Source organism: Pseudoalteromonas sp. MMG022 (assembly GCF_021654245.1).
GTDB lineage: Bacteria > Pseudomonadota > Gammaproteobacteria > Enterobacterales > Alteromonadaceae > Pseudoalteromonas > Pseudoalteromonas amylolytica.
Window position 1 is genome coordinate 57672 of sequence record NZ_JAKFZQ010000004.1, and the last position, 115343, is coordinate 173014.

Sequence of the window (115343 nt, forward strand, 5' to 3'; positions counted from 1 at the left end):
AACCACAGGGCTATTGGCAGAAGCACTACAAAAGGACGAACGCTCAAGTGTTGTGGGTCAGCCTCGCATATTTAGTGGTTACTATGAACAAGCGAGCATCGAACACAACTATGATGAGGGTTGTGATCTGAGCGTTTCGTTTATGGCAGATTCATCTTCTTTGGAGGTGGTACTTCATTACAACACACAGTGTGTATCAGACACGTTTGTTAAGCGTTTTGTGGCTAACTTCCAAGCACTTATCGCTTGTGTGTTAAATGCACAAACACAACCGCTGAATGATTTAGCGCTGCTATCTGACTTTGAGTATGACGAATTACAATACTTAGCACAGGGGGTAGAGGATACAAGGCACTCACAATATCACTGCGTGTTAGAGCGCTTTAATCGTTGGGTTGAATCTACACCATCGGCGATAGCCGTGACTGATCAGGCGCAATCGTTAAGCTATGCACAGCTAGATAGCAAAGCGAATCAAGTGGCTTATCACTTGCTGGATGCTGGTGTACAAGTGGGTGATGTCGTGGCGGTGAGCATGGCTCGCTCGGTTGACTTCATGGTAGCTATTCTAGGGGTATTAAAATCAGGTGCGGCTTACTTGCCGATTGACCCAAGTTATCCTGCCGATCGTGTGCAGCACATGCTCAATGACAGTCAAGCGCGCATGTTATTGAACCTCTCTGATAATGTAATGGGTGCAGAATTTTCTGGCACGATTATGAGCATTGATACGCTTACAGAAACTCAAGCGTGTGCATTACCGCAAAATCAGGCGGATGATTTAGCCTATGTGATCTACACCTCTGGCTCAACGGGGCTACCAAAAGGGGTTGCTTTGTCGCACCGTGGTGCGTTGAACCTATTTTTTAACCAATTAGATTGCTTCAAAATGAGCGAGCAAAGTCGGGTGTTGCAATTTGCTTCTATCAGTTTTGATGCCGCAACTTGGGAATGGATGATGGCGCTGTTGGCGGGTTCTAGCTTATATATCTGCCCAGAAAGTGCGCGTACCTCAACGCAGGAATTGGCTGACTACCTTGTTGATAACGGGGTTACCCATGCTACCTTGCCACCATCACTGCTAACGCACATGGACATTGAGCGTGATTACCAGTTTGATGCACTGATTGTGGCAGGTGAAGCGATTGAAACCGCGCTTGCCTGGCGCTGGGCTGAAAAATTCCCACTTTACAATGGTTACGGCCCATCTGAGAGCACCGTATGTGCCTCGGTTGATCGTATTGTTGCTAACGAAGTCGTGACCATAGGCAGTGCATTGGCAAACCTAAGCCTGTACGTGGTTGCGCCCAACACGCAGCAGCTTGTGCCTCGTGGCGCGGCAGGCGAGCTATTGATTGCTGGTGCATCGCTGGCAAAAGGTTATTTACACAACGAAAAGCTGACAGCGCGCAGTTTTATTGAAAGCGACTTAGGCATGGGCAAAGTGCAGCGCTTGTATCGCACCGGTGACTATGTACGTCTATTAGAAAACGGTAAGTTGGAGTTTTTAGGCCGGATTGATAACCAAATTCAATTTAACGGCTTTCGAATCGAGCTTGGTGAAATTGAGCAGGTGATCCAAGCGCAAGAAGGCGTGAAGTCAGCGCTAGTGATCCTTGACCCACATTCACAATTAAAGCGTTTAGTCGCTTACGTGATCAAAGAAGGTGAGACACTTGATAGTAGCGCGGTGCTAAGTGGTGCAAAAGATCAGCTCCCAGATTATATGGTGCCAGCAACTGTTGTGACGGTAGACAGCTATCCACTGACAGCTAACGGAAAAGTAGATGCTGCAAAGTTACCTGTTGCTGATTTAAGTGCTGGTAATGCTTACGTTGCACCAACAGACGAGCTACAAACCTTATTGTGTGAGCAATGGCAGCAGCTATTGATGGTTGAAAAAGTAGGCATTACCGATAGCTTCTTTGAGCTAGGCGGTGACTCAATTCTGTCTATTCAAGCGGTCGCCAGAGCAAACCAAAAAGGTATCAACATCACTACCAAAGGGTTACTAAAGCTACAAACGATAGAAAAGCTTACCGCTGACTTGGCAGAGCAAGCGCCGCAAGAAGTAAAAGCTACACAAGAGGCTTTAACAGGCAATGCGCCATTGCTGCCAATTCAACAAGCGTACTTAGATAACACTCAGGTTGATCATCATTACTTCAACCAAGCTGTATTGCTGTCTGTACCGAGCGGTCTGAATCACGCGATGCTGACTCGTATCGTCAATGCCATGGTCACTCGACACGATGCGATGCGTTTAGGCTTTAAACAAGATGAGCAAGGGCAGTGGCATGCTCAGTATCAAACATTCACAGAGCAACAAATTGATGCTTGTTGTATGGCGCTGGATTTACCAGAAGATGTTGAACAACATGCAAAATTTATTGAACAAGTAGGTGAACAATACCAAAGTAACTTTGCTTTGATGGGCGACCCGTTGGTTCGTGCGGTATTGTTGCACTCAAAAGACACACAATACGTGTTATTTGTTGCGCACCACCTGATCATTGATGGTATGTCTTGGCGTGTACTGCTACAAGACTTAATGCAAGCTTATGGCCAATTGAGTCAAGGCCATGACATTACTTTGGGTGCGAAAACTTCAAGCTACCAACAGTGGACTGAGGCACTGGCGAACTATCAAGACGCAGCACAAGACATCTGGGCACTGTCACAGCCAACTGATAGCATTGAGAGCGATTTTGAACAGCTAGGTGACAATACGCAGGCCTCAACACAAATGTGGCACTTTGAGCTGAATGAAAAAGACACGCAAGCGTTACTAAAAGAGTGTCCTAGCAGCTATAACACCACCATCAATGAATTACTATTGTCGGCATTGGCACAGGCGCTACATCAGTGGCAAGCGGTCGATAATGTTTCAGTGATGTTAGAAAGTCATGGTCGCGAACCGTTATTTGATGACATTGATACCAGCCAAACGGTAGGTTGGTTTACCAGCATCTATCCGCTGGTACTAAACTGTGCCGACGTAGAAATAGGCGCAACTATCAAAGACATTAAAGAGCGTTATCGTGCAGTACCAAACAATGGCATAGGTTTTGGCTATTGGGCACAGCGCAACCCTGAGTTAGCGAGCCAGTATAACCCTCAGATCCTGTTCAACTACCTAGGTCAGTTCGATCAAGCGGTGGATAATGACAGCGGCTTTGCATTTGCCGAGGGCAACCTTGGCAAAGCCGTCAGTGACAAACATCAGCGAGAATATCTATTGGGTATTAACTCGCTTGTCAGTGAAGGTCGCTTGTCTGTGGCTCTGGATTACAGTGAAAATCGCTTCAAAGCTGACAACATTCAGTCGCTAGGTAACTTGTTAGAGCAAGCATTAATAGAATTGGTGGCACATTGTAAGGTTGTTAAACAACAATATACGCCATCAGATTTCCCATTGGCATCCATGACGCAAAAAGAGCTGGATGTACTACAACAGCAGCATGATATTGCAAAGTTGTATCCTGCAACCTCAATGCAAAAAGGCATGATGTTCCAAAGCTTGGTAAAAAATGATGCTTATCTAACGCAGAGTGACTTTGTGTTTACAGGTGAGATAAATCTTGCCTACTTCCAACAGGCTTGGCAGTCAGTGATTGACCGTTTTGACGTGTTCAGAACTGTTTTTGTCGGCTCTGGCGAATCATTGCATCAGTTGGTGGTGAAACAGGCGACATTACCGTGGCATGTTGAGGACCTACGTGCGCTAAATGAGCAGCAGCAATTACAGCGCTTTGATGAATATAGAAGACAAGACCGTCAGCAAGGGGTCGATTTAGCCAACAGCGCGCCTATGATGCGAGTTGTGATATTCCAGTTAGCGGATGACAAGTATCGTTTACTTTGGACTCACCACCACATTTTATTGGATGGCTGGAGCTTGCCGATTGTTTACGGCGCTGTGGTTGAAAGCTATGAGTGCCTGATGGAAGGCAAAGCATTAGTGACTACACCAAGTGGTGATTATGAGTCATACATCGCTTGGTTAGGTGAGCGTTCACAAAGCGATGCGCAGCAATATTGGCGTAGTCAGTTGGGGCATATTGATAACCCAACCCCACTGAACATTGATAAATTACCAACCGATGGAGAAACCGGCCATCATGTGCAACGTCAGTTATTGTCAAAAGAACAAACGGAACGTTTAAAAGACTTTGCAGCCAGTGCACAAGTGACTGTTAACACTTTACTACAGTTTGCTTGGGGTTACTTGTTACATCGCTACAGCAATGAAGATCAAGTTGTGTTTGGCTCTATCGTATCGGGTCGCCCTGGAGAATTACTGGATGTAGAACAAATGGTTGGCTTGTTTATCAATAACATTCCAGTGGTGCTAAACCTTGATAATAAGCAGTCAATCAAAGCGCAATTGCAAGCAATGCACGCCAACTTCCAAGAGGCAAATGAACATTGTTACGTGCCACTGAATGAAATTCAGTCTTACAGCGAAGTAGAAGGTGGCTATCAACTATTTGACAGTATCTTCTCATTCGAAAACTACCCGTTGGATGCAGCGGTTAGCGCTGAGAAAGAAGCAAGTATTGCTGTTGAGTCGGTGGATGCTTTCGAGGAAAACGAATACAAGCTTACCATCAACGCTGGTCTGAGCGAGACCTTGATTGTGCGTTGTAGTTACTATAAAGAGCAGTTTGCTCAAAGCACGGTAGAGCGTGTACTTGAACATTACATTCAAATCCTATTGCAGTTGCCACAGTGTGAGCAGTTAACTCAGGTTGAATTGTTAACAGAGCAAGAGCAAACACAGTTATTAAGCATGGGTGAGCAGCACAGCAGCTACGAAGTAACACGTTGTATTCACGAGCAATTTGAGGCTCAGGTGGCGCAATACCCTGACGCAGTGGCGGTAGTGTGTGATGACCAACAATTGACATACAGCCAGTTGAATGAGCGTGCTAACCAGATTGCGCATTACTTGATGACACAAGGCGTTGAAGCGGATGAACTAGTGGGCTTATACGCAGAGCGCTCGCTAGAAATGATTGTGGGCATCTTGGCAATTCTTAAATCAGGCGCGGCTTATGTGCCACTTGACCCAGATTATCCAGATTCGCGTATTGAATACATGCTTGAAGACAGTGACATTCGCATTGTGCTGACTCAATCGCATTTGCAAGAAACTATTCCGACGGATCAGCAGTTGCTGGTATTGGTGGATGAACCTGAGCGCTATGAAGGCTTCCGCAAGGACAACATCAGCGCCGAAGAGGCGAATGTGTCGGTTGGAGATCTGGCCTATGTGATTTATACCTCGGGTTCAACGGGGAAACCCAAAGGGGTACTGGTTGAGCACCGTAACGTATTACGTTTATTTAGCTCATCAGATGAACATTTTGACTTTAAACAAACGGATGTATGGAGTTTATTCCACTCAATTTCATTCGACTTCTCGGTGTGGGAGATTTGGGGCGCATTATTTTATGGCGCGAAGTTGGTCGTTGTACCAAAAGAGGTTGCTAAAGAAACGGAGCGTTTCAGTGCGTTAGTCAACGAGCAACAGGTGACTGTATTAAGCCAAACCCCCGCGGCTTTTGAGCTGTTTAGTCAGCAGGATCAACTAGAATCACATGATTCGTTACGTTATGTGGTATTCGGCGGTGCGGCATTAAACTTTGCCAGCTTAAAGCCTTGGATAGCACGTCATGGTGACGACGCACCTCAGCTTATCAACATGTACGGTATTACCGAGACAACTGTTCACGTGACTTACAAGCGTGTAACCAAAGAGCATGTGATGAGTGAACAAGGCAGCATGATTGGCTTCCCGTTACTGGACTTATCGTCATACGTACTTGACCAAGATCAGCAGTTTGTGGCCATTGGTGTACCGGGAGAACTATATGTGGGCGGTGATGGTGTTACACGTGGTTATTTGAATCGCGATGACTTAACTGAACGTGCCTTCATCGACAATCCATTTAAGCCTAGTGAGCGTTTATATCGCACTGGGGATTTAGTTAAACGCATTGATACGGGCGAGCTGGTTTATCTAGGACGTATTGACGATCAGGTGAAGATCCGTGGCTTTAGGATTGAGCTGGGTGAGATTGAGCATCAAATCCGCGACCACCACAGCGTGAATGAAGTATTGGTGCTAACGCAGGGTGAATCGCATGATAAACGCCTAGTGGCTTATTTAGTGTTAACAGAGGGTCAAGATGAGCTGCAAGCGGTTGCTGAGCTAAAAGCAAGCATCTCGCAAAACTTAGCGCCGCATATGGTGCCAGCAGCGTTCGTGGTGATTGATAAGATCCCACTGACTATCAATGGCAAAGTGAATAGAAAAGCACTGCCAGAGGCCGATTTCTCAGCATCAGTTGAAGATTATCAAGCGCCGGAAACAGCGGTGGAAGCGGCATTAGCTGATATTTGGCAACAGGTACTAAAAGTAGCACGGGTGGGAATTAGCGATAACTTCTTTGCGCTCGGCGGTGACTCAATCCGTGCGATTAGTCTGGTTGCTAAGATGAAAGAGTCGGGTTACTCGGTCTCAATTGGCGCGCTATTTGAGAACCCAACCATCAAGCAATTGGCGTCCGTGGTTGCGCTTGAAGAGGTAACATCGCTGCCAGAAGTGCCTGCATTCTCAATGTTAGAGGAGCAGGAATATGCCAAGTTACGTGAGCAAGCTGACTTTGAGCGTATTGAAGATGCTTATCCGATGACTCAGTTACAACAAGGTATGGTATTTCATAACCTGTTAGCGGGCGGTCAGGGTATTTACCATGATGTTATGAGCTTTAAGATTAAGTCGGCATTTGATGCTCAAACATTTGCGCAGGCAGTGACTTCATTAGCACAGCGCCATCAAATTCTACGTACATTGTTTGTGATGGACTCTCATGCGCCGACCCAGTTGGTGTACAAACAACTCGACGTAGAGCCGGTGGTTATGTCGCTGATGGCGTTGACTGAGCAGCAGCAAAATGCGCATTTAACACAATGGATCGAAGAAGAGAAAAACTCGCCGTTCGATTTTACTAAGCCATTGTGGCGTATCTATATTCACCAGTTAGATGCCGAGTGCTTCCAGTATACGATTAGCTTCCATCACGCATTATTTGATGGTTGGAGTATCGCGACACTGAATACTCAGTTGTTCAATGAGTACATTGCGCGCAGAGAGGGCACTTATCAAGCGAGCGAAGAGGTCGTGCTGCCTTACAAATATTTGGTACACCAAGAACAAGCTGCCATGCAATCACAAGAGGTGAGAGATTATTGGCGCAGCAAACTCGAAGATGCGCAGTTGCCTTGGTGGGCAGGTAAAACATTGACGGGTAAATCGCGTCAGGTGCTAGATGTGAGCCCTGAGTCGAGCCAAAAAATTCGTGACTTAGCAAAACAACTGGGTGTGCAGGAGAGAAGTATTCTACTGACCACACATGTGGTATTGCTGGCACTAGTCAATGGTAATAAAGACGTGGTGACGTCGGTTGTCGCTAACTGTCGACCAGAATATGAAGGTGCGGACAAAACCCTGGGCTTGTTCTTAAATTCACTGCCATTTGTAACAAGCCTAGAAGATCACAGTTGGCAGGCTCTGATCAAACAAGTGGATGCGCAAGTGTCGCAAGATGCGTCAAAACGTACTTTGCCGCTGAGCGTGATGCAAAAAGATGCTGGTTTGGATTTCTCATCATCACTATTTAACTATGTAGATTTCCATGTGTATGAAAATCTAGCGGATGATATTGAGGTTATGGGCGCACAGGGGTCACTTGAGCAAAACTATTTGATAAGCGTGACTTACTCAAAAGTAAAACAGATTGCCCAAGATACCTTTAATCTAACGCTGGATATCGATCAGGATACCTTTGGTGAAGCCATGGCTGAACGTATGTTGCAATACAGTCAGCGCATCATTGACAGCATTGTGCAAACGCCAAGTAACGCGATTTCATTTGCAGCACTGATGAGCCAAGATGAGATGGCACAGCAGTTGGCCCACTGGAATGACACCGCACGTCAGGACGATCAAAACGCCACTGTGCACCAAGGTATCTTCGCACAGGCTAGCAAAACACCAGATGCGATTGCGGTGCAAGCGGGTGAGGAAAAATTGAGCTATCAACAATTGGTAGACAAAGCGACCCGCATGAGCGCGTACTTTGAGTCGCAAGGTTTAACTAAAGGCGACCGCATTGGTTTATATATGCCACGTTGTCCACAGTTAATGGTTACCTTGTTAGCTGCTATGAACTCAGGACTGGTATATGTACCAATTGATTTGAAAAATACACAGCAACGGGTAGAGAAAATCGTCGCCAGTTCCGAGTTAAAACTGATGGTATCGGTTAGCGATTTTACTGAACAAACGGCAACTTGCGGTGTAGATGTGATGCTCGTTGATGACGCACTCAGTGCTGATTGGTTGGCGCATGTTGTGCCAATGGAGCAATTAGCGGGTACCGCAAGCGCTCAAGACAGCGTGTATGTGATTTATACCTCAGGTTCAACGGGTGAGCCAAAAGGGGTTGAGATCCACCACCAAGGCCTGATGGATTACTGCCAAACCGGTCTAGATTTGTACTACAACAGCGACTTGACGGGGTCATTGGTGGTCACTTCACACGCCTTTGACCTCACTGTGCCGAGTTTGTATCTGCCATTGTTGGCAGGTGGCACCGTCCATCTTAGTGCAATGGATGAGGAGATCTCTGGGTTGCACCGTGCCTTGACCTGTGGTGATGAGCAACAGTACTTAATGCGAATGACACCAATGCACGTCAATGCCATGTTGGCGCTGATGGAGCCATCTTTTGTCAGCAAAGCGCGCCATGTGTTTGTCATTGGTGGAGAAAGTTTTGCACCAAGTGATGCGAGAAAACTACAAAGTTTCTTCCCACAAAGTGAGATTTACAATCACTACGGTCCGTCGGAAAGCGTGGTGGGCTGCACCATCGCCAATGTGAGTGAATTACTCAATGATGATATTGAGGTACTGCCAATTGGTCGTGCAATGCCAAATACCCGCCTATATGTATTGTCGCCAGAGCAAGAGGTGGTGCCGGTTGGTTGCGTGGGTGAGCTGTATATCGCAGGCAATGGTGTCGCGAAGGGATATCTGAACCGTCCAGACCTAACAGCCGAGCGCTTTGTTGAGAAGAGTTTTGCAAATGGTGTGACGGAGCGATTGTACAGAACGGGTGACTTAGTGCGCTACGATGAATTGGGACAACTGTACTATATGGGCCGAACTGACCAGCAGATTAAAGTACGCGGCTATCGTGTTGAGCCAGCTGAAATTGAGCAAGTGCTGATGAAGCAGTCAGAAATAAACAGCGCGTTGGTCATGATGTTAAAAGATGGCAAAGGTGAAGCGCAGCTGGTGGCTTATGTAACCACTTACCGCGAGGCCATGGTACATAATGACTGGTTAGTGGAGCTTAAGGCGCGTTTAGGACAGTCATTGCCAAACTACATGGTACCGAGTGCGATTGTTCACTTAGATAACATGCCATTAAGTATTAACGGTAAGGTAGATAGAAAAGCATTACCTAAACCCGATGTTATGGGCGTGCAAAACTATGTTGAGCCGGCTTCTGAAACAGAGCATGCGGTTGCATCAATATTTGCTGATATCTTGAACGTAGAGCAGGTCGGTCGTCACGATGACTTCTTTGCACTCGGTGGACACTCACTTAATGCAACACGCTTTGTGGGTATGGTGCGAGAAGTATTCGCTATAGAGTTACCATTAGTGGAAGTATTTAATCACCCTGATGTGATGCACCTAGCGCAAATCATCGATGAAATTGTAACACTGAGTCACAACGTGGTTGGCCTTGACGAACAGTCAGAGCTAGTTGAAATGCAGTGGTAACGAGAGGTTCACGAACTAAATCTAAATAATCAAACTGAGTTAATGTCATAACCGGCAGGGAAGCCGGTATTCAATCCAAAGGAACAGGGTGTCATGTTACGTGCTTGTGCTTGACGACTTGTTCCTTTTATCTGGTAAATCCAGCCACCTTCTCAAGGTGATCAACACCTTTTTTGCAAGCCTCTATAAATTCGCTTCTAATTTTTATTTAAATTTATTAATCAGTTAGTTAACTGTGATTTAGGCTGCGCTTTTGAGCCTTTTAAATAACTGTTTTTTGGTCAAACCAAGCGGGTCTAAAACCACATACCTAGTAGATATGGCAGGTGACAGTTTTCCTAAATATGGAGACACTACATGAACTTATATTCCGTACTAGGTAAAGCGTATGTCGCTGTTACCAAAGGAGCATAAGCAACAGCAGAGCAAGGTAGATTGCACACTAAAAGGTTGTATCAATCGATTCATCATAACAATAACAGCGCAACAGGAAATAGTAGGGTATTCAGGGTGATAAAATGCAAGTTGTACATCTAGTTAAAGAGCTCAATCAACATGGTATTTTTCCATATGTTGAGCATGGAAAACTAAAGACAAAATCAAAAAGTACGCAAATATCTCAAGATTTAATCGCCAAGATCAAGCATCACAAGGATGACTTGATCTCTTTTCTATCTGATACTCGACATGCCAATGCGACAGCTAGTACGAATACCATCGTCAAGTTGGAGCCAGGTCAAGAAACGCGTCTGTCTTACTCTCAACAGCGATTATGGTTTATCGATCAATTAGAGCAAACCAGCAGTCAATATAATATGACGCGCGCGATTTACCTGCGCGGTACACTTAATCGTCAAGCTTTGCAGGACGCTTTAAATGAGGTGGTTTCGCGTCACGAGGTGCTGCGCACGGTCTATTTTGATGATGGCGGTGAACCACGTCAACGAGTAACGCCAGTTCAGCCCTTGAGCATCATCAATGTAGATTTAAGTGCATTGGATGATGCAGCACAAGCAAGTCAGTTACAGCAAGTGATGGAACATGAGTTCTCAAAGCCGTTTGATTTATCATCCGATGTAATGCTGCGATTGACGTTAGTACAGTTGGCCAATGACTACTGTGCACTGTTATTTAACGTGCACCACATAGCATCAGATGGTTGGTCTATGGGCATTCTAACACGTGAGTTTGTAGAGCTTTATCATGCGTATGTGAACGATCAACCCTCTCCATTATTGCCGTTACCAGTGCAATACAGCGATTATACCCATTGGCAGCGTTCGCAAGTTCAGCAGCAACGTTTGCAAACCCAATTAGATTATTGGCTGCAGCAGCTTAGCGATATACCAACCACACACGGTTTGCCGTTGGATAAGCCGCGCCCTGCTCAACAAGAGTTTGCAGGGCAAGGTTATACACAGTTCATTGACCAGCCTTTGTATCAAAAGTTATTAAAGGTGTGTCAGCAGTTCGATGTCACTTTGTTTATGCTGTTACAAAGTAGCTTTGCATTGCTACTTGGCCGCTGGAGCTCTGATTCTAAAGTGGTGATGGGGTGCCCGATTGCAGGGCGCACACAGCGGGAAATTGAACCGTTAATTGGTTTTTTCGTCAACACCTTAGTGTTTAAAACAGACCTTGATGAGAATGTGACATTTGCCCAGCTATTGGCGCAAAGTAAAAATACTGCGCTAGAGGCGTTTACTCACCAAGAGACGCCTTTTGATATGTTGGTCGAGCAGCTGCAGCCTAAACGTAGCATGAGTCACTCCCCAATCTTTCAGGTGATGTTTGCATTGCAAAACAATGACTATGGAGAACTGACGTTACCGGGCATTGAGGTCAGCGGCATTGCAGGTGAGGTTAAGCACACTCGCTTTGATTTGGAGTTGTTCGCTGGGGAGTTAGGTGAGCAGTTTGTGATGCAATGGAACTTCGCCACCAGCATCTTCGAGTTAAAAACCATTCAAGCATTGGCACAAAGTTTTACGGTGCTGTTAGAAGGCATCGTTGCAGCGCCACACACACCTATCTTTGAACTGCCTATTACTTCATCAGCAGATAAAACCACGTTGCAGCAGTGGCGAGCACACAACCAAGTGCCGTACAGCGAATTTACCCAAGGTGTACATCATTTAATTGCTCAGCATGTTCAGCAAAGTGCTGATGACATTGCACTTACTGATGAAGTCATTGAACTTAGCTATGCTCAGTTAGACAGCTACGCAAATCAATTTGCCCACGCGTTGCTAGCACAAGGGTTGCAACCGGGTGACTATGTGGGGATCTCACAAAAGCGCTCGGCAGCGATGATAATCAGCGTACTGGCGGTGCTCAAAGCGGGTGGTGCCTACGTGGCTCTGGATCCGAACTATCCTCAAGAACGTTTAAATTACATCAGTAAAGACAGTGGCATCAAATTACTCATTTGCGACGATTTGCCACGTTGGCAAGCGTTATCAACACAAGTCACTGTATTGGATGTGAATAATGAAGACTATCAAGGCTATCCGTACACCCAGCCAGATGTTGATATTAATGGTCAAAGCGCCGCGTATGTGATTTATACCTCAGGTTCGACAGGGCAGCCCAAAGGCACCGTACTGTCGCATCAAGTGCTTGAAAACTTGATGCGTTCACAGTTTGCTCGTTACGAAAACGTCGCACAAAAACTGCCAACCCTACAATACTCCACGCTGAATTTTGACATGGCGATTTACGAGATCATGACCGCACTTTGTAGCGGCAGCAAACTGGTGATTGTTGATGAACCAACGCGCCAGTCGTTACCGGAGCTGCTAGAGGTGATTGTGCGCCAGCAGATAGGTTGCCTATATTTACCAACCGCGATGTTGGTCAGCTTTTGTGAATATGTGACGGATCAGGCACTTCATCTTCCATCTTTGAAGGTACTGCAAGTGGCGGGTGAAGCACTCAAAATTTATCCTCAAATCAGAGCTTTCTTTGGTCAACACCGCCACTGTCAGCTACTCAATCTATATGGCCCATCGGAAACACATGTGGTGACGGATTATCAACTCAAAGGTGACGCTAAGGCTTGGCCGTTGTATCCATCAATCGGTAAGCCGATCCACAATGCCAACGCTTACATCATGGATAGTAATTTGTCTGAAGTACCGATTGGCTGTATTGGTGAATTGTATATCAGCGGTCCATGTTTAGCCGACAAATATATCAATCGTGACGAGCTGACCACTGAGCGGTTCATTGCTCATCCTGAAGATTCACAGCAAAGGATGTATCGCACGGGGGATTTGGTACGGTATGTAGATAATGGCAATATCGCGTACTTAGGTCGTGCCGACGAGCAGGTCAAAATCAGGGGATTTCGTGTCGAGCCTCAGGAAATTGAACAGCAATTATTACAAACTAATTTGTTAAAAGCGGCGGTGGTGACAACCGTTGAATTGGCAAACGAGTTACATATAGTGGCGTATGTCACCGTGTTGGATGCGACTACCGATGCGGCTATGATCAAAGCTAAGCTTAAGGCCTGCTTGCCAGAGTATTTAGTGCCGTCTCACATTCAGGTGATGGATAAGTTTGCACTCACTGCTAATGGCAAAGTGGATAAGCGAGCATTGCCTGCGCCGAGTTTAGGTGATGTTATTGCACTTGAGTATGTGGCTGCGAATACGCCTAGCGAGCAACTTATCCAACGCTTATGGTGTGAACTACTTGACTTAAGTGAACAGCAAGTCAGTTGCGCAGTGAGCTTTTTCGATCTCGGTGGACATTCCTTGTTGGCCATGCGTTTGAGTAACGCAATCCGCAGGGAGCTGGATGTTGAAGTGCCAGTACGTGTGTTGTTTGTCCATGAAACTATTAAGGCCATCGCCAAGTATATTGATGAACTGGATACACATAGCAGCCTAACCATGATTAAGCCAGTAGATCGTGATCAATCCTTGCCACTGTCATTTTCACAGCAGCGTCTTTGGTTTGTCGATCAGCTGAACGGCAGCAGTACGCAATACAATTTGCCGCTTGCCTTGGAGCTAAAAGGTGAGTTGGATATCACCGCTCTACAGCAGAGCTTTACTGCATTGGTTGCCCGCCATGAAGTGCTCAGAACGACCTTTGAGATGCACGATGGAGAAGCTGTTCAGTGCATTAATGAGCCACAAGCGGTGGCGATTGCGCAGCATGATTTATCGAGCACTCCAGAGTCAGAACAGCATGATGCGGTATTTGCTGTGTTGCACAAGCAAATCGCATTAGATTTTGATTTAGCCCAGTCTTTGATGATCCGTGTTGATTTGATCCAGCTGAGCGAACAGCACCATGTATTGTTAGTGGTGATGCATCACATTGCATCCGATGGTTGGTCATTGGGGTTAGTTGCAGATGAAATTTCCACTTTCTACCAACAATGGCGACAACAAGGTCACTGTGCAGTGACACCGCTTGCTTTGCAATATGCAGATTATGCCGCTTGGCAGCGCCAGCACATGTCCGAAGGCGTCATTGCTGCGCAGCTGGATTACTGGCAAGAACAGTTGGCCGATATTCCACAAGTACACAGCTTACCCCTTGATAAGCCAAGGCCCGTTAAGCCTAGCTATTGCGGTGACAGTGTGAGTATTGAATACGACCTAGAGCTTAGTTCTGCAATCGGTGAGTTAGCACAGCAACACAACGTGACGTTATTCATGCTGTTACAAAGCGTGTATGCTCTGGTGGTCAGTCGTTGGAGCAACGAGGCAGATATTGTAATTGGTAGCCCGATTGCCGGACGCCATCATCATGAAGTGGAAGACTTGCTGGGATTCTTTGTTAACACTTTGATGTTTAAGCATAAAATTGATGGTCAGAGCCGTTTTAGTGACGTGCTACAACAAGCCCGTTCGACCACATTAAATGCTTTTGCACATCAAGATGTACCATTTGAAATGTTGGTTGAACAATTACAACCAGAGCGGAGTATCAGCCATGCGCCGCTATGCCAATTAATGTTTTTGATGCAAAACAATCGTCAAGTAAATTGGCAGCTTGAAGGTTTAACGGCACGGCCCATCGCAGGTCAAGCACAGACCATTAAGCACGATTTGAGCTTATCGGTGATGGAAACCGATCACGGGCTGAGATTGAACTGGAGTTACGCAACGGACTTATTTAACCGCCAGAGCGTTGAGCGCTTGGCGCAAAGCTTTACAGCATTATTAACAGATGTCCTTGTAGCGCCACACAAGCCTGTAAATCAATTGAATATTTTGGGTCAGCAGGCACAGCAACAACTCGTCGAGTGGAACAATACGACGCAAGACTATGCCCTAGATATGACACTCAACAGCATGGTTGCTCGCACAGCAAAACGGGTACCCAATGCCATCGCCCTGCAACAAGGTGCATTGCAACTAAGCTATCAGCAACTCGATCAGATAACAGATCGCATTGCATGTTATCTCCAGCATCAAGGTATTGGCCGAGGGGATCATGTTGGGGTTTATACGCCAAGGCATCCATTTTTTATCGTTGGTTTACTTGGGGCGCTTAAAGCCGGAGCGGCTTATGTGCCCATAGAGATCAGCAGCACAGCTGAACGAATTGCGACTATCTATGATGATGCGCAGCTGAAATGTATTTTGACCATGGACGCTTTAAGTGGGAATTGTCCGCAAGCACACAACCTTTTGCTGTTGCTGGATGACTGTATGCACGAAACTTGGCTTGCAACCTTCACGGACTATCAAAGTGTCTCGAGTGAGAGCAAAGACATAGCCTATGTTTGCTACACCTCAGGGTCAACCGGCAAGCCAAAAGGGGTAGAAGTCAGTCATCGAGGTGTGGTGGATTACTGCCAAAATGCGATGCACAGCTATTACAGTGAAGCGGCCAATCTCAGTGGTGCGATGGTGATCACATCATTGGCGTTCGATATCACGGTACCTGCATTGTATTTACCGCTACTCAATGGTCATTGTGTTGATTTTTGTCCCGAGCAGGATGCTTTGGAGGAATTTGCCAAAATGATGGTGCAGCGTCAGTCAAATGCCTTGATCCGCATGACACCAATGCATGGCGAAGCGCTACTGAGCTTATTACCAGATGATTTTGTTTGTACGGCATCACATTGCTTTGTTATCGGGGGAGAAGCCTTCCCAATCTCATTGGCACGGCGTTTGGCACGCGTTTTTCCAAGTGCGAAAATCTACAACCATTATGGCCCCACTGAAACCGTGGTGGGATGTGCCATGTATGATGTTTCTGCCAATTTAGCGAAATTAAACAATGCCTTACCCATTGGTAAAGCAATGAGTAATACCGAGCTGTATGTACTTGATAGCAACCAAGCGATGACCCCAGCAGGCGTTGTGGGTGAGTTGTATATTGGCGGTGAAGGGGTTGCTAAAGGCTACCTCAATAATCCAGCGCTGACCGCTGAAAAGTTTGTAGAGCTGAATATCCCAGGTGCGAAATATAATCGTTTTTATCGTACGGGTGATCTCGTTAAATATGATCAACAAGGCAACCTTTGGTTTGTTGGCCGTGCCGATAATCAAATTAAGTTGCGAGGTTATCGTATCGAGTTGGGTGAAATCGAAAAGCACATTGCGCGCATACCTGGCGTGGCCAAAGCGGTCGTGGTGGCGCATGCTGAGGAGATGGATAAACAGCTTATTGCCTTTATCAAACCTACCGATGCTGAGCTTGATGAAGTCTTAGTTGCTCGTATTCGAGAACAGCTAAGTGCAACGCTACCAAGCTATATGATACCGGAGCACTTCATCAATTTAACTGAGGTGCCGTTGTCAGCAAATGGCAAGATCAATCAAAAAGCGTTGTTGGCACAAGTACAGCTTGCGCCACGAGAAGTCATTGCTCCACATACTGAAGTACAGCAGCAACTACAGACCTTGTGGGCAAAAGTGCTCAACAAGTCGCCAAGCATACTCAGCATAGATGCTAATTTCTTCAGTAGCGGCGGCCATTCTTTGCTTGTGATTAAGTTATTTAGCGAAGTGCGTAAGCTATTCGGTAATGTACTGAGTGTTCATCAACTCTATCAGTACCCAACGATTGCCAAGCAAGCAGATTACCTCACCCGAGCAAAACAGCTTTATACCAATGAGCAACTGGTCAAACTCAAAGAGGGTGCACAAGGAAAAATATTTATCGTTCACCCAATTGGTGGAGATGTGGCTTGTTATGGACAATTTGTACAGCACTTAGCATTAGATTTTGACATCTACGCAGTGCAGCATCCGGGCTATGTGGGTCAGATTGACGACCAATTTGAGTCATTACAGGCACTCGCACAGAGCTATCTAGCACAAATCAAGCAAGTACAAGATACAGGCCCTTATTACTTGTTGGGCTGGTCATTTGGCGGACTTGTTGCACTGACGATGGCACAGCAGCTTGAATCACAGGCAGAGCAGGTCAGTTATGTCGGCTTGATTGATTCGGTGGTGAAGCATAACGAAGCACGGTGGCAGGATTTCTTGCACGCCTATCAAAGCGCAGGGTATAGCGAACATACGCCCAGTCAATATTTACAATATTTGCAAGCACAGCCCGCGCTATGTGATCGATTTGATAAAGCATATCAGGTGCAGTGGCTTGCTAAACAGTTCTCAACGGATAGCGAGTGCTCTGTTGAGCGCGTGCGTGAAGTGGTGCTGCGTAACTTGGCTTCATCGCAATGTGAGTTAGCAAGTCAAGCGGTGACACAGCTGCATTACTACGGCGCTACACAAACCAAAGCGACATTCCCAGATAATAACGCGGTATTTACGGCGCTCAGTGAGCAAAATATACGTGACTACAGCGTTGATGGTGATCATTTCAGCATCATGCAAACGCCCCAATTAACACCACTTGTGGCACAAATCGCTACTGATGTAGCGCAAATAAATAACAAGCCAGTTAAGAAGGCACAATAAAATGGAAATAAAACAAACAGCAACCCAAGCGGAGTTGCTAGATGCGCAACCCACGAACGAATCCGTAGATGAGCTAAAACAGTGTCCTGATTTTTTACGGATCTGGAAAGGCCAAGCGATTTCCGTCTTTGGTAGTCAGATGGTGGCTTTTGCTTTTAGTATTTGGGTGTATCAACAAACTCAATCACTACTGCAATTTGGCGGCATTATCGTGGCACAGCTTTTACCCACGCTTTTTTTAGCCCCCGTAGCAGGCGTGCTATGTGACCGCTTTTCGCGACGTAACATTATGATGGGGTGTCAATTTGCACTGACACTCGCCTCAGCAGTGCTTTGTGTGCTGGCGTTTAGGGATGAATTAAATGTGACGGCTATCATGATGATGTCGCCGATCATTTCATCATTTGGCTCGGTACATCAGATTGCTTACACCGCCTCTATTTCTCAGCTAGTGCCGAAAAACTTGTACGGCAAAGCAAACGGATATGTACAGTCGAGTATTCACTTTAGCGCCGTCATTATTCCTTTGATAGCGGTAGGGCTGTTAGAAACGATAGGTATTGCGCTGATAATTTTGGCAAGCATCGCAACTTACCTGTTCTCAACGCTGACCTTGGTATTTTCACGCTTACCTTATCGAGGAGAAAGTACACAAGCATCCACATCAGAAAAAGCGGCCATCTTTAACCTACGTTCGGAAGTATTAGGCGTACTGTTTAAGGATAAGAACGTCTTGATCCTCATAACATTTTTATCACTAATTTCATTTTTAAATGGTGTAGTAATGGTGCTGTTCAGACCGATGATTTTAACCACTATGTCATCCATAGCTCTGGGTTGGATAGTCACCTTAGCCGGATTTGCAGGTTTAATGGGGGCGCTAATAGCTGGAAAGCTTGCAGCGCGTGAGAATCGCATTCAAGTGCTGTTTGTGGCCACGCTTACCTCCGGTATCACTATGGTGTTGTGCGGCGCACTCACCAACGCATGGGGTATCGCTATTTTAGTGTTTATTTACTCTTTGTTTGCACCTATTGGTACGGTAGTTGCGCAAACCATTTTGCAAACCATCACCGCACCAGAGGTACAGGGACGAGTATTTGCCGCGCGAGCCTTCTTTGCTACGGTGGCCATGTTGTTTGCCGTCACTTTAGCCCCCGTAGGCGCTGAGCTGTTTTTAGAGCCGAGCATGATGCCTGGGGGGATGCTCGCCAATTTATTAGGTGGGGTGATTGGCACGGGACCTGGGCGAGGAATGGGTCTGGTCTTTGTGTTATGTGGATTAGCCATGTTCTCCATTATTGCGATCTTAAGTGCGATGGGCGCCTTTAGAAGGTTGCAGTCGCAAATGAGCCAACATTTTGAAAACAAATAACAAAAAGCAATTACGAATAATTGAGAATTAAGGAGTTATTACATGATAGACGAACGAATATTAAAAAATATTCCGGGATTGGACACAGGCAAGACGGTTACGTGCATTGATGCGAAAGACATGGATGCAAAAACATTTGCCAAAAAGTTTGTAAATACCAATACACCAGTACTGATCAAAGGAGGCTTAAAGCACTGGCCTGCCTATGAAAAGTGGCCTCAGCCAGGCTATTTGGAAGAAGTGGGTAAAGACAGTGAGGTGAACTACTATCGTCACATGAACTTTTCCAGCGACAGCTCAATGAAAGCCAGTGCCAAAAAGCATAATTTTGCCCAAGCACTCACGGAAATGCGCTCTGGTTTAGATGAAGTATTATTCGCACCGGTCAGCTTCAAGGCCGAAGGTTTTAAAAAGCTACAAAAAGACATGACAGGTTTTCCGTTTATTGCAAAGAAACCAAGGCCTCTGGCTTACCCAGATGCTCGCATGTTTGTGTACAAAGGTGCAGGGTCAAACTGGCATTTACATGTGTTGGATGAAACGCTGATGTGCCAAATTCACGGCAACAAGCGGGTTGCGTTATTCCCATCAGATGATGGTAATTATAAAGAGCTCAAAGAGATTTTTTATTCAGATGCTTTACTTAAAGACGAAAACTGCATGGCGCACCTTGCGGACAAAATTGAACCATATGTGGTTGATGTAGAGGCGGGAGACACCTTGTATATCCCACCAAATTGGTGGCATGGAGTGCAACCGGTAGACCATGAAGTCGGTATGACTATTCCGTACTGCTGGCGCTCTCCATATCATAAGATCTCAAATCTAAGATACCCAGCGATTCGAGATTTATATAAGGATGCGTTTAAAAAGCCAGGATTGCCGATGCTGGTTGTACCATTCTACGGCTTGATCACTTTGTTTGCGCAATGCATTTACCGTACAAAGCTATTGGCAGGTAGATAATGATGAATCGTTGGTTGCTAATTTTATTGACACTCATATACCTACTGTTTGCCAAAAACTCTTATGCGCAAACAGCAACACTTGAGACGAAAGTTAATCAAGTACTGACACAGGAGGGGTTAGTCGGAGTCAGCTGGGCATTAGTTGACGGTGATAAAAGTACCTTGGGTGCAAGCGGGTTGAGCAACCAGCGAGAACAAACAAAGCTTACAACGCAGCATAAGACACACGTTGGGTCGATTACCAAAACGGTGATGGCCACGGGGGTTTTGGCCTTGGTATCTGCTGGTAAATTGCAGTTAGAAAGTAAAGTGAGTGACATACTGCCTATGCTTGAGTTGGTTAACCCTTGGCGGGAAACCGACCCAGTTACCGTCGCGCATTTGCTGGACCACACAGCGGGTATTCAAGATGCTAGGTTTTGGCACTTGGTAAATACTCAGGCGCAAGTTGACTCGCCATTGGCAACGGTTTTTCTCAAAGATACTGATCTACTGGAGGTGAAAGTCCGGCCCGGTTCGCAGTTTGCTTACTCGAACCTTGGTTACAATTTACTGGCGATGGTGATTGAGGCTGTAACCGCTCAACGATATGAAGACGCGCTCCAACACTACTTATTAAAACCTTTAAAAATGTCTGACAGTACCATGGCATTTACCAGCCAAGCTGGACCATTTAAAGATGAGAGACTCACTTATGGTCATTTAGATCATGGTCAGTTATTTGCGGCAGTGCCGAGCTATTTGCGTGCTGCAGGTCAATTCACTACCACAGTTGCAGATATGGAGAAATTTATTCGTTTCTTACTGGGTAATGGGGTGCAAGATGGCAAGGTTGTCGTGGATGCTGAACTGCTTGCCCAGATGGGGCAACCAGCCGAGGTTGCTGCTTATCAAGCTGGTTTACACATGGGGGGCAGTAAAGGTTTATGGCGACGTGACAGAAACCAAACATTAGGCTTATGTCATGGCGGCAATACCGCTGGCTTCAAAGGCATGTTGTGTTTGTATCCAGAGCAAGATAAGGCCTTCTTTGTGATGGCAAACACAGATAGTGAAACGGCAAATTATGAGCTGCTCAACAAACTAATGGTAGAGGAGTTACAGGTAGCAAGCCCAGAGCCAATAACAGTGCAAGCTTATGATGCTTCCGATTGGTATGGCTGGTACGCGCCCACTATTTACCGTTATGGAAAATTTACTTATCTGGACAAAATATTCAGCACCTACGTGCTCAAACCTCGGGGCGAACAGCTCGTTTTTGGTAGCGCACAATCGGCTGATTATGTGCTCAGCTCCTTAGGCAACGGGCTTTATGCACAGCAGCAGCGTGTTTCTCCGTCACACATATTGATGCGTAGTGCAGATGGTACGCCGATGATAAGCAACGGTTTTAATACCTACAAAATGGTGGATAAGCTCGGTGTTATTGGTCTAGGTCTCAGCTTGGCATTAGGGCTATCAGGCGCACTCTACATCTTATTATATGGTGGTTATGTGTTTGTGGCGCGCTTTTCAAAGCTTACCAAGGAACCTTTAGCTATCGCATTTACCATGTATTTGGCCTATTTGCTCTGCGTGCCATTTTTTATCAATCAATCCTTCATTCATATCGGTGATATCAACGCTGCCAGTGTGTTATTGGCATTTGCCTCGGTGTTTGCGCCTGTTGTTTGTGTCATTGCGTGCGTTGTGCACATTCGACAAAAACAAGCCAGCACTTTGAGTTTGTTGGCACTCGTCGCGTTTGTGCAATGGATGGTGGTGATGGGTTTTTGGGGGCTCATACCGCTTACTTTGTGGAATGTATAAACAACAAGAACAGTAAAAATTCAATAGCGGCTGTACACAGATGTGACGTATCGCACATTGACAGCTAGTGCTCATTATCAAGTTATTTTCAGAGAGAAATAAATGGATATTAAATTAGAACAGAAGAAAAAGCGCAAAATAAAAGCGCAGTGGTTTATTCCTGTCATTGGTTTGGCCTTGTATTTCGTGCTCAAGCCTTTGTTCGGTGATGCGTCCTATGTGGTAGATACCAAAACATTACGTACCGCAACCGTTAAACAGGATAAATTTGAGGTATTAGTGCGCAGTAACGGTGAGTTGAGACCAAAAGAGTTTCAACGTATCTCTGCTCAAGTAAGCGGTGTGGTTGACCGTGTTATGGTCGATGCGGGTGATACCGTACAGGCTGGACAGGTGCTAGTGCAATTGAGCAACCCGCTGCTCATGCGAGAGATGGAACAGGCTGAACTGGAATATCAACAGGCTAAATCCGAGGCGTTCGCGAGTCAGAAATCACAAGAGTCTGAATTCTTAGCATTGCAATCTGAAGCCTTGCTCGCAGAGCTGGCCTATCAAAGCAATATGCTCAAGCTGGATGCGGAGCGAGACTTGATAGCGAACCATCCAGGTATTGTGTCGCAAATTGATCATCAACGAACGATTTTCTCCGTGGATGAACAAAAGCAAATCATGGGCGTGTTTAAAAAGCGTATTGCGAAAATGGAAGAAATTATGAACGCGAGACGCGATGCTGATTCTGCCCGAATTTCGAACCTTAAAAATGCTTTAGATCACGCCAAACAACAGGTAGAGAGATTACAAGTTAGAGCACGAACGAAAGGCGTTGTACAAGGGATGGATTTGGAACCTGGGCAGGAGCTTGGTATTGGCACTTTGGTGGCACGCGTCGCAGATGACTCACAATTGATAGCTGAGCTACAAGTTCAGGAGTTACAGGTACAAAGTGTGAGACAGGGTCAGCCAGTCATGATAGATACCCGCCAGAATCAAATTAGAGGTGAAGTGACGCGTATTCACCCATCGGTAACCAATGGCATGGTGCAGGTCGATGTCAAATTACTAGATGAACTGCCACCTGAGGCACGCATAGCGTTGAGCATTGAAGGGTCAATCACAACACTGTCGTTTGATAGAGCCACATTTGTGCAGCGCCCAGCGCATGTGCAGCCTAATGCGGTAGTGGGAATCTATAAAATCAGCCAAGACAGTAAGCAAGCGCAGCGCATTCAGGTTGAAGTGGGGCAGTCATCGGTCAAGTTTATACAGGTACTTGAGGGCCTAAATGAGGGGGATGAAATCATTGTGTCAGACACCTCCAGCTATGCAGAGCACCAGACGGTGTATCTCAATTAATTCATTTTGCATTTTTAAAGAATATTAGGAGTTGTTATGACAAAGGCAGTGATCGAGCTAAACAATATTTATAAGTCATTTCGTACTGATGATGTAGAAACCCATGCTTTGACAGACATCAGTTTGACCATCAACGAAGGTGAGTTTGTTTCATTCACCGGCCCTTCAGGCAGTGGTAAGTCAACATTGTTGTCAATCTTGGGTCTACTTGATGAGGTGTCTGCGGGGACATTTAAAATTTGTGGGATTGATGTAACCCATTTGGATAGAGATCAGCGAGCAGGCGTGAGAAATCAGCAGATTGGTTTTATCTTTCAGTCGTTTAACCTGATCAGTGACTTAACCGTGGAAGAGAACGTGATGTTGCCACTGAGCTATCAAAAAGATGTGCCTCAAGGGCAGGCCAAGCGCATGGCCGCAGAGGTGCTTAAAAAGGTCAATATGGAACATCGGCTCCACCACTTTCCATCACAGTTATCAGGTGGACAGCAGCAAAGAGTGGCGATAGCGCGTGCCTTGGTGAACAAGCCGTCATTAATTTTGGCCGATGAACCAACAGGTAACTTGGACTCAACTAATGCCACAGCAGTGATGGAGATTTTACACCAGTTGCACCAAGAGGGGAGCACTATCTGTATGGTCACCCACGATCCCCGTTCATTGGACAATGTCAGCCGTAATGTAGAAATTTTAGATGGCCGCATTCGACTACCTGCAAATGCACCTAATGAGCCAAGTACTGATAAGAAACAATCAGAAGGAGCGGCGGTATGTATGTGATTAGGGATCTCCTATATGCGCTGCGTCTATTGAAGAAAACCCCTAAATTTACCGCGTTGACGATCATTGTATTGTGTGGCGGCTTAGCGGTTAGCTTATTTACGTTTGCATTCTTATACACGTTCACTTCAAAGCCTCTGCCGATAGAAGATCAAGGGACGTTGTACCGCGCTTCCCTATTGTGGCACAGTGAAAAATTTGGTGAGAGTCGATATCTTGAAGCGTACGAAGCAGCTCGCCTACGGGAGCATGCTACGGTATTTTCCGAACATGGAGTATGGCAAAACAAAACCGTATCGGTATCGCTTGGTAACAACCAACTGATTGTTGAAGCGGCCTCAACAACGCCTGATATCTTCAAGGTATCACGCACGCAGCCGCTGCTTGGGCGTACATTAGAGGCGTCTGACAGCCTGCGCGGCAGCACACCTGTTGCGGTGATAAGCTACGCCATTTGGCAAGGACAGTTTGGTGGTGATCCAGAGGTTATTGGCAAAACGTTTTATGTCAGTGGGCAGACAACGGAAGTAGTTGGTGTCATGCCTCAGGGCTATCGTTTTCCGATATCGCATCAACTGTGGTTACCGATGCCTGCGCAAATACTCAATCCAGTCATTTTGGATAGGGAAAAAGTTGAATTTTTCGCACGTCTAAAGCCTGGCGTAAGTGTTGAGCAAGCACAAACACAGTTCTTTAGCATTACGTCACAAGCATTTAACGCTCGAAAAGAGAAGCTACCCAAAGGAATTGAGCTGATCCGTGCTGATATGGATTTATATCAACGCTTTGATATTGATAACGCTATGCGTTTAACCGTATTAGTGCTCAATGTTGTGGCATTTTTTATCTTACTTCTGGCGGCCATTAATATTGGTAATTTATTGTTTGCAAGAGCGATTCAGCGCAGCAAAGAGTCAGCTATTCGTACCGCAATTGGCGCACCTCACTGGCGTTTAGTGTCACAACTTATGTGGGAAGGGGTGTTGATCACGCTAGCAGGTACGGCGTTAGCGGTGGTGTTAGTGGCCTGGTTATTAAACTTCATTGATAGCTATTTTCATACGCTTATGGGGAATGAACTGCCGTTTTGGTATCGTTGGGAGCTTGATATCACGGTGTTTGTTGCTGCTGTGGTGTTTGCCCTATTTACTATCTTTGTGGCGAGCTTTTTACCCGCGTATAAGGCGGCAAGGCAAGACTTTAATATGGTGCTAAGAGATGGTACGCGTGGGGCGCAGAGTATTAGTATTGGTCGCTTGTCGCGCTTTTTACTGGTGACGCAAATTGCCACCATCACCTTGATCATGGTGCTGGGGACGGCGATCTCTTTTAAAGTGAATAAAGCGACTGACCTAGAACTTGGTTACGACTATGACAAGTTATATTTTGCAATAGCCGAGTTGCCACTACACAACTACCCAACCGATGAAAAGCGAGCATTATTCTTCGAACGCATGCAGCGTCAGTTGAGTGAAGACGCGGCTTTCTCTGATGCTGGTATACGATTTAGTTATAAGCGCCAACCTGTCGCGCTCTCTGGTGTTGATTACAAAACCGATGCGGATAAACCGAAAGCGACTATCTATACCGTGATTGGTAGCACTGAGTTTATGGGGCCTAAGTTACTGGCTGGGCGTCGTCTTGATACGCGAGATAGGAAAGACGGTGCTAAGACCGCGATGGTTAGCCAGTCAATGGCCAATCGTTTGTGGGGGAATGACTCGCCGCTTGGCAAGCAGTTACAGGTGACATTGGATGATGAGTTTGCCACGGTCACTGTCGTTGGCGTAGTGAGTGATATCACCAATAACCCACTTGAAAAGCCGGCACTGTACGATGAACTGTACTTGGCGGGTTATCAATTTCCAAAAGCACGCGGAACTATCTTTTTCAAACGCGCCGTGGATGCAGCAGTTGCTGAAGATCGGTTTTTCCGTATCTTAAATGGTAACGATAGCCAGCTAAATATTGTTGCTATTGAAGATTGGGAGATGGAAACATCAGCAACAGCGAAAATGGTAGCCACATTTAGAGATACGGTGATTATGAGCGGCCTATTTGCCTTGATACTGGCAATGACGGGGATCTATGGATTGACCGCGTTTTCGGTGGAAAAACGAGCTCAGGAAGTTGGCGTTAGAAGAGCCTTGGGCGCAACAGACAAGGATATTATTATGCTGTTCATTAAGCAAAGCAGTAAGCTACTGCTAGCTGGGTTACTCATTGGTGGTGGGTTGTCTAGTTTAATGTTAATTGCAGTATCAAGTGTGTTGGCATTAACCACATTTGCGTATGCAAGTATTTTTGTCGCGGTACTAGGGAGTTTAGTGCTAGTCGTCTTGGTTGCAGTGATTATACCTTCGCGAAAGGCTGTCTTTATGCAACCTTCAGAGGCACTGCGCTGCGAATAAAAGTTGTTAAGGCGAGCTGTTTAGTTTACTCAGCTCGCCTTTTTCAATGTCAGTGTGCTTTTTGAACTTGGCCATTTCTTTGTAATATTAAACAGCTTATCGCAATTCTAAGTTGGCTCTGATAAAGCGGAATGAAAAGTGCGTAATGACAGCTGCGGATACTTGAGTTTTGGCACCTTGTATACAACACTTAAGCTATGTGAAAAGGGTGGTGAAGGCTAAAAGCGTGGCTTTAATGAAGTTGAAAGGAAAGAGGAAGCTTTGGTACTCAGTCTTAGCGGGGGGGATCATTTTGTTGGTGCTCAACGCGTTATTACTTCATTTATTGCACTTAAAAATACATCAACGAGCACAAACCGTCGTTGAGCGTGTAGCGCTATTACCTTTAGAGCTACAAACAACCCAAAGTATTACCGATATTGCTCATCGCTATGGCCTTGAATATATACCTCAAGGGAGTCCAGTTCCTGCTGGGGCAAGTGAATTTACCGCGGCGGGGTTATCACTGACATTATTCCACCAACAGCCCTACCAGAAACATGCTTATATTATTACCTTCTTCAATATTTTGTTTATTGGCTTGTTGGTCTTTTTCTATCGTTGGTGGCAGGTATATCAAGTTAGACCAAAACGCTTTTTATCAACAAATGATAATGTAGAAATACCCGCTAATAGCGCGTTGTCAGCGGTTGATCCAAGAGTGGCAGATCAAAGTTTATTCAGTGTATTTTTATTAATTCGTTGGTCTATCAATCTGGATGAAACATTGGATGTTAAAAATCACTTTTCTATTGCTATCCATAAAAAGTTACCCAGCTCTTTGTCGTGCTCCGTTAAGTACTTAAATTCAGGCGCTTTGGCGGTTACTCTAGATAGAGTCGCTTGGGGGGACGTGATGGAGATAGGCAAAAAGTTACATGAGATCATGTTTCGTGTGCTGCGAACTTTACGTGCTGATTTGTCCCGTAAACAAGTAAAAGTAGGAGGGTGTTTTTATCAGCGTGATGTCGTACAAACCGATGTTTACCAGCTAGCAAGAGCCGCGCTTGAAATTGCCAATAATAATGTTTGGCAACATGTTCATATGATGCCACTTGAAGAAAACCATGCATCCATGTTGCAAAGCAGCGAAGAAGATTTTATTCGCTGTATTAGCAATGGACAGTTTGTACTTTTCTTTCAACCGCTATTTGGCTTTAAGCAGCAGGATATTATACAAAATGAGGTATTGCTTAGGGTGCGTCATGCACAATTGGGGTTAATCGCCGCGAAACAATTTATCCCACAGTTACACGCGAAAGAAAATTTAGAAACGTTGGACAAATCTATTATCCAGCAAACGATTACTATCCTCACTAAGGAGCCTCATAAGTCTAATGTAAGTATTAATATTCATATTGCCAATTGGCTTGATGTGGAGTTTGTTAATTGGCTGGTGACACAAATGCGTCAGGCTGCGAAGGTCAACAAGCTGCTATTTGAAATCCCCGCCGCCGATTATTACAAGTTCAATCAACAAATTAATGCACAGCAGTTATTCTTCACAGGGGTAAATGCGGGGATAATCATCGATCATGTGACAGCGCCTCTCATGGTCAATACAATACGTGAGAACCAATTAATAGAGGGTGTGAAGTTGGGCTTTGAATTAGTGCATCAGGTGCAGCAAAACCCTCAGCAACAAAAAATTATTAAACAAATCATTTATCAAGCAAAACGGCTAAATATTGAAGTGTATGCGGTGGGGGTCGAGACCCAAGCCGAGCTGGAATGTTTGAAATCTTTGGGGGTACATGGCGCGCAAGGTTATTACTTTGCAGAGCTGCTACAGCAGCTTGAACTAGTCAAGTATTAACTTTCTGTAACGTAGCCCATCGAGGCCTTGCAGTCCACCGGTATGAATCGCGGTTATGCGGCTGCCTCTTGGGAAAAAGTCTTGAGCAATAAGTTGCCACAACGCAAAAAATAGTTTCCCTGTATATATCGGTTCTAAAGGTAGCTGGTGGGCGGTTTTCATTGCTTTGCAAAATTGCCACAAGTCAGCAGAAAATTTTCCATAGCCACCATTATGGTAATCGCATAACAGCTGCCAATTAGTGTGCTGTTGAGCTTGTGGTACCAGCTTGATGATGTCTTGCTCAAGGTACTGTGCTTGCTTTAATACTGCGATACCGATGACATTCGTGTGTTTTTCACATCCAGCGATAAGCCCTGCTAGTGTGCCACCACTGCCTGTTGCACACAGCACATAATCGCTTTGCGGTAAACTCAGCGCAAGCTCTTTAACGCCTTGTACGGCGGCTAAATTACTACCACCTTCTGGGATTATATAGCAGTGAGGGTAGGCATTTTGTAAATCGGTTAAGTAATCAGGCTGATTACGCAGTCGGTACGTTGCCCTGTCAACGGTGTGAATTTTCACGCCACACGCGCGGGCCATCCGTATGGTGGGGTTGTTTTCATCTAACTGTGGTCCGCGTACTATCACATGACCTTCAATGCCAAAAAGTTTGCAGGCCATACTCACAGCATAGAGATGATTGGAAAATGGTCCCGAAAATGTAACCAGTGCAGATTTTTTTTGCTGCTGCATGGCAATCAAGTTGTATTTTAACTTTCGCCATTTATTGCCACTAATATGAGGATGCAATAAATCATCTCTTTTTACTTGTAGTGTCAGTTGCTTTTCAACCAGCATTGGATGACAAATTATCTGTATTGGGGACTCTGGGAAGTTAAATTGCGTATAACTCATACTAATGGATGGTTTATCAAAAATATCTTACGGTAATTCTAACAGCTAAGCGCGAAAATATACCTAGATTACTAGCAAGGTTATGGTTAATAGTTGTAAACTCAGATATTAATGGCGCAAAGCTTGTGTTTTGCTTTGTAAGTACATAGCATTAAGAACTAACTATAAAAAAACAACAAAGACCAAATAATTGCCGCGTTTTTGGGAATGGAATATATGCGAATTGCTTCTTTATCTTTTTTAGTCTCTGCCACGTTGATGGCTGCTAGTGTGACACACAACGCTTGGGCACAAGACACTGCAACGGTTAATGCCATTGAATCAGAACTTTCGGTGAAACAAGCTGAGTTAGATAATTACACGCAGATATTAGACAAACACCTCAGTGAAGAAACACGCTTACAAGCTCAATTAGATATGCTAAGAGCACGTTCATCGGACTTAGACAAAGAAAAGAATCAAGCCTTAGACGCGATGAATGATCTATATCGTCGTTTAATTGATGACCCTGCCATTGATATTTCCGAAGCACAAACGCGCTATAAAAACTCGGTGATGGAACACAAAAAGAACAAAGATGATATTACCTTGCAGCTAGCGGCCATAGCTTCGCATCGTAAAGATATCGAACAGATCCGAGTGACCAAGCACACTTTAGTTAACACGCTGGAAAATTTAAAAGATCAGTTAAGCACTGCACGAGTTGAGCGTCTAAGAAATGAGTTTACCCGTGAGGGCACACTTACCGTTGATCATACGATCAATTGTAAGCGTACTGAAACACTCGCGGCTTGTGAGCAGCGCGGTCAGCAGATGGCGTTGCAAAAAGCGACGAAGCGTTTTGTTGATCAATTGTTTGCCAATTTAACGGAGCACCGTCTTGTTGAACCTAAGCGTAACCTAGCGGGGGCGCAAGTACAGGTTATTAACAGTCATGTGGTAAGCAGTGCATTCAGCGGCCAAGGTAATTACAGTGTAAACCTTAGTGTGACGATGCGTGGTGATGTTAATAATAGTAGGTTGTGTAGTCTATTAAGTCTTGATAATCGTTTCTGTGCAGAATACGGCACGCCTTTGGCGGGAGCGGTAGGAAGTTATCAGGCAAATTATCCACCGGTTTACACAGATAGCCAGTTGAATTTTGCAGACCCTCAAACTAGAACGAGTAACATTCAAGTAGCGCGTTTAAATACTGCACCAGTAATTGAAGTCACAAGCTCACCAAACACCGTTCAAGCAAAGCCCAAGCAAGATCTTATGGTGCCGTTAACGCTACGCTCTAATGTGTATGATGATGAAGTGTTCATCAATGGTGTGAGTTATGGTTCAACCAAGCTTTCAGTGAAGCTTCCAGCGGGTACGTATGATATCGAGATCCGCAAATTGGGCTACAAACCATTCAAGAAGAAAGTAACGATTCGCAAAGCAAGAACGATTAACGCTAAATTGGTAAAAAAGCCTGAGTCGATTGCTGTACCGACACCAAAAAGCGAGCAAGAAAGTAGTCAAAAATCGGCAAATGTGATCTCGCACACACCTGTGAATAAAGTCGTTATTGTACCTGCAGGGTCGTTTCAAATGGGCGATCTTGTTGGCAATGGTTTAGCAAATGAACGGCCTGTGATTGAGAAAGTACTCAGTAGCTCTTACGGAATGCAAAGTAAAGAAGTCACGATTGGTGAGTTTCGTGCCTTTGTGGAAAGTACAGGCTACCAGACTGCCGCTGAAAAAGGCCGTGGCTGTGCATACTACAAAGATGGCGAGCCCATTTGGGAGTTAGACTACAATTGGCAGACTCCGGGTTATCAGCAAGCTGAGAATTTTCCTGTTGTGTGTGTGTCCTACGATGATGCAAAGGCTTATGCCAATTGGTTGTCGGGTGAACATGGACAGCAATATCGATTACCTAATGAGGTAGAGTGGGAGTATGCCGCAAGAGCTGGCACAACTTCAGAATATCCATGGGGAAATGAAATAGGAAAAAGCCTAGCCAACTGTGGTTGGTGTGGAAGTGAGTGGTCAAATAAAAGCGCTGCACCTGTAGGCGAGTTTGCGCCTAATCATTACGGTTTATATGATACTGTTGGTAACGTTTGGGAGTGGACACAAAAGCGTGCGTCACAAAGTGGTGTAACGGTACGTGGTGGAGCTTGGAACTTTGCACCAAGTCTGGCCCGTGTTTCGACTCGCTTGGAGTTAGCAACGGATTTTAGAGCAAATTACATAGGCTTTCGACTGGTTCGAGAGCGATAAAACAATATAACGATGAGTGGTGCTAAGCACCACTTGATTTAAAGTATTTCTTTAAGGTTACCCAGCCTCATGTTTAAAAAATTACGCGGATTATTTTCGAACGACCTATCAATTGACTTAGGTACAGCTAACACTCTCATTTATGTAAAAGAAGAAGGTATTGTCTTGAATGAGCCTTCGGTTGTTGCGATTCGACAAGAACGCGCAGGTGGACCAAAAAGTGTAGCTTCTGTGGGTACAGCTGCTAAGCAAATGCTGGGTCGTACGCCTGGCAACATTAAAGCAATTCGGCCAATGAAAGATGGCGTTATTGCTGACTTTTATGTTACTGAGAAAATGTTGCAACACTTCATCAAACAAGTACATAACAACAACTTTATGCGTCCTAGCCCACGCGTACTTATTTGTGTTCCGTGTGGCGCTACACAAGTAGAAAAACGCGCTATTCGTGAATCTGCAATGGGAGCTGGTGCGCGAGAAGTTTACTTGATTGAAGAGCCTATGGCCGCTGCGATTGGCGCGGGCTTACCAGTATCTGAAGCAACGGGCTCTATGGTGGTTGATATTGGTGGTGGTACGACAGAAGTTGCGATTATCTCGCTAAATGGTGTTGTATATTCATCGTCTGTGCGAATCGGTGGCGATAAGTTTGATGAAGCAATTATCAACTATGTACGCCGCAACTTTGGTAGCTTGATTGGTGAGGCCACTGCTGAGCATATCAAACATGAAATAGGCTCTGCGTTTAAGAGTGATGAGCCGGTATCTATCGAAGTACGAGGCCGTAATTTGGCTGAAGGTGTACCACGTTCATTTACATTGAACTCGCACGAGATCCTAGAAGCCTTACAGGAACCACTGATGGGTATCGTAAGCGCCGTGATGGTTGCATTAGAGCAGTCACCGCCTGAGCTGGCATCTGATATTTCTGCTCATGGTATGGTGTTAACGGGCGGTGGTGCATTGCTTAAAGATTTAGATCGGTTGCTTATGGAAGAAACAGGGATCCCTGTTGTGGTAGCGGATGATCCTTTAACTTGTGTAGCGCGTGGCGGTGGCAAGGCATTAGAAATGATTGATATGCATGGCGGCGACGTATTTAGCTACGACTGATGAATCTGTTATTTGGCCGAACGGTATCTTTACAGCTGCGACTGACAGTCGCAGTGATGCTAAGTATTATACTCATCGTTGGAGATCGCTTTACACAAGGCGGCACGCTCATTAGGACTAGCCTACATACCTTGGTTAGTCCTTTGTTGTATTTGGCAAGTATGCCCTACGAAGCTTTTAACAGTGGTGCTAAAAGCTTGCAAACACGTGAACAGCTCAGTGAAGAAAATAGTGCCCTTAGACGCAAGCAGTTGCTGCAAAGTGAAAAGCTCCAGCAGTTTGAATTCCTACAAAAGGAAAACCAAAAACTGCGAGCATTACTCGGTGCTTCAGCCAGAGAAAAAAGCACGCGCTTAGTGGCGCAAATCCTATCGGTACATTCTAATCCCTATAGCCATCAAGTAGTGGTCAATCGGGGCACCATTGATGGTGTTACCGAAAGCCAACCTGTTATTGATGAAATGGGTTTAGTCGGCCAACTCACACAGGTTGGGACGACTACCTCGCGTGTGTTGCTTATGACGGATATCACTCATGCTACTCCCGTGCGCATATTGCGTAATGACGTACGTACCGTGGTTGAAGGCATAGGGAAGATCAATAAACTGAAACTGTCTCATGTTCCCCATAGTTTAGATGTGCGTATTGGTGATGTACTGGTTACATCTGGGCTGGGTGGCACGTTCCCTGAAGGATATCCCGTAGCCGTCGTCACAGAGCTCAATCGAGACGAAGGTTTACCTTTTGCGCAAGTGTACGCTGAGCCGATTGCTCAGCTAGATCGCATCCGCTTATTGTTGATTTTGGGACGTACGTCACAAGAGAGTCTAGATCATGATTAAGCGCTATTACTTTCTTATCGCATTTACCGTATTTCTTGCGTTGGTAATGGCATTAATGCCATTACCCATATCAGCTGAACCATTTCGTCCTGATTGGGTGCTATTGGTGTTAATGTATTGGTCGCTAGCTGTTCCCCATCGCGTTAACATTGGCTGGGCTTGGGTTGCAGGATTGCTGATGGACTTGGCAATCGGTGCGCCTTTAGGTGTTAACTCTTTGACTTACTCAATATGTATCTACATAACGGTGAGTAACTTTCAAAAGATACGTAACTTTTCGATTTGGCAGCAGGCAATGTTGGTTGGGCTGTTCCTAACCTTGTACCATTTATTGCTGTTTTGGTTAAATCACTTTTTACTTGATGTGTATTTCAGCCCTCACTATTTATGGCCAGCGCTTACCGGTATGTTATGTTGGCCGTGGATCTTTTTATTGCTAAGAAAATACCGTCGCCAATTTAGGATACGTTAATGGCCCTAAGTCTATATTTGGCATCAGCCTCTCCAAGACGTAAACAGCTACTCTCTCAACTAGGGTATGATTTTATTCAATTTTCGGTTGATGCCGATGAGAGCCAGCTAAACGATGAGACACCTTTGGCGCATGTAGAGCGTTTGGCGTGTTTAAAAGCACAAATGGCGGTCGCTAAAGGTTACACTGACAGGCCTGTATTAGGCAGTGATACAGTGGTTGTTATAGACAACACAGCCCTAGGAAAACCCAGAGATAAACAAGATTTTATGGCAACAATGGCCCGTTTGTCTGGGAGAACACATCAGGTGTATACCGCCATTGCATTAGCAAACAGCACGCGTATTGTTAGTAAAGTTGTGTGCACTGATGTCACCTTTAAGTCTCTTAGTGAGCAAGAACTTGAGGACTACTGGCATAGTGGTGAGCCACTAGATAAAGCTGGAGGCTATGGTATCCAAGGGTTAGGTGGTAAATTTGTCACGCGACTGTCAGGTAGCTATTTTGCGGTCATGGGCCTACCGTTATATGAAACTGATGAACTAATTAAAGAATTTACCGAAGGCAGTTATGAGTAGTGAATTACTGATCAATGTTACACCAAGCGAGAGTCGAGTCGCATTAATTGAAAATGGTGTGCTGCAAGAAGTACAGGTGGAACGTATTGGCAACCTCGGGATTGTTGGCAATATTTATTTGGGAAAAGTCAGCCGAGTCTTGCCGGGAATGCAGGCTGCATTCGTTGATATTGGACTGGATAAAGCCGCATTTTTACACGCTTCGGATATTGTTAATAGCGCCTCGTTTGAAGAGGGAGTTGACGAGCAGCCGGTGAAAAAGGTTCAAGATATTCGAGAGCTTGTTAAACAGGGTCAATACATTATGGTTCAAGTGGTTAAAGATCCGCTGGGCACCAAAGGCGCGCGTTTGACCACCGATATCACCATCCCTTCTCGATATTTGGTATTTATGCCAGATGCTACCCATGTTGGTGTAAGTCAGCGCATTGAAACGGAAGAAGAACGCACTCGTTTAAAAGAGATTGTTTCAGCATACAATGACGAGAATGGTGGCTTTATCGTTCGAACAGCCGCAGAGGGAGCAAGCGAAGCTGAGCTCCAGCACGATGCTGAATTTTTAAAGAAGCTATGGCGAAAAATTGTCAGTCGTCGCAAAAAGACCAGTAAAGCAGCGATTCTACATGAAGATTTAACCTTAGCGTTCCGTACGCTTAGGGATTATGTTGGGGAAGACATGGAGCGTATTCGTGTTGACTCTAAACTGACGTACAGAGAGCTAAAAACCTTCACAGAAGAGTTTGTCCCTTTGCTTGGTAAAGCGCTTGAATATTATCCTGGCGAGCGGCCTATCTTTGACTTATTCGATGTGGAGACGGAGATACAAAAAGCTTTACACCGTAAAGTAGAGTTAAAGTCGGGTGGCTACCTCATCATAGATCAAACGGAAGCCATGACCACTGTGGATGTTAATACAGGGGCATTTGTTGGCCACCGCAATCTCGAAGAAACCATATTTAATACCAATGTTGAGGCGACCTCAGCAATTGCAAGACAGCTTAGATTACGCAATCTTGGCGGTATTATTATAATTGATTTTATTGATATGGTTTCAGATGAACACAAGCGTCGCGTGCTACACTCATTAGAGACAGCATTGGCAAAAGATCGTGCCAAAGCCAACATAAATGGGCTATCAGCGTTAGGTTTGGTAGAAATGACACGCAAGCGAACCAGAGAAAGTTTGGAGCATATATTATGTGATGTGTGCCCAGCATGTTCAGGTAGAGGATCGCTAAAAACCGTAGAAACAGTCTGTTATGAAATATTAAGAGAGATTGTTCGTGTTAACCGTGCCTACGATGCTGATAAGTTCATGGTTTATGCCTCACCCGCTGTGAGTGAAGCATTGATTAATGATGAGTATCATAATTTGGCTGAATTGGAACTCTTTATCGGAAAACAAGTCAGTATTCAAACAGAGAGCTTATATAGCCAAGAACAGTTTGACGTCGTAATGATGTAAGGTGACGTAACGTCTCATGCAAGTTAAAACCTTTTGTTTTTTTTGTATCCGCAAGATATGGCAGGTGTTTGCTATTACACTTGTTACGCTTGCGGTACTGGTATCGGTTGTAAAATATAGCTTGCCCTACGCCAATGAGTATCGTTCGGATATTGAACAGCTACTCTACGAGCAACTGGATGTAAACATCAGTATAGGCGCTATCAGTGCGAGTTGGGAAAGTGAAGGCCCCGCGCTGGTGCTAGAAAATCTCACATTCGTTGATAATCAAAGCTCCCCGATTGCGCTATCTATTGCAAAAACCAGTCTGCAATTAAATGTACTGGAATCGCTCAGAAACCTACAGATTCGCTCGAACTACTTTGTTTTAGAAGGGTTTTCTGCTCAGGTTGATGTCGCTAAATTAGCTGAAGTTAATGACTCTGACAGCGCTGATTTTGAGCAGCAATCATTGATCGAAAGCCTATTTTTGGGCGAAACAGGGCATTTTTCAATTCAGTCCAGCCAACTTAACTTAACAATGAAAAGTGGTTTGCAACATACGCTACTGCTTAATGATTTGATCTGGCAAAACAGCCCAAATAGCCACAAAGGTGAAGGTGAAGTGGCTATTCCGGGCCTTCAGCAAGGACGATTTACCGCACGGTTATCTCTAACAGGCTCAACTTTGCGGGACTTGGCTGGGCAAGTGTACTTGCAAGCACAAAATGTCGATGTAGCAGAATGGCTGACAGAGCAGATCTCAACACAGAAAAAACATATAGCTACAGAGTTGAATGGTGAACTTTGGCTTGGACTTGAGCACGGTAAGGTACAAGGGGTCACGATTAACACTTTACCAAGTCAAATGCAGTGGCAGGAGGGAGATGCACGCCACTCGCTAGCCCTCACACGTGGGCAATTGAAACTTATGCCACGAGAGAAGCAATGGCACTTGACGAGTTCAGAATTAGAGTTTTCATTGGATGATAAACAGTTTATACCAGCTAAATTGCAAGGGGTGTTCAGCGATAACCTGCGACGCATATGGTTTGATGACATCAGTCTGGAATTAGTAAAGCAGTTTACGCTGTTGGCACAGGCGGATTGGGTAGATAGCCTTGCTGAGCTGGATGTTCATGGCACACTACAAGGGCGTATTAGCTGGAATGCTGAGCGTCAATTTGACGTATGGTTAAATGCCAAGCAATTAGGTTGGTCGAATCACAATGGGATCCCAGGAGTGAACAACTTACGGGCTGAAATGTTATGGCAAAACAATGCCGCGGTCATCAATCTGTTTAGTGAGCAATCTCAACTTGAAACAGCGGATATGTTTACCAAACCGCTGGCCTATGAGCAACTTCATGGCGAATTGCAGCTATATCAATTGAACAATGAATGGCACTTAACGAGTGACTCATTATGGTTTAATAATCAAGATATTACCTTAGCGGCTGAAATGCACTTAACGCTGGCTGAGGTAGCACAGTTAGATTTGTATGCAGAATTACTAGGTGGCACTGCACAAACTGCTGGTGATTATTTTCCGCAAACAGTTATGCAACAGAGTCTAATTGATTATTTAAATCGCGGTATCATAGGTGGTCAGCTCCTCAACACTCAGGTATTACTGTCGGGCCCACTATCTGCGTTTCCATTTGAAGATAGAAATGGTCAGTTTGAAGTTCTGTCGCATATCACACAGGCTGAATTTTTGTTTGCTCCGGATTGGCCAGCATTAAAAAATGGTGATGTGACGTTACATTTTGCCAATGAGCGCATGGACATTTATGCCAACTCTGGGAGTTTGATAAACCAGCAGTTGAGCGCGCCGGTTGTGGTTACGCTCCCTAACCTTAATCAAGCAGATAACCTGTATGTAGATATCAGTCACACGACCGATGCACAAACATTGCTCCCCTTCTTTGCAAAAACACCTTTAAGCGATCCTTTGGTTAATATTCTCAATGTTGTACAAGGCAAAGGAGAGATGAGCACTGAGATTAGACTGGATATCGATTTACGCACTTTGGCTGTGAGTGCTGCCGGTAGCGTGGACTTAAATGGGGCTGATATCTTACTGAAGCAACCGGGAATGCAGTTGTCAGGAGTGACAGGTATCTTGCACTTTGTGGATGATAAGATTGAGTTAATGCACAGCAATGCAAGCTGGTTAGATATGCCTATTTCCATTCAGGTTATGGCCGATGGGGATCGTAGCAACTATACAGTGAATGTGGATGCCACTTTGCTCGCACAATCACAACACCTTGTGCCTTATACACAGGGGCTATTAGATGGTTTTATTCAAGGGGAAAATGCGTTAAATACCAATGTGAAATTGAATTTTTCGGAGCAAGGTTTCAACTATAAAGCTAAATTTAATGCAAATTTGGAGGGAGTATCAAGCGCGTTTCCCACTCCTTATCAAAAGGGCAAAGATGAAACTTGGTTACTCCAAGGTGAAGTGTTAGGTGATGACATCTCGAACTTAATAACGGTTAACCTAGCGGATAAGTTATTTTTTAACGGTATTTTGGATAATGAGTCTGCGCAGTTGAGTCAAGCGCAACTGAGCGTTGGCAAAGATAATAAAGGGCTGGTAGGTGAAGGTCTACATGTTGCAATTACCCAACAGCAGCTTGAATTGGACCCATGGCTTGAGTTTATTGACCGCATCATTTCGTTGCCATCACGCAGCGCAGATGAGAGGCCTGTGTTACCACCTTTACAGCAGCTAACAGTGCAATCGGCATCTGCTCGGGTAGCGAATATTCCATTTACTGACTTGGAAGTAAGGATGTTTCCAAACAACGATGGTATGACTATGCGTGTGAACGCCAAGGAGGCAAGGATAACCGCGCTGTTACCAACATCAGGCTCTAGTAGGCCCATACGCATAGACAGTGATTATTTAAGAATTAACTTATTAGAGTCTCACGATGGTCCCGAATCACCAAATGAGCAGCTTGACTGGCTTACCCGAGTCCCTGCCATTGAGTTTAATTGTAGTGATTGTAAGTTAGACAGTTATCAATTAGATAAAGTGAGTGCCTCAATGTTTGGTGATGGTAAGCAGTTGACGGTATCTGAAATCGTGGTGGATAAAAAAGAACATGTATTACGAGGTTCTGGGCACTGGCTTGACGGTGTAAGCAAGTTTGAAGGAGTTATGAACAGCAAAGATATTGGTGAGCTGTTTGATGAATTTGATCTTACTTCTACGATTAAAGATTCTAGAGCCAATGTTAGCTATCAACTCACTTGGCAGGGGGCACCCTACGACTTTGATATTGAAACACTTGGTGGTGAAATTACTTGGGAGCTTGGCGAAGGCCATTTAGCTGAGGTAAGCGACCAAGGCGCCCGCGTGTTTTCTTTACTAAGTTTAGATTCACTGATAAGAAAGCTGAAGCTGGACTTTAGGGACGTGTTCTCAAAGGGTTTTTTCTACAATCAAATGAAAGGTAGCGTGCAATTGGAAAAGGGAATTGCGTATACCAAGGACACGAAGTTGGATGGTGTTCCTGCGGATTTAAGCATACAAGGTTATGCTAATCTAAACACCCAAGAGATCAACTATGATCTGGCTGTTGCACCACAAGTGACGTCGAGTATTCCCGTTATCGTGGCATGGATGGTAAATCCAGTCTCGGGGTTAGCTGCCCTAGCATTGGATAAAGTCATTCACTCAGCTCGAGTGATTTCCGAGATAAAATTTAAAGTGACGGGTACAATGCAAGAACCCGTTGTCAAAGAAATAGATCGTAAAAGTAGAGAGGTTGAAATTCCTCAGGCTGCGAGAAATCAACCACCTGTGGATGACGAGAAACCCGCCATAACAGAGCAGCCCAAATCCACGAACCGTCCTGAGCCTAAACCTGTGACGGGCTAGCAGTTTATAAACTGTGCTGCATCATCATATATTTTGGAGTGGGTATTATGCCATTTAATGCACGTGTTATAGCGGTACAAATGTGTTCAGGAATGGAGCCTGAACAAAACTTTAGACAGTTAGAGCAGTGGCTTGAGCAGAGCCATCTCAACGAGCCGACATTAGTGTGTTTACCGGAGTGTTGGTTGGCGTTTATGCAAGATGCCAAGCAGTCGCTACAACTTGCTGAACACTATCAGTATTGGTTGGAACGATTGGGTGAGCTGTGTCGACGTTATCGCATTTGGCTCAGTGCGGGCACCATTGCGACCAAGGGCAGTGAAGACGGCTATTATGCCGCGAGTTTTTTACTTAATGAAGCTGGAGAGGTTGTCGGGCGCTATAACAAAATTCACCTGTTTGATGCTGACGTTGCAGATGGAAGTGGTGGTTATCGTGAGTCTCGCTTTACAATCGCAGGTAATGAGGTTGTGGTTGTTGATAGTCCGTTCGGCAAAATAGGCTTGAGTATATGTTATGATCTACGCTTTGCTGGTCTTTACCAAACAATGCGCGATTTAGGGGCGGAAATACTGCTGGTGCCAAGTGCATTTACAACGGTGACTGGGGCTGCACATTGGTTACCTTTACTCCAAGCCAGAGCGATAGAAAATCAATGTTTTGTGGTAGCACCGGCGCAATATGGTACACATGAAAATGGCCGCAAAACCTACGGACATAGCCTAATATTATCACCATGGGGTGACGTTTTGGCAGATGCAAAGCAACAATTAGGGGTGATTAGCGCAGAGCTGGACTTAACGCAGCTACATAAGCTTCGCACTGATATGCCGGTACAGGTTCACAACAGATTTAAGAGTGAGTTTTATGAATAGTGTCGAACAGCATTTGCTGGCCGAGAGTCAGTTAGATAGAGCGCAATTAGAGCAAACTTTAAGTTATATACATCAGCACAAAGTAGACTATGCCGATTTATACTTTCAATCCAGTCACCACGAGACATGGGTGTTAGAAGATGGCTCGGTGAAAGAGGGCAGTTATAACATTGAACGTGGTGTTGGTGTCAGAGCTGTAGCAGGTGAAAAAACGGGTTTCTCGTATTCTGATGCCATTAATATCGAAGCGCTTGATAAAGCCGCTATGGCGGCACGCAGTATCGCGCAAGCGGGAGAAGATAAAAAGGTTCAGGTGTTTAGTGAACAGGTGGTACGCCAACAGTTTGCCCCTGTCCAACCCATTTCCAGTATGAGTGATGCAGCAAAAATAGATTTATTGAGGGAAGTTGAAAATGCAATTCGAGAGCTGGCACCCGACGCACAACAAGTGGTCAGCTCAATTTCAGCTGTTTATGAAGAAGTGCTTATTGCAGCAAGTGATGGTACTTTTGCAACGGATATTCGCCCTCTAATCAGGCTGAGTTGTTCAGTGCTACTAGAAAAAAACGGTCGCCGTGAGCGAGGCAGTGCTGGGGGCGGTGCCCGTTTAGATTATGGTTATTTTAAAGAGTTGGTTGAAGGGAAGCCTCGTTGGCTGGGTTATGCTCAAGAGGCGGTTCGCCAAGCTAAAGTTAACTTAGAAGCTGTGGACGCACCAGCTGGAACCATGCCAGTAGTGCTAGGAGCGGGTTGGCCTGGTGTACTATTACACGAAGCCGTTGGACATGGCCTAGAAGGGGACTTTAACCGTAAAGGCGCGTCTGCTTTTAGTGGCAAAGTCGGTGAAAAGGTCGCCTCTAGCCTATGTACAGTGATCGATGATGGTACCATGGCAAACCGTCGCGGATCGTTAAATGTGGACGATGAAGGCACACCTGCAGGTTATAATGTGTTGATAGAAAACGGTATTTTAAAAGGCTATATGCAAGACAAACTCAATGCGCGATTGATGGGGGTTGCACCAACAGGCAATGGTCGTCGCGAATCATATGCACATTTACCTATGCCACGCATGACAAATACCTATATGTTGCCTGGTGCCAACACGAAGGCCGATATTATCAGTAGTGTGAAAAAAGGTATTTACGCTCCTAACTTTGGTGGTGGACAGGTAGATATCACCTCTGGCAAGTTTGTATTTTCGGCTTCTGAAGCTTATTTAATCGAAAATGGAAAAATTACTCAGCCTATCAAGGGGGCTACATTAATAGGGAATGGTCCGGATGTGATGAATAAAATTTCAATGGTGGGTAATGATTTGGAATTAGACCGTGGCGTTGGTGTATGTGGTAAAGACGGTCAGAGTGTACCTGTTGGGGTTGGACAACCTAGCCTTAAAATTGACGAGATCACCGTAGGCGGTACGGCTTGATTCATTATCAAAGATAGAATAAGACATTAAAAAACCAGCATATTGCTGGTTTTTTAATGCGCTCAAGGCATCATGGCTTCTTTGAGATACTGGAACAGCTCTTTATAACTTTTAGCGGGCTTTTCTGCCTGCACTTCTTTACTGGCTTGTCTCACTAGCTGACGCATTTTTTGGCGTTCTAACATAGGATACTCATCTATCAGTTCGTTGATTTTACTATCACCTTGTTGGATTAAATCATCTCTTACTAATTCAATTTTATTAAGCATAACATCAGCTTGCTTATTTTTATTCAGCATTAGACCTATGGCAGCTTCAATGTCAGCGACATTTTCGGTTAAACGTAAGGTTTTAGTAATGTAGTTGATATGGCGTCTATACGCCTCACTCTTCTGGCGGATCTTGTCAGCGACTACCATCGCTTCTAGTAGATCATCACTCAATGGGAGTTTGTCTCGCTGCTTTTTAGGCATACTGGCGAGATCTTGCGCTAACTGTTGGTATTGCTGTGCATCGCGCTTGAGCTCGCTTTTCGATACGTAAATGATTTCTTCGTCAGGGGTCGGTTTGTTTTGCTTCGCCATGATATTCACAGGTTTAACGGATTTGTACTAAGTATACCAATTTTGTGACACAAAAGCTTTTTCTCAATGGGGTGATAGTTTAGATGTGTGTTAGCATTAGATTATAAAGATTATTTTGAAGAGATAATGAGCATGGCACATTCTCAGCAACACCCGATTTATACACAAATAGATGAAGTAAAACAAGCTGTGTCAGAGGCGTTAAGCCACGCGAAAAAGCTTGGGGCAACGAGTGCTGAAGCATCAATGTCTAGCACTTCAGGTCTGTCTATCTGTACTCGTATGGGCGAAGTTGAAACCATTGAGTTCAATCAAGATGGTGGCTTAGGTGTATGTGTGTATGTGGGCAATCACAAAGGTAACGCATCCACCGCCGATTTAAGTCCAAAGGCAATAAGAACAGTGGTTGAAAAAGCCATAGACATTGCCAAGTTTACCTCGGACGACCCTTGTAATGGTGTCGCTGACAAAGCGCTGCTAGAAATGTCTCCACCAGATTTGGACTTGTTTCATCCGTGGGAGGTGACGCCCGAGCATGGTATTGAACTATGTATAGAAGCAGAAAAAGCAGCGCTGAATGCAGATGAGCGTATCGTCAATTCGGATGGAGCAAGTTTCGCCAGTCACCAAGGATTACGTGTGTATGGTAACAGTCACGGCTTTTTGGCGGGGTTTCCACGCAGTCGTCATACCCTGAGCACGATGGTGATTGGTAAAGATGGTGGCCAAATGCAGCGTGACTCGGCATTTTCGGTTTCTCGTGAGCGTCAAGGGCTGAAGTCGGCCACTGAAATAGGTTTAGAAGCAGCGCAATCAACCTTAGCCAAATTAAACAGCCAAAAACTAAACACGATGAGAACGCCAGTGATTTTTAGAGCAGATATAGCAAACAGCTTGTTTGGTCATCTTGTATCTGCGATTGGTGGCGGCGCATTGTATCGTAAGTCTAGCTTTTTGCTAGATAAGTTAGGTCAGCAGATATTTAACCCTTGCGTCAGCATATTTGAGAGACCACATCTACCTAAAGGCTTAGCTTCTAGTCCATTTGATAGCGAGGGGGTGAAGACATTGGATAGAGAAATTATTCAAGGTGGTGAACTTCAAACGTATTTATTATCCAGTTATGCTGCTCGCCGATTGGGAATGACGGCGACAGGACATGCTGGAGGCATACACAACTGGTTGGTACAACAAACTCATGATGATCTCAACGCCTTGTTAAAAACCATGGGAACTGGGTTGTTGGTCACTGAGCTGATGGGGCAAGGAGTAAGCACCGTCACAGGCGATTACTCCCGAGGTGCTTCTGGGTTCTGGGTTGAGAATGGCCAAATCCAATACCCTGTCAGTGAGATCACCATAGCGGGTAATTTGGCAGACATGTTCAAAGGCATTCAAGCAATCGGTGGAGACATTGAATATCGAGGCAGCGTCCAAACGGGGTCGATTTTAATTGACTCGATGCAAGTGGCGGGAGCCTAAAAGGTAGATAAGGGGGTAGATGCCCCCATATCTGACTAAATTAAGAACCAGGTCGCTGTACCTAAGAAGGCGAAAATGCCCACAATATCTGTGACGGTAGTCAATACCACACTCCCTGCTAATGCTGGGTCAATGTTCATGCGTTTTAAAATAATAGGAATACTCGCACCTGCAATACCAGCCGCGAGTAAATTCATAAACATAGCGAAAGCAATTACAGCACCCAACACAAAATCCCACTGCCACAAGGCAACGACGCCAGCAATGAGAATAGACCATAACACACCATTGAGCGCGCCGATGGCCAGCTCTTTACCGAGAATAAATCGTTGGTTAGTTTGGTTAATATGGCCTAAGGCAATACCGCGAATAACCAAAGTTAATGTTTGACTCCCAGCGACGCCACCCATACTAGGAACTATTCCATTGAGTACTGCCAAAAATGGCAGAATATCGAGGGTACTTTCAAAGAAGCTGGCAACAAAAGCCGCTAAAAGAGCCGTAAGTAAGTTGATCCCCAACCAGATAGAACGACGTTTCGAACTTTTGAACACCGGTGCGAAGGTATCTTCTTCATCATCAAGACCAGCCATGCTCATCAGGCTGTGCTCGGCATCTTCACGAATAACATCAACGATATCGTCAATGGTGATACGACCTAACAAATGCGCATTATCGTCAACTACAGCAGCAGAAATCCAATTGTGGCGTTCAAATAGTTGTGCCACTTCTTTTTCTTCCATGGTGATAGGAATAGATTCTTTATCAGTGTCCATCAAATCACGGACCAGCTGATCTGGTGAGTTTGTCAGCAAGCTGTTAAGTGATAAAGCACCAATAAAGCAGTTGTCTTTATCAACCACATAGAGATCGTCGGTACCATCTGGCAGTTCGCCTCTGAGCCTTAGGTATCTTAGCACCACATCTAACGAGACGTCTGGACGAATGGTAACGGTATCGGTGTTCATCAAGGCACCGGCTGAGCGCTCCTGATAAGATAGAGCTTGAGTTGCACGCTCTCTATCTTGGGCATCCATCGCACCGACCACATCTTGGTAGACGGTTTCAGGCAAGCTTCTCAGTACTTCCCCAAGGTCATCGTCATCCATATCTTCGGTGGCGGCGGCGATGAGCTCAGGTTCCATCTGGACGATGATACTAAGACGAACATCTTCCGATAGCTCTTCTAGTACATCACCTTGAATATCTGGGTCGACCAGTTGCCAAAGTTGGCGACGAACCTTGTGTGGAGAGGACTCTAGCAGTAGTGCAGTATCACACGGTGCAGTTTCAGCCAAAATGCGTCTGACTTGAACAAACTGTCCACTATTTAAAGCCTGCGTTACTTGTTGCAGTTGTTGCAGTGTATAGTCTTGTTCAAGGGCTTCAGGCATAGGCTTCCTTCAAATACTGTTGTTATTTTAACGCAGTGCCTTAAGGAGAAGCTGAAGAGCCAGCTAAGGTATGACAGAGAAAGTCAGGCACAACTCATTGCCTAAGAGTTTAACGTAAATTCTGCCTGCTTACCAAGTATCTAAGTGGTTTTTATATAGAGTATAAGCCTGCTAACTTATTCTTGCTCATGAAACTTTTGGGCAATTAGCTCACCAATCGCTTGAAGTGCTCCCTGCGCATCTGGTCCGTCACAAACGACTTTAACCTCTTTGCCTTGGCTACTTTCTAGTAGTAGCAATGCAAGCACACTGTTGCCATCGGCAGATTTATCATCTTGGTATAGAGTAATTTGTGCATCGAACTTCACTGCTAACTGTGCGAGTACTGACGCGGCTCTGGCATGTAATCCACATTTATTCTGAATTAAGAAAGTATCTTCACAACGCATAATATCAGGTATCTTGTTCTCTATGGCGGATTTTAATGTTTGGGTGCGTACGTGCAAAGCTCTCACCAATGGTTTGTGCTAGATAGACAGAGCGATGTTGTCCACCTGTACAACCGATAGCGATGGTTAAATAACTACGGTTGTTGCGCTCAAGGTGGGGTAGCCAAGTTTGCACGAAAGTTTGAATTTGCCATGTAAATTTTTGCACAATGCTGTGACTTGCCAAGTAGTCTTTTACGGGTTGATCTAAACCGGTCAATGGCTTGAGCTCGGGTTCCCAATGAGGGTTTGGCAAAAAGCGTGCGTCAAAAACAAAGTCAGCCTCTTTAGGTATGCCATGCTTAAACCCAAATGATTGAAATGTAACGATAAGTTGTTTATCTTTCTTACCTAAAATTCGCTCTCGAATGGTTTCTGCGAGTTGGTGAACACTCAAATCTGTGGTGTCTATCAGGACATCTGCACGAGTGGTGAGTACATCAAGTAGTTTTTTTTCTGCTTTTATTGCTAAATCTAAGGGCAGATCATGTATTGATAGCGGATGCAGGCGGCGAGTTTCGGAAAAGCGTCTGATGAGTGTATTGTCGTCACTATCAAGGTAAAACAACATTGGGTTTGCAAAACCCGGTAAGTACTCAAGTATATCATTAAAGTCTTGTTGCTCTTTTGGCAGGTTGCGTACATCAATACTGACGGCTATTTTATCGTAATTGTCAGATACGCTGCGCACTAGTGAGGGCAGTAGATTAACAGGAATGTTATCAACACAGTAATACCCCAAATCTTCGAGTACACGTAAGGCAACGGATTTTCCAGAACCGGAACGACCGCTAATGATGATTAGTTCCATTATGCTCCCTTTGGTAACCTAGTCTGCTGAAGCAATAATGGCATAAAGTTCCTCATCATTGCCAGCATTGCGCAGTTGTTTACAGAATTCTTTATTATTTAGCTTTTCGGCAATGGCTGCAAGGGTTTTCAAGTGCTGTTGATTATCACCATCTGGGACTATCAGTGCGAGAAATATATCGACGGGACGGTTATCAATGGCATCGAAAGGGATTCCTTGCTGATTTACGAGTAACATAGCGGTAACTTCGTCGATACCCTCGATTCGGCCATGAGGGATTGCGATGCCCTTACCAATACCAGTACTCCCCAATTTTTCTCGGCTCATCAATGCATTTAGTATGTCATGTTGGCTTAGCTCTGGGAGTTGTTCATGCGCTAACTCACTGATGTATTCGAGAACCCGTTTTTTGCTATTAAAAAGGACCGCAGCTTTACTGCAGTCCTTATTGATAAGTGAGCTTAATTTCATGATTAGTGTCGAGTAAGCTTCTCTTTGTGTTTAATTACTTGGCGATCTAACTTATCGATAAGGCCATCGATCGCAGCATACATATCTTGATGTTCCGTTGATGCAAATAACTCTCCACCATTGACGTGTAAAGTGGCTTCGGCCTTTTGGACCAGCTTTTCAACATCTAAGATCACATGTACATTGTTGATGTGATCAAAATGCCTTTCCAGCTTCGCAAACTTGTTGGTTACATAGTCTCTTAATGAATCAGTGATTTCTACATGACGACCAGTTAAATTTAGTTGCATAAGCATTTTCCTTCTTTGGTATTACGTCTAAATCAAGCTCTTACGCTGATTGGACGGTGGAATGGCTAACGACTCCCGATATTTGGCTATGGTGCGTCGGGCCACCTTTATTCCTTGCTCTGCTAGGATATCTGCTATTTTACTATCGCTTAATGGTTTCGCGGTATTTTCTGCAGCTACTAGCTTTTTGATAAGTGCTCGAATCGCAGTGGATGAACACTCTCCTCCGTTTTCTGTACTCACATGGCTTGAGAAGAAGTATTTCAACTCAAAAATGCCCCTAGGTGTATGCATATACTTTTGAGTCGTAACTCGAGAGATGGTTGACTCGTGCATCTCTACCATTTCAGCTACATCATTTAACACCATAGGCCGCATTGCTTCAGGGCCATGTTCAAAGAATGCCTGTTGTTGTTGCACAATGCAATTAGTAACTTTCATTAAAGTTTCATTTCTGCTTTCTAAGCTTTTAATGAACCATTTAGCTTCTTGAAGATGTGAGCGTATAAACTGACTGTCTGTGCTGGATTTCACTGAGCGTGACATTGCCGCGTAGTGATCATTCACTCTGATTTTTGGCATACAATCGGGATTTAACTCAACAACCCAGCGACCTTTGACTTTTTTAACTGATACATCTGGGATTACATATTCTGACTCTTCCCGAATAATACTCGCTGCGGGTTTTGGATTGAGCGAATGAATCAACGTCATAATTTCTTTGAGCTCAGTTTCCTTGAGCTTGGTCTTTTTCATCAAGGTGCGATAATCTCGGCTCGCTAAAAGATCAATGTGCTCGTTGAGTATCATTTTGGTTTCTTGGAGCCAAGGTGTTGTTTTTGGGTCAAATTGGTTTAACTGAATGCAGAGACACTCTTGCAAACTGCGTGCACCAATACCGACTGGGTCGAACAATTGAATACGCTTTAGTACTGCTTCTACTTCATCAAGTTCAATAAGCTCTTCAGTATTGCCGTCATTAAGGCTCTCTAGAATATCTTCGGTGCTCAGTGTCAGAGTACCGTTATCATCAATTGCCTCTACGATTGCGACAGCGATGCCATGATCCGTTGGACTAAAAGGAGTGAGCTCAAGTTGCCACATTAAGTATTCATGAAGGGTTTCAGTGGTTTCGCCTTGATAAACGGTTTCGTCTTCAGGCATAGGGCCGCTGCTGGCTGCAGGGGCGGCACTCATGTACTCATCCCAAGTAACATCCATGGCCAATTCATCGCTGACGGTATCTTTGCTCAGCGCCGCATCAGAGTCCATTTCATAGTCGCTAACGGCCTCTGCTTCATAGGTGTCCTGATCTTGGCTTGCATCGTCCTGGCTATTATCTTTACCATTTTTTTCTTGAGCATCACTATCAAGCTCAGAATCGGAATCAGACTCTTCTATTTCAAGAAGGGGGTTGCTATCCAGCGCTTCTTGAATTTCTTGTTGTAGATCCAGCGTACTCAATTGCAGCAAACGAATGGCCTGCTGTAATTGCGGTGTCATGGTAAGTTGCTGCCCCATGCGCAGCTGTAACGATTGCCTCATGTACCTTTAACAATCCTTCTTATTCTCTATTTTATTGTTGTGACCAAGCGTATATTAACTATAGCCTGAATTGTTCACCAAGGTAGACATCTCTTACTGTTTGATCCGCCAAAACATGTTCAGGCGTCCCAGATGCGATCAGTTCACCATGTGATACTATGTAGGCTTTTTCACATACATCAAGGGTTTCTCGAACATTGTGATCGGTAATAAGTACACCGATACCTCTATTTTTTAAATGTTCGATTATTTTCTTTATATCTAACACTGAAATGGGATCAACACCAGCAAAAGGCTCATCTAGGAGGATAAATTTTGGATTTGCGGCTAAAGCGCGAGCAATTTCAACACGACGGCGCTCACCTCCAGATAAAGCCATACCTAAACTGTCACGAATATGCTGGATGTTGAACTCATCCAATAACTCGTTTAAAACCTGCTCTCGGGCTTCTTTGTTTAGTGAGTTCCTCGTTTCTAGAATTGCCATCAAGTTTTGGTACACTGTTAGCTTTCTAAAAATAGATGATTCCTGCGGTAAATAACCTATACCAAGGCGGGCTCGGTTATGCATAGGCAATAGCGTAATATCATGATCGTTAATACAAACCGTGCCATGGTCACTTGGAACAAGGCCAACAATCATGTAAAAGCTCGTTGTTTTTCCAGCACCATTTGGACCGAGTAAACCGACTATGCTACCCGCTTCTACGCTTAGGCTAACGTTTTTGACAACTTGTCTGCCCTTGTAGCTCTTTGCCAGAGCCGTTGCGGTCAATACGCTCATAATTACTTACCTTGGTCTGGTTTTTTTGATTTCTTCTCAGGTACAAGAATGGTGTGTACTCGAGCGTTATCCTGTTCACCTCGCTCAGCACTGATCAGTTGTTTGTCCATGTCGTAGGTGATTGACTGAGCTTGAATAATCTGTCCAGACTGGTTGATAGAGGCATTGCCTTTGATGACCAAAGTACGATTAGCAACATCATAACGGATTTCCAGCGCGCTGGCGGTAAGTTCAGTTCCATCTAGCTGCTTTTCAATAAAGCGAGCAGGGTTGCCCGTTGCTACGAGGAGTTGTTTATTATCGCCTAATTCTTCTCGGCGATGAACTTCTAATCTGTCGGCATTGATTTTACGGTTGCCATGAATGATTTCGACATTCTGTTCAAATATGCCAATATTGGTTTTTAGCATGGCTTGTTGCTTACCCGCTTTGATGGAAACCTCACTGGTCGTCTTATTTTGCTGCGCGTTAACGCTGTGGCATAGGAGCAACCCAAGCAAGGTTACAGTAAATAATAATTTATTGGTCATAATAAATAGTTCGAGTATGGTTTATTAATTCAATTATATCGGTGTTTAAATCGGCATAGAGACCTTTGCCTGTAATCTTTAAACTCGGTCCAGTAATTTCAACTGGTCGTTCCGACTGCATTAGTCGCTCATTTATTTCAACGCGTATATTGTCTGCTTTAATCAACGAGATCATCGCACCCGTCGTAAGATTTTGAGCTTCTACATTTCCTTCTAACATCAGCGTATTATTTTCATACAAAGTGGCCTCTTGGGAAGAAATCAGCCAGCTTTGTGAGCCGTTATACAAGTTAAATACCGGCGCAGTAAAGTGGCTAAATCCAAGTTCTTGATATAGCTCCATTTTAACAGCCGTGACCGTGTAAGTTCTGACGCCAGCCTCATTATATGAGGTTTGTTGTAACTCAGTTGCGATATAATCTGGTTTCGCAATTATGTCACTCTGTTTACTCGTTTTTGGGGTTTCCTGTGTTAGATAGGGGTACCAAAGCCAAGTCATTGATATGACAAAAATAATAAGCAAAATGGCTCGACTGCTACTCATTACAAGTTTCCAAAACGTGGTCGCAGCGTTACGCTGTACCTCAAACTAAAATGCGTTTGATGAATAAATAATGAATGACACTCTGTTGTCACAGATATCTCCATGTTAAAGCACCCCTGCGCGAAGCAAATCTTGAGTGTTGAGTGCGCCAATAGGGCGGTTATAGTCATCTATGACAACCAAGCCATTGATTCGTTTAGTTTCCATGATATTTAAAGCCTCTGCGGCTAGCATATCAGCTTTTGCTGTTGTGCAGTTCACCGTCATTGCTTTGTGAATCGGTGTGTGGTGTAAATCAACCCGTTGCTCGATAATACGTCGCAAATCTCCATCAGTGAAAATACCAATTAGTTCATTGTGCTCATTTACAACGGTGGTCATACCGAGCCCTTTTGCTGACATTTCAAAAAGCGCATCTTTAATCGTACTTGTATATGAAACAATCGGGACTTGTTCATCTTTGTGCATGATTTCATTTAACGTCAGCAATAAACGTTTGCCCAAAGAGCCACCTGGATGTGACAGTGCAAAATCATCGGCGGTAAAGCCCTTCGCTTCGAGTAACGCAACGGCCAGTGCATCACCCATAACAAGCGTTGCAGTGGTGCTGGCTGTTGGTGCTAGACCAAGTGGGCAAGCTTCTTTTGAAATGGCAATATTGAGGTGAATGTCAGATAGTTTTGCCATTGAAGAAAGAGGGTTACCCGTCATCGTAATTATTTTTGCACCAATACGTTTTATCACGGGAATAATATTCAAAACTTCACTTGTTTCACCTGAGTTTGAGATCAACAATACAACATCCTGTTTGGTGATCATACCCAAGTCGCCGTGGCTTGCTTCTCCTGGGTGAACAAAAAATGCCGGCGTGCCTGTACTTGCAAATGTTGCAGCGATTTTGTTACCAATGTGTCCCGACTTTCCCATACCGATAACAATAGTGCGGCCCTGACAATCAAAAATAGCCTGACAGGCGCTTGCAAAGTGCGTGTCAATATACTGGCCAATTTCGGTGATGGCTTGCTGTTCTATCTCAATAACTCGCTGAGCGGTATCAATAAACTGCTTCGATAACATGAAAGTGGATCCTAGGTAATTATGTAGTACATATAGCCAATAAACGCTGCGAGTAAAAGGCCACCTTCAAAGCGGTTAATGCGACGCGTTCCAGTAAAACTCAGACTCATGAAAACCAATGCTAAAGTTGCACCTAACATGATGTAAATATCGCGGTTGGCGATATTGCTATCAATGTTCGCGGGATTAATAATGCCAGCAATAGACAGCACGGCCAATATATTGAATATATTAGAGCCAATAATATTACCAAGTGCAAGGTCATCTTCTTGCTTTAAAACACCAGCTACGCAGGCTGCGAGCTCAGGTAAACTTGTGCCTATGGCGATAATTGTGAGACCGATCAGCAGGTCACTCATGCCAAAATATTTTGCAATATCAACCGCAGCATCAACTAAATATCCAGAGCTGACAGGGAGCAATACCATGCCGACGATTAGCCATAGTAAGGCTTTGCTTGTCGGTACGTCATTAGGCACCTCTTCACAGGCTTCATTGATCAGTGGGTCATTACTGTTGCCACTTTTTTTTGTGATAATGATCAAGGTGAGTAGAAATACGATAAATCCTACTAATAATGCGGCGCCTTCAAAAAAGCTAAAGTGATCATCGCTAACAATAAGCCATGCTGCCAGCGATACTAAAACCAACAAAGGCATTTCTCGTTTCAATATTCCGGAGCTGACCGATAAGGGACGAAGTAATGCGGTGATACCCAGTACCAATAAAATATTCGCGATATTTGACCCGACCGCGTTACCAACGGCTGTATCGGTTTTATCAGCAAATGCTGCCTGAGCTGCAACCATCATCTCAGGGGCCGATGAACCCATCGCTACGATGGTGAGACCAACAATCAGTGTAGGAACACCGAAATTACGCGCAAGCGCCGCAGCACCGAAAACGAAGCGATCGGCGCTCCATACTAATGCGACAAACCCGAGAATCAGAATACCAAATGATAAAACCATAAAAAGTGAAGCCGATTGATTAAGTTACAATGGCGCAAATAGTAACAAATGCCCTCGCAAAAGTATAAGTAAAAGAGGCGATTTGATTGCCTGTTTGCTGCGTATTCAGGTTCAGGTCAGACATTTTATATTACAAAAAATTACGAAAACTTTTTTCCTTCACAGAGCAAAAAATCGTATTATGGCACCATTAGCAAAAGTAGATGTGGAGAGCGGCTTGTCGCAAGCAATTGTAGAAATCAAGGATGTGACTTTCACACGGGGTGATAGGATCATCTATAAAAACATGAGTTTCTCCGTACCAAAAGGAAAAATAACCGCGATTATGGGCCCAAGTGGGATCGGGAAAACAACTATGTTACGCCTGATTGGTGGTCAACTAAAGCCAGATAACGGAGATATTTTATTCGAAGGACACAGCATTCCTAGCATGTCGCGTAAAGCTTTGTACGATACTCGAACGAAAATGAGTATGTTGTTTCAAAGCGGTGCACTGTTTACGGACATGTCGGTGTTCGATAATGTTGCTTTTCCGCTGCGCGAGCATACGCAGTTGAGTGAAGACCTTATTAGGCTAGTCGTACTAATGAAGCTACAGGCGGTTGGCTTACGAGGAGCAAAAGACTTAATGCCATCAGAATTATCAGGCGGCATGGCAAGGCGCGCTGCTTTGGCTCGCGCAATCGCACTTGACCCTGAGCTTATCATGTATGATGAACCTTTTGCTGGCCAAGATCCAATCTCTATGGGTGTATTAGTCAAACTAATCAAATCACTCAATGAAGTATTGGGACTGTCTTCATTGATTGTGACACATGATGTCAATGAAGTATTGAGCATTGCTGATCATGTGGTGATTATCGCAGAGCAAGGTGTAATTGGCAGTGGTACGCCTGCACAAATGCAAGAGCATGAATCCCCGCTGGTACAGCAGTTTTTACAAGGTCTTTCAGATGGCCCAGTACCATTTCATTACAAGGCACAACGCTATGAAGAAGAGCTTCTAACTGGGGGTCTGCAGTGATCGATTTGTTTCAAGCAATTGGACATAAGACATTAAGTCGATTTGCTTCGCTGGGCCGGGCAACACAAATGTTATTCGGCGCTTTGCTCAGATTGCCTAATTTTCGTAAAGGGCCTGCATTGTTGGTGCGCCAACTGTATATGGTAGGTCATCAGTCGCTTTTGATTATCATGGTTTCCGGGCTATTTATTGGCATGGTATTAGCGCTGCAAGGATATACCGTATTGGTCGGTTATGGCGCGGAAGATAGTTTAGGGCCTCTTGTGGCGTTAAGCTTATTACGTGAACTAGGTCCCGTAGTAACGGCGCTATTATTTGCAGGGCGGGCTGGAAGTGCGCTAACTGCCGAAATCGGTCTTATGAAAGCGACAGAGCAACTCTCCAGTTTAGAAATGATGGCTATCGATCCGCTGCGTCGTGTGATCTCACCGCGATTTTGGGCTGGTTTCATAAGTATGCCGATACTTGCATTGATTTTTTCTGCAGTGGCAATTCTCGGTGCGCATTTAGTGGGCGTTGATTGGTTGGGTGTTGATGCAGGCAGTTTTTGGTCAATTATGCAATCTCAAGTCTCGTTCGAAAAAGACATATTAAATGGCATGATCAAAAGCTTTGTATTTGCACTGATCGTGACTTGGATAGCGCTGTATAAAGGTTACGATTGTATCCCGACGTCGGAAGGGATCAGTAAGGCAACGACTGAAACGGTAGTCCATTCTTCATTGGCAGTATTAGGGTTTGATTTCTTACTGACTGCTGTGATGTTTTCAGGTTAAAAGGTTTTAAAAACAAATGAATACACGGAATATAGAAATATTGGTTGGCTTGTTTGTCGCATTGGGTGTTGCAGCATTTGCAGTACTGGCACTAAAAGTTGCAAACACAGGTATTAGTGGTAATGGTGAAACTTACACATTGAACGCTAAGTTTGAAAATATAGGGTCATTAAAAACTCGAGCGCCAATCAAAGTAGGTGGGGTCGTGATTGGCCGCGTGGAAGGGATAAGTATTCACCCACAAGAGTTTGTTCCAGTGGTATCTATGAGTATCGATGCAAGTTATGAGTGTCAGTTCTCTGATACAACTTCAGTATCTATCCTTACTTCAGGAATATTGGGTGAGCAGTATCTTGGCATTTCTCCTGTTATTGCTTCAGACTCTGCAAAGCAAACCTGCTTAGGTAATGAAGTGACAGGAGACAGTGATACGGAACTTGAAGCGCTTTTTGGTGTTGAGAGTAAGGCACTTAAAAATGGTGATTTGATCACTGACACTAAATCAGCACTAGTATTAGAAGAGTTGATTGGACAGTTTTTATTTAATCAAGGTAGCGAATAATGCGTGCGATAGTAGGATTTCTTTTCGTTGCTGCACTATTGATTTGCAGCAGCACGACATACGCAAATGATACGGTGAATATGCAGGACCCGTATAAAATGGTCCAGCAAGTGGCTGACAATACATTCAAGCGTATTACAAAGGACCAAGCGATTATACAGCAGAACAAAGAACATCTTCGCATCATCGTCGAAGAAGAGCTATTGCCATATATCGATTATAAATATGCCGCCTACAGAGTATTGGGTAGCTATATCCAAAAGGTCAGAAATATCACTGATAAGGAAGAAAAAGCTCAGGCCGTTGAACATGTTAAGCAATTTATTGAAGTCTTTAAGAACTATTTGGTAGCCACTTACGCAGGTGTATTCACTCAGTACACCAATCAAAATGTTGAGTTTGGCGCCGCGAAAGAGTTTACAGACGACCAGGTTGCTATCGTGAAGACCACAATCGTTGAGGAAGGTAAACCTGATATTAAAATCGACTTTAAAGTGCGTAGAGACTCAAATAATGAATGGCGTGCGTATGATATGATGGCAGAAGGTATTAGTTTATTGGATGCCAAACAAACAGAACTACATGGTATTTTACGCCAACAAGGCATTGCACATGTAATTGACCTACTCGATAAGAAAAGCCGTTTACCTGTCCAGTTTAGGGGGGATGATGGCAACAAATAAAGTAGAGTTTGTGAAGCTTGACGACGAACTTGTCCGTATTTGTGGTGAATTAACTAGGAACAGCTTAGTGAATGAACGCCTTCTTAACCAGCAGATAGAAAACGTTCAGTCGGTACGTTATTTTGACCTTTCTGAGGTCTCTAGGGTTGACACGGCGGGCTTAGCTTGGTTAATTCACTCCCTAGGTAAATTACAGAGCCAAGGCAAACGCCTTGAGCTTAAAAATGTGCCTGAACAACTCCATAATTTAATGGCGTTGGGTCAGGTATCGAACTTATTTGAGTGAGTCTAATGGAAACAAACCAAGTCGAAACTTTATTAAGAGACGCATTGTCACTGCAAGAAGTGATCGTTAAAGCCAATGGAAATCACTATGAGGTGATAGCAGTTGGAGAGTGTTTTGACGGGTTAAGCCGCGTTAAAAAGCAACAGCTAGTATATGGTCCGTTGATGGGAACAATCTCTGACGGCACGATTCATGCCGTAAGCATCAAAGCATTTACGCCAACGGAGTGGCAAAGAGAACGCAAATTTATTCTACCGCAATAACGGAGTCACGATGGATCAGTTTGTTATCCAAGGGGGCACCACTTTAGCGGGTGAGGTCACTATATCTGGCGCCAAAAATGCGGCGCTTCCTATTCTATTTGCTGCACTACTTGCAGACGGTGAAAGCCGCTTTTCCAATGTTCCACAACTGAGGGATATAGGTACAACAGAAGCATTATTAAAAACACTTGGTGCGGGGGTTAAGTGGCAAGGTGATATCCTGTTTGTTGATGGTCGTTCCGTTGACAAAGTGCTCGCGCCATATGAATTAGTAAAGCAAATGCGCGCTTCGGTATTGGCCCTTGGACCTTTGCTTGCGCGTTTTGGCGAAGCGCAAGTTTCATTGCCTGGGGGCTGTGCAATCGGCGCGCGTCCTGTTGATATTCATATCAGCGGTTTGGAGCGTATGGGGGCAAAAATTAGTGTAGATAATGGCTACATCAATGCAAAAGTGGATGGACGTTTGAAGGGCGCTGAGATTTATATGGAAACGGTCAGCGTGGGGGCAACAGAAAATCTATTGATGGCTGCAACGTTGGCTGATGGAACGACCATACTGGAAAACGCAGCACGCGAGCCAGAGATAACGAACTTAGCTGACTGCTTGAGAGCGATGGGCGCTAAGATAACAGGTGCTGGCACCAGTCGTATCGAGATACAAGGCGTCGACAAGCTCGCTGGAGGCGAGCATAAAATTCTACCAGATAGAATTGAAACAGGTACTTTCCTAGTCGCCGCTGCGATGGCTCAAGGCGAGGTCTTGTGCACCAACACCGATCACACTAGCTTGGAGCCGGTACTAGACAAGCTGCGGGCAGCCAATGCACTTGTTGAAGTGACAGATAACAGCATCTATCTGGATATGAGAGGGCGCACACTCAAAGCGGTTAATATCAAGACGATGCCACATCCTGGTTTTCCTACAGATATGCAAGCACAGTTTACCGCGTTGAATGTGGTTGCAGAAGGTAGTGCAACTATCACCGAAACCATCTTCGAAAATCGCTTTATGCACGTGCCTGAATTGCAGCGTATGGGCGCAAACATCCGCCTTGAAGGCAATACAGCGATATGTGCAGAGACTGACAAATTAAGTGGTGCGCAGGTAATGGCGACGGACTTAAGAGCGTCTGCAAGCTTGATTTTAACGGGGGTTGTTGCCAGTGGTGAAACCGTTGTGGATCGCATCTATCATGTTGATAGAGGTTATCAACGTATTGAAAATAAGCTGAGCAAATTAGGGGCTAAGATTAAACGTAGACACAATTAGTTGTTTACAAAGCCCGAGTAACAAAAAAGCGAGTGATTATACTCGCTTTTTTGTTATCTATTTTAGGGCTTAGTTTGCACGAGTTTCAAGTTCCGCTACAACTAGGGTGAAGGTACGTAATTCGTCACCGCGATACACTTGAAATTCAAGACGCGTTCCGGGGCGAGTATTACCTATAAATTTAAGTGTTTTTTGCGGGTTGGTAACGGGCTCTCCTGCCACTTTAACAATAATATCATTCTCTTGCATACCCGCTTGCCACGCCGGGCCGAGAGGATCTAAATCACTCACTCTGAGACCTACAATTCGCGTATAGAGGTCAGTTACCTCTTTGCCAGTGCTATCCACGGCAGCGCCCCTAAAACCTAAGTACCCTCTGACTACGCGGCCATCCTGAATCAGCTTTTGCATCACTTCTTTAGCAAGTTTATAAGGAACAGCGAACGAGATCCCCTGAATGTCGATATTATAGCGGGTACGAAACTGCGCCGAGGTAATACCAACCAGTACACCGTTAGAGTTAACCAGCGCGCCACCAGAGTTACCTACGTTCACTGCCGCATCCATTTGCAATAAATTATTATAGGGGCTATCGGTGAGCGTCTGCTTGCCAGTAGCGCTTATAACACCTTGCGTGATGGTTTGCCCTAGGTTGAGCGGGTTACCAATTGCTAGCACCACATCGCCTACACGGGGGCTAAAATTATCATTAATGGGGATAACCGGCAGATGTTGCGCATCTATTTTCAATAAGGCTAAGTCAGTGATGGTATCAAAGCCTATTACCTGTACATCATCGAAACGGCGACCATCTGTTAGGATCACCATGATTTGATCTGCATCGTTCACGACGTGATAGTTAGTCAATATGTAGCCGTCGTGAGACATGAGTACACCAGAACCTAGCTCTTGAGTTGTGTTAGCTCGCATGTAGCGCGGTACTGAGGAGATGCTCTCTGAGAATATGGTAACTACAGCAGGAGAGGCTTTTTCGACAGCATCAGCAAAGCTCATATGGCTGCTAGAATAGTGACCGGAAACGTCCAGTTTGGGAAGGAGCGCATTTTTTAGATTAGGAGAGAACCAAATAATAACAAATGCGATACAAAGCCCTGCCAACATCGGAGGCAGAATAAAGCGAATAAATTTTAACATGCGCAGTCTTTATGATTTTTAATCGTTTTATGATGCACAAAGAAAAACACAGCGGCAAGTGTCGCTGTGTTTTTCCTACTAATTTATTGTTACTGGATAAGTAAGAACACTGAATCTCTACCGCGTTTTATGCCTAGTACGATGTTACCCTGAATATCTTCGATAAGGTTACTCATATCGCGGATACTATCGACTCGCTTGCGGTTCACTTGCATTATCACGTCTCCTTCTTCTAGACCAACTCTAGCAGCTGGTGAGCGAGGCTCAACGGATGTTACAACAACCCCCTTATTGCCATTTCGCTCGCCACTTTCTAAGACCGCACCTCGCAGCATTGGGTGAATTCTATCCGCTGGAGCTTGTGCTTCCCCTTGGCCTTTTAAGGTCACTTCTATGGTGCGTCTTTTACCATCACGGTAGACACCTAACTCGACCGTTCGGCCCTCACCTATAGTTGCAATTTTACTGGCTAACTCTGCAAAGCTTTGGATGTTGCCACCATTTACGCTAATGATGACATCGTTTGCGAGTATGCCAGCTTCGGCAGCGGCTGAATCTTTAATAACGCGGGCAACATATGCGCCTTGTTTCACATCAAAGCCTTGTGCTTTAGCGATACCAGCATCTAAGGTTCGGCCTTCAATACCAAGCGAACCGCGACGAACCTGACCAAATTCAACGATCTGGTCAACGAGGTTCTTCATCATGTTTGAAGGAATAGCAAACCCGATCCCCACATTACCGCCAGATGCACCTAATATTGCGGTGTTGATACCGATCAGTTCACCGCGTAGGTTCACGAGGGCCCCGCCCGAGTTTCCTTGGTTGATAGCCGCGTCTGTTTGAATGAAATCTTCGTAACCTTCGATATTTAAACCACTACGTCCTAGCGCACTGATGATACCTGATGTCACTGTGTGACTAAGACCAAAAGGGTTTCCGATGGCCACTGAGAAATCGCCAACACGCAGTTTGTCAGAATCAGCGAGTTTAATCTCGGTGAGGTTTTCGCCATCGATTTCTAACAAAGCGATGTCAGACTCTTTATCGGTGCCAACCAGTTTGGCTTCAAACTCGCGGCCATCTTCAAGTGTCACAATGATCTTTTCTGCATCGGCAATTACATGGTTATTTGTCACGACATAGCCTTCATCAGCATTGATAATGACGCCTGAACCTAGGCCACTGAATGGGCGCTTTTGACTGCGTGGTTGTGGGTTACCGAAAAAATAATCAAATGGGTCAACACGCCGACGTACCTCCTTTGCACCAGTCACCTGAATGCTGACTACGCCTGGAGTGACGCGCTCTAACATAGGTGCAAGTGTTGGCATGGTTTGTCCATCAACTGCCATAGGTAATTTGGCTAAGGCAGCGTTTGGACTAAGAAGTAGTGACGTTGATAAAATAGCTGCTGTTAATAACGAGTGTTTCAATTTCATAGTCAGTAAATACTCCGCAAAAAGCGTTAATGCATTGAAAAGGCGCGTGCTTTGAACAAAGCACCAGTTGCCATTTCGCTATTGTAAAAAACTATATTTACTGACTATGGGGTCAAAAAAAAGTTCATCAAGAGACTTTTGACTGCTTACTTTCTGAACGCTCCCCCGAGAATAGGCCGCTCTCTCCGTCAACATAGTCAGTCGGTTGGGCTGCACCTTCATTGGTTTTGTCGTTACGGCGACGCTCGGGGCGGCTTTTCAGTGAAGCATGTAATTGTTCGGTGGTTTCTTTTGAGAAAAACGGCTCACTGGGATGTGTTGGTTTTTCGGTTAATAACACCTGATTGGTTTCTTCAACATGATTGAGAAGTTGGCTATAACTGTCTTGCATCTTTGTCATCAGTTTTTTGGTGCTTGCTAAGTGGTCGGCAACTTCCTGACGGTATTGCTCTAGCTCATGTTTGGCTTGCTGAGCTTGTTGCTCAAGTTCACCATGTTTAAATTGCTTTTTAGTCCACACTGAACCAATAAAAAAGGCGGCGATGGCAACGACTACGATAAGTCCCATCCAAGCAAATGAGGTCATACATCTCTCCTAATAAATCGCGGGGCGCATACGCTGTGAATAGCAGGGCGAGTTTGCGACTAATGATAAAATCTAATGATAAGCTAAATATACGCTTAGAATCGATGCGTGTTAATATAATACGCAAATAAAAACGCAGAACTATGTAAACAACTATGACACCTTGGGAAAAATATCAGCAAGATTTAAAGCGCGAAGACTTTCAATATGATAGCGCACAAGAAAATGCGGTTAAGCATTTACAACGTTTGTATGATGACCTCACAGCTGTGCCACCAAAGCCAAAGGGCCTTTTTTCTAAGCTGTTTGCTAAACCAAAGCAACAGAGCATAACTGGGTTATATTTTTGGGGCGGTGTTGGGCGCGGTAAAACGTATTTGGTTGATACGTTCTACGAAGCCTTGCCCACGCAACGAAAGATGCGTGTACACTTTCACCGTTTTATGCACCGTGTACACGATGAGTTAAAGTTGCTCAAAGACGTGAAAAACCCGTTAGAGACTGTCGCTGATAAGTTCAAACAAGAGACTGATATCATTTGTTTTGATGAATTCTTCGTGCAAGACATTACTGATGCGATGCTACTTGGTGGTTTAATGCAAGCATTATTTGCCAGAGATATTGTGCTGGTTGCAACGTCTAATATCGTACCGGACGAGCTATATCGTAATGGCTTACAGCGCGCACGTTTTATCCCAGCGATTGAGTTGGTGAAAGCCAATACCGAAGTGGTCAATGTAGACTCTGGTATTGACTACCGCTTAAGAACGCTTGAGCAGGCGGAGATTTATCATAGCCCGCTGGATGAACAAGCAGATAAAAATCTGTTTGAATATTTCGATAAGTTGTCACCTGAGCCTGGCAAGTTGAATGAAAAGATTGAGATAGAAGGGCGTCTGATAGCGACGCGAAAAGTATCCGATTGTATCGTGATGTTTGACTTTAGTCAGCTATGTGAAACAGCGCGATCGCAAGTGGATTATATGGAGATCAGTCGTTTATACAACACAGTGATCTTGTCGAATGTCAAACAGCTAGGGCAACACAACGATGATGCAGCCAGACGCTTTATTGCCTTGGTGGATGAGTTTTATGAGCGCAATGTAACGCTGATCATTTCGGCTCAAGCGCCTATTACTGAGCTTTATACCCAAGGCACATTAAATTTTGAGTTTAAGCGATGTATTAGCCGCTTGCAGGAAATGCAATCACTAGAATACCTCGCTCGAGAGCATTTAGCCTAAAGGGGTTATTGAGCTTTTGGCGCGTAAATTTAGGTGAGAAAGTTTTTTGTAGAAAAAACAATCTCACGCTAGTCAAGCCTTGATAGAGTTGCTATAATCCGCGGCCTGCCACGTTGCGTTCTATTGCCCTCGTCGGCTTAGCCACCGACTTGAGCGGCAAAAAAGTCTTAAACTCGAAGGGGTTAAAGCACTCATATAGTAAGCGGTAATCAACTTTGATTACCTGTGGTTTTAAATAGAAAAACATTGGATTTTTAAATGAAAACGTTTGTTGCTAAACCAGAAACTGTAAAACGTGACTGGTACGTAGTTGACGCTGAAGGTAAAACTTTAGGTCGCATCGCTACTGAAATCGCTCGTCGCCTTCGCGGTAAGCATAAAGCTGAGTACACTCCTCATGTTGATACAGGTGATTACATCATCGTTATCAACGCTGAAAAAGTTACTGTAACTGGTAACAAAACTCAGGACAAAATGTACTACGCTCACACTGGCTTCCCGGGCGGTCTTAAGTCTGTGAACTTCGAGAAACTTCAAGCTAAAAAGCCTGAAATGATCATTGAAAAAGCGGTTAAAGGCATGTTACCTCGTGGCCCTCTAGGTCGTGAAATGTACCGTAAACTTAAAGTTTACGCTGGTAGCGAGCACAACCACGCGGCACAACAGCCGCAGGTTCTAGACATTTAAGGAGCACACTCATGGCAAATCAATACTACGGTACAGGTCGTCGTAAAAGTTCAAGTGCTCGCGTATTCTTACGCCCAGGCACTGGCAGCATCGTAATTAATCAGCGTTCTATCGAAGAATACTTCGGTCGTGAAACTTCTCGCATGGTTGTTCGTCAGCCTCTAGAGCTAGTTGAAATGACAGAGAAGTTTGACCTTTACATCACTGTTGAAGGTGGTGGTATGACTGGTCAAGCTGGCGCAATCCGCCACGGTATCACGCGTGCACTAATGGAATTCGACGAATCACTTCGTCCTACTCTACGTAAAGCTGGCTTTGTTACTCGTGACGCTCGTAAAGTTGAGCGTAAGAAAGTTGGTCTTAAGAAAGCACGTAAGAAGACACAGTTCTCAAAACGTTAATTTTTTACGTTTCAAGAATTCAAAAACCCAGCGTTATGCTGGGTTTTTTGTTTTTACAAATTCAACATTCAATCCTAGTGTCTCCTTATTCGTATCACGGCTTCACATCATCAAAATTATTTTGCTTAATAAATCACCTTTTTTGCTAGCGTACGGTTTTAAAAATAAAAAAACTGCAATATTTAGAAGATTTAATAGTAAATCGTCGATAACTCAGCGTATTTTTTTGCTACAATTGCTGTGCAAGTAAAGTGAGCGAGTTTCAACCCCACATAACGTGGTTCTCAAGCCTCCAATGAGGTTGATCTTGGTCAGTATATTGTTTTTAGATTAGCGTTATCATATGCCATCGGCCTCATGCTCGAAGTAACCTTGTTAACATTTGTTCAGGTTTATTGGGGCATGGGACTGTAATAACCTTGTTTTAATCAAGGGATTTATTTATGATCGCTTCTATTTTGTAGTTTCTTAAAATTAACCTGCTGTAACTGATGTTCTCAATATAGCAAGTGTTGAGAATCATAGTGGAGATAAGTGGATGAGCAATGCGCCTGTAGACAATGGCCGACGTCGCTTTTTAACCATAGCTACCTCTGTTGTTGGTGGTGTTGGTGCGGCTGGGGCTGCTGTTCCTTTTATTGCGTCTTGGAATCCAAGTGAGCGAGCTAAATCTGCGGGTGCGCCTGTAGAAGTAGATATCAGCAAGCTTGAGCCGGGACAATTAATTCGTGTTGAGTGGCGAGGCAAACCTGTTTGGGTTATTTCTCGTACACCAAAGATGCTAGAGCAAATGAAAGCTCATGAAGATATGCTTCGTGATCCTGCATCTGATGAGCCTCAACAGCTGGATTCAGCGAAAAACCCATATCGTTCTAAGCGTCCAGAAATATTCGTGGCGGTTGGTATCTGTACTCACCTTGGTTGTTCACCTAGTTTCTTGCAAGGTGGATTTGGTGAAAAGGTTGAAGGTACAGAAGATGGCTTCTTCTGTCCATGTCATGGTTCTAAATTTGATATGGCTGGCCGTGTATTTCAATCGGTTCCTGCACCATTAAACCTTGAAATTCCACCGTATACCTTTATTGATGACACCACTATTTTAGTTGGTGAAGAAGAAGGGGTTGCGTAATGTTTGGTAATCTTATCAACTGGATCGATGAACGTATTCCAATGACTCGTGTTTGGAATATGCACATTGCTCAATATCCTGCGCCAAAGAACTTTAACTTTTGGTATCTATTCGGCTCACTCGCCATTTTGGTTTTAGTAAACCAAATACTAACGGGTATTTGGCTGACCATGAACTTTGTACCTTCTGCTGAAGGTGCTTTTGCCTCAGTAGAATACATCATGCGTGATGTTGAGTATGGTTGGCTGCTTCGCTATCTGCACTCCACTGGTGCTTCAGCGTTCTTTATCGTTGTGTATCTACACATGTTCCGCGGTATGATCTATGGTTCTTACCAAAAGCCACGTGAATTACTGTGGTTGTTTGGTATGTTCATTTTCTTGGCGCTGATGGCTGAAGCCTTTATGGGATACTTACTTCCTTGGGGCCAAATGTCATTCTGGGGTGCTCAGGTAATTATCTCACTATTTGGTGCGATTCCAGTAATTGGTGATGACCTAACACTTTGGATCCGTGGTGACTACGTAATTTCAGGTGCAACGCTTAACCGCTTCTTTGCATTACACGTAATCGCATTACCGCTTGTTCTTGTTATTCTAGTGTTCCTTCACATCGTAGCACTTCACGAAGTGGGTTCAAACAACCCTGATGGTGTTGAGATTAAGCGTAAGAAAGGCACTGTAGCAGAAGAAGATAAGCCTAAATTCAAGTTCCACGAATATTACACAAGTAAAAAAGATATTGTGGACGCAATTCCATTCCACCCTTATTACACAGTAAAAGATATTTTAGGTGTGGCTGGTTTCTTGATTTTATTCTGTTGGGTTGTATTTTTTGCACCAGAAATGGGTGGTTTTTTCTTAGAAGCGCCTAACTTTGAAGCGGCAAACCCACTGAAGACACCTGAACATATTTTCCCTGTTTGGTATTTCACGCCTTTCTATGCAATCTTGCGTGCGATTCCTAACAAGCTATTAGGTGTTGTTGCAATGGGGGCATCAATTGTTGTACTTGCACTACTGCCTTGGATTGACCGTGGTAAAGTGAAGTCGATTCGCTACCGTTGTGGCCTACACAAGCTAAACATTGCTCAGTTCGTGGTTACTTTCATCATCCTTGGTTGGATTGGTGCGACACCACAGACAGACTTTAAAACGTTACTATCGCAAATTACGACTGTGACTTACTTCATGTTCTTCGTGTTACTATTTGTATACTCAAAGAATGAAAAGACTAAACCATTGCCAACGAGGTTGACGAAATGATGAAGAAGCTAGTTATCGGTTTATTCGCATTACTGCCAACTTTTACAATGGCAGCGGGGCCATCAGTACCAACACTTGACGCGAACATTGATTTAACAGATAAAGCGTCATTACAACGTGGTGCGAAGTTGTTCATGAACTACTGTCTTGGTTGTCACCAAATGCAGTATCAGCGTTATGAGCGTACTTTTAGAGACATCGGCATTCCAACGGAAATCGGCGAAGAGCAACTGATTTTTGATGGTTCAAAAGTGGGTAGCCACATTTTGAATGCTATCGAACAAGATGATGCTGCCAAATGGTTTGGTGCTGCGCCACCTGATCTAACTTTAGTTGCTCGTGTACGCGGTGCTGATTGGATCTATACGTACTTGAAGTCTTTCTATAAAGATGAATCTCGTCCGTTTGGTGTAAACAACATCATTTTCCCATCGGTTGGTATGCCTCACGTACTGCAAGAGTTACAAGGTTTGCCTACGCCTATCACTGAAGAAGTGGAAGAGCATGGTCAGACTGTAACAAAAGTGGTAGGTGTTGAAACGGATGGCTCTGGTGAGCTAAGTACCGATGAGTATGATCAGGCAGCACGTGATTTGACAAACTTCTTGGCGTATGTGGGTGAACCTTCACGTCTTGAGTCAGAATCACTTGGTATTAAGGTGCTAGGATTTTTAGTAATTCTATTTATTCTTGCATTCTTCCTGAAGAAAGAATACTGGAGAGATGTTCACTAAGTCGAACAAATCTAAGGTAATTTTGTGATAGGGGCTTTAGCCCCTATTGCTGTTTAAAGTGACTTATTACTTTTTGTAATTATTAATGGAGGTAGGCATGGCCGTTGCTGCCAATAAGCGCCCTGTAATGACTCTTTTCTCTGGTGCAAATTGCATGTATAGCCATCAGGTACGTATTGTACTGGCTGAGAAAGGGGTAAGTGTTGATATTCACCTAGCAGAAAAGGATAACCTGCCAGAGGCTCTTCATGAGATTAACCCCTATGGTACGGTACCAACTTTAATTGACCGTGAATTAGGTTTGTACCAAGCGGATATCATCATGGAGTATCTTGATGAGCGTTTTCCACATCCACCTTTAATGCCTGTCTACCCAGTTATGCGTGGTCGTAGCCGACTTATGATGCATCGCATTGATACTGATTGGTATAGCCTTGCTGCTAAAATCATGGCCGGTGGTGCTGATGAAGCACAAGCACGTAAAGAACTAACCGAAGCATTACTAGCGGTAGCGCCTATTTTCAATGAAGCGCCGTATTTCATGAGTGAAGAATTCAGCTTAGTAGACTGCTACTTAGCGCCATTACTGTGGCGTTTGCCTCAGTTAGGTATCGAGTTATCTGGTGCTGGTGCAAAAGAGTTGAAAGACTATATGTTACGTTTATTTGAGCGTGATTCATTCCAAGCTTCTTTAACTGAAGCAGAGCGTGAGATACGAGCATAATGACACCAAATCGCCCATATTTACTGAGAGCCTTTTTTGATTGGATCGTTGATAATGAATGTACACCTCATTTGGTTGTCAATGCTGAGTATCCAGCTGTTCAAGTGCCTACACAGTTTGTACAAGATGGGCAGATTGTCTTAAACATCAGCCCAACCGCAGTAACGCAGTTTGCTATGGATAACCACCAATTGAGCTTTAATGCCCGATTTGGCGGCCAACCTATGCAGGTCTATGTGCCAATTGCTGCTGTATTAGCGATTTATGCTCGTGAGAATGGTGAAGGTACCGTATTTACTCAGGAAGAGTTTCCTGCAGAAGATGAAGTACTGACCCCCGAGCCGGTTGAAAGCGAGACCGAGAGTGCTAAAAGTGAGACTTCTAAAAAGAAAGGATCACATCTAAGAGTTATTAAGTAACTTTAACAACAGTCATAAAAAACCTGCGCTTGCGCAGGTTTTTTTATACTTACTCACTATAAATATTCAAATGCTTTTACAACGCGCGTAACACCATTGATATTTCGAGCGATTTCAACAGCGCGATCGGCTTCTTCTCGCTTTACTAAGCCCATAAGAAACACCTCGCTATTCTCAGTAACAACTTTGATATTGTTGCCACTGACATCTTCGGCAGCCAGTAGCCTTGTTTTAACTTTGGAAGTTAACCAAACATCATGTGTTTGGGTCGTAACCCCAATATTGCTGCTAATACGTAGCTGATTGTGTACCTGACGTATTGCTGGAATGTCTTTAAGTGCACTCTGTGCTTGCTGCTTCATTTCCGTATTGGCAACTTGGCCAACCATAAGGACGATACCATTGACGCTTATCAAGCTAATGTTTGCGTGCTCCTTCAAGCGCTCAATATTACGAATGGCCAGCATACCTTTGATTTCAATATTATTGTCATCAATCTGCGAACCTATTGTTCGTCTGTCATTCGCTGCTGAGATTGCACCTGCGGTCCCAGCCACAACGGCGGCCGCACAACCTTGTAGCAATGAAATGACTAACAGAATGGCGATGGGCTTAAGCTGCATTATTGCTCTCCTTGAGGAAATAAGGTGTTATCAATTAATTGACTCAGACAGTGAGTAATAAATAGGTGAGACTCAACGATGCGACTTGGACGCTTGCTTGGCACGCGGATCTCTACATCACTAGGCCCTAGTAAGCCCGTTAACTCGCCGCCATCATCACCAACCAAGGCGATGACTTTCATATCTTTTGTGAGGGCCGCTTCAGTCGCACAAACAACGTCTTTTTCGTTACCGTTAACGGCAATGACGAGCAATAAATCCCCTTGTTGTGCAAATGCTCGTACCTGACGAGCAAAACGATCGCTGTCATCAGAGCTTGCCTGTACACCCAGTTGCACGCTGGACTGCGTTAGAGCAACGGCGGGTAAACAGGGACGTTCAGTTTCGTAAAAGTTAACCAGTAAGCCTGCCATATGCTCCGCCAGCATATGACAACTATCAACGCCACAGCACAGCAGTTTATTACCGTTGATTAAGCCTTGTACTATGGTCAGAGCAGCCGACTCCAATGCATCAGGTAATACTTCACCTGCTGCAATTTGCGCTTGAATACTTTCTGTAAAAATACTCTTGATAGATTCTTGCATATTAAAAAACGCTCTTAATCCATTGTATATTAGGAGGATCTTTGCCCTCAATTGCGATAAAGTCTACGCGTAATGGTACATTATGCAACTTTTGTTCAGCTAAGTAGTGATAAATGCTACGCTTTAACCGTTTTTGCTTGGTTGTGTTCAAAGCGGATAATACCCCTCCGAACTGCTTTGATTGACGATATTTAACTTCGATAAATACCCAACAATCTGCGTCTTTCATCACTAAATCTATTTCACCAAATGGACAATAATAATTGCATTCAACATAACAAAGCCCTTGTTTTTTCAGGAAGCTTTTTGCTAAATGCTCGTAGTGATTGCCCTTGTCTCGCGTATTTTTGAATAGTCCTTTAAACATCTGGCCTCCTGCCTTAGTTTAGAACCTGCTCCCTTGTGGAAGATGTTTGTTTCATAAACAAAGGAGTGGGTGGTGTTTCATTTAAATTTACCACTTGGATCTGGCTTCTTTTATACTGTGCCCAGCGCAATTTTCTGTGTAACGTATTATCGCGTTTAATGCTAAGTTGGCCTGTTAGGCCTCGAAATTCTTTACCCGGAATACGCGCCAGTTGTTTGATCTCAGGGATAAGTCTCAGCGCATCATAGGCCATTGCAAAAAGGCGTTGCTCAATGTCTGCTTGTTCAGGCCACATTTCTACATACTGATCTCGTAAATTCTTCGGCTGTACGACCTCTGGCAGCATCCAAGGCTGTTCAGTAAAGTAGAGCCCCTCTAAGTCACCCTTATCTGTACTGTCGATACGGCGGCTATAACTGCGAGAAGTCGCGTAGAGTGGAATACGCTCAGCGAAGGTACTGACATTGACGTCTAAATACGGTTTTAACAAGCGTGTTTCAATTGCATCACCAAGAATATAAACCACATCAATATCGCCACGAGATCGCGTTTCACTCTCTACATCCTGTCTGAATAAGGATTTAATGGTTTTTATTCTTTGTTTTGATTTATCAACTTCGAGTAAATCAGCTACCACAGTCGCCATATTTTTACTGTCGGTGTAAAAACCAACTTCTGGTTGGGCTTCACTATATTTTTGCCACTGTTGTTCAAAGTGGCTTATCAATCGGTGTCCAGAGTTATTATCTGGGGCCAATAGCATCGGCTTTTGGTACTCTTTAGCTAGAAAGTGTACTAAGGCTTGCTCCACTTCATGCTCTGGATTCAACGCAAAAAAGTAGTGCTCTGGATTCATATTTTCTTGGCTAGGCGTATTGAGAAAAATAGTCGGCAGATTGGCCAATACCTGAGAACTTGCGAGCCTATCAATATTATTTTTCAGCAATGGGCCAATTACAAAATCTGCCTGATTAAGCATCAACTTCTGTTCAATCTCTTCATTACTTAGCATTTCATCAATGAAAAATACTTCTTTTACATCGAAATCATCTAGCGCGGCTAAAAAGCCGTTTTTCAATGCGCTACCAAAACGTTCACTGCTGCCAGATTGCGGTAGTAATATCGCCAGTTTTTGCGCTTGATAGGGCACTAAACTGACTGAGTTAGCCACTTCTTCAGGTAACAGGAAACTTGCAGGGTGATTTGCAAATCTGCGCTGCCAGTTGTTGAGAGCTTGGTGCAATTGTACACCTGAGCCAAGATATATCTGTTGGTATTTTGCGAGCTTGACCCAACCTTGTTGTAAAGAAGTGCCTGTATCAATGCGATCCAACGCGTAAGATGACAATTGTTGTAACGCCTGCCAGATAGCGTTATTTAAGTTCGCTACGTTTAAATTATGTTGTGCGGCAATATCTGCGGCGCTAAAGAAGTAGGTGAGAGCTTGACTCGGTAATCCTTCGCCTGCGTAGATATCCCCTTTTAAATACTGATGCCACGCTTGATGTTCGGGTAAACTAAGCTGCTCTTCCAGTGTATTTAAGATTGCTAATGCAGCACTGGATAAGCCACGCTCCTTACGAGCGAATGCGATATATAGCTTGTTTTGTACGTGATCAACACTGGCTTTACTTTCCAGCGCAAAGCAAATCTCTTCTAAGACTTGCCAGCTTTTGTTTTCAATCGCAAGATCACGTGCTAAGTAGAGCAATTGAATTCTATCTGCGCCCTGTTTGCTCATAGCTTTTTGGTACAGAATCTGTGCATCGGATGTATCGACAACAACCTCTGTTCGCTGACTTTTTGGCTTTGCGTCTGCTTTCGGTATTTTTTCGGTTGTACTACAGGCGGATAACCCCGACAATATAGCGATTACAAGACTAATTATTTTCAGTCGCACAACAACGCCCTAATTGATTTATTCTCTGATGGCTATCTTACTGACTGAACCTGGAGAGCTCAATGATTAAAGCAACGAACTCAGATAAAATAGGCACCCTTTATGTAGTGGCGACGCCAATAGGCAACCTTGCTGATATTAGCGAGCGCGCGATCACCACTTTATCTAACGTGGACTTAATCGCGGCTGAAGATACAAGGCACACCGCAAAGCTACTGAGTCATTTTAATATCAAGGCAAAAACGTTTGCATTGCATGACCATAACGAAAAACAAAAAGCGCAACAGGTAGTTGATTGGCTCAATGAAGGGCTAGATATTGCGCTGGTGTCTGACGCGGGTACTCCTTTGATAAGTGATCCTGGTTATGCGGTAGTTAACCTGTGTCGTGAACAAGGTGCGCATGTAACGCCCGTTCCGGGAGCGTGTGCTGCCATCACGGCATTAAGCTGCTCTGGTTTGCCTACCGATCGCTTTCAATTTGTTGGTTTTACCCCTGCAAAAAGTCAGGCGCGTCAGCAGTTTTTTCTAGACGCCTATGAAAGTGGTATCACCAGTATTATGTATGAAAGCACTCACCGCATTATGGCCAGTCTTGATGATTTACAAACGGCTCTAGGGGCTCAGCAGCGTGTAGTATTTGCAAAAGAGTTGACCAAAACATACGAGACTTTCTTCAGTGGCAGCGTTGCTGAGCTTATCGCGTTTTTAACTGAGGAGAGCGAAAAGCAGCGTGGAGAGCTAGTGCTTATGCTACCAGGTAAGCCAAAGCAACAAGAAGAAATTCCTGCGGATGCCAAGCGCATGCTGACATTGTTAGAGCCAGAAATGCCGCTAAAGAAGGCATGTGGTGTGGTAGCCGATTACTTTGGGTTGAAAAAGAATGCCCTATATAAGGACTGGATCCAGCAATCAAGTTAGATGACTTTTCAATGTATTGGCCGGTGAGTCTACGGCCAATACATCAGTGATGGTTACTCTTTATCACACATATGAGGGCTGACTAAGCACCAGCCGTAGGTATTATTGTCTTGCGCGTACAGTGGTAGAGACGTTGTGGTTGCAAGCACTAAAGTGGCCTGAGCAAATATACTGAACAGAATCGTTTTGATAGTCATGATAATATCCTTTTTGAACATTGTTTCACTATCAATACTTAAAGAAGTGCCTCAACAACATAACTCAACACAAATTTTTTCGTAATTTTTATCTGACTTTGCCATTCTTCATGCTGAATTGCACTACCACCTTTCACAATTAACTTATTGTTTTCATTGTTTATATAAAACTTGGTCGCGTACTTATCGTATGGAATTGAAAGTGACCTATGAAAGGTATCATTGTTTAAATCAAGTTGATGAAAGGTGACTGATGCTAAGTCATGCTCTGTCCATATCACCATATTGTCTACAAATGTTATTTGCGAGTTGGCTTCCAATTGTGCTTGTTTATTTAATGTTCGTAGCGCGCCTGTTGCCGATCGTAAATATAGTGAGCCATCGTCAGCGACAAGCAGTAACTGACCTTTTGATTCGAAAACATATCGGAATCCTTCAAGTTGGTGTTGTACTTTGACACCGTCCCAATAGTAAACATGCCAAGCGGAGTTAGAGCGAGCGGTAAAGTAGATAGACTCCCCGTCTGCGAGTAACGAGATACTTTGTGGCTGCACATTGCCAAGCGGTACAGAAAAAACATGCAAAGAAGCGTAGTTCACTATTTTCACTTTACCTTGTTCGATGAATGCTAGCGCTTGTGCATCAGCAGCATGGCTAATGTGTGTAATAGGTTGAACTGTTTTATAAATGGAATTTGTGTTGTTGGGGCGAGCATTGTTAAACGAGACGATTTCAGAACTGTCATCATGTCTGGCTAAGCCAATATATTTGTTATCGTCAATTTCGCTGACGAGTAAATTAATATCTTCTGAAAAGTGATAGTAGCTCTTGGTATTTTTACTATTTAAAGGCAACGGAATTTGGTAAAAAAATGATGTTTTTTGCGCGGTGTTGGAGGTGTGAATACGCTGATTGCGTTTATCAACACTGAGCATGTGAACAACCTGCTCAGTTATTATTGAGCGTGAGTCACCCTGGATAGAAAGGTTCTGTATTCCTTTATCGCTGGCGAGAATCACCTGCTCATTATCCAGCCAGTCTAGATCGAATACGGTGCTTTCGATGAGTGTGTGTGAAACTTTACTAAACTCCTTAGTGCTATAGATTTCAAGGGCGGTGGTATTTTGTAAAGTATTGTAGCTAAGTAGTGCTATGTGTTGATTATCTGGAGCTATGGCACCTGCAAAGAAGTGAATAAAAGTCTCTGGATTTTTTATCACACTGCGATGTTGAGCTGTGCTCACATTATATTGATACAAGTTAAATGAATGCGCTTCGTCATCACTGGCGACAAAGTAGAGTAGGCTATCATCTTCAGGTAAAAAGATATCTGCGATGAAGGTAAATTTATCAACTATGGTGGTTGTTTCGCCTGTTTGGATGTTTATGGAGACTATCTCTGAATTGCCTTTTTTTACATCGGAAACATAGAGGGTGCTTCCCGAACCAGAAAACCCCATAGCGTCTGGCCAGGTTACTCCCTTCAATACCGCCTCATCAGTGCCTCGATGTTGATCTCGTAACATGATTGAAAATGTCGGTTCTCCAGATAGTTTTGTTGCGTAAGCGTATTGATTGTCTAAGGCGTAGGCAAAAGCTATGTGCGCTGTGCCAATTCTACTGGTGTTTTGTTGTGGCTCAGAGAGAGTTAGCTGGTTGCTAATTGGTATAAAAGCGATGAATATCATAACCAATGTAAATACGGTACAAACCTGAATAAGCTTATGCCAGTTTCGACTTTTTTTTGGTTCGCTCCAGTAATGACATTCAGCAGGGAGCTGCTCTTTGGTTGGACATTTTTTCGCGGTACAAAAATGTACATCGCAAATCAGTTTATAGCCCCTTTTTGAGATGAGCTGAATATATTTAGGTTGCTTGGGGTCATCATCGAATGCACTGCGAAGTTTACTGATACAGCGCCTGACTGCTGCATCGCTGACCATGACTCCGTCCCAAACCTGATCGTGTAGCTCATTAATGCTCACGAACCTGTCTTTATTCACATATAGATACTCAAGTACTGCAAACACCTTGGGCTCAATATCAATGAATCGTCCATCAATACATATTTTATGCTCTTCCCTTAAAACAATTATTTTTTTCATCATTGTTATTCTAGTAAGTGTTTGGAAAATAAAATCCTTTAAATCAATAAGGTACGCTTTTGTTTGAGAAAAATTTGGAAATATTCATTCAGCTTTTGATTCTAAGGGATTTAGATTTCAAAGAGCAACATAAAAAGCACGTAATTTTTACTTTTGTTAAGGGGTGGAGATGGAGAAGTTTGCAGTATTAAAGAAAATCGCTTCTTTGCCCATTAAGGTACAGCTAAAAGACGCTGATGTTTCGGTCAAACACTTTCGTCACGGATGCGATAACTGCTCTGTAGATACCTGTCAAACTGCTAATCCGCAGAGTGTACAGACGACGAAGTTACCTGAACCGTGAAACTACATTTTTAATGTTGCTGGTGTTTAACCACCCGACACCAGCGACATCGAAAACTTCAAGGGTGGATAGTAAAGGAATAAAAGCAATGTCAGTAAATAAACTAAAAGAAATTGCACAAAAGCAAAACCTTAAAGCATCAAACCAAGCTTTAAAAATCATGCGTACAGAAGGTTGCTCAAGCTGCTGTAGTTTTAGCGACGGTGGCAACTCTCAAAAAGTTCAATAATAGAAGGAGTAAGCTATGAGCACTCAAAAACTGAAAAAGTTGTCTCAGCTTAAGCAGGTTCGTGTAAGCACTGATGCGTTAAGCATCATGCGTACTGAAGGTTGCTCTAGCTGCTGCAGTATGAGCAGTGGTGGCAACTCACAGCAAGTTAAGTAATACCCGGTTCAGGTAGGGGCAATGGTCACCTTCCTGTATTGAGTATCACTTTTTGGGCTAATTACACTAAGTGTTTGCTGTTTGCAGCATCACTTTCCAAAGATGGAAAAGCCGCTTAGCTGAACCGTCTGAGCCCCAAGCAGCACTGTGGAGAAAAAGTGTATCGGTGCTGTTGTCTTATTTGAATACTACTGAGCCGTCACTCAATAGTATTGGATACAAATTTGCGGCGTGTATTACATAACTATAAAAAGGGGTCTGCAATGGTTCCATTGCTAAAACAGGATATTCAGTTAATTCCCAATCAGGACGAAGGAGTGGTTTCTATAGCGCGGCAACTACCTGATGGGTCAGATGCCACGATTCGGATCCATCCGATCCAAGCATTCATCATGGCGTTATTCAATGGTCAAAACGATGAGCTAAAAGTGGCCGAGATTCTTTCAGAGGTCATGAATATTGAAAAGCTGGCTGCAACAGAAGTGGTCGCCAAGTTACTCCATCGATATTCTTTATTCTTCACGAAAGTCACACGCACCGAAACACCACTACTAGATATAGAGCTGGAAACACTTTTGTTTGAAGGTGATGAGGCGCTCATTTTGAGCGGCCGTGAAGATGCGCCAAGCGCCATGATATGGGTGGTGACTGAGGATTGTAATAGGAAGTGCAAATACTGCTACAAAGATGCCAAATATGTTGCCAACGGGCATGCCACGGATATTGCATTTCCGTATGAACGTGTACTTAAAACAATTGATGAGGCTGCTTTGATAGGCGTTAATCGCTTGATTTTCACTGGCGGTGAACCTCTGATGCGGCATGATTTGCCAGAGATCATCGGTCACACCATTGAGCAAGATATTGTGCCTATTGTGATCACTAAAATGCGCGTTGAAGGGCAGTTGATGGCGCGCTTACTCAAAGCTGGTTTGGAGGAGTTGCACGTGAGTCTTGACTCCATTGACGCCAATGATGTGCTAGAGCTGGTTGGGGTCGAAAATGCACTTGAAGACATGCTGGTGACCATCAAAGAGTGCTGTGACAAGGGCATCAAAGTCATACTTCGCCCAGTGATGACTGCTATCAATGTGGATAACCTTGGTGCGCTTATTGAACATACTTATACCATGGGCGTACGGGAGTTTGTGATCGATGTATATGGCAAAACATGTGGTCGACATGAACCTCGCTTTTTGCTGACTAATGAGCGAGAAGAACAGTTAAAAGAAGAAGTTAGAACACTGCAAGCCACTTATCCAAAAGCCAAGATGAGTTTTAACTTTGATATGCGTGATGCCACAGAAGTGAAAGGTTGCATGGAAGGCTTAAAGGGGATAACGGTGCAGCCTAACGGGGTATGCGTCAAGTGTGAACACATTCCAGCAGGGCCACACAACACCTTTGGAGATCTCAATGAAAGTGGGCTTCTAGAGATTTGGATAAGTGAAAAGACCAAAGAAATCGTGGTCCCAAGTCGCAAATTCTTTAAGGGAACATCCTGCTATAAATGTGATTTATTCAGAGACTGCAACTATGTAAGAGGTCGCTGCACTATTTCAGCCAAAGGCAAGTTTGGCACCATTCATGCGCCTGATGTTTATTGCCCGCTCGGTGAGTTCCACGCGAGCCGTGATATTGACGTCAAGATAGTCACGGCATAGGAGCAGATGATGAAAAGGTTTGGCAAACTGGGTTCGATAAGCTATGAAAATGAGCATTATGTACTGGACTACTATCCGCTTGAAGGACAATCACAAGCGCCTTCAATAACGCTTCACCCATTGGTTGTTTACATTCTTTATAGTTTAGATAAACAACATACATTGACTGAGATTGTGGCAGATATTCAAACCAGATTTGATATCGCTCCTGCAGATGCGCAGGAAATTACTGACGATGTTGATGTGGTGTTTGAGTCTCATTTTACTGATGACATAGAGACGAACACGATTACCGTAGATATTGCTCAGTTACAGGCGCAACTTATCACGCTGTCACGTTTTGAAAAAATGACAACGCGCTCTAGCGTATTTCAAGGTAATCGCTCACCGTTTCCATTGTCTTTGCAATGGTTGGTGACAGGTAACTGCAATCGTAAGTGTGTGTATTGTTATCAAGGGGCGCCACTGAGCAGCAAAACAGAGGATTCCACTGTTGATATTAACGTACTGAAAAGGTTGATCCGAGAAACCGCCCAATTAGGTGGTAAAGAAATCATGCTAACAGGCGGAGAGCCACTGCTTAGAGAGGATATTTATGAGGTCATGATTTATGCGCTTGAGCATGGCCTGACGCCCGATTTTATCTCTAAGCAATTTGTCAGTGTTGAAAATGCACAACGGCTCGCACACGCGGGGCTTAAAAATGCGTATTTGAGCATAGATAGCTTGGAAAAAGATTCCGCCACAGCACTAACAGGTATCGGTGGTTTCGCCAAGAAAATATCACAAACTGTGAAGCATTTTGTTGAGGCTGGCATTCGAGTACATGCCAAATCACTGCTTACCTCGCTTAATGCAAATGCTTATCGTCATACGCTGGAGCAGTTAGAGCAATTAGGCGCTTATTCGATAGTGATAGATACCTACTCCGACAACCTACAAAGGCATGATGATGCGCTACATGCATCAGATGAGCAACAGCGTCAGGTTCGCCAAGTGGTCGATGAGTTTATGCTAACCAAGCCGAAGTTACAGGTGGTTTTTCGTAACGAGCAAAAAGCGAAAAGTATGGACTACAGCATAGATGGTTTTGTCTGTCATAACGGTCGTACGCAGCTGCTGTTTTATCCAAATGGCGACATTTCACGTTGTGATAAAAAGTTGCCAGGAGGGGACATGATAGTGGGCAGCGTGCTCAATCAAAGTGTCTATGAGGCTTGGACGAGTAAAGCCATGCTTGAATCGCTCGACCCGCCAAGAGAGAAGTATAAAGGAACGCCTTGTTTTACGTGCGATAGTTTTGACACCTGCAATATCCGTGGTCGTTGTTATTACGGTGCCTACATGTCAACTGGCACGTTGTATGGCCCGCAAGAAGGGGCGTGTAAGTATATGCTAGGGGTGAAAAGTGTTTGTTAATCAATATGTAAGGCTTAAAGAAAAATCAAGGCTAGTCAAGGAGCCCAACCGCGTCATTCTGTTTATCGTTGATAGGGGAGAAAAGTTTGCTTCTCTATTTCCAGTGCATGGTTTGGTGTTGTCGCTGTGTGATGGGCGCAATAGCACCGCAGAGATAAGTGAAGCTCTCGTTGAAATATATGACATGGAATTACTCAAAGCGCAGCATCTGATCACTGACTTGTTTGTTCAAGTTGCAGATTTTATCGAGTCTCAAAGCACACCGTTTGCACATTCAACAGAGCGTTATGATCCTGCAAACTTTATTTATGAGCCTGATGATAAACCGTGGGATAACAAGCTAGAAGTACCCAATACGGTCGTGTGGATGACCACCAATCGCTGTCCGGCGGATTGTGTTTACTGTGTGATCCCAACACTAAAAGCAAATGAAATTGCCCCCTATGAACTAACCACTGAACAAGCGTTTAAGTTTTTAGAAGAATGTGTGTCACTGGGTGTGAAATACATTAATTTGCACGGTGGTGATCCGTTTTTACGCAAAGACATGATTGATATTATTGAGTACTTACTTAGCAATGATGTTTTTGTGGATGTATCCACTAAGATGCCATTACGCGAAAGCCTGATTGAACGGCTTGCTAAAGCTGGGCTAGATACGCTTCAGGTCAGTATCGATAGCCATATTCCTCATCTTGCAGATGCGATAGTTAGGGTGAAGAATTGGCTCCCTAAAATCAACCAAACCATAGAGTTATGCCAAAAATATAATTTGAAGGTGCGCGCTAATATCGTTGTCACTGCAAAAAATATCGATGGCATAAGCAATCTACTACTACATCTGATCGAAGACAAGGGCATTAAAGATATTGGCATGTCTAGCTATCTGCGTTCAGATCATAAGCATGATGATAGCTTGCTGATCTCACACCAGCAGCGAGTGACGCTAGTGCAAGCCGTCAATGACATTGCCGCGCGCTACCCAGATGTTGAAATTGGCAATATCCCCTTGCAAAGCGAGCGAGATGTTTCTTTGTCTATCCCAGGTTTTGGTGCATGTTCAGGCGGAAAAACGGCCTTGGTAATTGGCTCAGATGGTGAGTGTGCGACTTGCGATCGCACTATGCCTTACGAGCAGGCCAGAATCGGTAATGTTAAAGAGTCCACGATTAAAGAAATCTGGAATGGTGAGGCGTTGACTTATTTGCTCAATCCACCCAAAGAGGAATATCAAGGGACGCCTTGTTATGACTGTGATCACTTTAACGCGTGCAATGTACGCCAACGTTGTTATTACCGAGCTCAGCTCATAAATGGTCGACTGTACGCACCAGATTACTTGTGTGCAAAGTTACCAGAACCACCTATCGAAATGTTCTGAGGTGATATATGGAAATCTTACAAGCTAAGTCTGTCAATAAGGTGTTTTATCGCCCCGCGCCTGTCGAGGAGCATAGCGTGGTTGGCAAAATCAGGGGCTGGTTTTCTCCCCCTAAGCAGCAATTTAAAGTGATTGATGATGTCAGTTTAGCTGTGAAAAAAGGAGAGTTTGTTGGCCTTTTAGGCACCAATGGTTCGGGCAAGACCACACTGTTAAAGTTGCTCACGGGTATACTGCAAGCGGACTCTGGACAACTTAACGTGCTGGGCCACCATCCAGTGAAAGAGCGTAAGGCGTATACGCAAAAAATAGGAGCAGTGTTTGGGCAAAAGAGTTTGTTATGGTGGAACGTGGCCATCATTGAGTCATTCCAATTATATGCAGCTATCTACAAATTAAGCCGTAGCGAGGCCAGCCAACGTATAGAAGAGTTGAGCAATTTATTGGGCCTTGAGTCGTTATTAACATCGCCGCCTAAGAAACTGTCTTTAGGACAAAGGATGAAGGCTGAGGTTGCAGCGTCTTTATTACATCGTCCTGAGCTTATTTTTTTAGATGAACCGACTATCGCATTGGACCCTGTTTCTCGTCTTAACTTAATGAATTTCCTGCTACAGCTAAATCGAGAGCACGGCACTACGATTATAATGACGTCGCATAACATGGCGGATGTTCATCACTACTGCCAACGCAGTGTCATCATGAATGCGGGGCGCGTTATTTATGATGGTAGAACTTCCGAGCTTTTATCCTATGAACATTTCAAAATTCTTGAGATCAAAACACTCAGCGCACTGGATGAGCAACTGCTGGCAGGGTTTGAATATGAATTGGTGGAAGATAACTACTACCGTATAAAAACCTCAAATGATCAGGCTAAGGAAACGCTTTCTAGATTGGCGTTTCAACCTCAAGTAGCAGATGTAAGTATTTCACCGCCAAGTTTGGATCACGCTATTCATCACTTTATGACATCTGTCAGGGAGTAGGTTATGGATCTAAAAGTGTTTCTTAGATATTTACAGATGTCTTTCAAAGATTTATCGGTGTTTCGAAGTGACTTTGTGATCAGCATATTACATATATTGATCTATCAAGGGATCTTTATCATCTTTTGGGATGCCTTGCTTGGGCAACTAAACACAAACCTTGGTGTTTGGGATAAGGGTAGTTTGGCGTTGCTGATTTTAGTCGGGTTGGTGTTTTCATCGGCTCGGATGCTATTTTTTGGCTTTACCAGCATGAGTGAAAAAGTGATCAACGGAGATTTGGACAAATACTTATGTCGTCCCATTTCACCGCTTTTAGCATTACTTGCAGAAGACACCAAAATATGGGCCGCTGGGCACTCGCTGCTAACCTGTAGTATTTTGTTTGTGTTACTCAATGAGGTATATAGCTTTGAGTTTGAAGCTAGCAACTTTGTATTGTTTTTGTTTTCAATTATAGCTGGCAGCTTGACGCTGGTACTGATGGAAGGGTGTATTGCGCTCAGTGCATTCTGGTTTGGTAATATAGACAAACTGTTCTATTTGATAAACAGCTTCTCAGACTTTCAGCGCTATCCCATCACCTTATTTCCCAAGTTGTTACAGCATTTTTTGATTTATGTTCTACCCATAGGGCTGGTGTCTTCGGTGCCTGTGATGGTGTTAATGGGAAGTTATGACAACAGCGGTTTATTACTGCTTGCGCAACTGGCTTTATTGGCTGGATGGTTGTCTCTATTTTGCTGGTTATGGCGCTGTGCATTGCGCCGATACGACTCGTTAGGAGGGTAAAATGGGCATTATCAACCTGATCAAAATAGAGCTTAAAGAAGTTGCGCATTTTAGAATGAATTTGTATGCCTGGTTGTTATCACACCCTTTGCAGCTACTGATCATCTATTTGTTGTGGCGCGGTATTTTTCAATTTACCGACTCCATTGCTGGGCTTGGTTTTCAAGATGTGGTGATGTATTACTTTTTGGTGCACTTTATTAATGCCTTTTTATCGAGTGCTTATTCGGTTAACTATCAAGTATGGAGCGACATTAACGAGGGAGGGTTAGATAAATACCTGTGTCGACCATTTGATTACTTAACCGTGATTAGCAGCAAAAATCTCGCAAGGCCCTGTGTCGATGCGCTTTTTGCCACGCCGGTATTAGTGGTGGCGGTGTGGTATTCACAGGTCCAGTATGGAGCGAGTAGTTGGCTGCAATTTTTTATCGCCTGTGTTTTGTCTTTGCTAATACTTATCGAAATTCAAAAGGTGATCGGGCTTTTATCGCTGTGGCTTGAGAAGGTGTTTGGGCTAAGAGATATTCTTTTTAGCGTTATGATGTTGCTGTCAGGGCAGTTGCTACCACTTAGCCTGTTACCTGGTTGGATGGGAAACATCGCGTCCTATTCGCCTTTTGCGGCGCTGTTTCATGCGCCCATTTCTCAAATTATCAACACGGGTGGGGTCGCAGGCCTTGAGGCAATGCAATTACAGCTTTTTTGGCTGATTGTGTTTGCGTTACTAGGTAAAGGGCTATGGATCATTGGCAGGCCAAAGTATCAATCTTTGGGTGGTTAAACTCAGGAAATTTATAATGCAGTCAATTATTAAGGTAAACGCGTTAAGCAAATATTACGACGTGGGAAGCATTCGTACACAAGTGTTTAAGTCGCTGTCTTTTTGTGTCAATGAGGGGGAGTTTGTGTCCATTGTCGGCCCGTCTGGGGCGGGCAAAACGACCTTACTCAATACCATAGGATTACTAGAGCGATTTCAAAGTGGTAGCTTGGCGTTGGCAGGTCACGACGTCAGTAAGCTGAGCGACACTAAGCTGTCAGCCATGCGCAATCGCTATCTGGGATTTATTTTCCAAGATTTCAACTTGCTACCAGAGCTGGATGTGTTGAGTAACGTGATGTTGCCACTTGAAATCGCAGGCGTAAAAACGCAGGACGCAAAAGACAGGGCATTATATCAACTACAAAGAATGGGCTTGCAAGGAAGAGTGCATCACAAGCCGTACTTGCTCTCAGGTGGACAACAACAGCGTGTGGCGATTGCACGCGCTTTGGTTTGCGAGCCAAAAATGATCTTAGCCGATGAACCTACGGGTAACTTAAATTCTCAAATGGCTTTTGAGATCATGCAGTTATTACAAGAAATTAACCGCCAAGGCACCACCATTTTAATGGTGACGCATGATGAAAACCTGTCTAACCTGGCATCACGAAAAATTAGCTTGTCCGATGGTAAAATTGTAGAAGTACAGCCACAGGAGCTAGCCTCATGCGGTTAAGCACCCTAGTTTGTAATCTAAAATCACAATCATTAGTGAATGTGCTGGTGGTTATGTTAATCGCAACGGGGCTGGGTGCGTTTGGCACAACTTACAGTGTCTATCACATTATGTCGAGCAACCCCATGTCTGATGTTCAACACGATACACGTTATGTCACCATTGATGATTGGAGTCCAGACAAAGATTTACAGTGGACACCACCGCTGTTGAGCTATCAAGATGGTACGGCATTGCTACAGTTTTTAGGAGCAAGTAAAGGAGCGCTTACTTATGATTCAAAACTTGTAGCTCAGCAACCAAACTCATCCTATGTGTATGAACTCACCACCAGAGCAACGACGCCTGATTTCTTCAGTATTTTCCATACACAATTTAAGTATGGTGCACCATGGAGTTTTGAAGAGGATGTTAATCGAACCGCGGTGGTGGTGTTATCTTCTCATGCCAACAAAGTATTGTTTGACTCAAGTGACAGTGTAGGGCAACTCGTGTATTTAGACGGTAAAGTTTACACCGTAGTGGGAGTGCTAACTGAGTTTGAAATGACGCCTAAGGTATACGATTTACACGTTGATCCCTATGCCGCAACGGAGGATTTATATATACCTTTTCATACCGCTATTGAGCATGACGTATTACCGCATGGCCGTTTACTTGGCTGGAGAGATGAGCCAATGAGTGGCTTTCGAGATGTCCTGACAACTTCAATGATTTGGCTACAACTATGGGTTCAGTTTGACTCAAAGCAAGATATGGAAGCATTTAATACGGCGCTGGCAGGCTACACTGAGCAACAATCTTTAAAGGGTAGAATGCTCAGAGGGCATAAGCAGTTTGAGTTACTCTCGTCGGCGCAATGGCTAGAGAGAAATCAAGTGGTTAACGGTGATAGCAAGCTACTTTTAATGTTGGCGATAGTGTTTTTAGTGATCTGTCTGGTTTGTGTGAGTGCGTTATTGTTTGCAAGTTATGCAACGCGCCGTCGCGCTTTAAATGTTTATCGGGCACTTGGTGCATCCAAGCGATACGTATCGAGCATGTTGTTTGCAGAGTTAACTTTATTGGCACTAGGCGGCTGTGTACTGGGTATGTTACTGACCGCTCTGGGCTTGAGTTATATGGAGAAGCTGTATGGCAGCAGTTATCAACAGGTTGCAAGTTTAGACCTTACACCGATTGTTATTGCCGCAGTGTGTTGTTTGTTTGGTGTGATTCTGGCGAGTGTGTTGCCAATTAGCCAATGCTGCCACAGCAAGAGCATTTATATTCGCAGGTAAGCTATGAACATAAAAACAATGATGAAGTTTATTCACTACCGTAAGCTACCATTTGCCATGATGGCATTTATTATAGCATTGGCGGTAATGGTGCTTGTTAATGCGCTGGCAGTGTTACTTAAAACACATCAGGATATCGAGCAAACTCCGTATTTGGGAGCAAACACTGTTGCATTATGGGTTAAGTATCTGGAAGACGGTGTGGATCACAGTGCACAAGCGCAAGCCGATAGAGATGCGTTATTGTCTTTGCCAGACGTTGATGTGGTCAGTTTTGCTACGCCTACCCCATATGGCGGCGGGGGGCCTGAGATGACGCTAGAACGCGGTAATGGTCAAGACGAGATAAGTGTCAGCGTGTTTTATGCTGATGAATACTTTTTACCTGCACTAGATATTGAGTTGGTCGCGGGGCGTAACTTTAACGCATCTGAAGTGGTGCCAGCAACAGCTGAAGATGCGCTACAACCAACCTTGGTTATCATTAATCAAACACTAGCAAGTAAGCTTTTCGGGGATGATTCACCGTTGGGCAAAACGATACAAAACGCCGCTCAAAGTTACACTGTGATTGGTGTTTTAGACCCTCTGGTAGGAGCCAACTTTAAGGCACAAAGAGGTAAGTTTACCCTTGTACTACCTCAGCAAAAGCTCGGGAAATGGACATCCATGTTGGTACATACAAACAATCCACAAAGCATACAATCATTATCGCAGAAGCTAGCTGATGTGATTTATGCTCAGCCAGTAAAGCGCTTGCTCACACGCAATGAGCCTTTATTAGCACAGCGTTCACTGGGATTACAAAAGGAAATGGCTTTGGGGGCAATATTAAAAGCAGTGATAATGGCATTTTTACTGGTGGTGTTCGCAGCCGTTTGGGGTGTAGTGAAATTTAACTTCGTTGCGCGTAAAAAATCGATGGGTATAGCCAGAGCACTGGGGCTTAGCGCTAACCGACAGATGGCGATGGTCACCTTGGAGTTTTCGTTGGTGTGTTTAGCTGGTGTACTCATAGGTACGTTGTTGTCTGTGTTTTTCGCAAATTGGTTTAATGAAGCGTTTGCGATAGCGAGAGTGAGCAACTGGCTTATGTTGTTGATAGGCATCGCCATGTTGGTGTTGGTGAACTTGGTAGTACAGTTTCATTTAGCGCAAACCCAAAAATCGAGCCTAGCTGACATAATTTATCACTGAAGCTATAGGCATGTATCGAGATTCCGCGTATAATCCGCGCCGAGTCGGCTGGATAATCGCTGCCTGTGACGAAAATGATCAGGGGGAGGAAAGTCCGGGCTCCACAGGGCAGGGTGCCAGCTAACGGCTGGGGGGCGAAAGCCTACGACAAGTGCAGCAGAGAGGAGACCGCCAACTTTCGGGTTGGTAAGGGTGAAAGGGTGCGGTAAGAGCGCACCGGGCCGCTGGTAACAGTTGGTTGCAAGGTAAACTCCACCCGGAGCAAGACCAAATAGGGTTCCTTATGGTGTGGCCCACATCGGAACCGGGTAGGTTGCTTGAGCCTAGGAGCGATCCTAGGCCTAGACGAATGATTATCGCTCGCAAGAGTACAGAACCCGGCTTATAGGCTGACTCAATAATTTTAGTAGCCGCTTGATTTGCTTATGTAAGTCAAGCGGCTTTCTAAATTTCTTAGTTATTACATTACACTTCACATAGTTATTAGCACTACAATAAACATCCGCCTTTGCTTTCGATGCTCAGAGATTTTTAATTCAATACGCATCGCCATTGTTATTCGTACTGAATACCAGCCATAGTGCAATTTACAGCTACACTTGATCTCATCCGAAGGTTTTTTACCTATGCATAAATGTGAGATAAGTCTATGGCAACAATTACTTTTTATGGTGCTGTTCAGGAGGTGACGGGGTCGTGCCACGTTGTTCGTTCCGCAACCCTTGGTGAGGTGATGCTCGATTGTGGAATGCACCAAGGAATGAGGGCTAAGCATCTTATTTCTCGTGCTCAGTTTGCGTTTAACCCTCGTAGCATAGATATGGTTATTTTATCTCATGCGCATCTGGATCACTCCGGTCGCCTGCCATCCCTTTTACATGACGGATTTGATGGCCCGATTTATTGCACTGAGGCTACAGCGCAGCTTTTACCCGTGATGCTATTTGATTCTTTGAGTTTGTATGAAAATGACTTGCGCCGAGAAAACCGTAAGCGGGCGCGTAAGGGCCTGTCAGATATTGAAGCGCAGTATTCAAAAGAGGACGTATTAAATGTATTGGATTGCCTCAAGCCAATTGCTTATAAGCAACGAGTGCCAATAGGCGAAGGCGCATTTGTTTGTTTTCATGATGCAGGGCATATTCTGGGTTCGGCGATTGTAGAGCTAACCATGACTGAGAATGGCGAACAAAAGAAATTGGTCTTCTCGGGAGATTTAGGCAATACCGATACATTGTTGATGAATGACCCTGTGTACCTTGAAGAAGCTGATATTGTGCTGATGGAGGGGACTTATGGCGATCGTGAGCATAAGTCGTTAGGGGATACGCAGGCTCAACTAAAAGATATTCTTCATACTGCCTTTGCCAGAGGAGGAAATGTGATGATCCCCGCTTTTGCTGTGGGGCGCACGCAAGAGTTATTGCTTTATCTTGGCAAACTCCAGCAGGCAAAAGAGCTCGACAATTGGCAGATTTTCCTAGATAGCCCTATGGCGATTGAAGTGACCGCGATTTATGACCTGTGGCTACCAACACTTGACTGTGAAGGCGTGAAAAAGTTGTGCACCGGTGAGCAAACCTTGCTGAAGAACTTTCTTTCGACATTACACCTAATGGTGGATGCAGAAGAGTCTATGGCTATCAATAAGATCAGTAATGGAGCTTTGATCATAGCTGGCAGCGGCATGTGTACGGGCGGGCGGATCACTCATCACTTCAAACACCGTATTTGGGATAGTCGCAATACCATCATTTTTGTGGGTTATCAGGCCAATGGTACTCTGGGTAGGGCTTTGGTTGATGGTGCGCAACACATTAAACTGTTTGGTGAAGATATTATTGTCAAGGCCAATATTGAAACCTTAAATGGCTTTTCTGCCCATGCTGGGCAGGCCGCTTTAATTGAATGGGTTTGCCATTTTAAAACCGCGCCCAAAGTGGTGTTAGTTCATGGTGAACCCGACGCGTTAGCTGCATTGGCGGATAAGCTTGAACAACAGCATGATATTAAGGCGGATATTCCTATTTTGGGAGATACGATAGAGTTCTGATGGTTTACTTATGTTGTGTTGCCATGCGTTTTTATCGTCTTGATTTCTTTTGCGTTGGGTATGCAGGTAGATAATTTGCGACTTGTCTGGTAGAAAAACGGCACCTAAGTAGGTGCCGTTTGGGTTAATCTAGATAGCTAGTCTTTATGGCGTCATAAGTGGTGAACCAGCAGTCCATGGGCTGCCAGCCTCATTCATTGCTTTTTGCAGCGCAGGAATTGTTACCTGTTGTAATGTGCTAATACGCTTACTCACCCCATCAAGTCCTTCCAGAGCGTAGCTAAATTGCTCACGGTGTTGCTGCGTTGGGCCATAAGATGAGCTTGCTCCCGACATCGCATAGTTTAAGCGGCTGTCGATGTTGGCAGGTTTAGTGCCCATTCTATTGCGTGAAGCTAGACCGTATAGCTCGACATTGATCGCATGAAGTTCATTTTGAATATCAGCATAGCGCTTTTCGAGCGCTGTAATGTTGCCCGGTGTGCGATCAAGTGCCGTACGAACTGCTTTCATGTTTTCTTCCATGGTGCTCAGTATGCTACTGGCAGCAGTTGAGCGTCTTTGAGCTGCAACAATTTGTTGGCCAAACTCTAGTACATCTGCAAATGAAGCGCCCGGCAATGAGCCATTAAAAATAGGCTGTAGCTCAAACTCAACAGGTGTTGCTAATTGCGTCACTTGAGCGCCTACGCGCTGATAGAGTGTGGCGGTGTATTTACCTGGGGCTGCCATCAAGCCATCACCTAGAGGGTGCCAAGGTGAGCGCTCCTCGCCCGTGATTGCGCTCGTATCGGCATAAGTCATATTCCAAGTAATACGGTGTAAACCTTTTTTGGTTTTTCCTGCAACTCGGTTAACAAACGCCCCAGAAGCATCCGTTATCTCAATATAAACGGCTGGCGCAGGCTCTTGATTTTCAGCTTCAATGGCGTCCCAGCTTGGATATTTCGGATATTCTTTATCTTCTACCAGCTTCTTCTCTTGCTCTTGGCGTTGTTCTTTGGCGGTGAGCAAACTCTCTTTAAGGAAATAGGTCAAAGTCGCGCCGTGAGCTGGGTTTGGTGCGGCAAAACGATCGTCACCATCCGTTTCGCTGTGGTTGTCGTCTAAACGGAACCATTTGACTGGGCGGCTAGGGGCAAACAGCAGCGCGTCCTTTTCCATAGCTTCTTCGTTTAGCTCACGAAGTGGCGCATAGTCATCTAGGATGTAGATACCACGGCCAAATGTGCCTGCCACTAAGTCGTTTTCACGACGCTGTATTTTCACGTCACGGGTTGAGATAGTGGGCATGCCACCGTCTAGTTCAAGCCACTTTTTACCGCCATCCACGGTGAAGAAAATACCAAATTCAGTACCTATAAACAGCAAGTCTTTGTTGACGTGGTCTTGTACGATACGCCAAACGAGATGCTTATCAGGTAGATCTTGACTCAGCGAAGTCCACTTTTTGCCTAAGTTGGTCGATTTAATGAGGTAAGGTTTGAAATCCCCGTACTTATGGTTATCGAGCGCGACATAAACCGTATTTGGGTCAAATAAATCGGCTCGAATATCATTAACGTAGGCAGTTTCAGGCACACCTTTAACCTTTTTAAGGTCGATTTTTCGCCAGTTTTTGCCGCCATCAGTGGTGACTTGAATGAGGCCATCATCGGTGCCAACCCAAAGGATGTTCTCATCAACAGGGCTTTCTGAGAAGTTTGCGATGGTGTGATACTCACTCATTGCATACAAGTCCCAACCCGCTTCTACCGACCAAGTGCGTCCCATCATCGGCATATGCATACGGTTACCGTTTTTCGTCAAATCACCTGAAATCGGCGTCCAGCTATCACCACGATCATCAGAGCGCCACACACGTTGAGAAGCATGATAAATACGTTTTGGATCATGACTTGAAACGTTGATAGGAGCATCCCAGTTGTAGCGTTCAGCAGGCTCACCAGGGCGAGGTTGAGGTTTAATATAAACATTCTCGCGCGTTTTTAAGTCATGGCGCATTAGGTTGCCTTGCTGCCATTGTGAGTACATTATGTTGGGGTTGCCTGGCTCAACGGCAGGCTGATGGCCATCGCCACCCAGAGTTAAGAACCAATCTTTGTTTTTGATACCTTCGGAGCGGATGGTGCGAGAAGGGCCGCCTTGTGTTGAGTTATCTTGTGCACCAGCATAAACTCGGTAGAAGGGTTTACCATCGTCCGGCGCTACTTTATAAAATTGAGTCAGTGGCAAGTTAGCCATAAAACGCCAGTTTTTCATGCGGTCATGAGACATGTAAATACCACCATCAGACCCTATCAGGACAAAATCTTTATCGGTCGGGTGGAAGGCAAAGGCATGGTCGTCCACATGCTTACGTTTTGTGTTGATAGGTGTCCAAGTTTTACCACCATCATTAGAGACTTTACTGTAGTTACTGGCAATGTAGACACGGTCCAGCTGATGCTGATCAGCGAAAATTTCTTGATAGTAGTGAGGGCCGGTACCGCCACCTACCTCGTCTGACAGTCTACTCCAGCTCGCGCCACGGTTTTCTGAGCGATAAAACCCACCTTTACGGTTATCTGTTTCAATGGTGGCGTAAATAATATCTGGGTTGATTGGCGAAATTGCCATACCTATTTTACCCATGTTACCTGTAGGCAGGCCTGTTTTAAGCTCAGTCCATGTTTGGCCACCATCTTCTGAGGTGTGGATACCTGAACCTGGGCCCGTGCCCACATAAGCTGCCACTGTACGTTGGCGAGACCAAGTTGCGGCATAGAGTCTGTCCGGGTTGCGTGGGTCAACCAGTAGTGAGGTTACCCCAGTCCACTCATCTTCAGGCTTGAGTACTTGCTTCCAAGTTTCACCACCGTTTGTTGTTTTGTACAATCCACGTTCGCCGCCACTGGTCCACAGTGGCCCCTGCACGGCAGCCCATACAATGTTTGAGTTGCTAGGGTGAACGATGATATCGGAGATGCGTTCGGACTCTTTTAGGCCCATGTTCTGCCAAGTTTTACCACCGTCTACCGACTTATAAATACCGTCGCCAAAACTAATATGACGACCACCGTTATTTTCACCCGTTCCTACCCAAATAATGTTGGAGTTGTTAGGGTCTATGGTGACATCACCAGTTGAGTAAACCGCTTGTTTATCGAAAACTGGTGTCCAAGTAGTTCCGGCATTGACAGTTTTCCAAATACCACCTGAGCCCACGGCGACAAACCAAGTCGAGGGGTTGTTTTGATCCACTTCAATGTCAGCAATACGACCTGACATATAGGCGGGACCAATATTTCTCAGTGCCATCGCTTCAAAGGTTGTACTGCTAAATAGTGCCTTATTATCGGCGTCACCGGCCTTGTCTTTTGCAAGTATTGGTACAGAGGAAACCACAAAAGAAGCGGCGATTGCTGCTTTGAGTAGATTTTTCATTTTATGCCTCAAGTAGGATTATTATTCTTCATGTTCGCTATCGACGTTAGTGTCAACATCAAGTTAATGCAAAAGAAAAGGGATGAAATGCAGGTTTCGCACGTTCGTCTTGAAGTTGTTACATTCATTATTTTTTTGTGTAAGCTGGCCGCAATTGTTAAACGCGTTGTGGAGCGGATGAACGCCCCCAAAGCCCAATGTTTCGTTGTTATGGATCTTAGACTTTTACTCATCAGTTTGCCCTGTTTACCTGTTTTTGCCGTTGCAAAAATGGTCGAAGAGCGTATCGAAGTGATAGAACAGATCCCGCCATATCAGCGTTCATTGTCAAAAGTTTTACCGCAGCAAAAGGTGCTTGATGAAACCCGTTTCAGTGCGGACAGTTTAGCTACGCTTTTGCAGCAGTCGCCGCTGGTGAGCCTCAATGGGCAAGGGGGCTTGTTTCAGACCATCAATATTCGTGGATTTGCCCGTTGGCGTATCCAGATGTTAGTTGAGGGGATCCCGATATATACGGAGCGACGTGCAGGTACATCTGTCGAGTTTGTGCCACCTAGCTTTGTCGAGCAGGCGCATATTACTCAGGGGGCGGCGTCTACCCAGTTGGGCTCTGGTGCGATAGGGGGGGGCGTTGATTTGTCACTGGCTTTTGCAAAACAGCCAGCGATTAAATATCGCCAAGGTAACCTTGCAGATTATCGGGAAGTTCAACTAGAAGGCCTGACAGACAATCATAATGTGAGTTGGATGCTGAACCATCGCCATGCAAACAATAGTCGCGATGGCGATGGCGGCACAATTTCTGATGGATTTGAACAACACAACATACTTATTCGCCATCGCGCAGATTCAGGCCATGTACGTGAAAGCTTCTTGTTATATTCATCGGCAAATAACATCGCAAAAGCCAGTGCAGATGATGTGACCAAGCGTTCGACTATTTATCCAAGCAATGATCACATACTGGCAAAGCTGCAGCTTGATTGGTTGAACATGCGTGTGTATTTGCATGACAGTAAACTACAAACCGTTGTGAAGCGGCCAACCGAGCGGGTGAATATGGTGGTAAACGACTCACTTGACATGGGGGTACAGCTCAATGAGGAGTTTCGTCATCACGACTATTTGTTCAATTGGCGTGCGGGGATAGATGCAAGAACTGGGGTTAAAGCCTCAGAACGAGAAACAGCACACGCCAGTGATCTCACGTTTGAGCAGTTGGTTTTGGATGCTCAGCAATTTGAGGCATACCTGGCCACAGAGTTTAGTAACGAGTTGCGTTATGGTAGCTTGGCTGGTGGCGTGAGAATGGCGCAGCAACGCCAGCGTGATACACGCTCCAAGCACACGAGTCAAGACACAAACTTGAGCGCATTTATAGGCTATATACATCATCTCAATGACCATTGGCAGTGGGCGGGGTATCTGAGTCAAGCTTATCGAGTGCCGAGTTTAACAGAGCGATATTTTCATGGCTCTACCCCCAGAGGGACAGTAATGGGGGCGACTGGTTTGGCAACCGAAAAGTCGTTCAATACCGAGACTAGTCTAAGCTTTCAAGGAGATGCGCTAGAGATGTCTATTGGCGTGTTTCAACAAAACATTGACGACTATATTGAACGTTTGAGAATTGCAGAAGATCTGTTGGCTTATCGTAATGTGAGTAGCGCAATCGTCCATGGCGTTAATTATCAAGGGCAGTATGAGTTTGATCACATCGACTTGCATTGGACACTGAGCTTCTCAGGACAATGGTTAGATGGCGAAAACCAGCAAGGTATGCGCATCGCTGATATATCACCCGCTCAACATCGCATTGCTATTTCTGCCTATGGTAAGTACGGTCAGGGCTTTATTGCTTTGACACATAGACAGTCGAGTGAAGAATTGGCTGAGGGGGAGTTACCCCGCGATGCAGTATCAATTTTGGATGCGGGATATGACTATCAAGTACATGATAATCTCACGCTTGCGCTGCATGTGACAAACCTGACGAACCGCTTATATGCCACCTCTCGTGATGATCTTGCTCCGTTTGCAAAAGGTCGAGACATACATTTGACGATGAGAATGACTTTCTAGTGGGTGAGTCTATATTCAAGTCAACTGGTGTGTGATGCGTGCCCAAATATTGTATTAGCCCATTTTTGAAGTTGGAGTGAGTTGTGTTGAGTAAACTGAGGCAGTTTAGCCGCCATGTACATTTGTGGTTGGCCCTAATGATCTTAGTCCCTTGCGTTATCGTCATTGGTAGCGGCCTCCTATTACAAGTTAAAAAACAGTTTGAATGGGTGCAACCGGCAACGCAAAAAGGTCAAACGGGTAGCCCAAGCATTCATTTTGAGCAGATTTTACACGTTGCAAAGTCAATCCCTGAATTAGAAGTGTCTAGTTGGCAACAGATTGACCGACTTGATGTAAGACCAAACAAGGGAGTAATTAAGCTCGTTGCGGCGAATAGTTGGGAGGCTCAGATAGATGCGCAATCGGGAGCGGTTTTACAGATTGCTTATCGGCGCTCAGATACCATTGAAGCTATCCACGACGGTAGTTGGTTTGCCGAATGGGCAAAGCTTTGGCTGTTTCTACCCGCAGCGATTTTGTTATTTTTTATGTGGTGTAGTGGTAGTGTTTTGCTATATACCACACTAAAAAGCAAATATAGAAAGAACAATCTCCGCAAAACAAGAAATAGATAATAAAAGAAGCAAAGGTTCAGTGATGATAAAGCACTCACCGAATTAAGGAAGGGCAGTTCAAGGAGCCTGAATCTATCTCTACCTCTATTGACGCCCTGCTCATTATAAAAACATGCTACGCAGCACCTATGTGCATTTATCGGCTCTAGGTTTCAATGCTTGCATATCAAGTTACGAGAGCCCAGCTTTATCTATCATTTCTTTTTCATAGGCTTTTGCACTTTTGCCAAACTCTTGTTTAAAGCAGAGGCTAAAATATGTCACCGAAGCAAAGCCTACACTTTCGGCTATTTGTTGAATCTGATAATCCTTGCCAAGTAAGGTAAGTGCTTTTTGCAAACGGTATTTCCTCAAATATTCAGTGAAGTTGTAATCAAGTAATGCGGACAACTTTCGGTTTAATTGCCGTTCACTCATTGCCAGCAATTCCGCAGCCTGACTTCTATTAAAAGTTTCATCTTGGTAGTTCTGTGCGATGACCTGCGTAAACTTTTCGATAAATTTAGAGTCTTTAGGACGGATTTCCGACAACCTTTGATCAGCGGAAAAGTTCGGGTTGAGCAAATCTTTGGCAAATGTCTTTTTCAATTTGTCACGTATTGATAATAAGCGTTGTAATCGCGTATTTAGTTCTTGATAGTGGAATGGTTTGGAAATGTAGTCATCAACATTTCTTTTCCAGCCCTCTATTCTACTTTGCATATCACCTTTGGCTGTGAGCATTATGATAGGAATATGACTGGTAACCTCGCAATCGCGTAGCATTTCAACTGCAGTGTAACCGTCTATATTAGGCATCATGACATCACATAGGATTAAGTCAGGAACAATGTCCGTAGCTATTTCAATCCCTTCTTTTCCTCCTTGCGCCAAAAAACATGAGAATTCACAATTGAGTAAACTCTTTAGGTAGTTCAGCATTTCTATATTATCGTCAATGATCAAGACTGACTTTCGGCCTTCATTTACAGGGGGGGTTGGCTGTGCTTTTGTTTCATCTGGCTTCTCTATTGGCTTATCGGCATTGTGCGAAATGTAAGGCACACTATAACGCGAGGGCTTGAGAGAGAAACTTATTACCGACTTTAATGGAAATATTAGGATGAAAGAGGCACCTTTATTAGGTTCGCTGTTAATAGTAATAGAGCCTCCATTCACTTGTATGAGTTCTTTTACCAAGGCTAGGCCAATACCCGTTCCTATTTCATAATCAACGTTTTGGTCATCAACTCGTACAAATGGTTCAAAAATCGACGCTTGATGTTGTTGGGAAATACCAATTCCTGTATCCGATATAATTACCTCTATTGCGTGAGGATTTGAGAGAGTTTCAATGGTAATCTTTCCACCACAAGGTGTGTATTTTGTGGCATTCGAAATAAGGTTGATCAAGATTGTATCTAGAGAGTCGCGAACGAGCTCCAGTTGAGCATTAAATGTTGAACTAAACTCTAGTCTTTGAGACTTTTCCTCTACCGTAGACTGAAAAGAAGCAATCATTGTTGTTATAGTTTGGTTGAGGTCATAGTGTTGTTTTTTAGCAATTAAAGGAGAATCTATTTTTGCTAACTCCAATAGTTGCTCAACCATATACAGTAATCTTTGGGCATTTTTCTTGACCAGTGAGGCATTAGATATAACCTCTGGGTTGGTTTGCGAGCCTAGCAATTTGTCAGCAGGACCAAGTATCAATGTTAATGGTGTTCTAAATTCGTGTGATACGTTGGCAAATAACTGTTTTTTGGCATTGAAGAGTGCTTCTATTGTCTGGTTTCGAGCTTCTAGTTCGGCTGTTCTTTGCTGGATCCCAATTTCAAGCTCTCTGGTTTTTATTGTTAACACCTTGGTTCGAGCATAAATTGCGGCGTATATAAGTAAAAATAAAAGTAGCGTATAGAGTGTGTAGGCTTGCCAAGTACGCCAAAAGGGAGGCAAAATTTTAATCATGAGAGGTTTACTTTCACTGACGAGCAGACCTTCTTGGTTCTGTGATTTGACCTGAAAGATATAGTCCCCTTCAGGTAATGTTGTATAGGTAGCAACACCATTATTATCAGTCATGTACACCCAATCATCATCCAGTCCTGTGAGCTTGTATGCAAGTATTAGCGGTGCCTCCATGTAATTTAAATTACTAAATGAAAAAGAGAAAAAGTAATCTTCATGTGACAAGGTCAAGTGTTCGGTGGTGTGAATTGCAGTTTCTAGTGGAGACAGTGGCTCCTTATTTTTCAATCTCACGGTTTGATTCTTGATTTTGAAATCGGTTAAAACAGTAGGTGCTTTTATATGGGCTGTTGATAAAGGCTGTGGAAGAACCTTTACAATGCGGTTAGTTGCAGCAAAAAATAACTCTGAGTTTTGGGTAAAGACCGATGAGGCGCGTAAAAATGTTTCGACATTAAGGCCATCATTGGATGTGAAGACTTTCGCAGTGTGATTGTTTGTCGAAAATCGAATCAGGTTACTTTGAGAACTAAACCATAAGTGCTGTTCAGCATCCTCGGTCATACTTTGAAATTCTCTATTTGCTATATGAGGGGGAAGTTGTACAAAATTAAGAGTACGCTTTTTATGTGTGTACTTGAGCAAACCAACCTCAAAAATACTGAACCATATATCGCCATTACTGTCTTTGAAGTGTGAATTAACTCTCCCAATTTCAGATACGTTGTTATCTGGATCAACTCGCGTATATTGCTTAGTTTGGGGTTGATAGTGAAAGATACCTTTATTTGTAGCCAAGAGTAATGAGCCATCATTTAAAGCACTGAGGCTTATCACATTGATATTCAGTAAGTGAGGCTCAAACTTGTTGGTATTTACATCATATTTCAGTAGCTGTCCGCTCTTATTGGGAATATGCGCAGCGTAAGTGCCAACCCAGAAGCCACCTTGTATGTCTTTCGTTGCCCCAAGTACAACACCGCCCTGTAAACCAGTGTATTGACTCGGTTTAAAGTGAGTAGATGTGCCAGTTCTTGGCTCATATTTTATGAGGTCGTTTCCTCTAAAAAACGACAGCCAAATATTATTTTTTCCATCAATAGTCAAATTTGCGATTTCATCGTGGGCTTTGAAAATGGTCGTTGGAACAGCGGAAAGTTCGGTATTGGTTACTAGCAACTGGTTATTACAACTAAACCAAAGTTTATCGTTGAAGTTGAGTGCTAGTCCTCTGATATAGCATGGTTTATCTTTGGTGTAAGCCAAATGGGTGAAGAAAGCTGCAGAGAACCTTAATTGATAAATCGCATCATTAGAGGCGAACCATAAATTGCCATTTCGATCCTCAAACGTGTCATATACTTGCAGTTGCTCTAAAGATGGCTGTTCAGAAAGTTGTGGTCTAATTGCGGTAGCTGATTTGGACTTTGGGTCTATTTTATATAGGTCTTGTTCCCAGGTCCCGACCCAGATCTCGCCATTTTTATTCACAGCTAAACTACTGATGGACTTTTTCTCAATTCCATCTGCGTTTTTAAAAGATTCAGAGTGTTCGTCAAAATATTGAATGCCATTAAATGTACCAACCCAAACTGTACCGCTCTTATCTTCAACGACGTGGGTTACATTTGTACTGTTAATTTGGTGTGTAGAGTGGCTTTCTCCGCTATAGTGGTTTATGTGACTAAGGCGTGACTCCCACATGTATAAGCCATTTCCAAACGTAGTTATCCACAGCCTAGACTTACTATCCATGAGAATGTGTTTAGTGTTGAGGTTTTTTGGTAGTTTCTCTTCTAACTGAGGGTTAACTACAATTGACTCTGTTATTAAATCTAACTGTGCGATTCCAGCGGATGTCGCAATCCATAGTGTGCTTCCTGAAATGCTCAACTGTGCTAATGAATTAGTTGGCAGTTTAAGCTCCGGGCGGGTTGCGTTTTTGGTATACCTTTTTACTTGGTGTGTCTTTAAATCAAGCTTATACAACCCGTGTTCAAGCGTAGCAACCCACATTGCATCGCCATAAAACTTGATGTCAAATACATCTGGACTTTCTGGCAAAGCATGAGACAAAAACTGTCCACCGTCATACCTAAATAGTCCTGCTGAAGACGTAAACCAGATAAAGCCTGAGTTATCTTGCTCAATGTTTCTCACATTGCCAAAAACCAAATTGTCAGGCGCTGTGTGTTTATGAAATAGAGGCGTTAATACGTGAAACTCGGTGTTTGGTTCTGCAGCGAATATAGCGTTTGCTTGGATGATGCTACATACGAGCAGCAAGATTATATTGATTGTTTTCATAAGCGATAGACTTTATCTGATTTCAGTATGCGCAGAACTTAACGATTAGAGACATTTGAATTGCGTTCGCTACAAGATTGTACGCAAATATATTAAAAACATCACAGTGTCTTAGGTTAGGTTTGGCTTCTATTTGTTTGATATATCTGGTTATTTTTATTTGTCCCGATATTATAACTCATTGTCCTTTTTTTCTTAACAATATTTTGAAAACACATTTAGCCTGTACACAAATCAGTTGTGTGATGCGCTAACGCATCGGCGCGTACAAACGCGAACTGATTAACATTCACTATTGAAATAAATTAGAAAAGTATAAGGTAAAATTAAATGACCAGAACAGCGACTTCCTATAAGAAAAATACACTTGTGTGCAAAAGTGCGTTACTGGGCTTAAGTGCTCAATGTTTATTACTTGCAACAACTGCTAATGCTGGTGATGAACCAGTTAATTGTAAGAATGTACAGGTATCAGAAACTAAAATATACGCCGGTCATGCATCATGTACAGCGTACCATTATTACACCAAATATGATCAAAATAGAAACTCTCAGCGTCACACATATTCTGAAACTTTGAGCCGAAATGTTGATGAGACAACTAAACGTTGGGTTACATTAACGGGAATGGCGACAATTAGTACGAATACATGGTTTTTGAATGACTTCACATATAGAACTGGTATTTCGTGCAGCGCGGAGGTGCCATATTCACATAGTGAGCCTGTGATGGAGCAGCAGTGTGAATATACCCCAAGGGCTGGTGTTAGAGTGATTCGCGATGAGGGTACAACAGAAACTTATGTCAAAGCACATGGTTCTGATCGTGATGGACACATTGTCAAAGCAGAGCTTTGGGTTGATGGTGTTAAGCAAGCTGGAGATTCTCTGAGCTTATATGGTAACTCTGGTGATACATTCCAAGTAACTGGGCGTGTAACTGATAATGATGGCCATACAGATCAAATATCTAAAACTATCACCCTAGTTGTTAGCCCACCAAGAATGTGTGGTAACGAGCCTTGTTAATCCTAAATTGCCAGCAGGCCAAAGGGTTATAAGCCGCAACGGATTGTACGCAGCAATGGATTGTATGTTGGTAAAAGAATTTGATTTACATTGTGATCTAAACAGAAGAAGTATTGAGGTTGGAGTGGCCAAGTAAGCAATATGCGTGGCCACTCATTTTTACTGCTGTCTCTAGTGATGCTTTTGTGTAGTTTCAGCAATGCCTAACCATGTAATTGCGCTAGGCGCAAAGCTCAATTCGATATCTGAGGTGATGGTCATGCTTTGTAGGTCAATCTGAACTACATGTTGTGCAATCGGGTCGCCAACATACACGTAGAGGCCATTTTGCGCGACCGTCATGCTGAACTGCATGCCGTCAGGCATAGCTGTAACATCTTGCTCTGAAATATCTAACTGAGAGTGTAATTCCCAGTGTGTATGACTGTTATGTTCATGGAGGCTAAGGACATTCAAGAAGCCTTGCTCATCCAGTACCAGAAAATGTTCGCCTTGGTGTGAAAAGCTGTAAGCAACAGGGTTGGCCGTTGGTTGCCATTCCAGCGCTTCCATTTCATTGGAATGCGGGTTAACACTGACTAAAATGGCAGGACCGCCACCGTGACTCGAAGCAATACCAATGAAGGCCTCACTTGCTTCATGTCCATATAAAGCGCCAATGCGTAGCTCACCCAGTTCATCAATATTTGCTATTTTATCAGCCTCATACTGATCACCATGCTGGTGGGCTATCAACACGCCATCACTACAACCAAAAGCCACAAAGTCATGGTTTTGCGCTGCGCCGTGTAAGTTCGGGCAGGTAACTTCTAGTAGTTGTTCCAACTCGTACGTACCTTCGTGACGGTGGTATACGCCGACCTGATCGGGCAGAATTTTATTTGCTGACGTGCTTTGTGCATCGTCGCGACGCACTGATGAAAGTAAGTGTTCACCTCGTGGTTCAGCCACGCCATGCATGTTGATATCGTAATTTACCGTTGCTAATTCAGAGGTCTCATTGGTGATATCAATGTCAGTGGCAACCTGTACTGATGCGGGCGTGCCTTGTTCGGTATTACCGTCATAAAAGATGGCCATTTGTCCATCGTGTTTTACAAGGTGAGTTGGCGCACTGCCTGTTAATTCATAAGCACTCATCAGCGGCGTTTGTGCATAATCGTGTTGATGCGCTACATGATCTTCACGCCACAGACCCCCGTCAATAAAACCTACGTAATTTTGATTGCGGCTATTAATTACCGCATAGCGATAGCTTGGGGAAGCTGTGAGTGTATTTGAGCTATGCGTCAGTGCAAAACTTTCCAGTAAATTACCATTGTCTAAATCAAAGATACTCAGATCTGCGCTTTGGCCTGAGAGGATAGCTAATCGGCCCATTGACTCTATGGCGTAATCACTATCGTTGTTACTTTCACTGGGTACTTCAACAGACTCCTTTTTAACTATTGTGGTTTTTACATCGCCACAGCCTGACAATATTGCCGTTACCACCGCCGCACCCAGTAGGTTCACTTGGAAAAGTTTGTGCATTTAACACCTCTTGAAATGTTATATTATATCAATTTGTGAGATGTTATACTGTATCAATTAAAACTTCAATGGATTGTTGTTTTTAGAAAGTTACGGCAACGGTGTATGTCAATAGGCGAAGATTTAGTTGGTTGATTGCTCGTTGTGTAGCTAGGTGAATTTAAATGCGGCTTATTAAAAAGGCATATTAAACTCAGGAATATGAGTTTAATATGCGCGTGTATGATTTTATGAGCAGCTTAGTGTGCTTGATTTAGCTGATCTAGTTTGTCGCCAATGGGTTTCGAGAAATTATAGCCATCGTATTTATCCCAGTTGATGGACCACGTCATCACCCCTCCAAAATTAGGGTACAACTTGCTCGGAACAATACTCGAACAGCTCACACCCTTGATTAAACAGTCTAATGCCGCGGTGATATTACCTATCGGCGCTTGACCGGAATTGGCTGATTGAGGGCCAGAGGGCAAACCAATTGCAACCTGATCATCGCGAAGTGGCATAAACTGAGTGCCATCGGCCAATTCAAAGCCTTCAATGAGCATCTTGGCATGTGCAACCATCATATTGATTGAACCCTCTGGCGCGCTGCCAGGCTCGTAAGGGTTGGGCAAACCCCCATTGTTGTATAGCTGTACATGCAATAGATCTAGCGTATCGCGCAGTTCATTGATAAGGGGAATATAAGCGCCCCAAATACCCGTGTAGGCAATCATGCCACCATGCACATATGGGTGTTCAGGGGCCATGGTCAGTACCATATCGCCACCAATATTTTGCTCAATCTGTTTCAAGGCTCTAGGTAAGCGAGCCTGAATTTGTGAGCCATGTACTAGGTTTGAACCACTTTCCAAGTCTATGTCTAAGCCATCAAAACCCCATTCATTGATGATATCGGTGAGACTGGCAACAAAGTTTGCCTCATCACTGTCGGTATTGAGTGTAATGGTCCCTTCAGCACCGCCAAGGCTTAACACAAATACTTTACCTTGTGCCTGCAGGTTACGCATATCTTGTTTGAATTGCACAGGGTCGATTGGTGGGCAATTTGAATGAATGTCTTTTTCAAACAGATTGAAATGAACAGTACCATTTGAATTTCGATCATTATCGGCAAAGGCAATGTCTATGATATCCCATGCATCCGACATTTGATTTAGCGGTATTGGGCAACCAGCTGGATTAACAAAATTGTGCCAGTAACCAATTAGCTTATGAGTTTTGCCAAGCGGTTTGTCTATGACTTTTACGCTGACACCAGCACTGCTCGCTTCATTGCCCTGATTGTCTTTGGCAATTGCAACAATCGTTTTAGCGCCTAGACTGGCAGGAGTATAAGGTGCAGCATATGGTGCAGTGGTATCTGTAGCGATAACCACCCCATCCACCGAGAAACTCACTTGAGTCACCTCGCCAACTAAAGCCGCGGCACTGGCTTTGAGTTGCACCGAGTTACCCAAAGTTATTTGTGTGCCAGCGGTAGGGGCCGTAATGCTGGCAACCAAGGGTTTATCTGTCACATTGACCACCTGTTCACTTATGCCTTGATGGCCCTCATTGTCGGTCGCAATCGCTTTAAGTGATACCGTGCCCAATGGCTGAGCTTGCCAATTCACGCTATACGGGGCTTGGGTCAGGTTGGCAAGCAATGTATTGTTTGCATAAACATCAACCTGTGCGACTTGCCCATCAGCATCATTGGCAGTCACATTGATTTCATATTGATTGCCCTGCAAGAGCGTACTGTTTGGTGCTGGCGTTACAAAACTAACGTCAGGTTTGATGGCACAGATACCTTGGTCAGTCCACGCTTCCTGCCAGTGCTGCCCCACGCCGGGTTCGTATGCCCACAGTGCTGTTGAGCTGCACCACGGGCCGACATCACAGCGGTATTTGTGGTTGTTATGAGAAACAACATCACCCGCAGCATAGGGTCCTCCCGCTTGATAAGCTGGGATGTTTGCACAGCCACCCGAATCTGGGTCGGTTACTGCTACAGTTACTTGGGCGCTTGCTGTTGCAGCTAAATCATCAGTGGCAACGACTTTAATTTGCTGCTCACCAACGCTTGCTACCCAGTTATACTCGTAAGGTGCGTTGCTATCAGTTGCCAATAAGGTGTTATTTAACCAAAAGCTAACGTCCTTGATTTGTCCATCTTTATCCTGTGCATCCGCACTGATCTTGATGGCTTCACCGGTTTTATATTGGCTGTTGTGGGCAGGGCTCAATAACTCGATGGTAGGTGGCAGGTTGGGCATACCATCTCGCACAAGCAGTGTGGCGATGTTACTCTTTTTGGTGGCACCCTGATCGTCCGTTGCCGTTGCACTTATTTGATACTCCCCCAAAACGCTCTGCCAGTTGACTTGATATGGTTCATCACGGTCTATGCCAATGGACTGGTCGTTAACAAAGAACTCGACTTGTACCACTTGTCCATCGTTGTCGCTTGCCTGTGCGCTAAAAACAGCGCTGTCATTTACTGGCAAAACAGTACCATCAGTAGGGCTGGTTAGAGTAATGTTTGGTGTTTGATTGCCGCCACATTGCCCCAGTGATTTCCAAACTGAGTAGGGGGCAGAATTGTTGACGGGTGATTCACCTCTGGTCCACCACTGTGCTTCAAAAGCACTATTTTGCTGTGTGACCAGATCGCCCTTTACATAGACTTCACTCGTATTCCAAGCTGATAGACCTGTACAGTCATAAGCGAATGCATGCATTGGCAAGGCGGATAGCCCTAGCAATGCTGACAGCATTTTTCTTTTGTTTAGGTTCATGATGTTTCCTTTACAGTTGTATTATTTTTGCTCAACGCAAAGCTCAGCATAAAGCTTAGGTACATGTTAATCAATTGTGATTTGGTTATAAGGAGTGAGGTTTTGAGCATAATGCTTGATATTCTCAGTACAATGCTGAGTAACTTGCTGCTATCTGTTATACTGAGTGTCTTGCCTATAAGGTGATGGTCGTCATCAGCTTTATGCATACACAGTTGGCTGAGTAAACATGCGCATACACGTTTTGTTACTCGGGCTTATGCCACTGTTGTGATCCTATCCTAATTGTTGAAGATAAGCCCCAACACATGAGAGTTTAAATGACATTTTCTGACTTGGGTTTATCTCCCGAAATTGTTCACTGTATTACCGAAAAAGGCTATAGCACACCCACGCCCATTCAGGCTCAAGGTATCCCAGCTGTATTATCTGGAAAAGACGTTATGGCTGCGGCGCAAACGGGGACGGGCAAAACTGCCGCTTTTACCCTCCCGATAATTGAACAGCTATTACATCAGCCGCGCCCTCATGCCAATCAGGCTTTGTCGCTGGTATTGGCGCCCACTCGTGAGCTTGCGCTACAAATTGCTGAGAACGTTGAAGCATATAGTCAGGGCACACGATTACGCAGTGCTGTTGTGTATGGTGGTGTTAAAATAAACCCGCAGATGATGCAATTACGCAAAGGGGTGGATATTTTAATCGCCACGCCTGGGCGTTTGTTGGATTTATATAGCCAAAATGCGGTTAAATTTAATCAACTGCGTACTTTGGTGCTGGACGAAGCGGACCGTATGCTGGATATGGGGTTTATCCACGACATCAAAAAAATTATTAAGTTGCTACCAAAGGAGCGCCAAAACTTACTGTTTTCAGCGACTTTTTCTGAGCCGATTCAAGCATTGGCAAAAGGGTTGATCATCGATCCGGTAGAGATTTCAGTTACACCCAAAAATGCCGCCTCAAAGACGGTGACGCAGTTTGCTTATGGCATCGATAAAGCGCAAAAAACTAAACTACTTAGCCATTTGATCCGCAGCAAAAAGTGGCAGCAAGTACTGGTTTTTTGTCGTACTAAACATGGTGCAAATCGTTTGGTGACTCAGTTAGAGCGAGACAAAATAAGCGGTGCAGCAATTCATGGTAATAAATCACAGGCCGCGCGTGTCAAGGCACTTAATGGCTTCAAAACGGGTGAGATCTCGGTGCTTGTGGCAACAGATATAGTGGCGCGTGGATTAGACATCGCTGAGCTTCCGTATGTTGTGAACTATGACTTACCAAATATTTACGAAGATTATGTACACCGTATTGGCCGTACAGGGAGAGCGGGCAGTGATGGCCTCGCGGTGTCGTTTGTGACATTAGATGATGCACCAGATCTATATGGAATCGAGCGTTTTATTGGTGCGTTGATCCCACGTGCACAAGAGCCTGGTTTTGAACCGACGCACCCAGTACCAGAAAAGGCACTGGATACACGCCCGGTTAAGGCTAAAAAGCCCAAAAAGCCTAAGAAACCAAAGCCTCATCAAGACCACCAAGCGGTGGATGCTAACAAGCGTCAACAAAATCCAGCTGCGAAAAAGGGTAAACCAGCGGGCTCTGGAAATGCCAAGGCGCAACAGGTTCGCTCAGCAATTGACAACCCAACCAATGCAAAGCCTAAGCGCCGTCGCTTTAAGCCTAAACCAAACAAGGTATAAACGCATATTGAGTTATTTGTCAGATTGACGCATGCTTAAGTGATTGACCAAACCGTCATTTGATGACGGTTTTTTTATATCCACTTTGGCAAGGTGTAAGGGAATCACATGGAAGATTATGCACTGGCTTGTATTGGTGTGGCGATTTTTATTTATTCAATCAGTGTACGTCAGCTAAATCGAGCTGAGCTAACGGGGCCGATTTGGTTTGTATCTTTAGGGTGTGTTCTTGGTTGGTGGTTTACCGATGCTTGGCATTTCCAGATTCAAGACAGTGCTTTAGTGCTGCCTATCATAGAAATCACCTTGGCTATTGTGCTGTTCAGCGATGCGGCAAAAACACGGCTAAGGGTACTTTTTCATTCCTACCAACTTCCCGTGTTAATGCTGTTAGTGGCGCTGCCACTGACTATGGCATTTGGCACTTTACTGGCACATTGGTTACTGGGGCTATCATGGCTACATGCGGCTTTGCTTGCCGTGATCATCAGTCCAACCGATGCAGCTTTATGCAAAGGGTTTATTACCAAAAAGAATGTGCCGGCCAAGTTAAGAGAAGCCATCAATATTGAAAGTGGCTTAAATGATGGTTTATGTATTCCTGTTTTTGTATTTTTGTTAGCGGTAATGGTGGGGCAGACGCAAGCAAGCTGGTTTGAGCTACTGGGCTTGTTCGCTAAAGAGGTGGGGATTGCGCTGTTGCTGTCGGGTGTGCTGACGTGGTTGGCGATTACCGCCATTGTCGCTGCCCATAAAAGGCATTTGTTTGCGCTTAACTCTAGCCCATTTGTATTTGTTGGTATTGCGATGGCTATATTTTCATGTACTCAATTACTTCATGGCAGTGGTTTTATTGCAGTGTTCGTCAGTGGCCTGTTATTTGATAGGTTCTATCAACATAGTTTTAAGGAGCAACTCATTGAAGACAGTGAACATATTGCTGACTTTGCCACGTTGTTGATATGGGTTTTGTTTGGCGTGATTGTTAGCCAAACCGTGCTATTAAATGAGCAGCCATCCGCGTGGTTGTATGCTTTGTTGGCGGTCAGCGTAACTCGTATCGTTCCTGTATTTATAAGTTTATTACCAACGAAAATAGATATTCAAGCGAAGTTGACGCTGGCGTGGTTTGGGCCAAAAGGACTGGCGTCAGTGGTCCTGACACTGATGCTACTACAAGCAAATATTGAGGGTACTGAGCTTATTGCACAGGTTGCGGCCTACACGATTTTGCTCAGTGTGTTTTTACATGGGCTCAGCACGCGACCTATTGCATTGCGTTTTCTTCAAAAGAAAAGAGATTAGGGATAAACGGTACTTTATTTTGTTTTGCTAAATAAAGTGCGCAGCCAAGTGAAAATAACTCACTGAAATATATTACTAATATTTCCAGCTATTATATTCCAACTTTAGAGTTTGCACTCAAATTGTCATTTTTTTGAAATTAAAAAGTCATTAATGTTCCTTAAGCTATGCCGCAATTTAATCAGTTGCGATTTTGGCAACTGAGCGCTCACGTTACAGGAAAAACATAATGAACAAAAAATTGCTTGCAGTAGCCGTTTCGGCTGTTTTACTCACCGCGTGTAATGACGACGACACCAAAACAGTTGAAGTTATTAAGGAAGTTGAAGTCATTAAAGAAGTACCCGTTACCCCGGTCACTTCTGTGAAAAACGTCATCCTGATGATTGGTGATGGCATGGGGGCTCAACAAGTTGGATTGTTAGAAGAGTATGCGCGTCGCGCACCTAACTCAACTTATAACACGCGTAGCAATCAAACGGCTTTATCAAAGCTTGCCAACAATGGACACTTAGGCCTATCACTGAACGCCCCTCATGGCGAAAATGGCAGTTTGGTAACCGATTCTGCATGTTCTGCAACACAACTGGCGACTGGTAAAGCTGCGGGTTCAGAAATGATCGGTTTGGATGATCAGGGCTACATCGTTGAAACCATTTTAGAAAAAGCGAAAAAAGCGGGTAAGGCTACGGGCTTGGTATCAGATACACGTTTGACCCATGCTACTCCAGCTGCGTTTGCCGCTCACCAGCCACATCGTTCTTATGAAGCCGAAATTGCCGTACAGATGGTAGAAAGTGGCATGGTAGATGTGATGCTTTCCGGTGGTGCTCGTGTATTCGTCCCTTCAGATATCAGCACGGATGAAGCCGATAGAAAAGTGATGGCCGATTTGGGCGCACCTGAAAGTGTCTATAAAAAGTCAAAACGTAGTGACGAGCGCAATATCGCTTTAGAAGCTAAAGAGCAGCACGGTTACACCTTAGCATTTGATAAAACGCAACTAGCCAATAGTGATGCCAGCAAGTTGCTGGGCTTATTTGCTAACTCTGGTATGGCTGATGGTATCGCATATAAAGCCTGTAAAGCAGATAACAGCTGTACACAGCCTTCGTTGAAAGAGATGACAGTCAAAGCGCTGGATATCTTGTCAAAAGATGAAGATGGCTTTTTCTTGATGATTGAAGGCGGTCAGATTGACTGGGCGGGTCACGCAAATGATGCCGGTTGGATGCTCAATGAACTATTAAAGTTTGATGAAGCCGTTGAAGCAGTATATGAGTGGGTGAAAGACCGCAATGACACACTTGTGCTTGTTACAGCAGACCACGAAACAGGTAGTTTTGGCTTTAGTTACTCAAGTCACAACAAACCAGATGCTGTGGCATTACCCGGTGATGGCATGAGAGGTAAGGATTATAAGCCTAAGTTTAACTTCGGTGGTTTAGAGATATTAGATACTCTCTATTCGCAGACTGGTACTTTCTACGATGTGATAGGCGAAGTAAATGGTAGCTATGATTACTCGAATGCCACAGATCAACAATGGAAAGACGCAATTGAGAAGTACACGCCTTACACCGTAACTTATGAGCAAGCTGCAAAAGTGAACGCGGCTGAAGATTTTAATAGCGATGGTTACCCGCTACCGAAATTTGAAGACTTCTCAGATTTCTATGTGTATGACACCGAAGACTTTACGGCTAAAGTTGGGCGCGTACTTGCGGCTCAACAAAGCGTAGTTTGGGGTACTGGTACTCACACATCTGCACCAGTACCTGTTTATGCATTTGGCCCAGAAGGCGTTACTAAACAGTTTTCTACCATGCAACACCATGTTGATATTGGCCAGAAAATGATGGTAGCACTTGGCCTTAGTCAAGAGTAATTAATCTCAGTAGAGGTGAATTAAACAGCAAGTTCCCTTGGATCTTGGCCACCGTTGGGTGGCCTTTTCATTTTTAATCATTGGATAGTAAAGCGAGGAGGCTTTCTTCTGGCATCGGTTTAGCGTAGTAATAGCCCTGCCCAAAATCACATCCTGCCTGCTGTAAGAGCTGATGCTGAGCTTGTGTTTCAATGCCTTCAGCGATGACTTGCAAGCCTAACTGGTGCGCCATCATGATCATGGCCTCGCACAGGGCTAAATCATCTTTGTTGTCAGCAATACCATCCACAAAGCGTTTATCAATCTTGATGTAATCCGTATCCATTTGCTTGAGATAAGCCAATGACGAGTAGCCAGTGCCGAAGTCATCTAACGCCAGCGAGAATCCTTGTGCGGTGAGGTTATTGAGCCTTTTCTGTGTTCTTGGCTGAGCATTCATCATTAGCCCTTCTGTGATCTCAATCACAATGTCATGAGGTGCTAAATTATGCTGTTCTAGATGTATATGCCATTGGTTTAAATAGCAATGCTTCGATGTGAACTGTACCGGAGAGACATTGATACTGAGTTGTAAGTTTTCGCCGCTCTTTCTCACTTTGCCTAAAGTCTGGCAAGCTGAGGCAAAAATGAACTCGCCAATTTTATGAATCAATTGTGTCTCTTCGGCTAATGGAATAAATACATCGGGGCTGACTAACCCTTTCTGTGGGTGCTGCCAGCGGATCAGTGCTTCAGCCTTTTCTATATTCAGGGTATTAAGGTTAACAATGGGCTGATAATAAAGACAAAACTGTTGATGTTGCTGCGCAATACGTAAGTCTTTGAGTAGTTTCATGCGGTTTTCAGCTTGCTCACGCATGTCATTGCTAAAGAATGTATAGCCACTGCGACCCTGCTGTTTGGCTTGATACATGGCTTGGTCGGCCGCTTTGAGTAAGTGTTCACTGGTGTTGCCATCTTTTGGCGCACGGGCAATTCCGATACTGGCACTAATATGACAGGATTCATTACCAATATTGATGTTTGGTTGTAGCTGTTGCAACACTTTATCGGCAAGTTCAGCAAGTGCCTCATCATCCAAATAACGGGTGACCAACACAAATTCATCACCGCCAATGCGTGAGATCAGACTGCACAAAGGGCTGAGTTGGGTCAGTCGGTTAGCGACTTCCATCAACAGCTGGTCTCCGTAAAAGTGTCCTAGCGTATCGTTAATATCTTTGAAGTGGTCCAAATCAAGCAACAAAATGGCCAGTGCCTGTTTGCTTTGCCCAAGCCTGCTTTTAAGGTGGCGCTTCAGCTGGGTTCGATTAGCAAGCTCAGTGAGCTGGTCATAGTGTGCTTGTCGCCAGATCAATTCATCCTGTTTTTTCTTTTCAGTTATGTCGGTAAAAATTGCAACGCGGCGATAGGGCTCATTGTTGGCGTTGTAGACGCTATTAATCGTCAGCCACTCGGTGTATAGCTCGCCATTTTTACGGCGATTGACTATCTCACCTTGCCAGTTGCCATCTTTGTCTAGTTGCTGCCACATCTGCTCGTAAAAAGCTTGCTCATGTTTGCCAGAGGCTAAAATGGCCGTGGTTTTACCGATCACTTCCGAACGTTTAAATCCTGTTACTTGGCTAAAGGCCGGGTTGGTATCAAGAATGTGCCCATTAGCATCGGTGATCACCATACCTTCACTACTGTTGTTGTAAACTAACGCCGCGAGGTTGATGGCTTCTTCTTGTTTTTTACGCTGACTGATATCACGGATCACTACGATTGCTTGTTGGTAATGCGTAATCGGGCTAAGACGACACTCGTACACATGTCTGTTTTGGTTGTCATGCAATGAAAACTCAAGTTGACAATGGCTATGTTCATTTAGCTTAGATAGCTCACTCATCAAACGTTTGTAGATATGTTCAGGAAACATGTCCTCTAATTGCTGTGCTTGCTTGGCGAATGTGCCATGGCGCATTAATACTTTGCCTTGTTTACTGAGCCGCAGGTAACTGTCGGGCATAGATTCGAGCAGCGCACTAAGTTCTGCATGCTTATGTGACAGCGCAGATTCAATATTCAGGCGAATATTGGCCATTTGCTCAAACCTCATAGCAATGGCATTAAATTCAGGGGTTTGTGATTTTTGTGACCAACGCACTGGTAAACCTTGAGAAAGCTCTTCAATCGCGTCAACGAGATTTTGCAACGGTCGTAAAATAACGCGTTGCAGATTCCAGTGGGCTTGCCACATTAATACTGCGATAGCGAGGAAAAATAGCAGTAAAATGATTGCCACTTCTTTATTGGCCTGAGCTATGGCCTGCTCAAACGGTAGAGAAACATGGACTGTCAATGGATTAGGAGTACTATCTTTAGTAAGTGGCAGGGTGAAGTAAATACGTCTATGCCCGTTATCGTCATCTAATATTTGTGCTTGGTTTGGATTGATCTGCGGCCAGTAGTCATCACTGTGGGTGCCTAGTAATGCTTGGTTAAAGGGAGAGTGTGCAATGATATTGTGATTTGCATCACTGAGCATAACCTGACTGTTTTGTGGCAGCGGCAGCTTGGCCAGTGCTTGGCTCCATTTATCCAGCGGTTTTACCGCAACCAATACGCTTTTCAGTACCCCTGCGTCATTAAAGATTGGCATGGCAAAATTGACGGTAGCGCGATGCACAGAGCGGTCCTGTTGATAGTGGCCTATCGCAAATTGATTAGTCGAGAGTACTGTTTGAAAATAATCTCTATCATTGATGTTGATTGAACGTGTGCCTGTTTGTAGTGAGCACATTACCTGCCCATTCAATGCAACAATGCCAATATTGGCAATATCATTTGATAGGATCTGTGCATGATCCAGCAATGGAGGGCATTGGCCCTGTGTGAAATCACGAACGGTCACTTGCTGGGAGAGCTTAAGTAATAACGCCTTGGTGTTATTAATTTCTGTGCTCTGTACTGCAACAATATGCTGAGCAAGCAGCAGTGCGTGGTGCTCACTTTGTTCTAGTATTTCGGAACGTTCATCGAGTAACTGAGCCAGTATCACCAATAAACCCGGGATACAAATAAGAAATAGCAGACGATAAAAACGTTTTGGTATTGATAAATTAGAAATAATCACACCCAGAGCGATGATTAAACAACAACGCATAATACTAAACTGTGAGCTTTATCGCCAAGTAGTTGGGAGTTTTTTATTAATTATTAGCTGGTGAGATTGAGCGTTAGGACGTATTTTTGCTCAGTTTTGGAAGAATTTTTTATTTTTCCTGCTGCTAAATTCCTGTAATTTTTCTGTTATGAAGTCGTAGTTTTTCATTGTTCCCACTTTTTTCCACCGAATTCATAGACTTTCGCGAAACCCGCATTTTTTCTGGTCTCAAAAGCCATATACCGCCCTATATTTGCTTGACATAAAGTGCTGTCAAGCCCTAGACTGTAGTATTGTGGTAAAAAGTGGTTTTTAGTGGATCAAATTGGATCTTGAGTACTAGGCAGGTTGGGGTTGGTTTTTTAATGTTCAAAGGTGCAAGCTCACTGAGCTTAGATGACAAAGGGCGTTTTGCGGTACCAACGAAGTATCGTCAACAACTGCTGTCAGAAGAACAGGGCGCACTGATCTGCACTATTGCTATTAACGAACCATGTTTATGGTTGTACCCCATGAGCGAATGGTATGAAATCGAAGCTCGCTTACAAAAACTATCCAATATGAATCCCAGAGCAAGGCGCTTACAGCGTATGTTGCTGGGCCACGCTACTGAATATCAATTAGATAAGAATGGCCGCATTTTGCTAGCACCTTCATTACGAACTCATGCAGGGTTAAGTAAGAAGATCATGTTGGTAGGGCTGTTGAATAAGTTTGAGATCTGGGACGAAGATCGTTGGCATCAACAGATGCAACTTGACACTGAGCTTGAGCGAGGTGGTGAATTTGAGTCTTCCCCAGAACTTGATAATTTCTCGCTGTAACAGAAAGTAAGGCAAAATTTGAGCATGACGGCGCAATTTCAACATGTGTCGGTATTGATGGCAGAGACGCTAGAGGCGCTTGCAATCAATCCACAAGGCATATACATCGATGGCACATTTGGTCGAGGTGGTCATTCAGGGCAAATTTTGTCACGTTTGGGTGAGCAAGGTCGCTTACAAGCCATCGATCAAGATCCGCAAGCCATAGAAGCTGCGAAAAAGTTTGCTGATGATAGCCGCTTTTCAATAGCACACTCGCGCTTTTCAAATATCAAAGAGGTTGCTGAGCAAGCGGGTTTATTGGGGAAAGTTGACGGTATTTTACTTGATATAGGAGTGTCTTCACCGCAGCTAGATGATGCACAACGTGGCTTTAGTTTTATGCATGATGGCCCGCTGGATATGCGTATGGATCCAAGTTCAGGGCGCAGTGCGGCACAGTGGCTTGCTGAGGCGGATCTGGAAGACATTACATTTGTGATTAAAAAGTACGGTGAAGAAAAATTTGGTCGCCGTATTGCACATAAAATCGTGGAAACGCGCGTTCACACTCCTATTACAACGACTAAGCAGCTTGCTGAATTAGTTGATGACGCTGTGCCAGTGAAGGACAAGCATAAGCACCCTGCAACGCGTACTTTTCAAGCTATCCGTATTTATATCAACAGCGAATTGGAAGAAATTCAAACCGCATTACAGGCGTCTTTAGAGGTGTTGAAGCCAGGAGGACGTTTGGTGGTGATCTCGTTTCATTCACTGGAAGACAGAATTGTGAAACAGTTCATCAAGAAGCAGAGTAAGGGAGAAGCGATGCCCAGAGGTCTGCCTTTAACTGATGCACAACTTAAACAAAATCTGACGTTAAAGGCAGTGGGCAAAGCCATTAAACCAAGCGCAAAAGAGGTCGCGGAAAACCCAAGGGCAAGAAGCTCAGTGTTAAGAGTGGCGGAAAAGCTTTAATGAACAAACATATAGACAGACAGCCAAAGCTATTCGTTGAGATCATTCAGGGGTTACTTGCAAACAAGTTGACCCTGTTTTTGCTGCTATCTATTTTGGTTACTGCTTTGGCGGTTGTTCAGGTAACGCACCTGACAAGGACACAGTTGATCAGTCAGGATGAATTACTACAACAACGGGATGAATTAGATTTAGAGTGGCGTTATCTAGTTGTTGAAGAGGAATTTTACTCTCAGCACGCGCGCATTGAGGAGATAGCCAAAACACAACTCAATATGAAGCGTCCAACCAGCAAAGATGAGCAAGTGGTGGTGTTACAGTGAACAATAGAGGAAAAATAGTCACGAGCCTAATCACCTGGCGTTTTGCTCTGGTGTGTTGTTTATTAGTTTTGGTATTTATTACACTTGTGGCACGTGCCGCCTATTTGCAGGTGATAGAGCCAGATAAAGCGCGTGAAGAGAATGCCAAACGTACGGTAAGGGTAGAAAAGCTCAAAGTACAACGGGGCATGATCTTTGACCGCAACGGCAAGGAGCTTGCCGTGAGCGTGCCTGTGGTTAGTGTCTATGCGGACCCATTAGCGTTGGATAAATCAATCGCCAAAAAAGTGTTAAAAACGGCACGTAAAAATGGTGAAGACCACAAAGCGCTGGCTGATAACGAACAGGAAATGGCGCGCCGTAAACAACAATGGTACGAAAACGAATTACGTTGGCGCGAATTGGCGGATGTACTACAAATCAAAAACTCGGATGTAGATACACGCTTGCGCAACGATCCCAGCAGGCGCTTTGTGTATTTAAAGCGTCAAGTCACTCCGGCGGTTGCTAATTATATTCGTCAACTTGGGCTGCCAGGTATTCATTTACTTGATGAGTCAAAACGTTTCTATCCAAGTGGTGAGGTAACCGCTCACATACTTGGTTTTACTGACATTGATGGTAAAGGCATTGAGGGCGTTGAACGTTTATTTGAAACTGCACTCACTGGCGCTGAAGGTAAGCGCACCATTCGTAAGGATGCACAAGGTCGAGAAGTACAGGTGCTCTCCGAAGAGCAGCGCGTGGAACCTGAAAACATCGAGCTGAGTATTGATTTACGTATTCAAGCCATTGCTTATCGTGCGCTCAAAAGTGCGGTGCTCAGTTATAAAGCGACCTCAGGCTCAGCGATGGTCGTTGATGTTAAAACTGGGGAAGTGCTGGCAATGGTTAACAGCCCAAGTTTTAACCCCAATGATATGAGTGATGCTGCACCTTATAAACGTAGAAATCGAGCCATCACCGATTTATTTGAACCTGGCTCAACACTCAAACCACTGGCTGTACTGGCGGGTCTTGATTATGGCGCAATTGAAGCTCAAGACACGGTTGATACCTATCCTGGATGGATGCGCTTAGGGGGCAGTTTAGTACAAGATACGCGTAACAATGGCGAGATGACGTTGCGTGAGATATTGAAGATATCCAGTAACATGGGAGTGGCAAAAATCAGTCAAATGCTGCCCAAAGATTATATGGTTGGCTTATATCAAAAAGTGGGTTTTGGTGAAGATACTGGCACTATGATGGTGGGAGAAAGTAGCGGATTGTTTTACCCCAACAGACGCTGGTCAGATTTTGAAATAGCAACATTAGCCTATGGTTACGCGGTATCCGCAAGCACCGCACAGATAGCACGTCTTTATTCACTATTTGGGTCTGGTGGTGTGCTAAGACCGCTGACAATTTTAAAGCAAACAAGCCCACCAGAGGGAGAGCGTGTTTTTGCTGAGGAAGATGTTCGTGCTGTGGTTGAGATGATGGAGTCCGTATTTGAGCGAGGTGGCACCGCTGAGAGTGTTAAAGTAGATGGCTATCGTGCCGCTGGTAAAACAGGTACTTCAAAAAAAGCAATTGCAGGCGGCTATGGTGATGAATATGTGGGGTACTTTGCAGGTATTGCACCGGTGAGCGACCCTCGTTTAGCGGTTGTAGTGATGGTGAATGAACCCGGCGGCGATGTGTATTATGGTGGTCATACATCTGGCCCTGCTTTTGCAGAAATTATGTCTAATGCATTGCGTATTTTAAATGTAGCGCCAGACAAAGAGCGTGTAGCCTATATTTCGGAGCTTGGTAATGAGTCGTGATATTAGCCAAGTGTTGAAATGCTTTAACGTACAGTGCTGTGGTATCGTAGTGGCGCATTTACGCTTAGATAGCCGCCAAGTAAATGAAGGCGATGCATTTGTTGCATTGCGCGGCCATCAACAAAATGGCGAAGATTATATTTTATCCGCACTTGAGCGCGGTGCTGTTTGTGTGTTGATCGATGAAAGCAGTGAAGTTGAA

At 44.3% G+C, this 115343-nt stretch carries 86 protein-coding genes and 1 other RNA gene (2 of these 87 cut by a window edge); 60 read left to right on the forward strand and 27 right to left on the reverse strand.

Features of this window, described 5'->3' with window-relative positions:
* From L1070_RS04795 to L1070_RS04835, 9 genes are all read left to right on the forward strand, one after another.
* On the forward strand, nt 1-9862 hold the 3' portion of the coding sequence (locus tag L1070_RS04795) for a non-ribosomal peptide synthetase (RefSeq protein WP_237124687.1). Its footprint begins 596 nt before the window's first position; the window shows 9862 of its 10458 coding nt (coding positions 597-10458); the start codon falls outside the window, past its left edge; it ends in the stop codon at nt 9860-9862.
* A 518-nt stretch (nt 9863-10380) separates the two neighbouring features.
* Nucleotides 10381-17769 carry a non-ribosomal peptide synthetase gene (locus tag L1070_RS04800; RefSeq protein ID WP_237124688.1) on the forward strand — a complete coding sequence of 2463 codons (7389 nt, stop codon included), beginning with the start codon at nt 10381-10383 and terminating at the stop codon, nt 17767-17769.
* Nucleotide 17770: 1 nt separating this feature from the next.
* On the forward strand, nt 17771-19144 hold the full coding sequence (locus L1070_RS04805; protein WP_070983140.1) for an MFS transporter: 1374 nt from the start codon (nt 17771-17773) through the stop codon (nt 19142-19144).
* A 42-nt stretch (nt 19145-19186) separates the two neighbouring features.
* Entirely contained in the window at nt 19187-20110 is a 924-nt protein-coding gene (locus L1070_RS04810) for a cupin-like domain-containing protein (protein ID WP_237124689.1), read from the forward strand.
* Nucleotides 20110-21921 carry a serine hydrolase domain-containing protein gene (locus L1070_RS04815; protein ID WP_237124690.1) on the forward strand — a complete coding sequence of 604 codons (1812 nt, stop codon included), beginning with the start codon at nt 20110-20112 and terminating at the stop codon, nt 21919-21921. Before L1070_RS04810 ends, L1070_RS04815 begins: the two co-directional genes overlap by 1 nt.
* Before the next feature lie 102 nt (nt 21922-22023).
* Complete coding sequence (locus L1070_RS04820) at nt 22024-23274, forward strand: HlyD family efflux transporter periplasmic adaptor subunit (protein ID WP_237124691.1); 1251 nt, start codon at nt 22024-22026, stop codon at nt 23272-23274.
* Nucleotides 23275-23310: 36 nt separating this feature from the next.
* On the forward strand, nt 23311-24054 hold the full coding sequence (locus L1070_RS04825; RefSeq protein ID WP_083330396.1) for an ABC transporter ATP-binding protein: 744 nt from the start codon (nt 23311-23313) through the stop codon (nt 24052-24054).
* Nucleotides 24045-26465: an ABC transporter permease gene (locus L1070_RS04830; RefSeq protein WP_070983144.1), complete on the forward strand. Its 2421-nt coding sequence runs from the start codon at nt 24045-24047 to the stop codon at nt 26463-26465. The genes L1070_RS04825 and L1070_RS04830 overlap by 10 nt, the downstream gene beginning before the upstream one ends.
* A gap of 235 nt (nt 26466-26700) precedes the next feature.
* The gene (locus L1070_RS04835) at nt 26701-28320 is read left to right on the forward strand and encodes an EAL domain-containing protein (RefSeq protein WP_237124832.1); all 1620 of its coding nucleotides are present in this window, start codon (nt 26701-26703) and stop codon (nt 28318-28320) included.
* On the opposite strand, the gene L1070_RS04840 is transcribed toward L1070_RS04835, so the two are convergent.
* The gene (locus L1070_RS04840; protein WP_237124692.1) at nt 28306-29220 is read right to left on the reverse strand and encodes a pyridoxal-phosphate dependent enzyme; all 915 of its coding nucleotides are present in this window, start codon (nt 29218-29220) and stop codon (nt 28306-28308) included. The two genes, L1070_RS04835 and L1070_RS04840, sit on opposite strands and share 15 nt — an antisense overlap.
* 216 nt (nt 29221-29436) lie before the next feature.
* Here L1070_RS04840 and L1070_RS04845 point away from each other — a divergent pair, with 216 nt between their 5' ends.
* From L1070_RS04845 to tldD, 9 genes are all read left to right on the forward strand, one after another.
* On the forward strand, nt 29437-31473 hold the full coding sequence (locus L1070_RS04845; protein WP_070983147.1) for a formylglycine-generating enzyme family protein: 2037 nt from the start codon (nt 29437-29439) through the stop codon (nt 31471-31473).
* Between the two features lie 69 nt (nt 31474-31542).
* Nucleotides 31543-32586, forward strand: a complete 1044-nt coding sequence (locus L1070_RS04850) for a rod shape-determining protein (RefSeq protein ID WP_070983148.1) — start codon at nt 31543-31545, stop codon at nt 32584-32586.
* On the forward strand, nt 32586-33428 hold the full coding sequence (gene mreC, locus L1070_RS04855; RefSeq protein ID WP_237124693.1) for a rod shape-determining protein MreC: 843 nt from the start codon (nt 32586-32588) through the stop codon (nt 33426-33428). The genes L1070_RS04850 and mreC overlap by 1 nt, the downstream gene beginning before the upstream one ends.
* Entirely contained in the window at nt 33421-33900 is a 480-nt protein-coding gene (gene mreD / locus L1070_RS04860; RefSeq protein WP_070983150.1) for a rod shape-determining protein MreD, read from the forward strand. Before mreC ends, mreD begins: the two co-directional genes overlap by 8 nt.
* On the forward strand, nt 33900-34478 hold the full coding sequence (locus L1070_RS04865; RefSeq protein WP_237124694.1) for a Maf family protein: 579 nt from the start codon (nt 33900-33902) through the stop codon (nt 34476-34478). The genes mreD and L1070_RS04865 overlap by 1 nt, the downstream gene beginning before the upstream one ends.
* Entirely contained in the window at nt 34471-35943 is a 1473-nt protein-coding gene (gene rng / locus L1070_RS04870; protein WP_070983152.1) for a ribonuclease G, read from the forward strand. The genes L1070_RS04865 and rng overlap by 8 nt, the downstream gene beginning before the upstream one ends.
* 16 nt (nt 35944-35959) lie before the next feature.
* Complete coding sequence (locus L1070_RS04875; RefSeq protein WP_237124695.1) at nt 35960-39820, forward strand: YhdP family protein; 3861 nt, start codon at nt 35960-35962, stop codon at nt 39818-39820.
* Nucleotides 39821-39867: 47 nt separating this feature from the next.
* Nucleotides 39868-40695, forward strand: coding sequence for a carbon-nitrogen hydrolase family protein (locus L1070_RS04880; RefSeq protein WP_237124696.1), 828 nt, complete (start codon nt 39868-39870; stop codon nt 40693-40695).
* Nucleotides 40688-42127, forward strand: a complete 1440-nt coding sequence (gene tldD, locus L1070_RS04885; RefSeq protein ID WP_070983155.1) for a metalloprotease TldD — start codon at nt 40688-40690, stop codon at nt 42125-42127. Before L1070_RS04880 ends, tldD begins: the two co-directional genes overlap by 8 nt.
* Nucleotides 42128-42189: 62 nt before the next feature.
* Here tldD and yjgA read toward each other — a convergent pair whose 3' ends face one another.
* Nucleotides 42190-42714, reverse strand: a complete 525-nt coding sequence (gene yjgA, locus L1070_RS04890; protein ID WP_237124833.1) for a ribosome biogenesis factor YjgA — start codon at nt 42712-42714, stop codon at nt 42190-42192.
* Between the two features lie 129 nt (nt 42715-42843).
* On the opposite strand from yjgA, the gene pmbA reads away from it, so the two are divergent.
* Nucleotides 42844-44193 (forward strand): metalloprotease PmbA, encoded by a 1350-nt coding sequence (gene pmbA, locus L1070_RS04895; RefSeq protein ID WP_237124697.1) that lies wholly within the window; start codon nt 42844-42846, stop codon nt 44191-44193.
* A gap of 35 nt (nt 44194-44228) precedes the next feature.
* Here pmbA and mgtE read toward each other — a convergent pair whose 3' ends face one another.
* The 11 genes from mgtE to L1070_RS04950 form a co-directional block, all read right to left on the reverse strand.
* Nucleotides 44229-45587, reverse strand: a complete 1359-nt coding sequence (mgtE, locus tag L1070_RS04900; protein ID WP_070983157.1) for a magnesium transporter — start codon at nt 45585-45587, stop codon at nt 44229-44231.
* Nucleotides 45588-45763: 176 nt separating this feature from the next.
* Nucleotides 45764-46036 carry an HPr family phosphocarrier protein gene (locus tag L1070_RS04905; RefSeq protein WP_237124698.1) on the reverse strand — a complete coding sequence of 91 codons (273 nt, stop codon included), beginning with the start codon at nt 46034-46036 and terminating at the stop codon, nt 45764-45766.
* 4 nt (nt 46037-46040) lie between these two features.
* Nucleotides 46041-46886, reverse strand: a complete 846-nt coding sequence (gene rapZ, locus L1070_RS04910) for an RNase adapter RapZ (RefSeq protein ID WP_237124699.1) — start codon at nt 46884-46886, stop codon at nt 46041-46043.
* Nucleotides 46887-46904: 18 nt separating this feature from the next.
* Nucleotides 46905-47357: a PTS IIA-like nitrogen regulatory protein PtsN gene (ptsN, locus tag L1070_RS04915; protein ID WP_237124700.1), complete on the reverse strand. Its 453-nt coding sequence runs from the start codon at nt 47355-47357 to the stop codon at nt 46905-46907.
* Nucleotides 47358-47359: 2 nt separating this feature from the next.
* Nucleotides 47360-47647, reverse strand: a complete 288-nt coding sequence (gene hpf, locus L1070_RS04920) for a ribosome hibernation promoting factor (RefSeq protein WP_010376661.1) — start codon at nt 47645-47647, stop codon at nt 47360-47362.
* 27 nt (nt 47648-47674) lie between these two features.
* Nucleotides 47675-49192 (reverse strand): RNA polymerase factor sigma-54, encoded by a 1518-nt coding sequence (locus tag L1070_RS04925; protein ID WP_237124701.1) that lies wholly within the window; start codon nt 49190-49192, stop codon nt 47675-47677.
* Between the two features lie 58 nt (nt 49193-49250).
* Nucleotides 49251-49976: an LPS export ABC transporter ATP-binding protein gene (gene lptB, locus L1070_RS04930; RefSeq protein ID WP_070983162.1), complete on the reverse strand. Its 726-nt coding sequence runs from the start codon at nt 49974-49976 to the stop codon at nt 49251-49253.
* 2 nt (nt 49977-49978) lie between these two features.
* Nucleotides 49979-50506: a lipopolysaccharide transport periplasmic protein LptA gene (gene lptA / locus L1070_RS04935; protein ID WP_070983163.1), complete on the reverse strand. Its 528-nt coding sequence runs from the start codon at nt 50504-50506 to the stop codon at nt 49979-49981.
* Nucleotides 50496-51050 carry an LPS export ABC transporter periplasmic protein LptC gene (gene lptC / locus L1070_RS04940; protein WP_237124702.1) on the reverse strand — a complete coding sequence of 185 codons (555 nt, stop codon included), beginning with the start codon at nt 51048-51050 and terminating at the stop codon, nt 50496-50498. The genes lptA and lptC overlap by 11 nt, the downstream gene beginning before the upstream one ends.
* 105 nt (nt 51051-51155) lie before the next feature.
* Nucleotides 51156-52127, reverse strand: a complete 972-nt coding sequence (locus L1070_RS04945) for a KpsF/GutQ family sugar-phosphate isomerase (protein ID WP_237124703.1) — start codon at nt 52125-52127, stop codon at nt 51156-51158.
* A gap of 11 nt (nt 52128-52138) precedes the next feature.
* Nucleotides 52139-53098, reverse strand: a complete 960-nt coding sequence (locus tag L1070_RS04950; protein ID WP_237124704.1) for a calcium/sodium antiporter — start codon at nt 53096-53098, stop codon at nt 52139-52141.
* Nucleotides 53099-53279: 181 nt separating this feature from the next.
* Here L1070_RS04950 and L1070_RS04955 point away from each other — a divergent pair, with 181 nt between their 5' ends.
* Genes L1070_RS04955 through murA form a run of 7 tightly spaced genes read left to right on the forward strand, consistent with a single transcriptional unit; the run spans nt 53280 to nt 57962 of the window.
* Nucleotides 53280-54122, forward strand: a complete 843-nt coding sequence (locus tag L1070_RS04955; protein WP_070983420.1) for an ATP-binding cassette domain-containing protein — start codon at nt 53280-53282, stop codon at nt 54120-54122.
* Entirely contained in the window at nt 54119-54898 is a 780-nt protein-coding gene (mlaE, locus tag L1070_RS04960) for a lipid asymmetry maintenance ABC transporter permease subunit MlaE (RefSeq protein WP_070983167.1), read from the forward strand. Before L1070_RS04955 ends, mlaE begins: the two co-directional genes overlap by 4 nt.
* A gap of 16 nt (nt 54899-54914) precedes the next feature.
* Nucleotides 54915-55460, forward strand: coding sequence for an outer membrane lipid asymmetry maintenance protein MlaD (gene mlaD, locus L1070_RS04965; protein WP_070983168.1), 546 nt, complete (start codon nt 54915-54917; stop codon nt 55458-55460).
* Entirely contained in the window at nt 55460-56143 is a 684-nt protein-coding gene (locus L1070_RS04970; RefSeq protein ID WP_237124705.1) for an ABC transporter substrate-binding protein, read from the forward strand. Before mlaD ends, L1070_RS04970 begins: the two co-directional genes overlap by 1 nt.
* The gene (locus L1070_RS04975) at nt 56130-56429 is read left to right on the forward strand and encodes an STAS domain-containing protein (RefSeq protein WP_070983170.1); all 300 of its coding nucleotides are present in this window, start codon (nt 56130-56132) and stop codon (nt 56427-56429) included. Before L1070_RS04970 ends, L1070_RS04975 begins: the two co-directional genes overlap by 14 nt.
* A 5-nt stretch (nt 56430-56434) precedes the next feature.
* Complete coding sequence (gene ibaG, locus L1070_RS04980) at nt 56435-56692, forward strand: BolA family iron metabolism protein IbaG (protein ID WP_237124706.1); 258 nt, start codon at nt 56435-56437, stop codon at nt 56690-56692.
* Between the two features lie 10 nt (nt 56693-56702).
* Complete coding sequence (gene murA, locus L1070_RS04985; protein WP_070983172.1) at nt 56703-57962, forward strand: UDP-N-acetylglucosamine 1-carboxyvinyltransferase; 1260 nt, start codon at nt 56703-56705, stop codon at nt 57960-57962.
* Nucleotides 57963-58031: 69 nt separating this feature from the next.
* Here the strand turns inward: murA and L1070_RS04990 are convergent, their stop codons facing one another.
* The 3 genes from L1070_RS04990 to L1070_RS05000 form a co-directional block, all read right to left on the reverse strand.
* A complete protein-coding gene (locus L1070_RS04990; RefSeq protein ID WP_070983173.1) occupies nt 58032-59117 on the reverse strand; it encodes a trypsin-like peptidase domain-containing protein in 1086 nt (361 codons plus the stop codon).
* 89 nt (nt 59118-59206) lie between these two features.
* Complete coding sequence (locus L1070_RS04995; protein WP_070983174.1) at nt 59207-60559, reverse strand: DegQ family serine endoprotease; 1353 nt, start codon at nt 60557-60559, stop codon at nt 59207-59209.
* Nucleotides 60560-60686: 127 nt separating this feature from the next.
* The gene (locus L1070_RS05000; RefSeq protein WP_070983175.1) at nt 60687-61145 is read right to left on the reverse strand and encodes a YhcB family protein; all 459 of its coding nucleotides are present in this window, start codon (nt 61143-61145) and stop codon (nt 60687-60689) included.
* Nucleotides 61146-61300: 155 nt separating this feature from the next.
* Between L1070_RS05000 and zapE the strand changes: the two genes are divergently transcribed.
* The 8 genes from zapE to L1070_RS05040 all read left to right on the forward strand — a co-directional run bounded on the left by zapE (nt 61301) and on the right by L1070_RS05040 (nt 67748).
* Entirely contained in the window at nt 61301-62389 is a 1089-nt protein-coding gene (zapE, locus tag L1070_RS05005) for a cell division protein ZapE (RefSeq protein ID WP_070983176.1), read from the forward strand.
* 258 nt (nt 62390-62647) lie between these two features.
* Nucleotides 62648-63076, forward strand: a complete 429-nt coding sequence (gene rplM / locus L1070_RS05010) for a 50S ribosomal protein L13 (RefSeq protein ID WP_070983177.1) — start codon at nt 62648-62650, stop codon at nt 63074-63076.
* 11 nt (nt 63077-63087) lie between these two features.
* Complete coding sequence (gene rpsI, locus L1070_RS05015; RefSeq protein WP_070983178.1) at nt 63088-63477, forward strand: 30S ribosomal protein S9; 390 nt, start codon at nt 63088-63090, stop codon at nt 63475-63477.
* Between the two features lie 538 nt (nt 63478-64015).
* Complete coding sequence (petA, locus tag L1070_RS05020) at nt 64016-64606, forward strand: ubiquinol-cytochrome c reductase iron-sulfur subunit (RefSeq protein ID WP_070983179.1); 591 nt, start codon at nt 64016-64018, stop codon at nt 64604-64606.
* Nucleotides 64606-65871 (forward strand): cytochrome b N-terminal domain-containing protein, encoded by a 1266-nt coding sequence (locus tag L1070_RS05025; RefSeq protein ID WP_070983180.1) that lies wholly within the window; start codon nt 64606-64608, stop codon nt 65869-65871. Before petA ends, L1070_RS05025 begins: the two co-directional genes overlap by 1 nt.
* A complete protein-coding gene (locus tag L1070_RS05030) occupies nt 65868-66605 on the forward strand; it encodes a cytochrome c1 (protein ID WP_070983181.1) in 738 nt (245 codons plus the stop codon). The genes L1070_RS05025 and L1070_RS05030 overlap by 4 nt, the downstream gene beginning before the upstream one ends.
* A 97-nt stretch (nt 66606-66702) precedes the next feature.
* On the forward strand, nt 66703-67329 hold the full coding sequence (sspA, locus tag L1070_RS05035; protein ID WP_070983182.1) for a stringent starvation protein SspA: 627 nt from the start codon (nt 66703-66705) through the stop codon (nt 67327-67329).
* Nucleotides 67329-67748 carry a ClpXP protease specificity-enhancing factor gene (locus L1070_RS05040; RefSeq protein ID WP_237124707.1) on the forward strand — a complete coding sequence of 140 codons (420 nt, stop codon included), beginning with the start codon at nt 67329-67331 and terminating at the stop codon, nt 67746-67748. Before sspA ends, L1070_RS05040 begins: the two co-directional genes overlap by 1 nt.
* Before the next feature lie 56 nt (nt 67749-67804).
* Here the strand turns inward: L1070_RS05040 and L1070_RS05045 are convergent, their stop codons facing one another.
* The 4 genes from L1070_RS05045 to L1070_RS05060 are packed head-to-tail and all read right to left on the reverse strand — an operon-like array spanning nt 67805 to nt 71225.
* Nucleotides 67805-68371, reverse strand: coding sequence for a BON domain-containing protein (locus L1070_RS05045; RefSeq protein ID WP_070983184.1), 567 nt, complete (start codon nt 68369-68371; stop codon nt 67805-67807).
* The gene (locus L1070_RS05050) at nt 68371-68958 is read right to left on the reverse strand and encodes an SIS domain-containing protein (protein ID WP_070983185.1); all 588 of its coding nucleotides are present in this window, start codon (nt 68956-68958) and stop codon (nt 68371-68373) included. Before L1070_RS05050 ends, L1070_RS05045 begins: the two co-directional genes overlap by 1 nt.
* 1 nt (nt 68959) lies before the next feature.
* On the reverse strand, nt 68960-69325 hold the full coding sequence (locus L1070_RS05055) for a YraN family protein (RefSeq protein WP_237124708.1): 366 nt from the start codon (nt 69323-69325) through the stop codon (nt 68960-68962).
* A gap of 13 nt (nt 69326-69338) precedes the next feature.
* Nucleotides 69339-71225: a penicillin-binding protein activator gene (locus L1070_RS05060; protein ID WP_237124709.1), complete on the reverse strand. Its 1887-nt coding sequence runs from the start codon at nt 71223-71225 to the stop codon at nt 69339-69341.
* Nucleotides 71226-71287: 62 nt separating this feature from the next.
* Here L1070_RS05060 and rsmI point away from each other — a divergent pair, with 62 nt between their 5' ends.
* Nucleotides 71288-72145, forward strand: a complete 858-nt coding sequence (rsmI, locus tag L1070_RS05065) for a 16S rRNA (cytidine(1402)-2'-O)-methyltransferase (RefSeq protein WP_237124710.1) — start codon at nt 71288-71290, stop codon at nt 72143-72145.
* A 53-nt stretch (nt 72146-72198) separates the two neighbouring features.
* Here the strand turns inward: rsmI and L1070_RS05070 are convergent, their stop codons facing one another.
* Both L1070_RS05070 and L1070_RS05075 read right to left on the reverse strand, forming a co-directional pair.
* On the reverse strand, nt 72199-72342 hold the full coding sequence (locus tag L1070_RS05070) for a hypothetical protein (RefSeq protein ID WP_170829089.1): 144 nt from the start codon (nt 72340-72342) through the stop codon (nt 72199-72201).
* A gap of 38 nt (nt 72343-72380) precedes the next feature.
* Nucleotides 72381-74450, reverse strand: coding sequence for a winged helix-turn-helix domain-containing protein (locus L1070_RS05075; protein ID WP_237124711.1), 2070 nt, complete (start codon nt 74448-74450; stop codon nt 72381-72383).
* A 166-nt stretch (nt 74451-74616) separates the two neighbouring features.
* Between L1070_RS05075 and L1070_RS05080 the strand changes: the two genes are divergently transcribed.
* The 14 genes from L1070_RS05080 (at nt 74617) to L1070_RS05145 (ending at nt 87452) form a co-directional block, all read left to right on the forward strand.
* On the forward strand, nt 74617-74790 hold the full coding sequence (locus L1070_RS05080) for a hypothetical protein (protein ID WP_237124712.1): 174 nt from the start codon (nt 74617-74619) through the stop codon (nt 74788-74790).
* A gap of 88 nt (nt 74791-74878) precedes the next feature.
* Nucleotides 74879-75019 carry a hypothetical protein gene (locus tag L1070_RS05085; RefSeq protein ID WP_170829091.1) on the forward strand — a complete coding sequence of 47 codons (141 nt, stop codon included), beginning with the start codon at nt 74879-74881 and terminating at the stop codon, nt 75017-75019.
* A gap of 15 nt (nt 75020-75034) precedes the next feature.
* Nucleotides 75035-75175 (forward strand): hypothetical protein, encoded by a 141-nt coding sequence (locus L1070_RS05090; protein ID WP_170829092.1) that lies wholly within the window; start codon nt 75035-75037, stop codon nt 75173-75175.
* 263 nt (nt 75176-75438) lie between these two features.
* Nucleotides 75439-76839 (forward strand): radical SAM protein, encoded by a 1401-nt coding sequence (locus L1070_RS05095; RefSeq protein ID WP_237124713.1) that lies wholly within the window; start codon nt 75439-75441, stop codon nt 76837-76839.
* A 6-nt stretch (nt 76840-76845) separates the two neighbouring features.
* A complete protein-coding gene (locus tag L1070_RS05100; RefSeq protein ID WP_237124714.1) occupies nt 76846-78258 on the forward strand; it encodes a radical SAM protein in 1413 nt (470 codons plus the stop codon).
* On the forward strand, nt 78248-79639 hold the full coding sequence (locus L1070_RS05105; RefSeq protein WP_237124715.1) for a radical SAM protein: 1392 nt from the start codon (nt 78248-78250) through the stop codon (nt 79637-79639). The genes L1070_RS05100 and L1070_RS05105 overlap by 11 nt, the downstream gene beginning before the upstream one ends.
* Before the next feature lie 8 nt (nt 79640-79647).
* Nucleotides 79648-80628 (forward strand): ATP-binding cassette domain-containing protein, encoded by a 981-nt coding sequence (locus tag L1070_RS05110; RefSeq protein WP_070983193.1) that lies wholly within the window; start codon nt 79648-79650, stop codon nt 80626-80628.
* 3 nt (nt 80629-80631) lie between these two features.
* On the forward strand, nt 80632-81420 hold the full coding sequence (locus tag L1070_RS05115; RefSeq protein ID WP_070983194.1) for an ABC-2 family transporter protein: 789 nt from the start codon (nt 80632-80634) through the stop codon (nt 81418-81420).
* A gap of 1 nt (nt 81421) precedes the next feature.
* Nucleotides 81422-82204: an ABC-2 family transporter protein gene (locus L1070_RS05120; protein ID WP_237124716.1), complete on the forward strand. Its 783-nt coding sequence runs from the start codon at nt 81422-81424 to the stop codon at nt 82202-82204.
* Between the two features lie 16 nt (nt 82205-82220).
* Nucleotides 82221-82922, forward strand: a complete 702-nt coding sequence (locus L1070_RS05125) for an ABC transporter ATP-binding protein (protein ID WP_237124717.1) — start codon at nt 82221-82223, stop codon at nt 82920-82922.
* Nucleotides 82913-84202, forward strand: coding sequence for an ABC transporter permease (locus L1070_RS05130; protein ID WP_237124718.1), 1290 nt, complete (start codon nt 82913-82915; stop codon nt 84200-84202). The genes L1070_RS05125 and L1070_RS05130 overlap by 10 nt, the downstream gene beginning before the upstream one ends.
* A 3-nt stretch (nt 84203-84205) precedes the next feature.
* Nucleotides 84206-85399 carry an ABC transporter permease gene (locus L1070_RS05135; protein ID WP_237124719.1) on the forward strand — a complete coding sequence of 398 codons (1194 nt, stop codon included), beginning with the start codon at nt 84206-84208 and terminating at the stop codon, nt 85397-85399.
* Between the two features lie 40 nt (nt 85400-85439).
* An RNA gene (rnpB, locus tag L1070_RS05140) (RNase P RNA component class A) lies at nt 85440-85800 on the forward strand.
* A 248-nt stretch (nt 85801-86048) separates the two neighbouring features.
* Entirely contained in the window at nt 86049-87452 is a 1404-nt protein-coding gene (locus L1070_RS05145; protein WP_237124720.1) for an MBL fold metallo-hydrolase, read from the forward strand.
* A gap of 144 nt (nt 87453-87596) precedes the next feature.
* On the opposite strand, the gene L1070_RS05150 is transcribed toward L1070_RS05145, so the two are convergent.
* Entirely contained in the window at nt 87597-90878 is a 3282-nt protein-coding gene (locus L1070_RS05150) for a glycosyl hydrolase (RefSeq protein ID WP_237124721.1), read from the reverse strand.
* Nucleotides 90879-90965: 87 nt separating this feature from the next.
* Between L1070_RS05150 and L1070_RS05155 the strand changes: the two genes are divergently transcribed.
* Nucleotides 90966-92960 carry a TonB-dependent receptor gene (locus tag L1070_RS05155; RefSeq protein WP_237124722.1) on the forward strand — a complete coding sequence of 665 codons (1995 nt, stop codon included), beginning with the start codon at nt 90966-90968 and terminating at the stop codon, nt 92958-92960.
* 83 nt (nt 92961-93043) lie between these two features.
* Nucleotides 93044-93577, forward strand: a complete 534-nt coding sequence (locus L1070_RS05160; protein ID WP_343221731.1) for a PepSY domain-containing protein — start codon at nt 93044-93046, stop codon at nt 93575-93577.
* Between the two features lie 171 nt (nt 93578-93748).
* On the opposite strand, the gene L1070_RS05165 is transcribed toward L1070_RS05160, so the two are convergent.
* Complete coding sequence (locus L1070_RS05165) at nt 93749-97831, reverse strand: two-component regulator propeller domain-containing protein (protein ID WP_237124724.1); 4083 nt, start codon at nt 97829-97831, stop codon at nt 93749-93751.
* A gap of 330 nt (nt 97832-98161) precedes the next feature.
* On the opposite strand from L1070_RS05165, the gene L1070_RS05170 reads away from it, so the two are divergent.
* On the forward strand, nt 98162-98860 hold the full coding sequence (locus L1070_RS05170) for a hypothetical protein (protein ID WP_237124725.1): 699 nt from the start codon (nt 98162-98164) through the stop codon (nt 98858-98860).
* 171 nt (nt 98861-99031) lie between these two features.
* Here the strand turns inward: L1070_RS05170 and L1070_RS05175 are convergent, their stop codons facing one another.
* Together L1070_RS05175 and L1070_RS05180 are read right to left on the reverse strand one after the other, a co-directional pair.
* Complete coding sequence (locus L1070_RS05175; RefSeq protein WP_237124726.1) at nt 99032-100393, reverse strand: 5-methyltetrahydrofolate--homocysteine methyltransferase; 1362 nt, start codon at nt 100391-100393, stop codon at nt 99032-99034.
* Between the two features lie 239 nt (nt 100394-100632).
* On the reverse strand, nt 100633-103176 hold the full coding sequence (locus L1070_RS05180) for an Ig-like domain-containing protein (RefSeq protein WP_237124727.1): 2544 nt from the start codon (nt 103174-103176) through the stop codon (nt 100633-100635).
* Nucleotides 103177-103496: 320 nt separating this feature from the next.
* Between L1070_RS05180 and L1070_RS05185 the strand changes: the two genes are divergently transcribed.
* The 3 genes from L1070_RS05185 to L1070_RS05195 all read left to right on the forward strand — a co-directional run bounded on the left by L1070_RS05185 (nt 103497) and on the right by L1070_RS05195 (nt 108075).
* Nucleotides 103497-104882 (forward strand): DEAD/DEAH box helicase, encoded by a 1386-nt coding sequence (locus tag L1070_RS05185; RefSeq protein ID WP_237124728.1) that lies wholly within the window; start codon nt 103497-103499, stop codon nt 104880-104882.
* A gap of 108 nt (nt 104883-104990) precedes the next feature.
* Complete coding sequence (locus L1070_RS05190) at nt 104991-106187, forward strand: cation:proton antiporter (protein ID WP_237124729.1); 1197 nt, start codon at nt 104991-104993, stop codon at nt 106185-106187.
* A 229-nt stretch (nt 106188-106416) separates the two neighbouring features.
* On the forward strand, nt 106417-108075 hold the full coding sequence (locus L1070_RS05195) for an alkaline phosphatase (protein ID WP_237124730.1): 1659 nt from the start codon (nt 106417-106419) through the stop codon (nt 108073-108075).
* A 73-nt stretch (nt 108076-108148) separates the two neighbouring features.
* Here L1070_RS05195 and L1070_RS05200 read toward each other — a convergent pair whose 3' ends face one another.
* Complete coding sequence (locus L1070_RS05200; protein ID WP_237124731.1) at nt 108149-111223, reverse strand: EAL domain-containing protein; 3075 nt, start codon at nt 111221-111223, stop codon at nt 108149-108151.
* Nucleotides 111224-111588: 365 nt separating this feature from the next.
* On the opposite strand from L1070_RS05200, the gene mraZ reads away from it, so the two are divergent.
* The 5 genes in view from mraZ to L1070_RS05225 are tightly spaced (at most 24 nt apart) and all read left to right on the forward strand, a layout consistent with a single transcriptional unit that may run on beyond the window.
* Nucleotides 111589-112047 carry a division/cell wall cluster transcriptional repressor MraZ gene (gene mraZ, locus L1070_RS05205; RefSeq protein WP_070983204.1) on the forward strand — a complete coding sequence of 153 codons (459 nt, stop codon included), beginning with the start codon at nt 111589-111591 and terminating at the stop codon, nt 112045-112047.
* A 24-nt stretch (nt 112048-112071) separates the two neighbouring features.
* A complete protein-coding gene (gene rsmH, locus L1070_RS05210; protein ID WP_070983205.1) occupies nt 112072-113007 on the forward strand; it encodes a 16S rRNA (cytosine(1402)-N(4))-methyltransferase RsmH in 936 nt (311 codons plus the stop codon).
* Nucleotides 113007-113330 carry a cell division protein FtsL gene (ftsL, locus tag L1070_RS05215; RefSeq protein WP_070983206.1) on the forward strand — a complete coding sequence of 108 codons (324 nt, stop codon included), beginning with the start codon at nt 113007-113009 and terminating at the stop codon, nt 113328-113330. The genes rsmH and ftsL overlap by 1 nt, the downstream gene beginning before the upstream one ends.
* On the forward strand, nt 113327-115141 hold the full coding sequence (locus L1070_RS05220) for a penicillin-binding transpeptidase domain-containing protein (RefSeq protein WP_070983207.1): 1815 nt from the start codon (nt 113327-113329) through the stop codon (nt 115139-115141). The genes ftsL and L1070_RS05220 overlap by 4 nt, the downstream gene beginning before the upstream one ends.
* Nucleotides 115131-115343, forward strand: partial view of a UDP-N-acetylmuramoyl-L-alanyl-D-glutamate--2,6-diaminopimelate ligase gene (locus tag L1070_RS05225; protein ID WP_237124732.1) — the 5' portion only. Its footprint extends 1260 nt past the window's final position; the window shows 213 of its 1473 coding nt (coding positions 1-213); the start codon lies at nt 115131-115133; its stop codon lies off the right edge, out of view. Before L1070_RS05220 ends, L1070_RS05225 begins: the two co-directional genes overlap by 11 nt.

What these genes read in the sequence shown, in the direction of transcription:
- L1070_RS05130 (WP_237124718.1), top strand. Translation starts at nt 82,913, where the DNA reads ATGCGGTTAAGCACCCTAGTTTGTAATCTAAAATCACAATCATTAGTG.
- L1070_RS04925 (WP_237124701.1), bottom strand. Translation starts at nt 49,192, where the DNA reads ATGAGGCAATCGTTACAGCTGCGCATGGGGCAGCAACTTACCATGACA.
- L1070_RS04975 (WP_070983170.1), top strand. Translation starts at nt 56,130, where the DNA reads ATGGCAACAAATAAAGTAGAGTTTGTGAAGCTTGACGACGAACTTGTC.
- L1070_RS05100 (WP_237124714.1), top strand. Translation starts at nt 76,846, where the DNA reads ATGATGAAAAGGTTTGGCAAACTGGGTTCGATAAGCTATGAAAATGAG.
- mraZ (WP_070983204.1), top strand. Translation starts at nt 111,589, where the DNA reads ATGTTCAAAGGTGCAAGCTCACTGAGCTTAGATGACAAAGGGCGTTTT.
- rapZ (WP_237124699.1), bottom strand. Translation starts at nt 46,886, where the DNA reads ATGGAACTAATCATCATTAGCGGTCGTTCCGGTTCTGGAAAATCCGTT.
- murA (WP_070983172.1), top strand. Translation starts at nt 56,703, where the DNA reads ATGGATCAGTTTGTTATCCAAGGGGGCACCACTTTAGCGGGTGAGGTC.
- L1070_RS05050 (WP_070983185.1), bottom strand. Translation starts at nt 68,958, where the DNA reads ATGCAAGAATCTATCAAGAGTATTTTTACAGAAAGTATTCAAGCGCAA.
- L1070_RS04810 (WP_237124689.1), top strand. Translation starts at nt 19,187, where the DNA reads ATGATAGACGAACGAATATTAAAAAATATTCCGGGATTGGACACAGGC.
- L1070_RS04970 (WP_237124705.1), top strand. Translation starts at nt 55,460, where the DNA reads ATGCGTGCGATAGTAGGATTTCTTTTCGTTGCTGCACTATTGATTTGC.
- L1070_RS04840 (WP_237124692.1), bottom strand. Translation starts at nt 29,220, where the DNA reads ATGAGTTATACGCAATTTAACTTCCCAGAGTCCCCAATACAGATAATT.
- L1070_RS05045 (WP_070983184.1), bottom strand. Translation starts at nt 68,371, where the DNA reads ATGCAGCTTAAGCCCATCGCCATTCTGTTAGTCATTTCATTGCTACAA.
- L1070_RS05000 (WP_070983175.1), bottom strand. Translation starts at nt 61,145, where the DNA reads ATGACCTCATTTGCTTGGATGGGACTTATCGTAGTCGTTGCCATCGCC.
- L1070_RS04950 (WP_237124704.1), bottom strand. Translation starts at nt 53,098, where the DNA reads ATGGTTTTATCATTTGGTATTCTGATTCTCGGGTTTGTCGCATTAGTA.
- L1070_RS04865 (WP_237124694.1), top strand. Translation starts at nt 33,900, where the DNA reads ATGGCCCTAAGTCTATATTTGGCATCAGCCTCTCCAAGACGTAAACAG.
- L1070_RS04955 (WP_070983420.1), top strand. Translation starts at nt 53,280, where the DNA reads ATGGCACCATTAGCAAAAGTAGATGTGGAGAGCGGCTTGTCGCAAGCA.
- L1070_RS04850 (WP_070983148.1), top strand. Translation starts at nt 31,543, where the DNA reads ATGTTTAAAAAATTACGCGGATTATTTTCGAACGACCTATCAATTGAC.
- mlaD (WP_070983168.1), top strand. Translation starts at nt 54,915, where the DNA reads ATGAATACACGGAATATAGAAATATTGGTTGGCTTGTTTGTCGCATTG.
- rpsI (WP_070983178.1), top strand. Translation starts at nt 63,088, where the DNA reads ATGGCAAATCAATACTACGGTACAGGTCGTCGTAAAAGTTCAAGTGCT.
- L1070_RS05175 (WP_237124726.1), bottom strand. Translation starts at nt 100,393, where the DNA reads ATGCACAAACTTTTCCAAGTGAACCTACTGGGTGCGGCGGTGGTAACG.
- L1070_RS05170 (WP_237124725.1), top strand. Translation starts at nt 98,162, where the DNA reads ATGACCAGAACAGCGACTTCCTATAAGAAAAATACACTTGTGTGCAAA.
- L1070_RS05085 (WP_170829091.1), top strand. Translation starts at nt 74,879, where the DNA reads ATGTCAGTAAATAAACTAAAAGAAATTGCACAAAAGCAAAACCTTAAA.
- tldD (WP_070983155.1), top strand. Translation starts at nt 40,688, where the DNA reads ATGAATAGTGTCGAACAGCATTTGCTGGCCGAGAGTCAGTTAGATAGA.
- L1070_RS05200 (WP_237124731.1), bottom strand. Translation starts at nt 111,223, where the DNA reads ATGCGTTGTTGTTTAATCATCGCTCTGGGTGTGATTATTTCTAATTTA.
- ptsN (WP_237124700.1), bottom strand. Translation starts at nt 47,357, where the DNA reads ATGAAATTAAGCTCACTTATCAATAAGGACTGCAGTAAAGCTGCGGTC.
- L1070_RS04905 (WP_237124698.1), bottom strand. Translation starts at nt 46,036, where the DNA reads ATGCGTTGTGAAGATACTTTCTTAATTCAGAATAAATGTGGATTACAT.
- L1070_RS04805 (WP_070983140.1), top strand. Translation starts at nt 17,771, where the DNA reads ATGGAAATAAAACAAACAGCAACCCAAGCGGAGTTGCTAGATGCGCAA.
- rplM (WP_070983177.1), top strand. Translation starts at nt 62,648, where the DNA reads ATGAAAACGTTTGTTGCTAAACCAGAAACTGTAAAACGTGACTGGTAC.
- mgtE (WP_070983157.1), bottom strand. Translation starts at nt 45,587, where the DNA reads ATGCCTGAAGCCCTTGAACAAGACTATACACTGCAACAACTGCAACAA.
- L1070_RS05125 (WP_237124717.1), top strand. Translation starts at nt 82,221, where the DNA reads ATGCAGTCAATTATTAAGGTAAACGCGTTAAGCAAATATTACGACGTG.
- L1070_RS05135 (WP_237124719.1), top strand. Translation starts at nt 84,206, where the DNA reads ATGAACATAAAAACAATGATGAAGTTTATTCACTACCGTAAGCTACCA.
- L1070_RS04815 (WP_237124690.1), top strand. Translation starts at nt 20,110, where the DNA reads ATGATGAATCGTTGGTTGCTAATTTTATTGACACTCATATACCTACTG.
- L1070_RS05055 (WP_237124708.1), bottom strand. Translation starts at nt 69,325, where the DNA reads ATGTTTAAAGGACTATTCAAAAATACGCGAGACAAGGGCAATCACTAC.
- mreD (WP_070983150.1), top strand. Translation starts at nt 33,421, where the DNA reads ATGATTAAGCGCTATTACTTTCTTATCGCATTTACCGTATTTCTTGCG.
- pmbA (WP_237124697.1), top strand. Translation starts at nt 42,844, where the DNA reads ATGGCACATTCTCAGCAACACCCGATTTATACACAAATAGATGAAGTA.
- L1070_RS04820 (WP_237124691.1), top strand. Translation starts at nt 22,024, where the DNA reads ATGGATATTAAATTAGAACAGAAGAAAAAGCGCAAAATAAAAGCGCAG.
- L1070_RS05120 (WP_237124716.1), top strand. Translation starts at nt 81,422, where the DNA reads ATGGGCATTATCAACCTGATCAAAATAGAGCTTAAAGAAGTTGCGCAT.
- L1070_RS05155 (WP_237124722.1), top strand. Translation starts at nt 90,966, where the DNA reads ATGCAGGTTTCGCACGTTCGTCTTGAAGTTGTTACATTCATTATTTTT.
- L1070_RS05080 (WP_237124712.1), top strand. Translation starts at nt 74,617, where the DNA reads ATGGAGAAGTTTGCAGTATTAAAGAAAATCGCTTCTTTGCCCATTAAG.
- L1070_RS04995 (WP_070983174.1), bottom strand. Translation starts at nt 60,559, where the DNA reads ATGAAATTGAAACACTCGTTATTAACAGCAGCTATTTTATCAACGTCA.
- L1070_RS04835 (WP_237124832.1), top strand. Translation starts at nt 26,701, where the DNA reads ATGAAGTTGAAAGGAAAGAGGAAGCTTTGGTACTCAGTCTTAGCGGGG.
- rsmI (WP_237124710.1), top strand. Translation starts at nt 71,288, where the DNA reads ATGATTAAAGCAACGAACTCAGATAAAATAGGCACCCTTTATGTAGTG.
- L1070_RS05115 (WP_070983194.1), top strand. Translation starts at nt 80,632, where the DNA reads ATGGATCTAAAAGTGTTTCTTAGATATTTACAGATGTCTTTCAAAGAT.
- L1070_RS05145 (WP_237124720.1), top strand. Translation starts at nt 86,049, where the DNA reads ATGGCAACAATTACTTTTTATGGTGCTGTTCAGGAGGTGACGGGGTCG.
- lptC (WP_237124702.1), bottom strand. Translation starts at nt 51,050, where the DNA reads ATGAGTAGCAGTCGAGCCATTTTGCTTATTATTTTTGTCATATCAATG.
- zapE (WP_070983176.1), top strand. Translation starts at nt 61,301, where the DNA reads ATGACACCTTGGGAAAAATATCAGCAAGATTTAAAGCGCGAAGACTTT.
- rng (WP_070983152.1), top strand. Translation starts at nt 34,471, where the DNA reads ATGAGTAGTGAATTACTGATCAATGTTACACCAAGCGAGAGTCGAGTC.
- L1070_RS05190 (WP_237124729.1), top strand. Translation starts at nt 104,991, where the DNA reads ATGGAAGATTATGCACTGGCTTGTATTGGTGTGGCGATTTTTATTTAT.
- L1070_RS05110 (WP_070983193.1), top strand. Translation starts at nt 79,648, where the DNA reads ATGGAAATCTTACAAGCTAAGTCTGTCAATAAGGTGTTTTATCGCCCC.
- L1070_RS04880 (WP_237124696.1), top strand. Translation starts at nt 39,868, where the DNA reads ATGCCATTTAATGCACGTGTTATAGCGGTACAAATGTGTTCAGGAATG.
- ibaG (WP_237124706.1), top strand. Translation starts at nt 56,435, where the DNA reads ATGGAAACAAACCAAGTCGAAACTTTATTAAGAGACGCATTGTCACTG.
- sspA (WP_070983182.1), top strand. Translation starts at nt 66,703, where the DNA reads ATGGCCGTTGCTGCCAATAAGCGCCCTGTAATGACTCTTTTCTCTGGT.
- L1070_RS05075 (WP_237124711.1), bottom strand. Translation starts at nt 74,450, where the DNA reads ATGATGAAAAAAATAATTGTTTTAAGGGAAGAGCATAAAATATGTATT.
- L1070_RS04945 (WP_237124703.1), bottom strand. Translation starts at nt 52,127, where the DNA reads ATGTTATCGAAGCAGTTTATTGATACCGCTCAGCGAGTTATTGAGATA.
- L1070_RS05165 (WP_237124724.1), bottom strand. Translation starts at nt 97,831, where the DNA reads ATGAAAACAATCAATATAATCTTGCTGCTCGTATGTAGCATCATCCAA.
- L1070_RS05195 (WP_237124730.1), top strand. Translation starts at nt 106,417, where the DNA reads ATGAACAAAAAATTGCTTGCAGTAGCCGTTTCGGCTGTTTTACTCACC.
- L1070_RS04875 (WP_237124695.1), top strand. Translation starts at nt 35,960, where the DNA reads ATGCAAGTTAAAACCTTTTGTTTTTTTTGTATCCGCAAGATATGGCAG.
- L1070_RS04990 (WP_070983173.1), bottom strand. Translation starts at nt 59,117, where the DNA reads ATGTTAAAATTTATTCGCTTTATTCTGCCTCCGATGTTGGCAGGGCTT.
- L1070_RS04825 (WP_083330396.1), top strand. Translation starts at nt 23,311, where the DNA reads ATGACAAAGGCAGTGATCGAGCTAAACAATATTTATAAGTCATTTCGT.
- L1070_RS05180 (WP_237124727.1), bottom strand. Translation starts at nt 103,176, where the DNA reads ATGAACCTAAACAAAAGAAAAATGCTGTCAGCATTGCTAGGGCTATCC.
- L1070_RS05095 (WP_237124713.1), top strand. Translation starts at nt 75,439, where the DNA reads ATGGTTCCATTGCTAAAACAGGATATTCAGTTAATTCCCAATCAGGAC.
- lptB (WP_070983162.1), bottom strand. Translation starts at nt 49,976, where the DNA reads ATGAGCGTATTGACCGCAACGGCTCTGGCAAAGAGCTACAAGGGCAGA.
- L1070_RS04830 (WP_070983144.1), top strand. Translation starts at nt 24,045, where the DNA reads ATGTATGTGATTAGGGATCTCCTATATGCGCTGCGTCTATTGAAGAAA.
- L1070_RS05040 (WP_237124707.1), top strand. Translation starts at nt 67,329, where the DNA reads ATGACACCAAATCGCCCATATTTACTGAGAGCCTTTTTTGATTGGATC.
- L1070_RS05070 (WP_170829089.1), bottom strand. Translation starts at nt 72,342, where the DNA reads ATGACTATCAAAACGATTCTGTTCAGTATATTTGCTCAGGCCACTTTA.
- mreC (WP_237124693.1), top strand. Translation starts at nt 32,586, where the DNA reads ATGAATCTGTTATTTGGCCGAACGGTATCTTTACAGCTGCGACTGACA.
- ftsL (WP_070983206.1), top strand. Translation starts at nt 113,007, where the DNA reads ATGAACAAACATATAGACAGACAGCCAAAGCTATTCGTTGAGATCATT.
- L1070_RS05150 (WP_237124721.1), bottom strand. Translation starts at nt 90,878, where the DNA reads ATGAAAAATCTACTCAAAGCAGCAATCGCCGCTTCTTTTGTGGTTTCC.
- L1070_RS04845 (WP_070983147.1), top strand. Translation starts at nt 29,437, where the DNA reads ATGCGAATTGCTTCTTTATCTTTTTTAGTCTCTGCCACGTTGATGGCT.
- L1070_RS05030 (WP_070983181.1), top strand. Translation starts at nt 65,868, where the DNA reads ATGATGAAGAAGCTAGTTATCGGTTTATTCGCATTACTGCCAACTTTT.
- L1070_RS05025 (WP_070983180.1), top strand. Translation starts at nt 64,606, where the DNA reads ATGTTTGGTAATCTTATCAACTGGATCGATGAACGTATTCCAATGACT.
- lptA (WP_070983163.1), bottom strand. Translation starts at nt 50,506, where the DNA reads ATGACCAATAAATTATTATTTACTGTAACCTTGCTTGGGTTGCTCCTA.
- rsmH (WP_070983205.1), top strand. Translation starts at nt 112,072, where the DNA reads ATGACGGCGCAATTTCAACATGTGTCGGTATTGATGGCAGAGACGCTA.
- L1070_RS05090 (WP_170829092.1), top strand. Translation starts at nt 75,035, where the DNA reads ATGAGCACTCAAAAACTGAAAAAGTTGTCTCAGCTTAAGCAGGTTCGT.
- L1070_RS04800 (WP_237124688.1), top strand. Translation starts at nt 10,381, where the DNA reads ATGCAAGTTGTACATCTAGTTAAAGAGCTCAATCAACATGGTATTTTT.
- hpf (WP_010376661.1), bottom strand. Translation starts at nt 47,647, where the DNA reads ATGCAACTAAATTTAACTGGTCGTCATGTAGAAATCACTGATTCATTA.
- petA (WP_070983179.1), top strand. Translation starts at nt 64,016, where the DNA reads ATGAGCAATGCGCCTGTAGACAATGGCCGACGTCGCTTTTTAACCATA.
- L1070_RS05185 (WP_237124728.1), top strand. Translation starts at nt 103,497, where the DNA reads ATGACATTTTCTGACTTGGGTTTATCTCCCGAAATTGTTCACTGTATT.